Raw genomic sequence first — 114,076 nt, 5'->3', positions numbered from 1 at the left:
TCGGACTGGGATTTGATCCCCAGCTTGCTGTAGATGTGTTTCTTATGGACTTTCACGGTTTCGGCAGAGATTTCCAGCTTACGGGCGATTTCCTTGCTGGAGCAACCGCTGAGCATCCAGCGCCCGACATCCAGTTCGCGGGCAGTCAGTTGCGCGCCCTTGATCTGTTGCAATGAAGCTTCCAGGCGGCTGCGCCAGTCAGTGTGCTGGACCGGCGGCTCAGGTGTGGCTGGTACCTCGTTTTCATAGGGCAGGCGTTGGCGCAGCAGGCTCAGGACCCACGGCTGGATCAGCGACAGCAGGGCGATCTGTTCGCTGCTGAACCGTTGCTGGCTGCCCAGCGACAGGCACAGGGTGCGCTCGCCCTCGAGCTGGCAATTGAACTGGATTTCATCGGCCACCACGTTCAGGCGAAAGTAGCGCTGGTAGTACTCGGTCAGCTCGAAGTGCTCGGGCGCTACCTCGGACAGGCGATAGAGCCCAGTGCGCGCCTGCTCGCGGCTGGCGATGTAGAACGGGTCCAGCAGGAACAGACCCATCAGGTAATCCTGGAACAATGGGTCGGGGCTACCGTCTGCACTCGGGCATTCGCCGAACACCAGGGGCCGCTGGTCCCCGTCGAAGAGCACCACCACCCAACTGTCGAAGCTCAGGTACTGGTCCAGCAGGCGCACCAGTTGGGTCCAGAAGTTGGGTTTGTCGAGGGCATCGATCAACTGCCCGATGGAGCGGTGCCAGGCGATATCCTGCAGCGAGTGATTCATTCAGCGTTCCCGGTCGGCTCACGGCCTGAAGTTGCCGAACATACTGGCCCAGACAGGCGGCAGGGGCAATCCATGGAGGGTGACGCAGCCCCGGCGGCCGTGGGATCCTTGGTTTCTTTGAACCAAGGCCGCTGATTGTCCATGACCGATTCCGTTTGTGTTGAGCCCCGTATTATCCGCATTGCGGCCGCGCTGTTGATCGGTCCCGACGGCCGCACCCTGCTGGTCCGCAAGCGTGGCACCACTGCGTTCATGCAGCCGGGCGGCAAGATCGAAGCCCACGAACAACCGGTGCAGGCCCTGGCCCGCGAGCTGGAAGAAGAGTTGGGGTTGCGCATCGATACTGCCCAGGCCCGTTACCTGGGCCCGTTCTGCGCACCGGCGGCGAATGAGCCAGGGTTTGTGGTCGAGGCCGAAATCTTCCTGCTGCAGATCTACCAAACCGTGTGCCCGGCCGCCGAGATCGAGGAGGTGGTGTGGGTCGATCCGCTCGTTGAACCGGATGTGCTGCTGGCGCCATTGACACGGGACCTGATCCTGCCGTTTTATCGTCGTTCACTGAAGGCTCCGGCCTGACCGATCACTGACAAGGACTGCCTGATGATTACTGCCCACGACCTGCTGATTTTTGCCGCGGCGTCCCTGCTCCTGGTGCTGACCCCGGGGCCGAACATGATCTACCTGATCTCTCGCTCGATCTGCCAGGGGCGCAAGGCCGGAGTAATTTCGCTGGTGGGCGTGGTGGCGGGTTTTTTTGTGCACCTGTTCGCGGCGGCGGCTGGCTTGACGGCGGTGTTCCTGGCGGTGCCGATGGCCTATGAGGCGCTGAAGTGGGCAGGGGCCTTGTACTTGTTGTGGATGGCCTGGCAGGCGGTCAAGCCCGGCGCTCGCTCGCCGTTCGAGGCGCAGCAACTGGCGCCGGACTCTTCGCGCAAACTGATGATGATGGGCTTTCTCACCAGCGCGCTGAACCCGAAGATCGCGGTGTTCTATCTGTCGGTGTTTCCGCAGTTCATCAACCCTGAGCACGGCTCGATCTTCTTCCAGAGTATCGCCCTGGGCCTGACCCAGATCACCGTCAGCTTTACCGTCAATCTGCTGATCGCCCTGTTCGCCGCAGGCATCGCCAGCTGGTTCGTCAACAACCCGAGCTGGCTGGCGGTGCAGCGCTATTTCATGGGCTTCGTCCTGGCGGCCCTGGCCGTACGCCTGCTGTCTGAACCCAAGCGGATGGTTTAGGGGCAGCTATAAGCTGCGAGCTGCGAGCTACGAGCTTGAAGCTTGAAGCTCGAAGCTCGAAGCTTGCAGCTGCCCTCACCTAACGACGCTGACCCCGTCCAGGGTGGAGAACGAGGTGTCCTTGGCGGTCAGCAGGAAGTCACGCATGTACGGCGCATCCAGCATGTCGGCGCGGATGCCGGCGTACAGCGTGGCGAACAGACCTTTCTCCCCCAGCCGCTTGGCCTTCACATAACCCCGTGAGCTGTACTCATGCAGGGCCCAGTGGGGCATGCCGCAGACGCCGCGACCGCTGGCGACCAATTGCATCATCATCACCGTCAGCTCCGAGGTCCGCACCTGGGCTGGCTCGATGTCGGCCGGCTCGAGGAAGCGGGTGAAGATGTCCAGCCGATCCCGTTCCACCGGGTAGGTGATCAGGGTTTCGCTGAGCAGGTCCTCGGGCACGATGTAGGGCTTGCTGGCCAGGCGATGCTGATTGGCTACGGCAAGCATCGCTTCATAGGTAAACAGCGGCACGTAGGTGATCCCGGCCAGCTCCAGCGGGTCGGAGGTCACCACCAGGTCGAGGTCGCCACGGGCCAGGGCCGGCAGCGGAGCGAAGGAAAAACCCGAGGCCAGGTCCAGTTCGACTTCCGGCCAGGCGTCGCGGAACTGGTCGATGGTCGGCATCAACCATTGAAAGCAGCTGTGGCATTCGATCGCCATGTGCAGGCGTCCGGCCGTGCCGCCGGCCAGCCGGGCGATGTCGCGCTCGGCTCCGCGCAACAGCGGCAGGGTGGCGTCGGCCAGTTGCAGCAGGCGCAGGCCGGCACTGGTGAAACGCACCGGCTTGGTCTTGCGCACGAACAACGGCATGCCCATACGCTCTTCCAGTTCCTTGAACTGGTGGGACAGGGCCGACTGGGTCAGGTGCAGGCGTTCGGCGGCGTCGACCAGGCTGTCGGCTTCACGCAGGGCGTGCAGGGTCTTCAGGTGACGGATTTCGAGCACCGTGGCCTCCATGAATAAATTTTGTGATGAACACGAAAAGGTTGAGTTTGTCTCATGATGGCCTGGCTGTCGACAATAGGCCCATTATTTATTCAGGAGTTAAACGCCATGGCCTTGGCCCACACCCTCGGTTTTCCCCGCATCGGCGCTGATCGCGAATTGAAAAAAGCCCTCGAAGCCTATTGGAAGGGCGACCTTGATCAAGCGGCCCTGCAAACGGTCGGCCGCGATCTGCGCGCCAGACACTGGCAGTTGCAGAAAGAGGCCGGGATCGACCTGCTGCCGGTGGGCGACTTTGCCTGGTACGACCAGGTCCTGAGCCATTCGCTGACCTTCGGGGTGATCCCCCAACGCTTCGACAGCACCCGTGATAACCAGGGCCAACCGACCCTCGACAGCCTGTTCGCCATGGCCCGTGGTGCCACCGCGACCTGCTGCGGTGGTGAGCATGCCCAGGCGCAATATGCCCAGGAATTGACCAAGTGGTTCGACACCAACTACCACTATCTGGTCCCGGAGTTCAGCGTCGACCAGCAGTTCAAGCTGAGCTGGGAACAACTGTTCGATGAAGTCGACGAAGCTCGCGCCCTCGGTCACAACGTCAAGCCGGTGATCATCGGCCCGCTGACCTACCTGTGGCTGGGCAAGGCCAAAGGCAACGACTTCGACAAGCTCGACCTGCTGGAACGCCTGCTGCCGGTGTACAACGAAATTCTCGGCCGCCTGGCTGCCCAGGGCGTGGAGTGGGTGCAGATCGATGAGCCGATCCTGACCCTCGACCTGCCACAGGCATGGAAAAGCGCTTTCGAACGCGCCTATCACATCCTCCAGTACTCGCCGCTGAAAAAGCTGGTGGCGACCTACTTCAGCGGCCTGCAAGACAACCTCGGGCTGGCGGTCGGCCTGCCGGTCCAGGGCCTGCACATCGATGCGGTGCGTGCGCCCGACCAACTGCTGCACGTGCTCGATCGGCTGCCGACCTACAAGATTCTCTCGGTGGGCCTGGTCAACGGTCGCAACGTCTGGCGTTGTGAACTGGAGCCGGTCCTGGCGCAACTGCAAGTAGCCCAGGAGCGCTTTGGCGACAACCTGTGGGTCAGCAGTTCATGTTCGTTGCTGCACAGCCCGGTGGACCTGGAACGCGAGGACCAGCTCGATCCTGAACTGAAAAGCTGGCTGGCTTTTGCCGTGCAGAAGTGTGGCGAGATTGCCGTGCTGCGTGACGCCCTGAACGATCCGCAGTCGCCCAAGGTGCAAGCCGCACTGGCGCAAAGTCGCGCGATCCAGGCCAGTCGCGTCCAGTCGCCACGGATTCACAAGGCCCAGGTGCAGGCGCGTGTCGACGCCATCCGCGACAGTGACAGCCAGCGCCAGTCGGGGTTTGCCCAGCGCATCGAGCAGCAACGCGCACGCTTGCAGCTGCCGGTCTTCCCGACCACCACCATCGGCTCGTTCCCCCAGACCGGGGCGATCCGCCTGGCCCGCCAGGCGTTCAAGCAGGGCAAGTTGTCGGCCAACGACTACACCGATGCCATGCACAGTGAAATTCGCCATGCCGTGCAGATCCAGGAACGCCTGGGGCTCGATGTGCTGGTGCACGGTGAGGCTGAGCGCAACGACATGGTCGAGTATTTCGCCGAGCAGTTGGACGGCTATCTGTTCAGCCGTTTTGGCTGGGTGCAGAGCTACGGTTCGCGCTGTGTGAAACCGGCGATCATCTACGGCGACCTCAGTCGTCCGAAAGCCATGACCGTGGACTGGATCACCTACGCCCAGAGCCTGACCGACAAGGTCATGAAAGGCATGCTCACCGGTCCCGTGACCATGCTGATGTGGTCCTTCCCCCGGGAAGATGTGTCACGCAAAGTCCAGGCACAGCAGTTGGCGCTGGCCCTGCGCGATGAAGTGCTGGACCTCGAACGGGCCGGGATCAAGATTATCCAGATCGATGAAGCGGCGTTCCGCGAAGGCCTGCCCTTGCGCCAGGCGCAGTGGCAGGAGTACCTGGATTGGGCAGTGCAGGCGTTTCGCTTGAGTGCGTCTGGAGTGCGCGATGAAACCCAGATCCACACCCACATGTGCTACAGCGAGTTCAATGATGTGATCAAGTCGATTGCGGCGATGGACGCTGACGTGATCACCATCGAAACTTCGCGTTCGGACATGCAGTTGCTGGAAGCCTTCAAGGCCTTCGACTACCCGAACGATATCGGCCCGGGCGTGTACGACATCCACTCGCCGCGAGTGCCCGACACCCAGGAGATGGTCAAGTTGCTGAGCAAGGCGGTGCAGCGCATCCCGGCTGAGCGCCTGTGGGTCAACCCGGACTGCGGCCTCAAGACCCGGGCCTGGCCGGAGACTGAAGCCGCGTTGGTCAACATGGTGGCGGCGGCGCGGCAGCTGCGCAGTCAACTGGCCTGACACCGGATAGCAGAGCACATGTTGGCGCTCAACTGGGTGGCGTGTTGTTCGCAGGTTCGCCATGCAGTGGCGACGATGGGCTCTGCGCCCTTAATTCGAGACACTTCGAGCATGAAGTGGAGGACTCCAATGGGTGAGAGGTCAGGCCATTAGCGGTCAGGGGTAGACGGTACATAGTCATCGCGTCGAAATGACCGTCCGGCGCCCTTCATCAAACTGTCACGCAACTGTGGCAGCGCGCTTGAACAAACTTCATCAGACTCGCGCTCTACTGGGGTTCTGCGTTTCGGTATTTTTCATGCGTACAAGATTTTTATCGACGGCGGCCTTTCTGGCCACGTTGCTGTTTAGCCTTGCGTCTTTTGCGGTGTCTCGCTGTGACGTCAATGTGCCGACCGAACGGGTCGATCTGGCCCAGGTGAGCCTGGCGTACCAGAGCATCGGTCGCGCGTCCGACCCAGCGTTGCTGCTGGTGATGGGCCTGGGCGGGCAACTGATCCACTGGCCGGACGAGGTGGTGCAGGCACTCTGTGAGCAGGGTTTCCGGGTGATTCGCTACGACAATCGGGATGTCGGCCTGTCGACCTGGCGCCAGCCACCCGCCGACGCCAACCTGGCTTTCGAAGCGTTGCGCTACAAGCTGGGCTTGCCGGTATCGGCACCGTACACCCTCACCGACATGGCGCAGGACGGCCTTGGCCTGATGGATGCCCTGCAGGTGGAGCAATTCCATGTCCTGGGCGCGAGCATGGGCGGGATGATTGCCCAGCATATGGCGGCGATGGCGCCGCAGCGGGTGGAAAGCCTGACGCTGATCATGAGCAGTTCCGGGGCCGAAGGGTTGCCGGCACCGAACGCGGCGCTGGTGCAATTGCTCTCGCGGCGCAGTGCTCCGAACCGTGAAGTCGCCCTGGAGCAGCAGGCTGATCTGCTGGCCGCGCTCGGCAGTCCGAACATCACCGATGATCGCCAAGCGTTGTTGCAACAGGCGGCGCAATCCTATGACCGGGCATTCAACCCCGAAGGCGTGAAGCGCCAGATTATGGCCATCCTCGCCGAGCAGAGCCGGGTCGCGCTGCTCAATCAGTTGCGGGTTCCTACCCTGGTAGTGCATGGCACGGCCGACCCGTTGCTGCCGGTCATGCATGGCATTCACCTGGCGGCCCATATCCAGGGCAGCCGACTGAAGCTGATCCCGGGGCTGGCGCATCGTTTCCAGGAGGCTTTCAAGGCGCCGTTGCTCGCTGCAGTGTTGCCTTATCTGCAGCAACACCGGGAAGACATCTCGCACTGGGCGCAGATTGAGCCTGTGGCAGAACACAACCTTCTTTAATACCGTTCTCCCCGCGAGGCGGGGCACGCTTCAACGCACGATCTTGTGCACATGAATCCCCAGTTTCTTCAGTCGGTACCAAAAGCTGCGCTCGGAGATACCGATCAACTGTGCCGCTGCGGCCTGGACACCGTTGCTCTGAGCAAGGGCTGCGAGAATGCAGGTTTTTTCGACTTCCGCCAGTGTGGCTTCCAGGTCCGACGGTACACCCATTGCATCACTGGGAATGGCACTGCAGGGGGCCGCTGATGAAGCAAACAGGTACGCCGGCAGATCATTGTCGTCAATGACCGCTCCTGACGCGACGATGGTCGCGCGCTCCACGCAGTTCTGCAGTTCGCGAATGTTGCCAGGCCACGCGTAATTGGCCATGGCCTGCAATGCCACCGGACTGAAACCGCTAATGCGTTTGCCGGCTGTAGCGCCCAGGACTTGGGCGAAGTGCCGGGCCAGTGGAGCGATATCTTCTACCCGTTCGCGCAGGGCCGGGAGGGGAATCGGGAACACGTTGAGACGGTAGTAGAGGTCTTCGCGAAACTCTTTTTTGGCCACCGCCTCCAACAGGTTTTTGTTGGTTGCCGCAATCACGCGCACATCTGTCTTGCGCTCGCGGGTATCGCCCACCGGCTCAAACACACGCTCCTGCAGCGCCCGCAGGATCTTCGCTTGCAAGGTCAACGGCATGTCGCCAATTTCATCGAGGAACAGCGTGCCCTTGTCCGCTTGCATGAAGCGCCCGACGCGATCAGCTACGGCTCCGGTAAAGGCGCCTTTGCGATGGCCGAACATTTCACTTTCCAGCAATCCTTCGGGGATGGCTGCACAGTTCACCGTGACGAAGGGCTTGTCGGCTCGATTGCCATGTTTGTGGATGGCCCGGGCGACCATTTCCTTGCCGGTGCCGCTTTCGCCGGTCAGCAGAATTGTCGCATTGCTTTCACGCACCGAATCGATCGCCTGCAACACCCGCCGGAAATTCGGGCTGTCGCCGATCAGGCTGCCGATTTGCCGGTGTTCATCCAGTTCGGCGCGCATGCGCTGGTTGTCTTTGAGGATGTCGCGAAATTGCAGGGCCTTGCTGATGGTGATGTCCAGTTCATCAATGTCGAACGGCTTGGCGATATAGTCGAACGCTCCGTTGCGCATCGACTGCACGGCGTTTTTCACAGTGCTGTAGGCCGTCATGACGATCACTGGCAAGTGCGGGAAACGGCTTTTTATTGTCGCCAGTAACTGCGCACCGTCCATGCCGGGCATGCGCCAGTCGCTGATAACCAGGTCAATGTCTTCTTCCCCCAGGACTTTCAGGGCATGCAAGCCATTGCCTGCAGTGAACACCGTGATCGCGTTTTGACTCAACGCCGACGCCAGCAGGTCGCAGAGCTTCGGCTCGTCGTCGACCACCAGCACGTTATGTGTCATCGCAACGCTCGTCGAGCTTTTCACCTTTGACCGGAATGTAGAGGCTGAATGTCGCGCCGGCATTTTTTCCACTGGTGCACTCGATACGTCCTTCATGACTTTCCATGATCGAGTACACCTTCGCCAGGCCCAGGCCAGTGCCCGAGGCCTTGGTGGTGACGAACGGTGTGAAAATGCGTTCGAGCATGTCCGGTTCGATGCCCGCGCCGGTGTCGCTGATGCTGATCACCGTGTAGGGCGAATCGCTGCTGATCGCAAGGGTCAGGTGTCCACCATTGGGCATGGCATCGATGGCGTTGACGATCAGGTTTAGTCCGGCCTGCTTGAATTGCCGCGGGTCGGCGTGAACGGTGGCCCCGGGGGCTTGATCGTCAATGTGCACGTCGATGTGGTGACTGGCCAACTCCGGCGCGCAAAAGCCCAGCAACTCATCTACCAGCGACCGCGCTGCTTGTGTCGAACGCATTGGCGCGCTGGGCTTGGCGAATTCGAGAAAGTCGCTGATCAGGTCGTTGATCCGACTGACTTCGTTGATGACGTATTTCAGGTGGCGCTTGTCGGACTCCGGGAGATCGGCGCGCCGATGCAGCAGTTGCGTCGCGGTTTTGATGATACCCAGCGGGTTGCGGATTTCATGGGCCAGGCCCATCGCAACCTCGCCCAACGCATGTAAACGGTCGCGGCGGCGCAGTTGCGCTTCCAGATGCTGCAACTGGCCGAGGCGCTCGCTCATGTGGTTGAAGGTGCTGCTCAATTCCGCCAGTTCGTCACCGCCGGTGACTGGCAAGCGCTGACGATAATCCCCGGTACTCACGGCTTGTACGCCCTTGGACAACCATCGCAGTGGGGTGGTCAGTCGTTGCGAAACCAACCAGCCGACCGCCAATGAGGCCGCCGAGCTGAGCAGGAAAATCAGGATAAAAAGGTTACTTTGGCTCACCTGTCCGACTAGGCTGCTACGGCGCAGCAACCCGCTGAAGACCACGCCTTGCAGCTCGCCGTTTTCGTTGAGAATTGGCTGGTAGATACCGCTGTAGTGGCTGGTAAATTGCTCGATGGGCTGTTTGCTCAGGCGCATGGACTGTTCGATTTTTGCCGGCATCTTCATGGGGTGATCCTCGAAGTGCTGCGTCGAGAAGATTTCCGAGAAGTCATCTGCCTTGGCCAGGTACAGCCGCAGATCCAGGGAATGCACGTCGGCCACGCTGGTGAGAAAGCTCTTGTCCAGGTAAGTGGCGGTCACCAGTGTGTACTCGACACCGTCCTGTTCGGTCTCGAAGGTCGAAACTACGGCACCGGTTGTTACGCCAGCAACTTGCAGGGTTTGCAGTATCGCTTTGGGGGCGGTGCTGATCTGGCGGACGATGTCGTTGGCGACGGTGCTGAACACCACTTTGTGATCGCTGTCGCGTACCACTGCCACTACGTCGATGCCCATTGAGTCGGCGATGTCAGTGGTCAGGTTGTCGTGTTGGCTCGACAACCGGTCCGTGGGGGGGCGCGTATAGCGCAGGAACAACTGTGCAGCCCTGGCGTTGTTCCGCAGAATTGCGCTGATTTCGTCCTCGACGATCGCGGTCGATTCCTGCAGCCAGATCCGCACGTTGCTGTCGAAAATCTGCGACAGGGTGATGGCCGCGAGTTTGGCGGCGACCATCGTCGGAATCACGCTGACCAGCCAGAAAGCCAGCACCAGTTTGCGTTGCAGGCTCCAGCTGGAAAGGGCGAAAGCTCGGGCGTTGGGGCGTGGGACTTTGGTCATCGGGTTTCGCTTATCGCAGCAGCCATGGCAGGGTCGGATCGGTCTGGACGGATGAACATTTTCACTCCGCGCAACAAGCCGTTGAGCCAGCGGTTGCGGTGGCGGAAAAACACCGTGTTACCGGTAAACGAGCAACCCAGGCGCAGCTTACCGGCATATCCGGCCTGGCCGCATGCATAGATCGTAAGACCATGTTCAATGCAGTAGTCGACGTTGGCCAGCCAACTACGCATGTACAGATTGTGTTCGCGGGTGCGGCTAAGGTCGTGGGCGAAAAACTTGTCCACCAGTCGCTGGTCGTCCAGCAATACCAGGTTGAACGCGACCAGTTCTTCGTTGAGCCAATAGAGTACGCAGGCGGCTCGTTCATCGAGTTGTTCCAGCACCTGGCGGAAGTAGGTCGGTGGCAAGCGTTCGAACGTCAGGTCACTGCGGTTCAGTGTGGCTTCGTAGAGCTGCATCATGACGGGCAGAAAATCCTCCACTTCCCTTCGCCACTCGATACTTGGCCCCTGGGCGCGCAAGGTGCGGCGCAGGTCCTTGCGGGTGGATTTGCCGAGGGTGCCCAGGTAAGCGTCGAGGCTGGCGAAAGTGATGGGCAGTTCGGCCCCGGGCAAGCCGGGCATGCTTTGCAGGCCCGCGTCGTGGCAGGCCTGCAACCACTGCGGGTCACGGTGAGACGCGTCCTTCACTGCCAATAGACCAATGCCTGCCTTGTCCGCATCGTTACGGGCCAGGATCAACAACTGTCCAAGCAAGGCGGGGCGCCGGGAGGCGGCGATATGCCCAGCCGTGCCGGCATGGCAGCGCTCGGTCACCGGTGAGCCCAGGGCGTAGAGCGGGATGTCGAGCAGTCCCGGACACCAGAGGCGCACCCGCTCGCTGATGCGCTTGCCTAGGCCTTGAACCGTGGTGTCCAGTGAATAATCCGTGGTGAATGCCACGGCTGCCGCGATCAATACCTGTTGCTCGTACAGCGCCAGATAGCGCCATTGAAAGTCGGCAATACCTGCCCGTTCAACAGCCCGGTAGTAATCCCAATCTTCCAGCTCGGCAGGGAAACAATCGTTCCAGGCATCGCGATCGATGGCCTCGATGGTCGAAAAGGCAAGGGCAGTGATCACGGGGTTTCCTTGTTTTAAGCCAATTGCCGGGACGCTTGGCGCATGGCAGGCGGGGTGTTGGACTGCTGCTTGAAACGTTGTTGGATAAAATCCACGCTCAACTCCACCACCAGCCGGTATTGCAGGTCGACAGTAATCATGTGGTAGCAGTCGTCGAGCAGGATTTTCACGACCGGGCCGCCGAGTTTGCGTTCCACATAGTCGGCATTCCAGCGGCTGGTGATATCGTCTTCGCGCGAATGCACCACCAGTGCCTGGGTGGTGATTTGCGGCATGCGTTTTTTCACAACAGCGACTAACCGGTGCAATTCACGAACACTGACCCCGGACAGGGTCAACAGCCCGGCATTAGCGCTTTCACCTGCCTTCATCTGCCGCTCGACGATTGCCCGCAGGCGTTCGTCCTTGATCCCGAAGGGTGATTTTTCGGTGAAGCGGCAAAGGTGTACACCGAATGGAATCGCCATCAGCAACGGTATGAGTACAGCCGCTTTTGGCATGTTCCAGCCGTCGTAACGCAGGGTCGTCGAATACAGCAGCAAGCCCTCGATCTGTCCCGGATGTTCGGCTGCCAGGTACATCGACAGCACTGCGCCCATGGACAATCCGCCAACGAAAACGCGCTCGTGTTTGCGCCGCACACCGAGGTAGGTATTGCGTGCGCTCTGGTACCAGTCGTGCCATCCCGTGGCTCGCAGGTCTGCGTTATTGCCACAGTGCCCGGCCAGGGTTGGCACGTAGACCGTATACCCCGCCGCGGCCAGGCCCATGGCCACGCGACGCAGTTCCGTCGGGGTGCCGGTCAGGCCGTGAATCAGCAACACCGCCACAGTCCCGCTGCCGAGAATGAACCCGCTGTTGCCTTCGCCGATGTCGACCGCTTCGGGTGAAAGCAGGGCGTTCATCGTTGCATCGCCCGATGCAGCAGACGATCGAGCAGGGCGATGGCAAGGTCGATTTCCGGGTAGCTGATCTCCAGCGACGGCGCCAGGGTTATAACGTTTTTGTAGTACCCCCCCACATCAAGGATCAGGCCCAGCCGTGTGCCGTCGATTTCGATGTCGCCCTTCATGCCCTCTTCGACCATGAAGTCGAGGGTTTCTTTGTCTGGAGTAAAACCGTCCGGCCCGCAGATTTCGCAACGCAGGGCCAACCCCAGACCGTCGACATCACCGATGATCGGGTAGCGTTTCTGCAAGTCTTTCAATCCTTCGAGGAAATACTTGCCCTTGTCCAAGACCATCGCGCCGTAATCGAACTCGTGGGTCATCTTGAACATTTCCAGGCCGACTGCCGTGCCCAGTGGGTTGGAAGCAAACGTCGAGTGGGTCGACCCAGGCGGGAAAATCTTCGGGTTGATCAGCTCTTCCCTGGCCCAGAGCCCGCCGAGGGGATTGAGGCCGTTGGTCAAGGCTTTGCCGAAGACGATCACATCTGGTTTGACGTCGAAGTGCTCGATCGACCACAGCTTGCCGGTGCGGTAGAAGCCCATCTGGATTTCGTCGACCACTAGCAAAATGCCGTGTTGGTCCAGTACATGCTTAAGTTCGCTATAGAAGTTCACCGGCGGGATGACATAGCCGCCGGTACCCTGGATCGGTTCGACATAGAACGCAGCGTATTCGCACTGGCTGACTTTCGGGTCCCAGACGCCGTTGTATTCAGTCTCGAACAACCTGGCGAATTGCTTCACGCAGTGACTGCCGTACTCTTCCTTGGTCATGCCTTTCGGGCCGCGAAAGTGGTACGGAAACGGGACGAAGTTGGCGCGTTCGCCGAAATGGCCATAGCGGCGTCGATAGCGATAACTGGAGGTGATCGACGAAGCACCGAGTGTGCGCCCGTGATAACCACCCTCGAAGGCGAACATCAGGCTTTTGCCCTGAGAGGCGTTGCGTACGATTTTCAACGAGTCCTCGATGGACTGTGAGCCACCTACATTGAAGTGCACGCGCCCGTCGAGTCCGAACTTGTTCTTTGCGTCGACCGCGATCATCTCCGAGAGCTCAATCTTGCCCTTGTGCAAATACTGGCTGGCGATTTGCGGCAAGGCATCGATCTGCTGTTTCAGCGCATTGTTCAGGCGCGGGTTGGCGTAGCCGAAGTTGACCGCCGAGTACCACATCTGCAGGTCGAGGTAGGCTTGGTCGCTAGTGTCCCAGACATAGGAACCTTTGCAGCGGCTGAAAATTCGGGGGGGCTCGATGTAGTGAACGGTGTCGCCGTAGGAGCAGTACCGAGCTTCTTTTTCCAGAAGTATCTGGTCTTCGGTGGTGGCGATTCGAATATCAGGCATGGTGGAAGGGCTCCTGGGTGTCGAGATTGAAATACGTGGCGTTGGTGGTGCTGACGCTTGGCAGCAGGGCCAGCAGGGCTGGAAGTTCGGCGAAGCTGTCGAAGCGGGCGTAAGCAATGCTGTTACGTTTGCAGTGCTCGGCCAGGCGATCCTTGGCGAACACGAAATCCGCGGTGGCGGCTACGCACATGTCGGACTGGCCGTCACCGATCACCAGCACCCGACGGGCAGTGGCTGTAGACCTGCACTTGCAGTTGCCAGCAGCGGCGCGACAGGCATCGCTGGCATGCGGGAAGTCGATGCGCCATTGGCTGCAGTCGATCTGGCGCAAGCGGTTGGCGAGAATCGGCAAGAGACTCGCGTAGTGGCGTGCCAGGATCCTTGCAATGGCTTGTTCGATGCCGTCGCTGACCACTTCGAAGGACGCGCCGAGGCCGATGACGTGGTCGACAAAGTCGGGGAAATCCGGATCGATTTCGATAGTGTCGAAGAGGTCGAGCAGTTCGTTTGGTGTGGCCTTTACCAGCGAAAGCTGGCGGCTGAGGCACTCACGAGAGCCGATGTCGCCCGCCACCCATGCGTTTTCGATCGCCTTCCAGCCCGGGTCGGCGAAACGCTGGAGGATGCTGTCGATCACGTCGGTGCGGGTGATGGTCCCGTCGAAATCACACACGATATGCCAGTCAATCATCTGTTGTACCTATTGGGCTGGGTGCGCGTTGTGCGCTTGCCAAGGGGTAGAGCAGGGACTGTGCCAGTCGTGCCTGGTCTCGTGGGGCCGGGGGGGTGGCGAGTTTTGGTGTAGGCGCAGCTACAATTTTTGTAGGCTCCTACAATCAACATGAGTGCTTGCGTGGTCGAGGCAATCCGGGGATTGATGCGCGCCAATCCCGTTTCAGGAATCACCTCATGTCGAGGATTACTGTTGCATTGATCGCTGCGCTGACCTGCCTTTCGGCCCGCGTCATGGCCGATGGCATCACCGGCGAAGTTGGTTCCGGCCTCAGCTACCAGCCTCGCGACCCGAGCGGCACTGGTTATGAAACCCGGCCGGTGCCGTACCTTGATTTGGGTTGGGGCGATGTCAGCCTGGGCACCGATGACGGGATGACCTGGGACGCGCTGAGCGTCAGCGGTTTCAGCGCCGGTCCGTTCGTCAACTACCTGCCAGGTCGCACCTCCAACGGTGAATTGCAGGGCTTGCGTGATGTGCCTGGCAGGGGAGTGTTGGGCGGGTTTGTACAGTACGCCCCGGCTGATTTCTGGCGGGTATTCGCGTTCGTCGGTCAGGCGGTGGGCGGGCGCGGCGGGGGTGTGTTGGCAAGAGTGGGTGGCGAGGCGGGTTATCCACTGGGCGGCGGGGTGATCGGCAGCAATAACCTGACTGCGCATTTCGCCGATGCCCGGCAGAACCAGACGTTTTTTGGCGTGGATGGTGATGAGGCCCGATCTTCGGGGATCGCCCCGTACACCGCCGGTGGCGGTTTGCAGAAGGTCACGTTGACCCAGAGCTTCGAGTTTCCCCTGGCGCTGAACTGGTCGCTGTTGAGCAGCGCTAGCTGGATTCGCCTGATGGGGCACGCGGCAGACAGCAGCATCGTCAAAGCCGTTGGCGATAGGAGCCAGGGCGAAGTGCAGGTGGCGCTTGCCTATACATTCGACTGACTTTGGATCGCTGGAAAACCAGCCCCATAGGGGGATGCGTATCCACCTTGCTTTGGTGCTTGATCTTATTGCCCCCTGGAGGCGCCGAACGAAAGAGGGAGGAGCCCAACCTTTAGGCTTCTTCACCTCCAGCCAACAACACAATTCCTCCCATGATCACCGCCACCCCCACCCAATGCAGCAGGCTGATGTGTTCTCCCAACCAAAGCCAGGACCCCAACAATACGCCAACGAACACCAGTGAACTCAGGGGAAAGGCCAGGGATAAATGACTGCGCCGCAGAATCAGCATCCACACGAAGAACGCACCGAAGTAGCAGGCAATTGCCAGCCAGACTCCGACGTTTCCCGCCACTGCCAGCAGCCATTGCAGGTTGAAGTCCATTTGCCCCAGTTGATCGCCACCGACCTTGGTCGCGATCTGGCCCGCGCTTTCCAATACGATCAAGAGTACCCATAGGACAACGGTGCCGAGGCGTTCGTGCAGCCAGTCGGCTTTGCGGCTGATCATCGCTCGATTCTTATGCATTGACGGCACACACGAGCATGACGCCCGCCGTAATCACCAGAGTGCCGAGCCAGCGCCGGCGGCTGACGTGTTCGCCAAGGATCACCTTGCCCGCCAATACCACGCCGCAATAGGCCAGCGCCGCCGCCGGAAACAACAGGCTCAGCGGCGCCCTGGACAGGGCTTCGAGCCAGATGAAGAACTCGATCACGTAGGTGACGACCCCGCACCACAGCAGCGGTGTGTTGAACACCTGGCCCCAGAACGCATTCAGGCGAAACCCGCCTTCGAGCTCCGGCAAACGGTCCAGGCCGAGCTTGAAACAGAGCTGGCCGATGACGTCCAGCACAATCGAAATCGCTACCAGTACGATCACCGTGAAGGTCATGGGAACAGCTCCTCGAATAACTCGATCAGGGTTTGGTTGGTCGCGGCATTGTGCAGCAGGTCGGCTTCGCTCCAGCGCTCGGCTGGGGGCTGGTCGGACCTGGCTTCCCAGCGTTTCAGGACATTACTGAAGCCCGGGCTGGCGTAGTCGCCACAGATGTCGATGCCGAGGATGTGTTTGTCGGCTGCCAGCATGCGTATCGCCTGCACCAGATGGCTCAACCGCATGGCGCCTTGATCCCAGTTGGTCGCGGCGTCCGCACTGGCCAGCACATCCTTGTCGATAGTGATCCACACTGCTTGCGTAGGCAGGCTGGCGATCAGTTGCTGGAGAAATGCTGGCCAGTCCAGATCCGCCAGGTTGTGCCAGTGCAGCAGGTTTTCCTGCTGTCGATGCCCGGCCCCATCGCCGACCCGCCCCCAAATCCTCGACGGCGCGTGCTGCCAGGGGAACAGTTGCAATACGCCGCGGCTCAGCGCACTCAGGTTGCCGCCCTTGAGCTGGGGGTTTTGCAGGTCCTCGCTACACGGGCCTAGGGTGACGATGCGCTGGATGTTCGGCAGTTTCAGTGCCTGGTTGACCCATGAGCCGCAATGCCGACGCGGCGCGAACCGGACCCAGTCAGGGTGGTTGTCGAAGTGGATCAGGCTGGTTGGTTCCGGCAAGTCGGTAAGAAAGGCCGGGGTCAAATGGTGGTAGTCGCCGGAGCCGACGAAGAAGATTTCCGGCTGCGGGCCGCTGTGCCGGGGGCGTTGTCGCAGGCGTTCGCAAAAGCGCAGCCAGGTGCGTTCACTGGACCAGAGCCGCAGTTTCGGGCCGAGGTCGAGCAGGTCCAGGCGTTTGGCGCGACCGCTTTCGAGCAATTTTGCGATCGGTGCCTGGGCAGTCAGGCTGTGGTCGAGATCTAAAATGTTCAAGGTCAGTGTTCATCCTTGCACCCCTCCCGGACACCGACTTCATCGATTATGAAGGCCGGCCGATGGGCTTCGGGGGATAAATGCAAGGGATGGGCCAGCAATCGTGGGCGCTCCTGCACGGCTGTGACAGGGGATTGCGATCAGCTGTGCAGGCGAACCCAGACGCTGACCAGCGCCGTCGCCGCCATCAACCAAGCCACGGCCGCCACGGCCAGCGATGCCTCGAGGCGCATGCGATCGACCATCACATACAGGGTCGCCAGGTACACGAAGTACGGAATGATCGACCACATACCAAATACGATGGTGGTCTTCAGGTCGTCCAGCGAACGGCCCTTGCCGACGATGTAGTGGGCAATCAGGGCGAAGGTCGGAAACAGCGGTACCAGGCCGGCGATGTAGTAGTTTTTGGTCTTGGCCAGGGCGGCGATTATCACCACCACCGCCGCGCCAAGGGCCGCTTTCAACAATAGATCCACGACTGTTCTCGCTGGGTTAGTGGCTGAGGCCGTACTTCTTGACCTTGTCGAACAGCGTGGTCTTGGCCATGCCCAATTCCAGGCTGGCCTGGGTCAGGTTGCCGCCGCTGCGTTGCAAGGCATCGCTCAGCAGGTTGCGCTCGAAGGCTTCCACCGCCTCGGAAAACCCCAGGCCCTGGGCTGCGCCAGTGGCGCCGGACTTCTTGAACGCCGGCAAGCCGAGGGCAAAGCGTTCGGCGACGTTGCGCAGTTCGCGCACGTTGCCCGGCCAGTCGTGGCTCATCAGGTGCGACAGGGTCTGGTTGTCCAGGTCCGGGACAGCGCGGTCGAAGCGCAGCGATGATTGCTGCAGGAAGTGCTCGAACAGTTGCAGGATGTCCTCGCGGCGTTCGCGCAGCGGCGGCAGTTCCAGGGTCACCACGTTGAGGCGGTAATACAGGTCGCTGCGGAACTGGCCGGCGCGGCCCAGTTCGTCGAGGTCGGACTTGGTGGCGGCAATCACCCGGCAATCGACCGCCACGCTCTGGTTCGAACCCAGGCGCTCCAGGGTGCGCTCCTGCAATACCCGCAGCAGTTTGATCTGCAGGGGCAACGGCATGCTTTCCACTTCGTCGAGGAACAAGGTTCCGCCGTTGGCATGTTCGATCTTGCCGATCCGCCGTTTGCCGGCGCCGGTAAAGGCGTTCGCCTCATGCCCGAAGATTTCGCTTTCAAACAGGTTTTCCGGCAGGCCACCGCAGTTCAGTGCGACGAAGGGCTGGGCCTGGCGGCGACTGAAGTCGTGCAGGCAACGGGCAACCAACTCCTTGCCGGTGCCGGTCTCGCCTTCGATCAGCACGTTGGCCGACGTGTCGGCGACGTTGGCGATCAGTTCGCGCAAGTGCTGCATGGCGGGCGAGCGCCCAATGATCCGGCCTTCCAGTGAGTCGCGTTCAGCCAGTTGCCGGCGCAAGGAGCTGACTTCGCGGGCCAGGCTGCGTTGCTCCAGGGCACGTCGGGCAACGTCCACCAGGCGCTCGGGGGAGAAGGGTTTCTCCATGAAGTCGTAGGCGCCTTTTTGCATGGCGTCGACAGCCATCGAAATGTCGCCGTGCCCGGTGATCAGCACCACCGGCAAGCTGCGATCGCGAGCCTTGAGCCGACCCAGCAGCTCCATGCCATCGATGCCCGGCAGGCGGATGTCGCTGATGACGATCCCGGCAAAGTTGTCGCCCACCTGCGCCAGGGCTTCTTCAGCACTGCCCACACCAGTGCAGGGAATGTCTTCCAGAGCCAGGGCCTGCTGGCAACCGAGCAGGACATGGGGATCGTCTTCGACGATCAGCACACTAAGATCGTTGTTCATATCGGCTCGACGGGCAGGGGGCTTACCAAGGGTAAGCTGAGGACAAATGCGGTACCACCGCTGGCCGGGTGTTCGACACCCAGGCTGCCGCCGGTCGCGGCGGCCAGGCTTGCCGACAGGGTCAGGCCGAGGCCCAGGCCCTGTTCGCCAGGCTTGGTGGTAAAGAAGGGTTCGAACAAATGCTTGCGCGCCTCGGCGTCAATGCCGTGGCCGTTGTCGCGTACGTGCAGCCGGTACTTGCCGTCCACTGCCTCACCCTCGAGCCACAATTGGGGCGCAGCTTGCGCCTGCATGGCATCCAGGGCATTGCCGATCAGGTTGACCAGGATCTGCTCCAGGCGGGTCTGGTCGATCGACACTTGTTCGTCAGTGAACGCGCGGTGCAACTGCAGGCCGCTGTGTTCCAGGCGCGCGCCCAGCAGTTGCAGGGCCGCATCGACCGCTTTGCCCAGGCTGGCCTGGCCCTTGTCGTCGCCGCGCCGGGCAAAGGAACGCAGGCTGGCCGTGATGCGGCCCATGCGATCGATCAGTTCATTGATGGTTTTCAGGTTGGCACTGGCGGTGTCCAGTTGGCCACGTTCGAGAAACCGTACGGTGTTGCCGGACAGGGTGCGCAACGCCGCCAGGGGCTGGTTCAGCTCATGGGCAATGCTGGTGGACATTTGGCCGATGGCCGCCAGTTTACCGGCCTGTACCAATTCATCCTGGGCATGGCGCAGGGTTTCCTCGGCCAGGCGCCGTTCGCGAATCTGGCCCTTGAGGCGTTCGTTGCTGGCTCGCAGGTCAGTGGTGCGTTCGGTAATCCGTCGCTCCAGTTGATTGTTGGCTTCCTGCAGGGCTTCCCGGGCCGCGAGGCGGGTGGCGATGACCTTGCGGCGCTCGTTCCAGGCGATCAGCAGGAACGCCACCAGGGCGAAGGCCACTGCCACCAGAATGCCCTGGTTGATCGCCTCGCGCCGCAGGTCCTGGAGCGGTGTCAGCAGGGTGAAATTCCACGGCGTGTCGCTCAGGGGGCGGGTCTGCGACAGGTAGCTGATGGCCTCGTCGTCGGAGACCACTTCGGCGTTGGCCGGGAAGGTCAGTTTCTCCACGCCTTCGGCCAGGCGTTCGCGGGCCAGCGGCTCCAGCTCATTGAGCGGGAACCAGTAGTATTGCAGGCTGCGGGCCAGGCGCTCCTTGGTGTCGTCGCTCAGTGGACGCACGGCCTTGAGCCGTCGCGCCGGGTCGCTGGAGAGAATGATGATGCCGTTCTCATCGCTGACGAAGGCTTCCAGGCGGGCGCGCTGCCAGCGTTCTTCCAGTGCTTCCAGGCGCACCTTGACCACCGCGACGCCGATGATCTTGCCTTGCTCCTCGAGGCCGTGGGCCAGGTAGTAGCCGGGTTCGCCGTTGGTGCTGCCGATCCCGTAGAAGCGCCCGGGCTGGCCGCGTACTGCGTTCTGGAAATAGGCACGGAAGGACAGGTCTTCGCCCAGGTAGCTGTCGACGTCGCGCCAGTTGCTGGTGGCCAGGACTCGGCCGGTGGTGTCCATCACGTAGATGGCCCGACTGCGGCTGCGCCGGTTCAGGCCTTCAAGGTAATTATTGACCGCTTGCCGGTGTTCCGGCGACGGCTCGGCCAGCAACTGCGAAACACTCGATTCGAGTTCCAGCAGGCTAGGCAGGTAGGTGTATTTGCTGATCTCGCTTTCCACCGCACGGGCGTGCAGTTCCAGCTGGCGTTGACCGTTTTCGCCGAGGCTGCGAATGCCGTAGTGCTCACTGATCCAGAAGCCGAGCAGGCCCAATGCGAGCATCAGCAGGATGATCAGCGGCGGCAGGAACAGGTGGCGGATCAGACGAGGTTTCACGGCGAGTGATGGCGGTGCGGCGCGATAAAGAGTGGGGTCGCATTTCATCACAGATGCCTTGGGTCAACCACAACACAAATCTACAAATCCGCGCAGTCCCTGTGTAGGAGCGAGCTTGCTCGCGATGGAGTGTCAGTCAACAGTGATGTAGCTGACCCACCATCGCGAGCAAGCTCGCTCCTACACGGGGGCGAGGAGCGGTGTGCTGCTTAGTGCTGCAGGATCTTGTTCAGGAAGTGCTGTGTACGTTCGGCGCGAGCGTTGATGTCGCCGAAGAACTCTTCCTTAGGGCAGTCTTCGATGATCTTGCCGGCGTCCATGAAGATCACCCGGTCCGCCACTTTGCGGGCGAAGCCCATTTCGTGGGTCACGCACATCATGGTCATGCCTTCGTGGGCCAGTTGCACCATGACGTCCAGCACTTCGTTAACCATTTCCGGGTCCAGCGCCGAGGTCGGTTCGTCGAACAGCATGACGATCGGGTCCATGGCCAGTGCGCGGGCGATCGCCACACGCTGCTGCTGACCACCGGAGAGCTGGCCCGGATGCTTGTGGGCGTGGGCCGAGAGGCCGACGCGCTCGAGCAGTTGCAGGCCTTTCTTGGTGGCTTCTTCCTTGCTGCGGCCCAACACCTTGATCTGCGCGATGGTCAGGTTTTCGGTGATGGTCAGGTGCGGGAACAGTTCGAAGTGCTGGAACACCATGCCAACGCGCGAGCGCAGTTTCGGCAGGTTGGTCTTGGGGTCGGCAATCGAAGTGCCGTCGACCACGATGTCGCCTTTCTGGAACGGTTCCAGGGCATTGACGCACTTGATCAGGGTCGACTTGCCGGAGCCGGACGGCCCGCACACCACGATCACCTCACCTTTCTTGACGTCGGTGCTGCAATCAGTCAGCACCTGGAAGTCCCCATACCACTTGTTGATATTCTTGATAGAGATCATACGGCGAACCTTTTTTGCAGACGCTTGACCAGCTGCGAGGCGGCAAAGCTGATGATGAAGTACACGAGACCGGCGAATACCAGGAACTCATTGGAACGGCCAATGATGTCGCCACTGGCCCGCGAAGCGTTGAGGAAGTCCACCAGGCCGACGGCGTAGACCAGCGAGGTGTCCTGGAACAGGATGATGCTCTGTTGCAGCAACAGCGGTGTCATCTTGCGGAATGCCTGGGGCAGGATGATCAAACGCATCATCTGGCCATAGGTCATGCCCAGGGCCTGGGCGGCGCCCATCTGGCCCTTGGGAATCGACTGCACACCGGCACGTACGATTTCGCAGAAGTACGCCGCTTCGAACATCATGAAGGCCACGATGCAGGAGGCAAACGCGCCGATCGGGGTGTCTTCGCCGGTGATCCAGCGCAGCACGAACGGCACCGCCAGGTAGAACCAGGTGATCACCAGCAGCAGCGGGATCGAACGGAAGTAGTTGACGTAGGCACCGGCAAGGTTCGACAGCAACTTGTTGTGGGACAAGCGCATCAACGCCAGGATGGTACCGAGGATGATCCCGCCGACGACGCCCAGCGCCATCAATTGCAGGGTCATCACCATGCCGTTCCACAGGCCCGGCAGGGACGGGATGATGCCCGAGAAGTCGAATTCCATCATTTACCCCCTACGGAAATCAGGCCCGGCACTGCAACTTTCTTCTCGACCACGCGCATCAGCAACATCAGGCTCATGTTCAGGGTGAAGTAGATCAGGGTCGCCAGGGTGAAGGCTTCGAACAGGTTGGCGGAGAACTCGGCGGTCTGCTTGGTCTGCGCGAGCAGCTCCATCAGGCCGATCAGCGAGGCCACGGACGAGTTCTTGAAGACGTTGAGGAATTCCGAGGTGAGCGGTGGAATGATGATGCGATAGGCCTGGGGCAGCAGCACGTTCCAGTAGATCTGCGGCAGCTTGAAGCCCATGGCGCGAGCAGCCGATTCCTGGCCGCGGGGCAGCGCCTGGATACCGGTGCGCACTTGTTCGCAGACCCGGGCGGCGGTGAACAGGCCCAGGCACACGACAACGCTCAGGTAGGCCGAGGTGGTCGGGTTGAGGTCCTGCTTGTACCAGTCCTGCAGGTCTTGTGGCAGCAGGTCGGGCACCAGGAAGTACCAGATGAACAGCTGAACCAGCAGCGGCACGTTACGGAACAGTTCTACGTAGCAGGTCGCGATGCCTGACACGATGCGGTTCGGTACGGTGCGCATTACGCCCAGTACCGAGCCCAGCAGCAATGCAATGATCCAGGCCACGATGGCGATAGCGATGGTCCAGCCCAGCCCGGAAATGAACCAGTCGAGATAGGTCTCGCTGCCCACGCCGGTGGACTTGAAGAACACGCCCCAATCCCAGTTGTAATTCATTAGGGTCTCCCCTCGGATTCAATCGATGTTCAAGCACCTGCCTGGGGGAACTCCGTTCCCACCCGACGTTGACGGTCGGGCACACGCGGTCGGCTCGACAACCACCGGTTCGAGTGTTTCCAAAAATGCCAGCAGGTAGTGACAACCTCCCGAAAGGGCATTGGCCCTCTCAGGAGGTAAGACTAGTCAGAAATCAGGATTTCTTGTCGTCAGCCGCTTTGTCGGTCGGATTGGCGATCAGCGCCTTGAGCTCGTCGCTCATCGGGAAGTTCAGGTTCAGGCCTTTAGGCGGGATTGGCGCCTGGAACCAGGTGTCGTAGATCTTGTTGATCTTGCCCGAAGCGTAGGTGGCCTTGATGGCATCATCGACCGCTTTCTTGAACGGCTCGTCGCCTTTGCGCACCATGCAGCCATAGATTTCATAGGACTGTGGCGTGCCAGTCACTTCCCAGTCGGAAGCTTTCTTGGCCTTGGCCGCTTCACCGGCCAGCAGGGCGTCGTCCATCATGAACGCAACGGCGCGGCCCGATTCCAGCATCTGGAAGGATTCGCCGTGGTCCTTGGCGGAGATCACGTTCATGCCCATCTGCTTGTCGGCGTTCATCGACTTGAGGATGCGCTCGGACGTGGTGCCAGCGGTGGTCACGACGTTCTTGCCTTTAAGATCGTCGAAATCCTTGTACTTGGAGTCCTTCTTGGACAGCAGGCGAGTACCGATTTCGAAGATGCCGACCGAGAAGTCAACTTGTTGCTGACGCTCGACGTTATTGGTGGTGGAACCGCACTCGAGGTCAACGGTGCCGTTCTGCACCAGCGGAATACGGGTTTGCGAGGTGACCAGGTTGTATTTGACTTGCAGGTTCGGCAGGTCCAGGTCTTTTTTCAGGGCTTCGACGACTTGCATCTGGATGTCGTGGGAGTAGCCGACTGGTTTGCCAGAAGCGTCTGCAATGTAGGAAAACGGAATGGAAGCGTCGCGATGGCCCAGGGTGATGGTGCCGGACTCTTTGATCTTCTTCAGGGTGCCGGTGAGCTCGGCGGCGAAAACTGGCGTGCTGATCAGAGCGGCAGCGATGGCTGCGCCCAGGATATGGGGAACGATACGCATCAAATTTTCCTCGACATTGTTTTTTTTATGGAGCCAGTTCTTCGGCTCTCTAGTACTGCTGAACGCCTGGGGAGCTCCTGAAGTGTTGGCATCTCAGGCGTTCGTCCAAGAGTGTAGAGCATGAGTCGTGCCAGGCCAGGGTTAAATGCCTAAATTGTTGATTTATAAGGATATTAAATATTTGTGGCGGAACTTGTCCCTACGCCTGATCCGGTTAACCGAATTGACTGCCGGGTCGCGTTCGGAAAACCGAATGAATTTTTCGCGGCTTCAACGCAATGTAGAAAATAAAAAGCCCCTGGATCGCGGAATCCAGGGGCTTTTTATGTATTGGCTGTCGATCAGGCCGCTTCGATCTTGCTGCGGTTGACTTCGAGCTTGTGCAGGTACTGCTGCACGTTTGCCTGTTCGTCGGCCGTGGTGAACAGGCCCAGTTTGGTGCGCCGCCAGAGAATATCGTGGGCGGTGGTGGCCCATTCCTGCTGGCACAGGTAATCGACTTCACGGCTGTAGAGCCCGCCACCCAGGTGCTCGCCCATGTCGTTCAAGCCCTGTACGCCTTCGAGCATGCGCCAGGTGCGGCTGCCGTAAGTGGTGGCCCAGCGGCGGGCGATTTCCGTGGGGACCCAGTCGAACTTGTCGCGAATCAAGGCGCTCAGGGCCTGCGGGGTGCTCATGTCTTCGCCGCCAGGCAGGGTTGCCTGGGCGGTCCAGCTCGGTTTCATCTGCTTGAAGTAGGGCGCCAACTGGGCCATGGCCGACTCGGCGAGCTTGCGGTAGGTGGTCAGCTTGCCGCCGAACACCGACAGCAGGGGCGCCTCTTCACCGTTGCCGGACAGGGCCAGGGTGTAGTCGCGGGTCACGGCCGATGGGTTGTCGGATTCGTCGTTGCACAATGGGCGCACGCCGGAATAGGTGTGCAGGATGTCGTCACGGCTGATCTGTTGCTTGAAGTGCGCATTGACTACCTGGATCAGGTAATCGGTTTCGCCCTCGGTGATCGCCACTTTGGCCGGGTCACCGGTGTACTCGCGGTCCGTGGTGCCAATCAGGGTGAAGTGATTGAGGTACGGAATGGTGAATACGATGCGCTGATCTTCGTTTTGCAGGATGTGCGCGTGCTCACCTTCGTACAGCTTGGGCACGATCAGGTGGCTGCCCTGGATCAGGCGAATACCGTAGGGCGATTCCATCTTCAGGTCGTCGCGAATGAACTTGGCAACCCAGGGGCCGGCAGCGTTTACCAGCGCCTTGGCGCGGATCGAGAACAGGCTGCCATCGGCACGCTCCAGGTGCAGGTGCCACAGGCCCTTGCTGCGTCGGGCGCTGACGCAGCGGGTCTGGGTGTGCACGTGGGCGCCGTTCTCACGGGCGGCCATGGCATTGAGTACCACCAGGCGGGCGTCGTCGACCCAGCAGTCGGAGTACTCGAAGCCCTTGCTGATTTCGCTTTTCAAGGCGCTGTCGGCACCGAATTTCAGGCTTCTGGAACCGGCGAGCTTTTCCCGCTTGCCCAGGTTGTCGTAGAGGAACAGGCCGGCGCGAATCATCCAGGCCGGGCGCAGGTGCGGGCGGTGCGGCAGGACAAAGCGCATCTGCTTGACGATATGCGGGGCCTTGGCCAGCAGCACTTCGCGTTCGGCCAGGGCTTCGCGCACCAGGCGGAACTCATAGTGTTCCAGATAGCGCAGGCCGCCGTGGATCAGCTTGCTGCTGGCGGACGAGGTGTGGCTGGCCAGGTCGTCCTTTTCGCAAAGGAACACCGAAAGCCCGCGGCCGGCAGCATCCGCCGCAATCCCGACGCCATTGATCCCGCCACCAATCACGGCGACGTCATAGATCTCGGCAAGTGGGGGTGTCGGCAAGGTGGAAGTGGGCATCGGCAGGCCTCGGGCATTTTTGGCTTTATGTATTGGAATACGAACATTAATGTTCATTTGCGAAAATGGTAGCCCATAAAGTCGCCCACAGCCAGTCCGCTTCGATTGAAAAAACTCATCGAAGGGGCGGAAAAGGAAGAATTTCGAACATTTATGCGGGTGGGGCATGAGCAGGCGCTATCGCGAGCAAGGGTTGCGCTGCTCGCGATGGCGTCTGGACGGACGCTTAAGAGGTGAAGTGACTAAACGACTTCCAGGCGAATCTTGTTCTGGCTCAGCAGCTGGGCGAGGGCGGGCACGGGCTCCTGATCAGTCACCAGGCAATCGATCAGGGTGATCGGTCCCAGGCGAATCATGGCGTTGCGTCCGAACTTGCTGGAGTCGGCCGCCAGGATCACTTGTCGGGCATTGGCGATGATTGCCTGGGACACCCGCACTTCCTGGTAATCAAAGTCCAGCAGGCTGCCGTCTTCGTCGATGCCACTGATGCCCACGAGGGCATAGTCGACCTTGAACTGGTTGATGAAATCGACACTGGCCTGGCCGACAACCCCGCCGTCGCGGCGCACGGTGCCACCGGTGAGCAGCACGTCGAAATCATCCTTGGCACTGAGCATCGAGGCCACGTGCAGGTTGTTGGTGATGATTTTCAGGTGGTTGTGGTTGAGCAGCGCCCGGGCGATGGACTCGGTGGTGGTACCGATATTGATGAACAACGAGGCGTGGTCGGGAATTTGCCGGGCAATAGCTTCGCCGATACGCTGCTTTTCGTCGCGCATCTGGTCGGCACGCATGGCGTACGCAGTGTTTTCCACGCTGGAATCATAGGCTGCGCCGCCATGGTAGCGGCGCAACAGGTTGTCTTCGGCCAGCTGATTGATATCGCGGCGAATGGTCTGCGGAGTAACAACGAACAACTGGGCCATTTCCTCGATGCTGACGTAGCCGCGTTCGCGGACCAGTTCGAGGATTTGCTGCTGACGGGGAGGCAGATTCATGGGGCGTCCTTTGGGCTGCCGTGCAAAATTTGCCCATGATGCCGCATCAATCCCCTCCCGACCAGTTAGATGCCGAACACTGTTCGGCCCTTGGCTTACTCCTCGCCTTCGTGCGGCTCCCAGTCACGGGTACGGCTGACGGCTTTTTTCCAGCCAGCGTAGAGTTTTTCCTTGGCGCTTTCTTCCAGTTGCGGGTCGAATTCGCGCTCGATCACCGCCTTGCCGCGCAGTTCGTCCAGGCTGGCCCAGAAGCCGCAGGCCAGGCCTGCCAGATAGGCAGCGCCGAGTGCCGTGGTCTCGCGCATTTGCGGGCGCTCGACCTGGGTGCCGAGGATGTCGGCCTGGAACTGCATGAGGAAGTTGTTCGCCACCGCACCGCCGTCCACGCGCAAGGCCTTGAGGCGTTCGCCGGAGTCCTGTTGCATGGCGTCGAGCACGTCGCGGGTCTGGTAGGCAATCGACTCCAGGGCTGCGCGAATGATGTGGTCGACCCGTACGCCACGAGTCAGGCCGAACAGGGCGCCGCGGGCATAGGGGTCCCAGTACGGCGCGCCGAGGCCGGTGAAGGCGGGCACCAGGTACACACCGTTGCTGTCCTTGACCTTGTTGGCGAAGTACTCGGTGTCGTGGGCGTCGTTGATGATCTTCAGTTCGTCGCGCAGCCACTGCACGGTGGAGCCGCCGTTGAACACTGCGCCTTCGAGGGCGTAGGCCACTTCACCGCGCGGACCGCAGGCGATGGTGGTGAGCATGCCGTGGCTGGATTTGACTGCCTTGCTGCCGGTATTCATCAGTAGGAAGCAGCCGGTGCCGTAGGTGTTTTTCGCTTGGCCGGGCTCCACGCACATCTGGCCGAACAGGGCCGCTTGCTGGTCGCCGGCGATGCCGCCGATGGCAATGCCGCTCTTGGTGTGGCCATAAATTTCCGACGAGGACTTCACCTGCGGCAGCATCTCGCGTGGGATGTCCAGCAGCTCGAGCATCTTCGCGTCCCACTCCAGGGTGTGGATGTTGAAGAGCATGGTGCGCGAGGCGTTGGTGTAGTCGGTGACGTGGGTCTTGCCGCCGGTAAATTTCCAGATCAACCAGCTGTCGACTGTGCCGAACAGCAATTCGCCGTTGCGTGCACGCTCCCGGCTGCCTTCGACGTTGTCGAGGATCCACTTCAGCTTGGTGCCGGAAAAGTACGGGTCGGTGACCAGGCCGGTGGTGTCGCTGATGTATTGCTCGTGGCCATCGCGCTTGAGCTGCTGGCAGATCTCGGTGCTGCGCCGGCACTGCCAGACAATGGCGTTGTAGATCGGCCGGCCGCTGGTCTTGTCCCAGACCACGGTGGTTTCGCGCTGGTTGGTGATGCCGATGGCGGCCACCTGGTCGTGATGCAGGCCGGCTTGTGCCAGGGCCTCGACCATCACCGCGCTCTGGGTGGCGAAAATCTCCATCGGGTCATGTTCGACCCAACCGGCTTGTGGGTAATGCTGGGCGAATTCGCGTTGAGCGGTGCAGACCACGTTGGCGTCGCGGTCGAAAATGATCGCGCGCGAGCTGGTCGTACCCTGATCAAGGGCAATGATGTAGTTCTTATTCTGTGTGTCGGTCATGTCGATTGCCTTGGACGAAATAAGGGAGTGGATCGGGGCGCGTGATCAATGGTGGGCAGGATCACGCGCCGCCGCTATCAGGAAATTCGGGTTTTGCCATCCATCGCCGGTTCTGCCTTTGTTGTAGCAGGTACGGCGCCGGGCAGGTGACGGGCAATCAGCCCGCGATAGGCCGCAGCACCGAGGCAGGCACCGACAATCGGAGCAAAAATCGGAATCAGGAAATAGGGAATATCCCGGCCGCCAGTGAAGGAAATTTCACCCCAGCCAGCGAAGAAAGTCATCAGTTTAGGACCGAAATCCCGTGCCGGGTTCATCGCGAAGCCGGTCAGCGGCCCCATCGAGCTGCCGATCACGGCGATCAGCAGGCCAATCAGCAGCGGTGCCAGCGGGCCCTTGGGCAGGCCGTTGTTATCGTCGGTCAGGGACATGATCACGCCCATCAGGATCGCGGTGATGATCATCTCGACCAGGAACGCCTGGCCGGTAGACAGGGCCGGGTTGGGGAAGGTGGAGAATACCGACGCCAACTCCAGGCTGGCCTGGCTGCCGCGAACCATCTGCTGGGTTTGTTCGAAATCGAAGAACAGATTGCTGTAAAGCGTGTAAACCAACAACGCGCCACAGAAGGCGCCCGCCACCTGGGACAAGATGTAGAAGGGCAGTTTGCGCTTTTCAAAATCGGTGAAAATGCTCAGGGCGATACTGACGGCCGGGTTCAGGTGGGCACCGGAAACGCCCGCAGTCAGGTAGATCGCCATACTGACGCCGACGCCCCAGATGATGCTGATTTCCCACAGGCCAAAGCTGGCGCCCGCGACTTTGAGGGCGGCGACGCAGCCAGTGCCAAAAAAGATCAGCAGTGCAGTCCCCAGGAACTCGGCCATGCATTGGCTCGAGAGCGGTGGTTGTTGTAAAGCAGTGGTCATGAAAACCTCGTTTTTTGTTGTTGTCGGGCGCTCGTCCCACAGGAGATCGGGCGCGATTTTCACCAAGGCAGGATCCCCATCCTGGTCTCGGCTTACTGCTGGGTGCTGCGTAGGATTATTCGCATGGTATTCGGAAACGAAAAAATATAGACAAGAAACGCTGATGTCAAAGGTCGAAAGTGAACCATCAGTCACAAATCAACTATTGTTCGGCTGAATGATCGCGTCTTGAGGGGGGTGGCAACGTTGCAGATTTACCTGGCCGGCAGCGCCGACCACTGGATAGCGGGGCGGTCTTAGAGCCTTTTGCTGCGTGATGACCTAGAATCCGGCGCAGCATTTGTTGTTCTTTCGTTGGCTTGGAGCTGCCATGACCCCCGCATTGGATCTGCTGAAAAAAGTTCGTGCCGAACATCGTGTACACAGTTATGAACATGATCCCAAGGCCGCTTCATACGGGTTGGAGGCGGCGGAAAAGCTTGGGTTGCAGCCGGCCCAGGTGTTCAAGACCTTGCTTGCGGCCAGTGAGAAAGCCGAGTTGCTGGTCGCTGTGGTGCCGGTCGTCGGAAGTCTGGACTTGAAGGCGCTGGCCCATGCGGCAGGGGTCAAGAAAGTCGAGATGGCCGACCCCGCTGCCGCGCAGCGGGCAACCGGGTACTTATTGGGGGGAATTAGCCCGTTGGGGCAGAAGAAGCGGCTGCGTACCTTTATCGATAGCAGTGCCCAAGCTTTTGCGACTATTTATGTCAGTGCCGGTCGACGGGGGCTGGAAGTCGAATTGGCCCCTGCGGTGCTGGCCGAGCATACCCAGGCCAGGTTCGCTGACATCGGCCGGGCTTGACCCGTTCGCTGTATGGTGAAAATCCACTGGCTCTGTCACTGGTGAGCCAGCCACCGCTGCTGCATGCTCGCGCTCGCCTACACAAAAGGAGAGCACTCATGGAGTTAGCGTTTCATCAGGTCGATGCCTTCAGCGACCGTCCGTTCAGTGGCAACCCGGCGATGGTCTACCGGCTCGAGGCTTGGCTCAGTGATGAACTGATGCAAAACATCGCCGCCGAGCACAACCTCGCCGAGACCGCGTTTGTGGTGCGTGAGGCCCAGGGTTGGCATATCCGTTGGTTCACCCCGACCACGGAAGTGCCGTTGTGCGGCCACGCGACCCTGGCCAGCGCCCATGTGTTGTTCGAGCAGTATGAGGAACCGTCGCAAAGCCTGGACTTCATCAGTAAATCCGGGCCGTTGCGCGTGACCCGCGAAGGCGGGCAGCTATGGCTGGATTTCCCGAGGATCGCACCGCGTGCGGTGGCGGCCAATCCGCTGATAGCCGCAGCGCTGGGGGTGCAGCCCATCGAGGTGCTGGGTTCCAATGAGTTGTTTGTGGTGCTCGAATCGGAGCAGGCCGTGCGCGATTGTCAGCCCGACATGGCGGCCCTGGCGAAGTTGCCCTGGCTGGGGGCAATCGTCACCGCGCGCGGCACGCAGCATGATTTTGTCTCGCGCTATTTTGCCCCGGCCATCGGCATCAACGAAGACCCGGTCACCGGTTCGACCCATTGCCTGCTGATTCCTTACTGGGCGCAGCAACTGGATAAAACCAGTCTGACGGCCTATCAGTGTTCGGCGCGGGGCGGGGAGTTGTTCTGTCGCCTGGAAGGCGATCGAGTGAAGATTGGCGGGACCGCGACGTTGGTGGCCAGCGGGACGTTGCTGCTGGGCTGACACTGACGTCGCTGCCTGACTGGATGTGTAGGAGCGTGGATCAACTGGCGGTGCTGTACCGGCGGACTCCGGATTCGACGGCCGGTATCTGTGCCGCGGTGCTGCCGGATGCCTGGAACAGCACCAGGTGTTCGGCGGCCACGCGAATGCCGACATCGGCACCCACCAGGTGGTCGGCGTGGCTCGGGAAGATCGATTCCAGCTGGCTGCCGGTGGGCAGTTGCAGGCGGTACAACGTCGAGGCGCCAAGGAAGGTTTTGCCGATGATCCGCGCTTTCAGCGGGCTATCCGGGGCGTAGACGATATCGTCGGGACGCAGCAGCACGTCCACGGCGCCGCCGGTCGGCCAGGTATAGGCGCGGTTGCCACGCAGCTCGCCAAGTTCGGTCTGCACCGACTCGGGGGTCTGCAACTGGCCACGAATGAAGTAACCCTGGCCGATGAAGCTCGCGACGAAAGGTGTCAGCGGCTCGTGGTACAGGTTGTAGGGCGTGTCCCACTGCTCCAGCCGACCTTCCTTGAATACCCCGACCTGATCGCTGACCGCGAAGGCTTCTTCCTGGTCGTGGGTCACCAGAATCGCACTGGTGCCACGGCTCTTGAGGATGTCGCGGACTTCGTGGCTGAGCTTGCGGCGCAATTCGCCATCGAGGTTGGAGAAGGGTTCATCGAGCAGCAGCAGTTGCGGCTCCGGGGCCAGTGCGCGAGCCAGGGCCACCCGTTGTTGCTGGCCGCCGGAAAGCTCGTGGGGGAAGCGCTTGCCGAGGTTCTTCAGGTTCACCAGTTCGAGCATCTCGGCGGTGACCCGGTCTTTGTGCGGGTGCTTGCGAATGCCGAAGGCGATGTTGTCAGCCACGCTCAGGTGCGGGAACAGTGCGTAGTCCTGGAACACCATGCCGATCCGGCGTTTCTCCGGGGCGAGGGTGAAACCGGCGCTGGAGATGGTTTCTCCCGCCAGCTGGATTTCCCCTTCGTGGACCGGTTCAAAACCGGCGATGGCCCGCAGGGTGGTGGTCTTGCCACAACCGGAGGAGCCAAGCAGGCAGCCGATATCGCCAGCATTGAGATGCAGGTTGAGGTTCTGGACAACGCGCTGGTCCTGGTAGCCGCAGGCCAGGTTGCGCAGGTTCAGCAGTAATGTATGACTCATGCGTGGTGGTACGCCGGGGGAACGAGGAATTCGAGCAAGGCCTTTTGCGCGTGCAGGCGGTTTTCTGCCTGGTCCCAGGCCACCGAGCGGCCGTCGTCGAGCAGGTCGAGGCTGATTTCTTCGCCGCGGTGGGCAGGCAGGCAGTGCATGAACAGGACATCCTCGGCCGCCAGGTCGAGCAGGGCGCGGTTGACCTGGTAGGGCGCAAACAGTTTGAGGCGCTTGGCGGTTTCTTCTTCCTGGCCCATGGAGGTCCAGACATCGGTGCTCACCAGGTGTGCGTCACGCACGGCATCCTTGGGGTCGCGGACGATGGTCACGCGATCGCCGGCTGCCGCCACGAATTGCGGGTTCGGTTCGTAGCCCTCGGGGCAGGCGATGCGCAACTGGAAGTCGAACTGGATGGCCGCTTCTATATAGCTGTTGCACATGTTGTTGCCGTCGCCGATCCAGGCCACGGTCTTGCCCTGGATCGAACCGCGATGCTCAAGGAAGGTTTGCATGTCGGCCAGCAACTGGCACGGGTGCAGGTCATCGGACAGGCCGTTGATCACTGGCACGCGGGAGTTGGCGGCGAATTCGGTCAGGGTGCTGTGGGCAAAGGTGCGGATCATCACGGCGTCGAGCATGCGCGACATGACGATGGCGCAGTCGCCAATCGGTTCGCCACGGCCCAGTTGGGTGTCGCGCGGCGAGAGGAAGATGGCCTGGCCGCCGAGCTGGATCATGCCGGCTTCGAACGACAGGCGAGTGCGGGTCGAGGACTTCTCGAAGATCATCCCCAGGACGCGGTTTTTCAACGGCTCGAACAGTACGCCGCGGTTACGCAGGTCTTTGAGCTCAATGCCTCGACGGATCACGCTGACCAGCTCTTCGGGCGTGCAATCCATCAGGGAGAGAAAGTGCCTTGCGCTCATCATTGACTACCTTTTGCAACGGACCGCAGATACTCAAAGCCTTGTTTAATTAAAAAAACGGGCGAGACCTGCGGCGTAAGCCGCACGGGGCGACGAAATAGGGGAAGGCGCAATATTGACATTAAATGTCGCGCCTTACCAATAGGCTACGGTGTTTAGGGGATTTCAGAGGGGCTACGGGGTGACCGCAGTAGCGCTTTTGAAGCCTGTTTCCTGACAGCAGCAAGCCCTTTGTACACTGCCCCCGCGCGCCTTGGCAATCGAGCGCAGCGCACAGGCGGGCGTACCAGTCGGTTTTTGCCCTGCCGGTCGCCAGATGGTGGGGTGCTATCGGCAGGCCTGATGCCCGCCGATTCACAAGACGAACGTCGCTGGTGCAGTGGTCGGACTCGGCCCATAGTTTTACTCCCGCAACCGCGCCCTGGTTGCCCCGAATAAAACAGAGACTGGCCATGACCAAGACTCTTAACCACCGTGCGTGCCACCTGTGTGAAGCCATCTGCGGCTTGACCATCGAAACCACCGCCAGCGACAACGCGGGCCTGCAGATCACTTCGATCAAGGGGGACCCGCTGGACAGCTTCAGTCGCGGTCATATCTGCCCCAAGGCGGTGGCGTTGCAAGATATCCAGAACGATCCCGATCGCCTGCGCCAGCCCATGCAGCGCGTCGGCAACGAGTGGCAGGCGATTGGTTGGGACGAGGCCTTTGTGCTGGTCGCCGAGCGCCTGGCGACGATCCAGGAGCGTCATGGGCAGAACGCGGTGGCGGTGTATCAGGGCAACCCCAGCGTGCATAACTACGGGCTGATGACCCACAGCAATTATTTTCTTGGGTTACTGAAGAGCCGCAATCGCTTCTCCGCGACGTCCGTCGATCAGTTGCCCCATCACCTGACCAGCCACTTGATGTATGGCCATGGGTTGCTGCTGCCGATTCCAGACATCGATCACACCGATTTCATGCTGATCCTGGGCGCTAATCCACTGGCGTCCAACGGCAGCATCATGACCGTGCCGGATGTGGAGCAACGCTTGAAGGCGATCCAGGCGCGTGGCGGCAAAGTGGTGGTGGTCGACCCGCGGCGCAGCGAGACGGCGGCGATGGCCGACCAGCATGTATTTGTTCGGCCTGGGGGTGATGCGGCGTTGCTGTTTGGCGTGCTCAATACCTTGTTCAGCGAAGGCCTGGGTCGCGACAGTCATTTGCCGGTGGATGGGCTGGATCAGGTGCGCCAGGCGATTGCGCCATTCGATGCCGAGGCCATGAGCCCGTTGTGTGCCGTGCCGGCCGAGCAGATCCGCCAATTGGCACGCGATTTTGCCGCCGCGCCGACGGCGGTCTGTTATGGGCGCATGGGGGTTTCGACCCAGGCCTTTGGCACCTTGTGTCATTGGCTGGTGCAGTTGATCAACCTGGTCACCGGCAACCTGGACCGGGTCGGCGGGGCACTGTGCACTGAACCGGCGGTTGACCTGGTGGCGTCGACCTCGGGCGGGCATTTCAATCTGTGGCAAAGCCGGGTCTCCGGGCGGCCGGAATACGCGGGTGAGTTGCCGGTATCGGCCCTGGCCGAAGAAATGCTCACGGGCGGCGAGGGGCAGATTCGCGCCCTGATCACGGTTGCAGGCAATCCGGTGTTGTCGACGCCCAATGGCCGGCAACTGGAGCAGGCGCTGGACGGCCTGGAGTTCATGGTCAGCGTCGACCTGTACATCAACGAAACCACGCGTTACGCCGACCTGATCCTGCCTTCGACCTCGGCGTTGGAAAACGATCACTACGACACCACGTTCAATATGTTCGCGGTGCGCAATGTCAGCCGTTTCAACCGGGCGATCCTGCCTAAGCCCGAGGGTGCGCTGCATGATTGGGAGATCTTCGTCGGCCTGGCCAAGGCCTTTGCGGCCAGGACCGGCAAGGAGCTCAAGCCTACGCTGCCACCGGCACAGATGATCGACTTTGCCTTGCGTGCCGGTCGCTACGGTGACGCCTCCGAGCACAAGCTGTCGGTGGCCAGCCTGTTCGATCATCCCCATGGCGTCGACCTGGGGGCGCTGAAGGCCAACCTGGGGCCGCGCCTGAAAACGCCCAACCAGCACGTGCAAGCGGCGCCAGCGGCGATACTCGCGGACCTGCAGCGCTTTGCCGCCCTGCAAGCGCCGGCGGCGGATGAGTTGTTGATGATTGGCCGACGCCATGTGCGCAGCAACAATTCGTGGATGCACAACTACCACCGCCTGGTGAAAGGCAAGCCGCGTCATCAGTTGTTGATGCACCCGGACGACCTCGCTCAGCGCGGGCTCAGCGACGGCCAGCGGGTGCGGGTCAGTTCGCGGGTCGGCGAGATCGAAGTCGAGGTGCTCGGCAGTCCCGAGATGATGCGGGGCGTGGTCAGCCTGCCCCACGGCTGGGGCCATGCCCGGCCTGGAGTGCAGATGGGCATCGCCACGGCGCAACCGGGGTCAAGCGCCAACGACCTGACGGATGAGCGTCAGCTTGATGAGTTGTCGGGAAACGCAGCGCTCAATGGTGTGCCGGTGACGGTGGCAGCGGCCTAGGTATGTCTGTCGGGGAGACCGAGCATCGCGTCGGTCTTTCCGTTACAATGCGCCACCGTGCCGACAACTGAGTCGGAAAAGTTCAGCCGAGGTGCTCCATGGATATCATCGAAACTATTAAAGAGCAGATTGCCAACAACACCATTCTGCTTTACATGAAAGGCTCGCCGAATGCCCCACAATGTGGCTTTTCCGCGAAAGCCGCGCAGGCCGTCATGGGCTGTGGTGAGAAGTTCGCTTACGTGGACATCCTGCAGAACCCGGAAATCCGCGCCAACCTGCCAAAGTACGCCAACTGGCCAACCTTCCCACAGCTGTGGGTCGGTGGTGAATTGGTTGGCGGTAGCGACATCATGACCGAAATGGCCGCTGACGGTTCGCTGCAGTCGACCATCAAGGCTGCTGTGGAAAAGGCTGCTGCTGGCAAGACCGAAGCCTAAGTGGTGTAGGCGCTGGTTTGCCAGCGAACCCTCGCAGCAGATCAAAAAAAGCCCCGCCTCTCTATAAGAGGGCGGGGCTTTTTAATGGGTGGTAACTTTGCGTTATTCACCCATCTGCGATTGCAGATAGTTCTCGATTCCAACTTTATCGATCAGGCCCAGTTGGGTTTCCAGCCAGTCGATATGTTCTTCCTCGGACTCGAGAATGTCTTCGAGCAGTTCACGGCTGCCGAAGTCGCCAACGGTCTCGCAGTGGGCGATGGCGGTTTTCAGGTCGGCGTGACCGGTACGCTCGATGCGCAGGTCGCACTCGAGCATTTCCTTGGTGTGCTCGCCGATGTGCAGCTTGCCCAGGTCCTGGACGTTCGGCAGGCCTTCGAGAAACAGGATGCGCTTGATCAGCTTGTCCGCGTGTTTCATCTCGTCGATGGATTCTTTGTACTCGTGCTTGCCCAGCTTGTTCAGGCCCCAATCTTCATACATGCGGGCATGCAGGAAGTACTGATTGATTGCGACCAGCTCATTGGCAAGGATCTTGTTGAGATGCTGGATGACTGTTACGTCGCCTTTCATGATGGGGGTCCTGTCCTTAAGTGCGGTATATAAGGCCGAGTTTGAGCCTGCAACTTCTTAGTGTCAAACCTAAGTTATTGAATAATATATGAAAATTAATCGGAATAAGAATGTTTGTGTTCCGCATCCTGACGCTAAGCGATTGAATTACAGACATAAAAAAACCGGACACTAAGTCCGGTTCTCTGAAATGGGTTACTTATGCGGCGGAAAATTCTACGGGAAAGGGAATCGCCGCCTGGCTCATCTGCAGGTCGGCAAGGGTTTCGCGAACCACCTGCTTGGCAAGGCAGGCGCATTTGCCGCATTGGCTGGCAACGCCGGTGGCTTCACGCACCTCACGGTAGCTACAGCAACCTTCGTAGATTGCATCGCGGATCTTGCCGTCGGTGACGCCAGTGCAGAGGCAGACATACATAGAGTGAGAACCCATCGCTGGTTATGGCTCAATTGCGATGGATCTTAATGTTAACGAGAATGATTGTCAAAGTGGTTTCCGTGCCTGTTGTGATCGTTCGTCACTTGCCTGACGAACGGCTACATGGCGACAGGTCAAAAACGCAGTGTATGATGGTCGGTCTTTGCGAACGGTAGCCGTTTCACGAAGCTGTCGTTTACCGGCGGCAGACTGGATCGCTACCTTTCTTCACGCACTACACCAGGAGATATCCAATGAGCGTACTCGTAGGCAAACAAGCCCCTGACTTCACCGTACCGGCCGTACTCGGCAATGGCGAAATCGTCGACAGCTTCACCCTGTCCTCGGCCATCAAAGGCAAATACGGCCTGGTGTTCTTCTACCCGTTGGACTTCACCTTCGTTTGCCCGTCCGAGCTGATCGCCCTGGACCACCGCATGGCTGACTTCAAGGCGCGTAACGTGGAAGTGATCGCGGTGTCGATCGACTCGCACTTCACCCACAACGCCTGGCGCAACACCCCGATCAATGCCGGCGGCATCGGTCAGGTCCAGTACATCATGGCTGCTGACATGAAGCACGACATCGCCAAGGCGTACGACGTTGAATCCGAAGGCGGCGTAGCTTTCCGTGGCGCGTTCCTGATCGACGACAAAGGTGTTGTCCGCTCGCAGATCGTCAACGACCTGCCACTGGGCCGTAACATGGAAGAGCTGATCCGTCTGGTCGACGCGCTGCAATTCCACGAAGAGCACGGCGAAGTTTGCCCGGCTAACTGGAAAAAAGGCGACAAAGGTATGACTGCTTCGCCAGAAGGCGTTGCTGCTTACCTGTCCGAGAACGCTGGCAAGCTGTAAGCCACGCGCCTCAGGCTCAAAAAAACCGGCCCAAGTGGCCGGTTTTTTTGTGGGTTGAGAAAAACCTGCGACCGATCAGTCGTTGAAGTCTTCCCAGCCGCCCATTTGTTTCCAGCGGTTGACGATGCCGCAGAACAGATCAGCGGTCTTCTCGGTGTCGTAGCGAGCCGAGTGGGCCTCGCGACCGTCGAAGTCGATGTCTGCTGCCTGGCAGGCCTTGGCCAGCACGGTTTGGCCGTAGGCCAGGCCCGCCAGTGTCGCGGTGTCGAAGCTGGAGAACGGGTGGAACGGGTTGCGCTTCATGTCCAGGCGCGCCACGGCGGCATTGAGGAAGCCCAGGTCGAAACTGCTGTTGTGGCCGACCAGGATTGCCCGTTTGCAGCCATTGGCTTTCAACGCCTTGCGCACGCCGCGGAAGATATCGGTCAGGGCCGTCTCTTCACTCACGGCCATGCGCAGCGGATGATCGAGCTTGATGCCGGTGAACTCCAGCGCCGCAGCTTCGATGTTGGCGCCTTCGAACGGCTCTACACGGAAGAAGTAGGTGTGGTCCGGGAACACAAAACCCTTTTCGTCCATGGCGATGGTCGTCGCGGCGATTTCCAGCAGGGCGTCAGTGGCACAGTTGAAACCACCGGTTTCAACGTCAACGACGACTGGCAGATATCCCCGAAACCTGGCTGCCATCGGGTGACGTGAGCCGCCACCACCTTGACCTTCCTGTTCGTCGTCGTAATGGTCTTCACTCACGCGTGTTCCTCCAGCAGGCGCCAGCGCAGTTTTTCACCGGCGCGCAGCGGGATGACAGTCAGCTCGCCGAAGGGCAGGCTGGTTGGGGCGGTCCATTCTTCGCGGACCAGGGTAATGCGATCGGTGTTCGCTGGCAGGCCGTAGAAACGCGGCCCGTTGAGGCTGGCGAAGGCTTCGAGCTTGTCCAGCGCGTTACGCTGTTCAAACGCCTCGGCATACAGCTCGATCGCGGCATAGGCGGTGTAGCAGCCGGCACAGCCACAGGCGGCTTCCTTGGCGTGCTGGGCATGGGGAGCCGAGTCGGTACCGAGGAAGAACTTTTCACTGCCACTGGTAGCGGCATCCAGCAGGGCGACCTGGTGGGTGTTGCGCTTGAGGATCGGCAGGCAGTAGAAGTGCGGGCGAATCCCGCCAACCAGCATGTGATTGCGGTTGTACAGCAAGTGGTGCGCGGTGATGGTGGCGCCGACGTTGGCCGAGGCCTCGTTGACGAACTGCACGGCATCGCCGGTGGTGATGTGTTCGAACACCACCTTGAGCGTTGGAAAACGCTCGACGAGCCGACGCATGTGCTCGTCGATGAAGATTTTCTCGCGATCGAAGACGTCGACGTCGCCGCGGGTGATTTCACCGTGGATCAGCAAGGGCATCCCGACTTCGGCCATGGCCTCGATCGCTGGGAAGATCTTGTCGATGCTGGTGACACCGGAGTCCGAGTTGGTCGTTGCACCGGCCGGATACAGCTTGGCGGCGTGCACGAAACCGCTGGCCTTGGCGGTGCGGATTTCGTCCGCGGTGGTGCGGTCGGTCAGGTAGAGCACCATCAGTGGCTCAAAGCGGCTGCCGGCCGGGCGCGCAGCGAGAATGCGCTGGCGGTAGGCGTCGGCTTCAGCGGCATTGCGCACCGGTGGTACCAGGTTGGGCATGATGATGGCGCGACCAAAGGTGCGCGCGACATCCGCGACAGTATTGGGCAACGCAGCACCATCGCGAAGATGAATATGCCAGTCGTCGGGACGCAGCAGGGTCAGGCGGTCGGACATTGGGGATTCCAGGCGGGTCAAACTCATGGGAATGCTACCGGAAAAGACTCTTGCAGGCACTCGCTATCAAGTTTTGTCGGACGTAACCGATATCACCAAGGTATGCCGTAAACATGTGTGTCGGTCTTTTTGTTGCAGAAGTCAGTGGAGCCTCCCGTGCGCCAGCGTTATCTAGCCTTGCTCAGTGTGTTCGCCAGCCTTCCTGCCATGGCACTCACTTTCCAGACGCGCCTGGAGAGCACTGAGTGGAAGGTCGAGGGCGACAAGTTCGAATGCCGCCTGAGCCAACCGATCACCGATTTTGGTGCGGGCGAGTTCGTGCGGCGGGCGGGCGAGCAGGCCACCTTTCGGTTGAAAGCCTATAACCCGATGCTCAGTGGTGGCTCGGCGACCTTGCTGGCGGCGGCGGCACCCTGGCAGCCGGGGCGTGCGGATATCAACCTGGGTTCGGTCAGGTTGGGCAGTGGCGAGGTGCTGTTCAACAGTTCGCAGGCGCAGGCCGGTCGCCTGATCGGTGGTTTGATGGAGGGCCGCAGTCCGTTGATCCGGCATTCCGCGCCTGACGGGCGAGTGTCGGAAGTGCGCCTGCTGCCGGTCAGTTTCAGCAAGGCCTATGCCGATTACCAGGGCTGCGTAGCCAAATTGCTACCGATGAACTACGAGCAGGTGAAGCAGGCGGCGGTAGGTTTTCCAGGGGGCGGAATCGAACTGGATGCACAGGCGAAAAGCCGCTTGCAGGCCATGCTGAGCTTCATGAAGGCCGATCCGACGGTCAATCATATTCAAATTGACGGCCATTCCGATAACAGCGGCAATCGCCTGACCAACCGTGACCTGTCGCGACGCAGGGCGCTGGCCGTGATGGAATACCTCAAGGCCAACGGCATCCAGGAATCACAGGTGACCCTGCGCTTTCACGGCGAGCGTTATCCAGTGGCACCCAACAGCAGTGCCGCCAACCGGGCGAAAAACCGTCGGGTCAGCGTGCAGCTCGAACGACTCGAACCTGCGGCCGATCCTGCCCCTCAAGTCAGTTCTACGAGTAACGCGGCAGCGACCTCCTGAACCCGTCGAAATCGTCGCCCGCTCGACATAATCTGTCGCTTCGTCGTCATAAGCTGTCGCGCCTCTGTAATTTATCCGCTCGCAGCGTTAGACTTATCGGCTTTCCGTAGAACCCCGTGGAGTGATGGCATGGCGGACGTAAACAAGGTCGTTCTGGCGTATTCCGGCGGCCTGGACACTTCGGTGATCCTCAAGTGGCTGCAGGATACTTATAACTGTGAAGTGGTGACATTCACCGCTGACCTGGGTCAAGGCGAAGAGGTCGAACCGGCTCGCGCCAAGGCACAAGCCATGGGCGTCAAAGAAATCTACATCGACGATCTGCGCGAAGAATTCGTGCGTGATTTCGTGTTCCCGATGTTCCGTGCCAACACCGTATACGAAGGCGAGTACCTGCTGGGTACTTCCATCGCACGTCCGTTGATCGCCAAACGCCTCATCGAAATCGCCAATGAAACCGGTGCTGACGCCATTTCCCACGGTGCCACCGGCAAAGGCAACGACCAGGTTCGTTTTGAACTGGGTGCCTATGCCCTCAAGCCAGGGGTAAAAGTCATTGCTCCATGGCGTGAGTGGGACCTGCTGTCCCGCGAGAAGCTGATGGACTACGCCGAGAAGCACGCGATCCCGATCGAGCGCCATGGCAAGAAGAAATCCCCGTACTCGATGGATGCCAACCTGCTGCACATCTCCTATGAAGGCGGCGTGCTGGAAGATACCTGGACCGAGCACGAAGAAGACATGTGGAAATGGACCGTCTCCCCGGAGAACGCTCCAGATAAACCGCAGTACCTGGAACTGACCTACCGTAACGGCGACATCGTTGCATTGGACGGCGTCGAAATGACCCCGGCCACCGTGCTGGCGACCCTCAACCGTATTGGTGGCGAACACGGTATCGGTCGTCTCGACATCGTCGAGAACCGTTACGTGGGCATGAAGTCCCGTGGCTGCTACGAAACCCCAGGCGGCACCATCATGCTGCGCGCCCACCGGGCGATCGAATCGATCACCCTGGACCGTGAAGTGGCTCACCTCAAAGACGAGCTGATGCCCAAGTATGCCAGCCTGATCTACACCGGCTACTGGTGGAGCCCTGAGCGTCTGATGCTGCAACAGATGATCGACGCTTCCCAGGTGCACGTGAACGGCGTGGTTCGCCTGAAGCTGTACAAGGGCAACGTGATCGTTACCGGTCGCAAGTCCGACGAGTCGTTGTTCGACGCCAACATCGCCACCTTCGAAGAAGATGGCGGCGCTTACAACCAGGCGGATGCTGCTGGCTTCATCAAGCTCAACGCCCTGCGTATGCGCATTGCAGCCAACAAGGGCCGCAAGTTGTTCTGATGCTGTTGCGCTGAGCAACCGTTGTGCGCCTGCTTGAGGCGGGGGCACAACGGGCGCGACCTGTTCTGTGGGCCTCGATGGCCAAGCGTTAATCTGTCATCCGGGCAGTAGCGCCGTTATCCGCAATACCGCCAGCTTCCCCCTCCCTTTGTTCCTGCCTCGATGAAAAACCATCTTGCCGGTCTGTCACTGCATCAAGACGGGAATCAGTCTTGCGAACGACAGTCATTGCCTGCGTGCTCACGTTATAGAACAGGCACACGGAATCCTGAGCATTGAGTGCTTTTACATCAGACTTCTTCAACTTTTCATTGATCACTGGCTCCGACTCCTGACAAGTCAGCAGCATTGTCAGTCTCGGTTGGCTTGGCCGGGGTTGGTCGAGTTTCTCCATCAACTGACAGGTGTCCTTTTTCTTGCGGATCCACCGGGCATCGACGATACGTATGTATTGCACCGAAGCGGGCATGGGCAACTGCTGTTGAGGGCGCAGGTGGGTGTAGAAGGTGATGCCAGGAGGCGGGTCCTGCGTGCTGGGAAGCAAGTAGTCGGGCTTGGTTTTGACCGCCCCAGGGCTCTTGCGCGGGTCTGGGCGTGCGGGGTTGACCTTGCTTGCTTGGGCCGTGGCAGAAGCGGATTTTTTCTCGCCTCGGGTGGCGTCATCGATCACCTTCAAAAACTGCTTGCTCTTCTGGAAGTCCGAAGGTGCATACAGGGATTTGTAGTTGAAGTTGAGGGTGATGAAAAATAGGAATAGCAGGTAGAAGGGGAAACTGATTAAAAACCATATATATACTTCCCGGTTCTCATCATCGAGGAAGGGCAATGACACCGCGGCGGAAGTTTCGGACAGTGCTGCGAAGATCGCAATGATTGTCATGGGGTTGGCGATTTTTTTCTGAAGTACGTTCATTCTGGCTACTCGCTTGATATTTGAATGAGCTTTGATGGCAATGTTAAGGGGCAACCAGCCTACGTGGTGCCATAATATCTTTGAAGGGACACTTGTTACGATAAAACTTAATTGGTTTCTCGGTTGTCAGGGTTGTTTCTAGATATTTTTTTGGGTGTTGGTTAGTTTGAGTGTTACCTGGCTTTTATGTGGGGTGGCGGAGTTCCGTTCGAGATTAAAGGTTCTCCAAGTGCTGTTCGCTAGGCTCGACTCATTGTTGTTGGAGTGAAGTTTAGCGAAGGGAGACGCAGTTGCATCCTAAATGTTAGTTTGATCTTCACTCCTTGTCATGGGCGAAAATTCGTTATTGGTGCAGGGGGGATGCGGGGCTTAAACTTTAAGCGACATTGTTTTTTGTGATTTCCTGTGGGAATAATCCTTGATGTTTGTAGGGATTGTCTCTCGCAGGGGGTGCTTGCCTTGGGCGGGATCCCCAGGTCGAAACGACTAGGCTATTGTGCTGACTCTAAAAATTCGAACAGCGAAAATTGGACTTGCCCATGAATAAAGTGCTGATCGTGGATGATCACCCCGTCATTCGACTTGCTGTACGCATGCTAATGGAGCGTCATGGCTACGAAGTTATTGCTGAAACGGACAATGGCGTGGATGCATTGCAACTTGCCCGTGAACACATGCCGGATATCGTCATACTGGATATAGGCATTCCCAAGCTGGATGGTCTGGAAGTCATTGCGCGTTTGAATTCGATGAGCTTTTCCGTGAAAGTGTTAGTCCTGACTTCACAGACACCCGGGCATTTTTCGATGCGCTGCATGCAGGCGGGGGCAATTGGATATGTCTGCAAACAGCAGGAGCTCACCGAACTACTCAGCGCTATCAAGGCGGTATTGTCTGGGTACAGCTATTTTCCGAACCAGGCATTGCACTCGGTCCGCTCGTCGCTGGGTAATACCAGTGAGTCGGATATGGTAGAGCGCTTGTCCGGAAGAGAGATGATGGTGTTGCAACAATTGGCCCGGGGCAAGACCAACAAGGAAATAGCCGATGGCATGTTTCTCAGTAATAAAACCGTCAGTACTTACAAGACTCGGCTTCTGCTCAAGCTGAACGCTCGCTCGCTTGTCGATCTGATTGAACTGGCCCAGCGAAATGGGCTGGTCTGAGGTGCGAGGGTACAAGACGGCTAGCCCGGCACTTCGTCACCGAAGTACTTTTTGGGGCACGGATCGCTAAATGACAAAAGCCTCCACGGAGGGAGGCTTTCAGCGGTCAGAGGTCAAAGTCGTAATCGGCCAACTGCTTTTGCAGACGTCGCTCCTCCAGGAGATTATCGATGGTGCGGCGCTTGTTCAGGTTGGTCTTGGCGACCTCCACCATAGGTTCTGCATCATCGCTCTCAACAGGGGCGAAGTCGTCTTCTACGTCCAGTTGTTCTTTGCCAGTACTCATCAGGTCAACTCCAGGCTAAGAGAGCCATTGGCGCCCCTTATATCGACAATCTCCTGGCGGGTAAAAAAGATTTTTTCAATCGATAAATCAATAAAACCAATAGCGCCTCAATCGTCGGAGGTTTTTTGCTTGAATTCGCACAGGTCTTCGATCCTGCAACTGCCACACCGGGGCTTACGCGCCAGGCACACATAACGGCCATGCAAGATCAGCCAGTGGTGGGAGTCGAGGAGAAATTGCTTGGGCACAAACTTCATCAGCTTGTGTTCGACTTCGACGACATTCTTCCCGGGGGCAATACCGGTTCGGTTACTGACCCGGAAAATATGGGTGTCGACGGCCATGGTCAACTGTCGGAACGCCGTGTTCAGCACCACATTTGCAGTCTTTCTGCCTACTCCTGGCAGTGCCTCAAGCTCTTCCCGGGTTTGCGGCACCTCACCGCCATGCAGCTCCACCAGCATGCGGCAGGTCTCGATGACATTCTTCGCCTTGCTGTTGTACAGCCCGATAGTCTTGATGTACTCGGACAAGCCCTCGACGCCGAGCGCATGAATCGCCGCCGGGGTGTTGGCTACCGGGAACAGCTTGGCCGTGGCTTTATTGACGCCGACATCGGTAGATTGCGCAGAGAGGATCACTGCGATCAACAGTTCGAAGGGCGATGAATAGGCCAGCTCGGTTTTCGGTTCTGGATTGTCTTCGTGGAACCTGCGGAAAATTTCCAGGCGTTTTGCGGCATTCATGGGCAGAGCAATTCCTTGCAGGCGTTCAGGGTGTCGGGGAGCGGCCGAGCCAGGCTTGCCTGGCTGCCAGCAGCAATCCCAACAGGATAAACCCACCGGGGGCGAGGATGGCCAGTCGTACGCTGCCGTCGGCAGTCAGCCATGGCAAATGCCAACTGATCGAGCCATGCCCCAGCACTTCGCGCAGCAAGCCCAGGCCAATCATCAGGCTGACGAACAGGGCACACAAACGCAATCGGTCAAGCAGGCGGGTCTCGGTGAAAAAGCCGTTGCACTCCAGCACCACGCATTGCAGGGCGATCAAGCCGATGTAGAAGCCCAGGTGCTGATGCAGCTCAAGCGCCCAGGCCTGAGTCGCCAGCGTAGCCAGGCTGGTCAAGGTGGCGGCTAGCAGCACCCCGGCAGGCAGATGCAAGGACTCGCTGAGCCAGGCTCGCAACAGACGCATTTTCAGCCCATAGACAGCGATCACCAGCACGCACAGCAGCGCCAGGCTCAAGGCCGTCAGCAACGTGTCACTGGCGCCGATCAGTGGCGCCAGCATCAAGGAGTTCTGAAGGGTCGAGGTCTTGTTCATGGCGCGCTGCCGAGCAGTTGTGGTTGGTGTTCATCGAAATAGCGCAAGGCATCGTGGGTCGCACTGATCACCGCACGGGAGGTGATGGTCGCGCCGGCCAGTTGATCGAACTGGCCCTGGTCCTTTTTCAGCGCCCAGCCGCTGTCGCCCGGGTCACTCCGCGACTTGCCGATAAAACCCTCCAGCCAAGGGTTGGGGTGTGTGGCGATCATGGCTCCCAGCCCCGGGGTTTCCCCTTGCTTGAGGGTTTTGACGCCCAGCAGCCTGCCCTGGCTATCGATCACCAGCAGCAGGTCGATGGGGCCTTCATAGCCGGTGACCCGACTCAGCAAAATGATCGCCGCAGGCTTGCCATTGAGGTTCGCCCGGTAGCCACCCAGCAGTGTGCTGTTGGCCAGGACCACGCCCTTGATCGCCAGTGGCTGGTCCAGCGGCTGATTGTCGTAGCTGCCCGCCGGCAGCATGTCCAGCAGGTTGCGGCTCTCGATCAACCGCTGTTGCGCGCCAATCCGCGGCGCCAAGAGCTGTTGCACCAGGTAAGTGGCGCCAGCACACAGGACGGCAATGATCACCAGGCTCAGGACGCTGAGGCTGCGTTTCATGATGCCGGCTCCGGTTGCGCTGCACAGAGGCGCTCTAGGGCTGGCACGCAGAGGTTCATCAACAGCACTGCAAACGCCACTCCGTCGGGGTATCCGCCCCAGGTTCGGATAAGGTAGGTCAACAGGCCCACGCCGACACCGAACAGCAGGCGTGCCTTGGGACTCTTGGCCCCGGACACCGGTTCGGTGACGATAAAAAACGCGCCGAGCATGGTGGCACCGCTCAACAGGTGAAACAGTGGCGAACCGTGGGAGTCGGACCCCGAGCCGTTCCAGCACAACAGGCTGATGACGAACAGGCTGCCGAGCATCCCCACCGGGGCGTGCCAACTGAACACTCGTTGCTGCAAGAGAAAGGCGCCGCCGGCGAGAAATGCCAGGCTCACCCATTCAATCCCCTTGCCACCCAACTGCCCAAATGCCGGGTTGGCGGCGAACAGTTCGTCGATGGTCAGGCTTTTATTGATTCGCAGGCTGTCCAGCGCGGTGGCCTGGGCCCAGGCGTCCGGTTGCGCAGCTGCGCTGAAGCCGAAAATCTGCTGCAGGCCACCCTGCAGGCTCAGTCCGTGGCTGGGCCAGTGGGTCATCTGTTGCGGGAAACACACCAGCACCAGGGCAAAGCCGAGCATGGCCGGGTTGAACGGGTTTCTACCCACGCCGCCATACAGGTGTTTGCCGAACAGCATCGCCCCGGCCGCCGCGCTCACCGTCAACCACCAGGGGCAGTAGGCGGGCAGTGCCAGGGCCAGCAAGGTGGCGCTGACCAGGGCGCTGCCGTCACTCAGGGCCGGCTTGAGCGGGTAACCGCGCAGGCGCAGCACCGCGGCTTCCACTGCCAGTGCACTGGTACACGCCAGCAGCAGATTGAACAGCACGCCCCAGCCGTTAAACCACAGCAACAGCAGGATGCCCGGCACGGTGGCCAACAGCACACGCTGCATCGCCTGTTGCAGGCGATCGTCGACGGGTTCAAGGGGCGACATAGTCGCTCACCTGGCGCTCGGCCTCCTCGAGCCTGGCGCGTGCCTGGCTCAAGAGCTCTGCCGGTGTCTGGGCCTGTCGCTGCAGTTTGCTCACCTCGGCGCGGGCATAGGCCAGTTCAGTCTTGAGTTGTCGCAGCTGACTGTCGATCGGGCGTTTTTCCCGGCGCAGTAATTGCGGTGGCGGTTTGTCGCTGGCGTCCTCGGCGGCGTGCAAGGCGTGTTCGGCCTGTTCCAGCGCGGCGCTCAGGGCCGCCAGTTGCTCGGCAGGCGCAGCGTTGTCCTGGGCTTTCCTCAGTTCGGCGCGGCGCATCGCCAAGTGGATTTTCGCCCGCTTGAGTTCAGCGTCATTGGCTGGTGCGGGCGGTTGCGGAGGATTGGCCGGGGCGCTGCTTTCGAGCTTCGCCAAGGCGTGTTCGGCGGCTTCGAACTGCTGTTGCAGCACCACCAGTTGAGCTTGTTGCTCGCAGGTCGGCGGATGGCCGAAGGCTTTCAGGGATTTGTGCAGTTGCGCGCGGCTCATCGCCACATCGATCTTGGCTTTTTTCAGGGCCGCATCGGCCGCTGCGGCTTTTTGCGCTTGCACGCGGGCGATGGCGTCCTGCACCGGATTGGCACCAGTGGCTGCCGGCTGTGCGGCTTTGGCTGCGCGTGCCGCGCGCTCGGCCAGCCTCTGCTGTTCTTCGCGCTCCAGCCGGGCGTTGCGTTGTTCGAAGCGCCGGCGGGCATGCTCGCGTTTGACGCTACGCGCTTGAAATTGCTCGGGAGTGAACGCCAGGCCGCCAACGATCGGCAGTACCTGGGCCGAGGGCAGGGGGTGCATTTCGATGCAGTCCACCGGACAGGGGGCTACACACAAGTCACAGCCGGTGCATTCGTCGATGATCACGGTGTGCATCAGCTTGGCTGCGCCGACAATCGCGTCGATCGGGCAGGCCTGGATGCACTTGGTGCAGCCGATGCATTCGGCTTCCCGGATATAGGCAACCTGTGGCGGCGCCGAGCCCCGGCTGTGGTCCAGTTGCATGATCGGCAGCTTCAGCAGTTCGGCGAGTGCGGCGATGGTCTCGTCACCGCCTGGCGGGCACTTGTTGATCGCCTCGCCGCTGGCAATGCCTTGGGCATAGGGCTTGCACCCGGGGTGACCACACTTGCCGCATTGGGTCTGGGGCAGGAGGGCGTCGATGCGTTGAATCAGACTCATGTTTTGATCAGTCCACTGAATCCGAGAAATGCCACGGCGATCAATCCGGCGCTGATCAGGTCGATCGGCAAGCCACGAAAGGCCATCGGCACATCGTTATTGAGGGTGCGCTGGCGCAAGTCGCTGAACAGGCCCAAGACCAGCCAGAAGCCCAATCCGGCGCCCAGAGTCAGGGCCAGGTGCCGGGTCAGGCCCTGGTCGCTATGCATGCTCATCAGGCTCAAGCCCAGCACGCCGGCGTTGCCGAGCAGCAACGGCCAGAGTCCGGCAAATGGCAATTGCGGCAAGGCCCGCGTCAGCCCCCGCAGCAGCAGTGAAATGGGCAGCACACTCAAGGGCAACAACAGCAGCAGGTACAGGGCTGTCAGGCCCAGCGGCACCAGCAGCCAATGATAAGCGGCATAACCCAGGACGCCGTTGAGCAACATCAGGCAGGTGGTGCTGATGCCCAGGGCGTGGACCTGGCGCTGTTCTGCCTGGGGGGCGCGAGCGGCTTGCAGCAAGGGATCGACGCCCAGCGGCCACTGCAACAGGAAGTTGTTGATCAGGGCAGTGCTGATGAGTGTAAGCAGAAGGTCGGTCATGGCGTGCCGGGTCGAGGGAAAGGCCTGTACATGAAGATTAGGCAGTATCCGGCGGGGCAGATATGAAAATCCCACCGTCGCGGCGTTGCGTGACGGTGGGATCGGTCCAGCCAGGCGGATTACTTGATGCGCTGCCCCGGCTTGGCGCCGCTGTCCGGGCTCAACAGGTAGATCTCTGCGCCGCCAGGACCGGCTGCCATGACCATGCCTTCGGAGATACCGAAGCGCATTTTACGTGGCTTGAGGTTGGCGATCATCATGGTCAGGCGACCTTCGAGCTTGGCCGGGTCCGGGTAGGCACTCTTGATGCCCGAGAACACGTTGCGTTGCTCATCACCGATGTCCAGGGTCAGGCGCAACAATTTGTCCGCACCTTCCACAGCTTCGGCCTTGAGGATCAGGGCGACGCGCAGGTCGACGGCGGCAAAGGCGTCGAACTCGATCTCGGCCGACAGTGGGTCCTTGGCCAGCTCACCGTTGCCTTGTGGGGCCGCGGTGCCGGTGTCGGTCTGGCTGGCCGCGAGGTCTTCTTTCGAAGCGTCGGTCATGGCCTGGACCTTGACCGGGTCGATCCGGGTCATCAGCGGCTTGAACTCGTTCAACTGATGGTTGGCGAGCAAGGTCGCGTGGTCGTTCCAGGTCAGCGGCGCGACGTTGAGGAACGCCTCGGCGTCGGCGGCCAGCAACGGCAGGACTGGCTTGAGGAAGATCACCAGTTGGCGGAACAGGTTGACGCCGGTGGCGCAGATCGCCTGGACTTCTTCCTGCTTGCCTTCCTGCTTGTTCAGCGACCACGGCGCCTTATCGGCGATCCAGGCGTTGGCGCGGTCGGCCAAGCCCATGATTTCGCGCATGGCGCGGGCGAAGTCGCGGGCTTCATAGGCGTCGGCGATGCTCGGTGCAGCGGCCAGGAAGGCCTCGGTCAGCTCCGGCGCGGCGTTGGTGTCGACCAGCACGCCGGCATTGCCTTTGTGGATGAAACCGGCGCAGCGACTGGCAATGTTGACGACCTTGCCCACCAGGTCCGAATTGACCTTCTGCACGAAGTCTTCCAAGTTCAGGTCCAGGTCGTCGACACCACGGCCCAGCTTGGAGGCGTAGTAGTAACGCAGGTATTCCGGCGACAGGTGGTCCAGGTAGGTGCGGGCCTTGATGAAGGTGCCGCGCGATTTCGACATTTTCTGGCCGTTGACGGTCAGGTAGCCGTGCACGTTGATCCCGGTCGGCTTGCGGTAGCCCGCGCCCTCGAGCATGGCTGGCCAGAACAGGGCGTGGAAATTGACAATGTCCTTGCCGATGAAATGGTACAGCTCGGCGGTGGAGTCCTTGGCCCAGTACGCGTCGAAGTCCAGCTCGGGACGACGGGCACACAGGTTCTTGAAGCTCGCCATGTAGCCGATGGGGGCATCCAGCCAGACGTAGAAGTACTTGCCTGGCTCGTCTGGGATCTCGAAGCCGAAGTACGGCGCATCGCGGGAGATGTCCCACTGTTGCAGGCCGACATCCAGCCATTCGGCGATCTTGTTCGCTACAGCGTCCTGCAGGGTGCCGCTGCGGGTCCAGGTCTGGAGCATCTGCTGGAAGTCCGGCAGCTTGAAGAAGAAGTGCTGGGAATCCTTGAGCACCGGGGTGGCGCCAGAGATCGCCGACTTCGGATCCTTCAGGTCGGTGGGCGCATAGGTGGCGCCGCATTTTTCGCAGTTGTCGCCGTACTGGTCTTCGGTGCCACATTTCGGGCAGGTGCCCTTGATGAAGCGGTCGGCCAGGAACATTTGCTTTTGCGGGTCGAAATACTGGGTGATCGAACGCGTGGCAATGTGCCCGGCGTCACGCAGCTTGAGGTAGATCTGGCTCGACAGCTCACGGTTTTCTTCGGCGTGAGTGGAGTGGAAGTTGTCGAAGTCCACCAGGAACTCGGCAAAGTCGGCGCTGTGTTCGGCCTGGACGTTGGCGATCAGTTGTTCCGGGGTGATCCCCTCTTTTTCTGCCCGCAGCATGATGGCCGAACCGTGGGCGTCGTCCGCGCAGACGTAAGTGCATTGATTGCCGCGATGCTTCTGGAAGCGCACCCACATATCGGTCTGGATGTACTCAAGCATATGGCCAAGGTGGATTGAACCATTGGCATAGGGCAGGGCGCTGGTGACGAGGATCTTGCGTGGCTCGGACATGGGGCTCGGCTACTTGATGAAACGGAGGTCGGCCACTATAAAGCGCTGGCGCAGAATTTTCACCCCGTGTGGTTGTTTCCTCCGATGATTGAATAAGGGGGGCCGCGAAAAGATCAGAACAGGTAGGATAGTCGCCTGTTTTTCCAGACTTGTTATCGGAGTTGCCCATGAGCGCCGTCAATCGCGCAGCGGTGGAAGCCGTCCTTCGCCAGTACACCGACCCTTACCTGAACCAGGATCCGATCAGCGCCGGTTGCCTGCGCGGCATCGATATCCAGGGTGATCGCGTCAGCGTCCAGCTGGAACTGGGTTACGCCGCCGGCCTGTTCAAGAACGGCTGGGCACAGATGCTGCAGATGGCGATCGAAGGCCTGGACGGCGTGACGTCGGCCAAGGTCGAGATCACCACGCGGATTGCTGCGCACAAGGCCCAGGCACAGATCCCGGGCCTGGCCAACGTCAAGAACGTGGTGGCGGTGGCGTCCGGCAAGGGCGGGGTGGGCAAGTCCACCACGGCCGCGAACCTGGCCCTGGCCCTGGCCCGTGAAGGCGCCCGGGTGGGCATTCTCGATGCCGATATCTACGGCCCGAGCCAAGGCATCATGTTCGGTATCGCCGAGGGCACCCGGCCCAAGGTCAAGGACCAGAAATGGTTCGTGCCGATCGAGTCCCATGGGGTCGAGGTGATGTCCATGGCGTTCCTCACCGATGACAACACGCCGATGGTCTGGCGCGGGCCGATGGTCTCCGGTGCCCTGTTGCAATTGGTCACCCAGACCGCCTGGGGTGACCTGGACTACCTGGTGATCGACATGCCGCCAGGCACCGGTGACATTCAACTGACCCTGGCGCAGAAAGTCCCGGTGGCGGGCGCGGTGATTGTCACCACCCCCCAGGACCTGGCACTGCTGGATGCGCGCAAAGGTGTCGAGATGTTCCGCAAGGTCAACATCCCGGTGCTGGGCGTGGTGGAAAACATGGCCGTGCACATCTGCTCCAACTGCGGTCATGCCGAGCATCTGTTCGGTGAAGGCGGTGGCGAGAAGCTCGCCAGCCAGTACGGCGTCGAACTGTTGGCGTCGTTGCCATTGTCGATGGTGATTCGCGAGCAGGCTGACGGTGGCAAACCAACCGTGATCGCCGAGCCGGACAGCCAGATCGCCATGGTCTACCAGGAGCTGGCGCGTCACGTTGGTGCACGGATTGTATTGCAGGAAGCTTTGACGCCGGCGATGCCGAATATCAGCGTCAGCGACGACTAATAAGCTGAAATACGAATCCCTGTAGGAGCGAGCCTGCTCGCGATGGTGTATCAGTCGACACCGCGGTGCCTGACACACCTTCGCGAGCAGGCTCGCTCCTACAGTTGTTCTTTGTCGCGTCTTAGATCCGCAACCCGCCATCCATTTCCAGGATACGCCCGGTGTAGTAGTCATTTTCGAAGATATAGGCCGCCGAATGGGCGATCTCTTCGGGCTTGCCCATGCGCTTGAGTGGAATCCCTGCGGTCATTTTTTCCAGGGCTTCGGGCTTCATGCCCAGGGTCATTTCGGTTTCGATGAACCCCGGGGCGATGCCCGCGACACGGATGCCGTAGCGCGCCAGTTCCCGCGCCCAGGTCACAGTGGCCGCGGCGACACCGGCCTTGGCGGCGGAGTAGTTGGTCTGGCCAACGTTGCCGGCGCGGGAAATCGACGAAATGTTGATGATCGCGCCGGATGATTTGAGCTCGATCATCTTCGCTGCCACCTCGCGGGTGCACAGGAACACGCCCGTCAGGTTGACGTCGATCACTGCCTGCCACTGGGCCAGGCTCATTTTGCTCATCTCGCCGTCCTTGACCTTGACCAGCAGGCCGTCACGCAGGATCCCGGCATTGTTGATCAGGCCATGGATCGCGCCGAAGTCTTCGGCCACCTGGCTCACCATGTGGCACACCTGCTCTTCATTGGCGACGTTGCACAGGTAGGCGCGGGCTTGGACACCGGCCGCCTGGCACGCGGCGACTGCCTGGTCGAGCTTGTCCTGGTTGAGGTCGACCAGGGCCAGTTTCGCGCCCTTGGCGGCGAAATACTCGGCCATGGAGCGGCCTAAACCCTGGCAACCGCCAGTGATAATGATTACTTTGTCAGTGAGTTGCATTCGCATGCCCCAGTTGCAGGTCGAAGTGGTTTCCTCGTAGAGGGCCTCCCGATCTGCGCCTGACGTGGCTAGGCTGCACATGAGAATTGCCCCCGATGGCATCGCTGGAACTTTCTCCAGGAGCCTGTCCGTTTTTTCGACGGATTCTATATAAGGAGTCATAAATTGAGCGTTGAAGCTGCCAAGCATGCCCGAGAATTGCTGCTCAAGGAATACCGTGGAGTGCTCTCGACCCTCTCCAAGGCGATGCCCGGTTTCCCGTTCGGCTCAGTGGTTCCTTACTGCCTGGACGAGCAGGGCCGGCCGCTGATCCTGATCAGCCGGATCGCCCAGCACACCCACAACCTGCAAAAAGACCCGAAATGCTCGCTGCTGGTGGGGGAGCGTGAGGCCGAGGACGTCCAGGCCGTTGGTCGCCTGACCTACCTGGCCGAGGCGCAAAAGCTCGAAGACCCGGCAGCGATCGAAGCAGCGGCGGGACGCTACTATCGTTATTTTCCGGACTCGGCTAATTACCACCAGGCCCATGACTTCGACTTCTGGGTGCTCAACCCGGTGCGTCATCGCTACATCGGCGGTTTTGGCGCGATTCACTGGGTCGACCAGTTGACCCTGGCCAACCCCTTCGCCGGCAAGGCCGAAGTGAGCATGGTCGAGCACATGAACGCCGATCACGCCAAGGCCATCGCCCATTACGTGGAACTGGCCGGCTTGCCGAAGACCGCACCGGCAGAACTGGCGGGCATCGATACCGAAGGCATGCACCTGCGCATTGGCCAGGCGCTGTACTGGCTGCCGTTCCCGCAGGTCTGCAATACGCCGACACAAGTACGCGAAGCCTTGGTTTTACTGGTTCACGCCGAGCATTGGCCAACAAATGCAGTCAGCGAGGCTTGAAATCACGAAACGGCGACGTCATCTAAGGCTTACTTGCAAGGCATTCTTGCGTTGAGGAACCATTTGATGCGCCCTTTCTTATTGCTCTTTCTGCTGTTTCCGGTGCTGGAGCTGTTCGTATTCGTCAAGGTCAGCGCTGCTATCGGGTTTTTCCCGGCACTGCTGTTGATTATTCTCGGCTCGATGCTCGGCGTGTTCGTGCTGCGTATCGCCGGCCTGGCGACCGCATTGCGGGCCCGTGAAAGCCTGAACCGGGGCGAGTTGCCCGCGCAGACCATGATCGAAGGCCTGATGCTGGCCCTGGGTGGCGGTCTGTTGATCGTGCCGGGTTTTGTCAGCAGCGTGCTGGGCCTGATCATGATGCTGCCGCTGACCCGTCGCCTGCTGGCCAATAAAATGCGCCAGCGCGCCGAAGAGCAGGCGATTCGCCAGCGTGCCTTCGCCGACGACCTGCAACCGCGTGGCGGCCCGGTTCCGCGTGAGCCTTTGGGCCGCGAGCCGAACGTGATCGAAGGCGAGTTCGAACACCGCGACTCCAAGTAACTGCAACATAGACACGGCACCTGCGGGTGCCGTGTGCGTTTCGGCGGCCACTGAAGTAAAAAATTTCGCTGTGCTGCCCTTGTAATAAGCTTGCGCGCCCTTATGTAACGGTCACCGCAAGGTTTCTGGTGATGCTCACCAGACAGACTTCCGCGACTCGCTCGACGAGTCGCAACCGGCACCGCCGGAAATTAACCCCGCCGGGACTACACCGGCCGCTGAAACTACAATTAGGAGAGATCGACAATGAAGCTTCGTCCTCTGCATGACCGCGTCGTCATCCGTCGCAGCGAAGAAGAAAAGAAAACCGCCGGCGGTATCGTTCTGCCAGGTTCGGCTGCTGAAAAAGCCAACAGCGGCGAGATCCTCGCTGTGGGTACCGGCCGCGTGCTGGACAACGGTGAAGTGCGTGCGCTGGCCGTGAAAGTGGGTGACAAGGTTGTGTTCGGCCCGTACTCGGGCAGCAACACCGTGAAAGTCGACGGCGAAGACCTGTTGGTAATGGCTGAGAACGAGATTCTCGCTGTTATCGAAGGCTAAGACCCCTCGTTCATTTTCCCGCGACTACTCAAGTATTTAAGGAATATCGATCATGGCTGCTAAAGAAGTTAAATTCGGCGATTCCGCCCGTAAGAAAATGCTCGCCGGTGTTAACGTCCTGGCTGACGCAGTAAAAGCGACCCTGGGCCCTAAAGGCCGTAACGTGATCATCGAGAAGAGCTTCGGCGCTCCGACCATCACCAAGGACGGCGTTTCCGTTGCCAAAGAAATCGAGCTGAAAGATCGCTTCGAAAACATGGGCGCGCAGCTGGTCAAAGACGTTGCCTCCCGTGCCAACGATGACGCAGGCGACGGCACCACTACCGCTACCGTTCTGGCTCAATCGATCGTCAACGAAGGCCTGAAAGCCGTCGCTGCCGGCATGAACCCGATGGACCTCAAGCGCGGTATCGACAAAGCGACCATCGCGATCGTCAAAGAGCTGAAGTCCCTGTCCAAGCCTTGCGCTGACACCAAGGCCATCGCTCAGGTCGGCACCATCTCGGCCAACTCCGACAGCTCCATCGGCGACATCATTGCCGAAGCCATGGAAAAAGTCGGTAAAGAAGGCGTGATCACCGTTGAAGAAGGCTCGGGCCTGGAAAACGAACTGTCGGTTGTTGAAGGCATGCAGTTCGACCGTGGCTACCTGTCCCCGTACTTCGTCAACAAGCCAGAGACCATGACTGCCGAGCTGGACGGTCCGCTGATCCTGCTGGTCGACAAAAAGATCTCGAACATCCGCGAAATGCTGCCAGTCCTGGAAGCCGTTGCCAAAGCCGGCCGTCCACTGCTGATCGTGGCTGAAGACGTTGAAGGCGAAGCCCTGGCGACTCTGGTTGTGAACAACATGCGTGGCATCGTTAAAGTCGCAGCCGTCAAGGCTCCAGGCTTCGGCGACCGTCGCAAGGCCATGCTGCAGGACATCGCCGTCCTGACCGGCGGTACCGTTATCTCCGAAGAGATCGGTCTGAGCCTGGAAAGCACTACCCTGGAACACCTGGGTAATGCCAAGCGCGTGATCCTGTCCAAAGAAAACACCACCGTGATCGACGGCGCTGGCGTTGAGGCTGACATCCAGGCTCGCGTTCTGCAGATCCGCCAGCAAGTGGCTGACACTTCGTCCGACTACGACCGTGAAAAACTGCAAGAGCGCCTGGCCAAGCTGTCCGGCGGCGTTGCAGTGATCAAGGTTGGCGCTGGCTCCGAAGTTGAAATGAAAGAGAAGAAAGCCCGCGTTGAAGACGCCCTGCACGCTACCCGTGCAGCCGTTGAAGAAGGCGTGGTACCTGGCGGTGGCGTGGCACTGGTTCGCGCCCTGCAAGCCATCAGCGAACTGAAAGGCGACAACGCCGATCAGGACGTCGGTATCGCTCTGCTGCGTCGCGCCGTTGAAGCACCACTGCGCCAGATCGTTGCCAACTCCGGCGACGAGCCAAGCGTAGTAGTCGACAAGGTCAAGCAAGGCTCGGGTAACTTCGGTTACAACGCAGCGACCGGCGAATACGGCGACATGATCGAAATGGGTATCCTGGACCCGGCCAAAGTGACTCGTTCGGCTCTGCAAGCGGCTTCGTCGATTGCCAGCCTGATGATCACCACCGAAGCCATGATCGCTGAGATCAAGGAAGACGCACCAGCTGGCGGCGGCATGCCAGACATGGGCGGTATGGGCGGCATGGGCGGCATGATGTAAGCCAGCCTTACCCCGTACGAGCTACACCTGTAAAAAACCCCGCCTGCGCAAGCCGGCGGGGTTTTTTATTGCCCCTCTTATCAGGCGTTGACGGCCTGGGCCTTGCCGGCCGGCTCGACCTTGCTCGCCGGTCGATACAGCACGTAGTAATACGCGCCCAGGCAAATCAGCCAGCAAAACACCGCCGTCCACACGTTGTGCGAGAAAAAGTGTGCGCCCTGCATCATGCGGCTGACGGAAAATACCGTGCCCAGGCCAAACGCAAAGAGAAAGGCCGCGCGGGCCAGTTTCGGGCGCCGGTCGCGCAACACGAAAAACAGCGCAAACAAGGCAAACCCGGTGGCTGCATGACCGCCGGGCCAGCAACGTCCCGGTTTGTCAGTGGCCGGACGCGGGCTGAGCAGTTCGCTGTAGGTTTCCTTGCCACCGAACTCCTTCAGGCTCCACGGGCACTGCACGGCGGTCACGGCCTTGACCGGCGTGACAAACGCCGTGGCCAGGCCCAGCGACAGCACCAGGCAGCCCAGTTCGCGCTTGAACGGCTTGAGCCGGGCGACGAAGAACGAACCGGCAAACCCGATCACCGCCAGCACCGAGAAAGCGATGACCACTTGCTTGGCCCGGTCATGCAGGATGTTTTCCAGGAAGTAGCTGTGGCGACCGATAAACCCTCCGCCATCGGGGTCGTAGAACAACTGGGTCAGGCTCATGTCCAGGGACGTCAGCTCAAGCAGCAGCAGAGCGGTCGCCACGACGGCGGGGATCCCCAGGCAGAGCCATGCATTCAAGGGGCGGGAGGCGGGGCGCGAAAGGGTCAGTGACATCGGGCGATCCTGAGGGTGTGGATTGGTCCTGCGGCGAGCAGCGCAGCAGTCTGGGCCCGCTCGCGTAGGCCTGGTGTGAATAGCGGGTGAAAAATTCGTGAGTGGTTTTTGCCCGAGTTTGCCCCGGCAGACAACTCTGGCCCTGAACCCCGCTTGGCCTTAAGCTGCGCGAGCCAAGACGGCCGTTACTGTGTACGGAGCAAATGCCCATGCGAATTCTATTGGTTGAAGACAACCGCGATATCCTTGCCAACCTGGCGGATTACCTGGGGCTCAAAGGCTATACCGTGGATTGTGCGCAGGACGGCTTGTCGGGTCTGCACCTGGCGGCCACCGAGCATTACGACCTGATCGTGCTCGACATCATGCTGCCCGGCATCGACGGCTACACCCTGTGCAAGCGCCTGCGCGAAGATGCCCGGCGTGATACTCCGGTGATCATGCTGACCGCCCGTGACCAATTGGATGACCGGCTGCAGGGCTTCAAGTCCGGCGCCGACGACTACCTGATCAAACCCTTTGCCCTGTCTGAACTGGCCGCGCGCATCGAAGCAGTGATGCGCCGCACCCAGGGCGGGGGGCGGCGTGCCTTGCAGGTCGGCGACCTCAGTTATGACCTGGACACGCTCGAAGTTACCCGCGAAGGGCGCCTGCTGAAACTCAACCCGGTCGGCCTCAAGCTGCTGGCGGTGCTGATGCAGAAGAGCCCCCATGTGCTGCGCCGCGAAATTCTCGAAGAAGCCTTGTGGGGCGATGATTGCCCGGACAGCGACAGCCTGCGCAGTCATGTCCACCAGTTGCGCCAGGTGATCGACAAACCCTTTGCCAAGCCGTTGCTGCAGACCGTGCATGGTGTCGGTTATCGCTTGGCCGAGGGACGTGATGGAGTTTAGACAGAGCCTTGCCCAGCGGATCATCATCGCCTTTGCGCTGATGAGTGCGCTGGTGGCGGGGGCATTTGCCATGGGCATCGTGGCCACCGTGCACCTGGTCGAAGAAAAACTGATTTCCGCCGGCCTCGGAGGCGATCTGCAGCGTTTGCTGTTGATGGACAACATGTCTGAGTGGAGCCACCGGCCGGAGCCCGACCAGTTGTTCTATTTCAGTGGCGGCCCGGGTGACTTCGAATTACCCAAGGACTTGCGGCACTTGGATGCGGGTTTCCACGAGGTGTTTCGCGAGCAACTGTCGTACCACGCGATGGTGGAAATCGTCGACGGTCGGCATTACGTGCTGCTGCAGGACCAGAGCGATTTCGAGGAGCGCGAGCGCGTGCTGTTTGCCGTGGTGCTGGTCGGCTTCGTGTTGAGCCTGGCGTTGGCGGTGTTCCTCGGCTGGGTCCTGGCGCGCAAGGTGATGGCGCCGGTGGTGCGCCTGGCCCGTCAGGTCCGGCACCGCGATCAACTGCTTGGCCTGGCCCCACCCCTGGCCCCGGACTATGCCGCCGATGAAGTCGGCGAGTTGGCAGTGGCCTTCGATGCGACCCTGGGCCGGCTGCGCCAGGCACTGAACCGCGAACGGCTGTTTACCAGCGATGTCAGTCATGAGTTGCGCACACCGTTGATGGTCCTCGCCAGTTCCTGCGAACTGCTGCTGGAAAACCCCGGTATCGACCAGCGCGGTCGCGCCCAGGTCGAGCGCATTGCACGCGCCTGCGAGGAGATGCGCGAGCTGGTCCAGACCTTCCTGATGCTCGCCCGCGCCCAGCATGAAGCGGCTGGCATGTCGCCGCAGATGACCTTGCAGCAAGTGGCCGAGGATCTGCTCGGCCTGTGGCGCGAGCCGATTGAGGCCAAGGGCCTGCAATTGATCCATGAGCCCGGCCAGCCGCTGCCGATGCGCTACAACGCGACCTTGTTGCACGCGGTCATGGGCAACCTGTTACGCAACGCCGTGCACTACACCGACAGCGGGTTCATCCGCTTGACCCTGTTGCCCAACGGATTTCTGGTGGAGGACAGCGGGGTGGGCATTCCCGAGGAAAAACGCGAGGCGATGTTCGAACCCTTTGTCCGAGGCACGGAAAATCGTGGCGAAGGCCTGGGGCTGGGCCTGTCGCTGGTACAGCGAATTTGTGAAAACCAGGGCTGGAGCGTCAGCCTCACTACCCGTGAGCCGAGCGGTTGCCGGTTTCAGGTCGAACTGTGCCGGATGAGCGACTGAGGCCCTGCGGCGGCGGGGTCTGTAGGCTTTTTCTTACGTTGGCGTGGGTGCATACTGAAATTGAAGGTGTAAAATTCTGTAATACTTAAGGGCTTTTCCTAACGAAATTTTCACAACTGGATGACCTGAAACTCACACCCTGATCCCTAAGGTGGCTGTCATCAGTTCTGGAGACATGATGATGGACGACCCGATCAAACTCGAATTTTCCGAGAAGTACGACGACGAACACGCCCAGCGTTATCTGCGCAAGCACAAGGACGGTCTTGGCCGTCAACTGTCGCACAAGCGTGATTTGCAACTGGCGCGCACCGCACTCAAGCGTGTCGGTGAGCCGGGCCTGGTCCTTGACCTGCCCTGCGGTGCCGGTCGTTTCTGGCCGATGCTGGCGGAAAAATCCAATCGGGTGATCATTGGTGCCGACAACTCTGCCTCGATGGTCAAGATCGCCACCCAGGCCCAACCGGCCAATGTGGTGGAACGGGTACGACCTTTGCAGACCTCTGCATTCGACATCGCACTGCCCGACAATTCCGTAGACAGCATTTTCTGCATGCGTTTGCTTCACCACATCGGCGAGGCCGAGCATCGCCTGGCTATCTTGCGCGAATTCCAGCGGGTCACCCGTGACAGCGTCATCCTGTCGTTGTGGGTCGACGGCAATTTCAAGGCCTGGAAACGTAAGCGTGCTGAAAAAGAACGTGCGCAGGAGGGTTACCAGAACCGCTTTGTGTTACCGGCCGCTACGGTAGAAGCCGAATTTGAGCAAGCCGGTTTCCGTGTTCAGGAACATTTGGACTTCATTCCGCTCTACGCCATGTGGCGCGTTTATATTTTGCGAAAGAGGTAACAGCATGGCAGTTCAACAGGTTTCGGATGCGCAGGACGCGCCTGAAGATCGCTTTGATTACTTCTGGAGCCAGCGTGGCGAATGGGTAGAAGAACCCAACGTCCGGCGTGGCGGGGAAAGTGGCGTCCAACGTATCCATGCACCTAATGGCCAACTGCTGTATGCCAAGCGCCAGACCGGGCATATCTACCGTAGCTGGTTGCACCCTTTCGGGCGCCCAACTGTGCTGCGCGAGCTGGATGCGCTGACGGGGCTGCACAAACTCAACGTGCGGGTACCGCAGATCGTCTTCTGTGGTGCGCAGCGCGATCCGGTGCATCAGTGGCGAGCGCTGCTGGTGACTCAGTCACTGGACGGCTTTGTCGAGATCGAAGACTGGTACGCCAGCGGCGGTCGCGAGCGTCACGGCGAGGCTTTCCATGAGCAGGTCCTGCAGGACCTTGCGCAGAACCTGGCGCGCATGCACAAGGGGCGTTGGCAACACAGCTGCTTGTACATCAAGCACATTTTTGTCCGGGTGACCGGTGAGGGGGCAACGGCCAAGGCCGAGATCGCACTGCTGGATCTGGAGAAGTGCCGACAGCGTCTGTTGAGCACCCAGGCGGCGGCTCACGACATGAAGCAGTTGCGTCGCCACTCGTCGTGGAACGCGGCAGATTGGGACAAACTCGTCTATTTTTATAAGACGGCGTTTGGCAGCGCTATCAAAGGTTTATAGCGATGAAACTAGAAATTGCTCGAGGTTTGTTTCTAATAGGAGCCTTGGCAGTTGCTTCATTGGCGGTGGCGGCTTGGGAGCAGCCCCGCACGCAGGTCCTCAGTGCTGCGCATGGTGACGCGCATTGCCCATTGCCACGGGTGGCGAAAGCCACCGCGGCAGTCCATCCCGACAATGATCTGCTGTTGTTCATGTTCGGCATGGCCCAGGGAATGAGACCGCAAAGTTGAAAACGATGAAGCCCAAATAAAAGGCCTCGCAATTGCGAGGCCTTTTTTATGCGTGTCTGATTCCCGATCACGTGGGTTCGGGTGCCTTGTCCGGTTTGGCCAGCAGGGTGTAGACGCAGGGCAGCACGAACAGGGTGAACAGGGTGCCGATGGACATCCCGGTGGCAATCACCATACCGATATCAAACCGGCTGACGGCCCCTGCACCTGTGGCAATGATCAACGGCAGCATGCCGAACACCATGGCCGCGGTGGTCATCAGTACCGGACGCAGGCGGATGGCGGCGGCTTCCTCGACCGCCTCGCGTGGTGACAGGCCCTTGTCCTTGCGCAACTGGTTGGCAAATTCGACGATCAGGATCCCGTGCTTGCTGATCAGCCCGATCAGGGTCACCAGCCCCACCTGGGTATAGATGTTCATGCTCGACCAGCCCAGGAACAGCGGGATCAACGCGCCGCAGATCGACAGCGGCACGGTCACCAGGATCACTAGCGGATCGCGGAAGCTCTCGAACTGCGCAGCCAGCACCAGGAAAATGATCGCCAGCGCCAGGGCAAAGGTCACCCACAACGCACTGCCTTCCTGCACGAACTGGCGGGAGGCGCCGGCGTAATCGAACGCATAGCCCGGCGGCGCTTCTTCCAGGGCGATCTGGTGCACGGTTTCAATCGCCTCGCCCATGCTGACCACCGGGAAGCCCGAGAGGATCGCCGAGTTCAGTTGCTGGAACTGGTTCAGTTGCCGCGGACGGGCCCGGTCCTTGACCGTGATCAGGGTCGACAGGGCAAGCAGTTCGCCCTGGGCATTCTTCACGTAATAGTTGTTCAGCCAGTCCGGGTTATCGCGATAGGCCCGCTCCACTTGGGCGATCACCTTGTAGCTGCGACCTTCGATGGTGAACCGGTTGATTTCAGCCTCGGCCAGCAAGGTCGCCAAGGTCGTGCCCAGGTCGAGCATGGACACGCCCATCTGTGCGGCCTTGGCGCGGTCGATGTCGACCACCACTTCCGGCTTGTCGAAGGCCAGATCGATATCGACGAAGGCGAACTTGCCGGACTCCAGCGCGCGTTTTTTCACCCGGTCGACCACCGCCAGCAGCGACTCGTAGTCATTGGCGGTGTTGATCACGAACTGGAAGGGCAAGCCTTCCCCGGTGCCGGGCAGCGACGGCAGGTTAAAACCGAAGATCTGCAGCCCGGGGATGCGTGACAGCTTGCTCTGGACCTCCGGCAGGATCTCCATCTGGGTCCGGCTGCGCTCGTTCCATGGCTTGAGCAGGAAGCCGCCGATCCCCGATTGCACGCCGTTGAAGCCGTTGATCTGGAAGGAGGAGTAGTACTCGGGGAACTCTTTGAAAATGGTGATGAATTCGTCGGTATAGGAATTCAGGTACTCGAGGTTGGTCGGCTGCGGGGCATTGGCCATCATGAAAATGATGCCCTGGTCTTCGTCCGGCGCCAGTTCCGACTTGCTGAACTTGAGCAACACCGGAATCAGGCACAGCACGATCACCGCGAACACCAGCACCACCGGCCGGGTGTTGAGGGTGCCGTGCAACATGCTCTGGTAACGCCGCTTGAGCCTGTCGAACAACTGGTCGAGGCGGTGGGCCAGTCCGGACGGGTTCGGGTCGTGGCGCAGGAGCAGGGCGCACATCATGGGCGACAGGGTCAGGGCGACGATGCCGGAGATCACCACGGCGCCCGCCAGGGTCAGGGCGAACTCCTTGAACAGCGCCCCGGTCAGCCCCGTCAGGAAACCGATCGGCGCATACACGGCGGCCAGGGTGATGGTCATCGAGACCACCGGCATGGCGATTTCCCGCGCGCCTTCGAGCGCAGCGTCCAGCGGGGTCTTGCCTTCCTCGATATGGCGATGGATGTTCTCCACCACGACGATGGCGTCATCCACCACCAGGCCGATGGCCAGCACCATGGCCAGCAGGGTCAGCAGGTTGATCGAGTAGCCCATCAGTTGCATGAAGAACATCACGCCGATCATCGACAGCGGAATGGTCACCACCGGGATCACCACCGAACGCAAGGCACCGAGGAACAGGAACACCACGACAATCACGATCAGCACGGCTTCGAACAGGGTTTTCACCACCTCGTCGATCGAAGCCTGGATAAACAGCGTGGCGTCGTAGGCGATTTCCGCCTTGAGGTTGGGCGGTAGCTGGGACTCCAGCTCCGGCATCAGCTTGCGCACCTCCTTGATCACGTCCAGCGGGTTGGCCCCGGGTGTTGGCTTGATCCCGATGTACACCGAGGGCGTGCCGCCGAACGAACTGATGGTGTCGTAGTTCTCCGCGCCCATTTCCACACGGGCCACGTCGCTGAGCAGCACCCGGCTGTCGCCATCGACTTTCAGCGGGATCTGGCCGAAGGCTTCGGCGGTTTTCAGTTCGGTGTTGGCGTTGACGCTGGTGACCACGTACTCGCCCTTGACCTCACCGGCGGCCGACAGAAAGTTGTACTGGCGCACCGCGCTGGTCACGTCGCTGGCGCTCAAGCCAAAACCGGCAAGCTTGACCGGGTCCAGCCACAGGCGCATGGCAAAGACCTGGTTGCCGAGGATCTCGGCTTCAGCCATGCCGGGCAGGGTCGCGAGCTTGGGCTGGATCACGCGCGACAGGTAGTCGGTGATCTGCGGGTTATTCAACTCCTTGCTGAAGAAGCTGATGTACATCAGCACCGAGGCGTCCGCCGCCTCCTTGCTCAGCACCGGGTCTTCGGCGTCTTGCGGCAGCTTGTTCTTGACCTCGTTGGCCTTGGCCAGCAACTCGGTGAACAACCGGTCGCTGTTGGAACCGATGCGCGCGTAGATCGAGATCACCGAGAAGTTCTGGCGGCTGACCGAGGTCATGTAGTCGATGCCTTCGGCACTCGCCAGGCTCTGTTGCAGGGGCTGGGTGATGTAGCCCTGGATGGTCTCGGCGTTGGCCCCGGGGTACGCCGTGGTGACCGTGATCAGCGCGTTCTCCATCTGGGGATACTGGCGCAGCGGCAGCTTGCTCCAGGCCTGGAAGCCCAGCAGCACGATCAACAGGCTGACCACGGTAGCGAGCACCGGGCGACGGATGAACGGGTCGGTAAAAGCCATGGGGATTCCTTGATCAGTCAGCGCGTGGCTGGCTGTTCTGTTCGGCCGGCAGGTTTTTGTCCGGGCTGATGACGATGTGCATGCCGTTTTCGAGTTTGATCTGCCCGGCGCTGATGACCTGCTCGCCGTCCTTCACGCCTTTGTTGATCAGAACCAGGCCATCCCGGCGTTCGCCGGTTTCGATGAACCGCCGTTCGGCGACCAGCACTGGCTGGTCCTCGTGGTCTTTTTCGAGATTGCCCTCGGCGTCCTTTTTCTGCGCGACGACGTACAGCGAGTTGCCATACAGGGTGTAGGTCACTGCACTTTCCGGGACCACGATTTTTGCCTCCGGGTCCGGCATCAGCACCTGCAGGCTGGCGAACATGCCCGGCAGCAATTTGCCATCGGGGTTGGCCAGGGTGGCGCGCACCAGCACGTTACGGGTGCTGTTCTCGACCTTGGGGTTGATGGCGCTGATGGTGCCGGGGAAGGTCTGTCCGGTGTAGGCGGAGACGCCAACGTTGACTGGCTGGCCCTTGGCGATCTTCGGCAGCACCTGTTCCGGTACGTAGAAGTCCACATACAAGCTGCTGAGGTCTTGCAGGGTGGCGATCACCGTGCCGCTGGCGAGATAGTCGCCGACGTCGACCTGGCGAATGCCGATGGTGCCGCTGAACGGCGCGACAATGTGCTTTTTCGCCAGCGAGGCCTTGAGTTGATTGACCGTGGCCTTGTTCTTGGCCAGTTGCGCGCTGAGGCGGTCGAACTCACCCTTGGAAATAGCGCTGCTGCCCACCAGTTGGCTGCCGCGGCCGTAGTCCAGTTGCGCCAGGCCGAGGTCGGCCTTGGCGGTCTCCAGCAGGGCGCTTTCGACGGCGCTGTCGAGCTGGATGAGCGGCTGCCCGACCTTGACCTGTTGCCCGGATTGGAACTGCACGTCAGTAACGGTACCGGCGACCTCCAGGCTCAGGTCGACCCCCTGCAGCGCCTTGAGGGTGCCCACGGTGGGCAGGCGAACCTGCCACGGACGTTCGCTGGCGCTGGCCACGGCGACGCTCTCCGGCGGCTTTGGCGCAGCGAAGGTCTGGATCATCTGATAGATGGAGAAGGCCTTGTAGCCCCCCAGCATCAGCACGATCAACAGCACAACCCCCAACATGATCAGCATGCGGCGACGCAGCATATTCCACTTCCTTGGAAAAAAATCAGGCGAGACAGGCGGCACATTACTCCCTGTGTGCCTGTGATTCCATATGTGTCGGGTCAGCCCTGACCGCTGTAGGCATCAGACCAAATGCAAATGGTTGTCCCAGAGCCCTGCCGGCAATTCCAGGGGCTGGGCCATCAGCGGTGCCTTGCGGCAATCATAAAAACGGCAACGACCCTGGCCCGAGGTCACGACAAAACCATCGGCTACCGCGCCGACCCCGGCGCAATCGGGCAGCGGGGCATCAAGCTGCACTTCGCCGCTGTCCAGGTCCCAGATGAAAAACCGGTTGCCCCGTGGCGCGGTCAACGCCACCAGGCGCAGTTCACTGTGGACCGCGACACTGGCGGTGTAGTGCCCCATGGCTTGCAACTGGTGCTCATCGACCGGGAAGGCGACGAAGGGCTGGCCGGGACGCTTGATGGCCAGCAGTTCGGACGACTCGTGGGCGGCGCCCATGAATTGCTGGCCAGTGACGATGGTGCCATCGCTGGCGATGCCCATATGCCGCACGCTGTTCATCTGCTGGGCCAGGGTTTCCTTGCTCAACAGGGTGCCGTCGCGCTGCATCAGCACCAGGCTGGGTGCCATGGCGTCGAGGTTCATTTCGACCCGGCTTTCGGCCTCGGTGCGAATCCCGCCGTTGGCCACCACCAGCGTTTCACCGTCGGGCATCCAGGAGACCTGGTGCGGGCCGATGCCGTGGGTGGAAATCTCGCCGCTGTGCACCAGGCGCTCGCCCTCGAAACGGTACACCCCGAGCAGGCCGCGGCCCGGGTCGGTGGTGTCGTTTTCGGTGGCGTACAGCCATTCGCCATCCTTGTGGATTACCGCGTGGCCGTAGAAGTGCCGGTTCGCTTGCGAAACCACGGTTTGCAGCAACCTGCCGTCGCGCAGGTCCACCAGGTAGCTTTCGGTCCCTGGTCGCCGGGCGACGAACAGGGCGATCGGCAACTCGGGGTGATTGATGATGTCGTGGCAGCGCTGGCCGACTTCGGTGGCGAACACTCGAGTGCCGTCCAGCCGATAGCCGACGGCGTAGTGCTTGCCGTCACTGTCATCGCGGGCTGAAAGCAGCAAAGGGCCGTGATCCTTTTGCTTGAACAGCTTCCAGCCGCCCAGCGTCACCGCGCCCAGCAACAAACTGCCGAAAGTCAGAGCCTGGCGTCGCAGCATGGAGCTAACCCTCATCAGTCACCGTCGTTGGCGTTGAAGCCCAGTTGGATGCCCAGCGCCTTGGCCAGTTCGCCTTCGTGCAGGCGATGGACGACGTTGAGGCTGTCGTAGAGATCGTTGAGTTGCTGGCGGCCGGCATCGTCACCGAGCATTTCGGTCAGCGAGCTCTGGTTGCTGTCGAACAGCTTCAGCGACGCGGCATAGGCGGCGTCGATCTTGTCTGCCAACGGCTTTTGCTCGGCGGGCAGCAGGCCACGCAGCCCTTTGTTGTCGACACCAACCCAAACGGTTTGTGCGGCGCTGAGGCTGGCCCGCAGGCTAGGCAGCGACGACTGGCTACGCCAGGCATCAGCCTGGAACGGTTGGGGAATGCCCTTGGTCTGGCGGCCCATTGGCGTGCCGAGTTTTTTCTTCAGGGTATCCAGCGCAGTCACTTGGGCGCGCAGCAGGTCGGCGATGGCTTCGTGGGAGTCCGCGTACCGCTGGTTGGGGAACTTGGTCATCTGCGCCAGCATGCCGTCGGTGCTGTTCCAGCTGGCGAGGATTTCTTCGGCCAGCAGTTTCTGCCGTTCGCCAATGGCGGTCAGCAGCGGGCAGTAGCGGGCTTTCTGCGCGGCGTCGGCAACGTTGCTCTTGGCGTCGAACAGAATGTACTCGTAGGCCGACAAGCCCTGGACCACCACGCTGGATTTAGCCAGTGCCGCGGCATCGATCTGCGGCTGGGCGCTAAGCAATTGCTCGACCTGGCGTCCGACCAGGTTCTTCTTGTCCGGCCAGAACTGGATCTGCCAGGAGCGGTTGCCCTCGGCCAGCGGACCGACCAGCAACGGCTGCAGTTCGGCCCAGGCTTTTTGTGCGTGGAGGAAGTCGGCGCGGGCGGTGGCCAGGTCTGACTTGCCTTCGCAGTAGGACAGGGCGCTGACCGCCAATTGGCGATCGGCGTCGACCCAACGGCTGTAGGTCGGCAGGATCACTTGCTTGGCGATGGCCGCCGAGGTAACCGCTTGTGGGTCCTGGGGCGCGCAGGCACCGAGGGCGAGGGCGGCAAGGCTGGTGAACAACAACTTGGGACGAAACATGTCGGGCTCCCTATGTGTATGGGGCAAAGCAAATGGGATAGGCGTTCAAAGCGAATTCAAAAAGGCCAGCAGCGACGCGCGCTGCTCGGCACTGAAAGCTAAAACCTGTTGCTGCGCCGCTGAAGCTTCCCCACCGTGCCAGAGCACGGCTTCGAGCAGGTTGCGGGCGCGGCCGTCATGCAGGAACTGGGTGTGGCCGCTGACCGTCTGCGTCAGGCCAATGCCCCACAGCGGCGGGGTGCGCCAGTCGCGACCGGAGGCCTGGAACTCGGTACGGTTATCCGCCAGGCCTTCACCCATGTCATGCAGCAGCAGATCGCTGTAGGGGCGAATCACTTGATTGGCCAACTCGGGTTCGGCGGCAGTGGCGGCGGTGGTGAATTTGGGGGTGTGGCACGACTGGCAGCCGGCCTGGAAAAACAGGTTCTTGCCGGCCAGCACCTGGGCGTCGTTGACGTCGCGGCGGGCCGGTACGCCGAGGTTGCGGCTGTAGAACAGCACCAGGCGCAGGATGTTGTCGCTGACTTCCGGCTCGCCATCGGGGCCATTGCCGTTGGGCGCGTGCAAGCAGTCGGTCTGGGTTGCGGTGCAGTCATCGAAAGGCCTGAGGCTGGTGGTCAGGCCCATATCACCAGAAAACGCGTGAACATTTTGTTGATTGAGGTTCGGTTGCCCGGCTTTCCAGCCAAAACGCCCCAGCACGGTTTTTTGCTGCGCGTCGTCCCAGACCAGGTTCGGCCGGCCCTTGATGCCGTCACGGTTGTTGTCCTGCGGGTCGGCGTTGGCCAGGATCGCCGCATCGGGGATGGCTTCCAGCAGGCCGAGGCCGATCATCGGCGGGGCCACCCGCGCGGAAAACCGTGTGTCCGGGTGCATCGGGCCATAGCCCAGTTGGCTGATCTGCAGGCTGGGCTTGCGCAGTTCGACGGTGCTGCCGTCCTTGAATTGCACAACCACCGGGGTGTATTCGACCCGGACCTTGCCCTCCGGTGTGACACCGGGGACCGCCATGTCCTGGAACTGCCCACCGTAGACCGGCTCGGGGACTACTCCGACCTGCTCGATCAGCTTGGCGTAGGCCGGCGCATCGGGAATCGACAGGCGCACCAGCATCGAGACCGAGTTCTCGGCATCCGGCGCCGGAGGGTGGCCACGACCGTCCTTGATGTGGCAATTCTGGCAGCCGTTGGTATTGAACAGCGGGCCCAGGCCGTCACGGGCGGTGGTCGTCGAGGGGGCGGTGACCCACGGGCTGCGGAAAAAACTGTTGCCGACACTGAAATCCAGCCGCCTTGTCGGCGAGAGATTGGCCGACGGCAGGGAAAACGCGTTCTGGTCGCTCTTGCGCACGGTTGCCGCGCCCCCGGAGCGGGCTTCACCGGGTTCTGCCTCGGTAAACCGCGGGGCGTCATCGCAGGCACTCAGGCCCAGGGCCAGTAGCAGTGCAGACAAGCGAAGAGGCAGCGAGGGCATCGGTTATCCAGAAAGGCGAGCAAAACAGGGCGCAAAGTCTAACAGGGCAGGGGAATTTGAATAAGAGGAATTATCGTTTGGTTGCTTGGGGGAGTGCCCGACCTCGTCGGACAACGCCGTACATATGCACCCCCCAAGGGATTTATCGAAGGGGCAGGATGCAGAACACTCCGTCACCGTAGAGTTTCCCCATGCTGAATGAATACGTACCGCCTTCCCTCCTCAACGAGCAGTTGAACTCCCGAGACAGCGCTGGGCAGTCCAGTTTGCGCCAGCAACTATCGGATCTGGACGTCCAGGTCACTGAGCGCTTTCAGACACAGCCGGTTTTCCATGGGTTCGTGCAGCACCACTTCGATCAGGACTTTGCCGAACTGGCGTCCCCTCTGGATCTTCGGCACAGCTATGTCCAGTCCCGAGAAAAAACGCCCACGACATCCTCGGCTACTGATGACGCGCAGCCGCTGTCACTGATGCCCAGTCTGATGGATGCTGCCGTGCAGCGCATCGTCAGTGGTGAGGCGGCGAGTTATGCCAGTCGGCAGACTGATTTCTACCATGTGCCCAAGGCCGGTGGCGCCACTGAACGCTTTTCGGCGCTCAAGGCCCAGGCATTCGATGGGTTTCTCGATCGATTGGCCGACGGGTTGCTGGTGCAATACCCCTTGTATCTGCAGCGCTACTGGGACACGCCTTTGAGCCCCACAGACAACCGAACCCACAAACAGTGGCTGGAGGAGGTCAGGCTCACGCATCTGAAAACCGAGTTTGAGCTGCTCAGGTGCGATGAGCTCCTCAGCCCCAACGCGCAAACGCTGTTCGACAAACTGCTGCGTTATCCGGATGCCGCGGCCCGCCAGGCGCTGCCGGGCTATCGTCCGTGTGTCTATGGTTTGGCACTCAAACAGGGCGAGGCACCTGCGATCCAGATGCAGGGCGCCTTTATCCTCACTTCGCGTAACCCGCAGGACTCGCAGACCGGTTGGGAGATCGATGCCCGCGCGCCTGCGGTTCGACCCATCGAACCGACTGCAAATGTCGGGTGGGTTCTGTTGTTCTCCCAAATGCAGGGCTTTGAAGAGTTCGACTCGCTGGCCAGCCTTGATCGTGAGTTGCACCGTCGCCTGGGGCACGGCGTCGAGTTCGCCAGCTTGCTGGAGATGATTGCCGACAACGATCACGAGCGCGTACTGGCCCTGCATCGTGTTGCGCCGGTTGGCGACCAGATGCTTTATCTGGAGCGACTGGACTCGCCTTTCACATTCGGTATCGAGTCACAGTGCCGGTTGATCCAGCAAAATGTTGCCTCGACCATCGCCCGCTACCAGGCGATGGGTATCCACGCCGAGATGGCCAACTTGCCTCGTGCGCTGGACCGAGTGACCGATTTGCGGCGCGCGTTCACGATCGATGCGGTACTGCAGGCCAGGAACAAAAAGCGTACGCAGGCACGACTGCGGGCTTTTCTCGCGGGAGCCTCGGTCGTCGACAAAGAGGTCTGGGCATCGGCGTTCACCCTCTATGGCCAGACGCTGGCCAATTTGTCGGACAGCGAAGGGCTGCCTTCCTTCAGTCAGTTCAGCGACCGGCGCTCGCTGTTGGCGTACAGCAATCGACAACTGCGCGTGGCGCTTGAGTCTGAACACGGATTGACGGTGAACCCGGATGACATCCTCGTCACCACTCGGGAGCCCGATGTGCCGCCAGTGACGTATGCGCCGGGTGCGCCTGCGTCCACCATTCGCGAGCCTGGGGGGGCGCAACGCAGATACCGTTCGCGGACCCTGACAGAGCTGGCCCTGGAGAATGTCGGGGGCCTGGACTTCAATTTCAGCAATTACTCTACGCTGACCGTGAAAGCCTCGAGCGGTGCGACGCCCAGCCGCATTACGCCGTCACCGAATATCAATCCCGCCGCGGGATTGCCCACCTATGACGGTTTGACGGTCGAACAAGTCAAAGACTTGGTGCGCAACCTGAATGTCGGCCAATCCTATCAAGATTTTTTGCAAGCCAACCTGATCACTTCCACGCAGGCTGCACTGCACAAACAGACTTTTGCCCAGCTCATGGCCCAGCAACTGCGCCTGGATGCCATCGAAGCCAAGATCAACGGTGATTTTTTACCGGATCGACTGGCGCGTGGATTCAATTGGGTGACCGTGGTGCTGGATCACCCTGTCGACAACGATCAGCGTGCTCCGGTCGAAGACCACCGGATTATCGTGCAGCACTTGAAGCTGCGTGGTCAGTTGGTTCGCGGCGTGTTGCTGTTTTGCACGTCGACCGCCGGCAGCGGCACCATTGTCGTGTATACGCCCCAGGCACCAGACGGGCGGGTGTTTCGGGAGTACCCCCGGGAGCACCTGATGAGAGACTTCATTCATAACAGCCAGTGGCGCGAATACCTGGTCGGGCGAGTGGAGTTGGCGTTCCAGCCCCAGGTCCGGGCTTCAGTGCAAGGGCGGGGGGATGTCTCCACGGTCAGCCTTGCGCGGATCGCGGATAACTTCTTCGAGGTGGGGTATGAAATTGAAGTCAGTTTCGCGATCAATGACGCGGCAGCCCAGACCACCACCACCGGGCAAACTGATATCGAGACCGGTCTGACGGTTGCTGGTATCGCGCTTGATGTGGTGACCATGGTTTTGCCGATCCGCGTAACACTGCCTATCGGCCTGGCCAGGAGTCTGTTTTCGCTTTTTAACGCCGTTGATGCGGCGAAAATCGCAGATCGGGAAGGTGTCGCCCATCACGTTGTCCGGGCATTGGGAGAGTTCGCCGGCGCTCTGGTGGATGGCGCAGTCGGGAAGGGGCTTGCAGGTGCCACACCCAAAGCGGTCCCAAGGCTGGCTTCAGGGGCGCGAAGATTGAATCCGCAAATGGCCCTGGGTAAAAAACCGCAGGCCCTCAGCCCGCTCCCCGGATGGGAGGGAAAAGGCATTTATTACAAGCTCTCGCCAGTCGATGGAGTCAAGCAGTACTTCCTCAATGACGGCCAACATTGGTACTCGATCCTGGATGAGGGATTTGAGCAAGCATGGCGTGTCAGGGATGCCCGCAAGCCGGTTCAGTACCACTATTCTCCGATCCGCCGGGATCGGGCTGGACAGTGGGAAATCGGCACGCACCCGGATGCGCCCGCCTTGGGAGGTTTTTCACCGGAGCGCGCACTCAGGGACCTTTATCCATTTCTTGACGAGTTCCAGGCCCGGCGTGTGTTTGAGTCCTTCGCGTTTCCTCCAGGGCGCGAAATCGAGTTCAGATTGAGCCTGGTTCATTACTTACGCACAGGGGGGGCGTTAGGCATTTTCGACACCTACCTGATCGTGAGCCCCGCGCGATTCCAGATGCGCCTCAGAGGTCTGGATTGGGCGAATGCATGGAGTGGCGGTGGTATTGTTGATCCGGCTGCTCGACCCATCGCCGTCGAGCCAGTCCCAGGCCCAAGTCGTCCACGTCCGGTAGAACCGATTCCTGGGCCAAACCAACCGGTGGTCGTGCCGTCACGCCCAGCCAGGCCTGCCAGCGAGCAGTTTGTCGATTGGGGGCAAACCCTGGATCCGGCTCATGTTCAGTTACAAGACCCGCAGATGGGCATCTATCGGCGTATCGGTGGCGATCCGCAATGGATCGGGCGTGACTACGTCAAGATTGATGAGCGCTATTTCCCTGTTCTACCTTCAGGCGCCGCGATCAATACCGGTGTCGTGCTGATGCATGATCCACAGATGCCCACCAACAGCTTTGTGGCGTTCGAGCGGATGCTCAGTACTGATCTCTACAGGCAGCCAAGATTGGCGACGTTCGAGCAATCACTGTCTCGATGGATGCATTCAATTGAGTTGCCTTTCATCAAATCACTGGTCGCTTATGTGGCGGACGCGTTCCCGACATTCACGTCAATCTCTCAGACGCAGGTTGCCAACATTCTGTTCAACCTGGGCAATCCTACAGGCCTGACGGTCTGGGGGGTTGCCGCCCTCCAGCGCACGCTGCAGGGCTGGCGTTCTTTATCAGCCCAAGCGCTGCCCGTGCTGGGCGCGCCGCTGTCCTTGCTCCCGGTCACTCACAAGACCGCAGGAGCATGGCGCCTGCAAAACTTTCCCGACTTGTACCACCGCCTGAATTTCAGTACGGATGGCGTCCCAGTGCTGATGCATGAGGCGGTGGTCTCGGGGACCGAAAGAGCGCTGAAGACGTTGATGGTCGAGCGGCTGGTGGGCAGCCGTTACGAAATGGTCGCGGGGTTCAACCAGCCGTCCGAACTGCTGTTCAGGCGTGCGGGTAGCGATCAGTTGTTTTGGATGACGTTGCGTAGAGCGTTGGGCGAGGTGGTTGAGGGCCCCCATGATGTGACACTGAGAGTTGACCTGATGGAGCCAGCGACTCGAACCCTGGTCAGCCAGGCGCAAGCCAGCAACCACTTGGTACAGTTGATCGGCGGCATTCATCTGCCGGCGGTGGGTGCCCAGGCGAATATCTTTGTTTTCCGGATCTGATCGGGCTCTACGTCGATCATGGTCGTGCACCTTAAAACGAGAAAAGCCCTGCAAGCGTGAGCCTGCAGGGCTTCTTGATCAGGCTGACCGGCTCATTAGCCCCGCGCGAGGCGGGGCATTTTCATGACGGGACTTGGCCTGGGTTGATCAGAACTCGTGATCAGCGTTATCCGGGTTCAGGTCGCTGATACCCAGTTTGCCAGCAGCCTGCTCGATCGAGCCGGTCTGCTTGACCAGGGCGGCGATGGCGTCGCGCACGATCTGGTTGCCTGCGGTGTTGCCAGCGGCGATCAACTGGTCGTAGTGCTCACCCTTGTTGGCGTGATCGACCATGACCTGCAGCTTGGCTTCGGTCGCAGCCAGGTCCGCCTTGAGGGCGGTATCGGCAGCCGGGTCGGCCTTGGCCACCAGCGACGACAGGCTGGCGCCGGTCATCTTGGTGCCGTCGGTACGGGTGTATTCGCCCAGGTACACGTTACGCACGCCCTTGGCGTCGTAGAAGTGCGAGTTGTGGGTGTTGTCGCTGAAGCAGTCCTGCTCGTCTTCAGGCGAGTTGGCTTCCAGGGACACTTTCATCCGCTCGCCGGCCAGTTCGCCCAGCGAGAGGCTGCCCATGCCGAACAGCATTTTGCGCAGGCCGGTCTCGCCTGGCTCGGCTTCCAGGGTGGCGCGGTAGTTGTCGGCCACGTTCGGCTTCCAGTTACCGACCATTTCTTCCAGGTCGCTGACCAGCAGTTGGGTCACGGCCTTGAGGTAGGCGCGACGGCGATCGTTGTGGCCGCCGGTAGCGCCGGTGCCTTCCAGGTAGTCCGAGGCTGGACGGTTGCCAGCGCCTGGGCCGGTGCCGTTCAGGTCCTGGCCCCAGAGCAGGAATTCGATGGCGTGGTAGCCAGTGGCGACGTTCGCCTCGGAACCGCCGAGCTCGTTCAGGCTGGCGAGTTTTTCCGCGGTGATGTCTTTCACGTCAACTTTGTCTTCACCCACCTGGACTTCGGTGTTGGCGATGATGTTGGCGCTGGCACCCGGGTTACCCAGGGCGTGCTCGTAGCTCTTGTCGACGTAGTCGATCAGGCCTTCGTCCAGGGGCCAGGCGTTAACCTGACCTTCCCAGTCGTCGATGATGGTGTTGCCGAAGCGGAACACTTCGCTCTGCAGGTAAGGCACACGAGCGGCAACCCAGGCAGCCTTGGCGGCTTTCAGTGTTTCGTCGTTCGGCTTGGCGAGGAAGGCGTCGATCGCGGTTTGCAGGGTTTTCGCGGTGGATTCGGCATCGCTGTAGACGGCGAAGACGATATCGGCGTAATGCGCGACTACGGCCTTGGCAGCGGCTTCGTCGACTTTGCCTGTGGCAGCCGGAGCAGCAGGTGCTGCGGTGCTGGCGGCTGGAGTAGGCGCTTGAGGAGCAGCAGCCTTGTCTTTACCTTCGCCGCAACCGGCGAGGGAAATAGCGATGGCCAGCAAACTGGCGGTAGCCAGAGGCATACGAATCATGGCGAACATCCTGCTTCGGTAGATGAGGGACAAGCGCGGTGGACGCGCAAAACTGCGACATAATGCAAATCTTTCGCATTATGTGTAAAGGGTTGTACCTGGAAATATTTCTTATTCATCGACGCGGGATCAAGCGCGCCACGCACTTGTGTAGCAGCGGCCTCGCGGGCTCGACCGCTGCTACACGCTGCTACAGCGGGCTCAAGACGTTGCTGCGTTGCGCCTGTTTCAGGTACGCACTCAATTCCCGGGCCGGCAGCGGCTTGCTGTAGAAGTAACCCTGACCTTCGTGGCAGCCCTCAGAGATGATGTAGGCCTCTTGCTCAGCGGTCTCCACTCCCTCGGCAATCACCTGCATGCCCAGGCTTTTGCCCAACTGGATGATCGCGCGCACGATGGTGGCATCGTCATCGTCGTCCAGCAGGTCCTGGACGAAGCTCTTGTCGATCTTGATCTTGTCCAGCGGCAGGCTTTTCAGGTAGCTGAGGGAGGAGTAGCCGGTGCCGAAGTCGTCGATGGCGATCAAGGCGCCGGAGCGGCGCAGGCTGAGCAGGTGCTGGGCGGCGGTGCTGATGTCTTCCATCAGGCCGGTCTCGGTCACTTCCAGCTCCAGGCTGCGCGGCGGCAGGCGGTACATCTGCAGCAGGTTGTTGACCACCCGTGGCAGCTCGGCGTGGTGCAGTTGCACGGTGGAGAGGTTGACCGCCATGCGCAGGTCGCTGAAGCCCTGGTCGTGCCAGTCGCGCAACTGGCGACAGGCCTGGTCCAGGACCCACTCGCCGATGGCGATGATGCTGCCGTTCTGTTCCGCCAGCGGGATGAACAGGTCCGGCGGTACCAGCCCGTGCTCCGGATGCTGCCAGCGAATCAGCGCCTCGACCCCTACCACCCGGTGATCGCGATAGCTGATCTGCGGTTGATAGACCAGGAACAGCTGTTCGCGACGCAGGGCCTCGCGCAGATCCTTTTCCAGTTCGCGGCGCCGGCGCATTTCGCTGTCGACGCTGGCAATGTAGAACTGGTAGCGGTTGCGCGAGCGGGTCTTGGCCAGGGTCATGGTCTGCTCGGCTTTCTGCAACAGCTTTTCGGTGCTGTCGCCGTCCTCCGGGAACAGGGTGATGCCGATGGTGGCGCGCAGGCGGATCTCCTGATGATCAAGGGCAAACGGCTCTTCCAGGTCATCAAGAATGCTTTGCGCCAGTTCGGCGGCTTCATAGGGTTGCTCGATATCAGCCTGCACCAGGGCGAACTGGTCGCCACCCAGGCGTGCCAGCGCGCCGAGGCGACCGCTGTGGGCGCGCAGGCGGTCGGCCAGGGCCAGCAACAGTTGGTCACCGGTCTGGTAGCTGAATTGCTCGTTGATCCCCTTGAAATCGTCCAGGCCAACGCAGATCACCGCGACCCGGCGTTGCAAGCGCCCGGCATCCACCAGGATCTTGTCCAGTTGCTGCTGCAACTGCTGGCGGTTGGGCAGGCCGGTGAGAAAGTCGTACTGGGCCATGCGCAGCAGGCTGTTTTCCGCTTCATGGCGCAGATGGGTATTGCGTTCGATGGATTCGAGCAACTGATTGGCGGTATTGATCCACAGCCCCAGTTCGTTTTTCTCGTGGCCTTTGAGCTGGGGGATCTTGTGTTCGCTGGGGCGGTCGGGGTTGATGGTGGTCAGGTGCTCGATGATCCGCGACAGCGGCTTGGTCAGCAGCCAGTGATAGACCAGGTACAGCACCAGCCCCATGGCCAATGCCCGCAATACGCCGGAAATGAAGATGATCACCGAGCTGACAATAAATCCCTGGCCATAGGTGGCGGTGTCGAGGGTAATGCTCAGGTCGCCGTAGTACTCACTGTAGGGACCGCGCCCCACCAACTGGGTGGTGAAGGTGCGCTCCTTGCCCAGGATCAGGTCGGTCAGCCAGCGACTATCGGAATGCTGCAGTTCACGGCTTTTTTCCGCCAGCATGGTTTCATTGGGATGGCCGATGGAGGCCATGCGCACGGCGTCATCCTGGAACAGCCCTTCGATCACCTGCATGCCCATTTCCCGATCCAGGCTGTAGACGGCCTGGGTCGATGGGTCGCGAAACATGTCGAGGATGCGTTCGGCGTCGTTGGCCACTGCCTGGCGCGTCTTGTAGGCATCAAAGACGATCTGTGCGCAGCTCAAGACCACACCCACGATCAATGCCGACAACAGCACAACCCGGAGCAACTTCACCGACAAGCTGTTTTTGAGTTCCAGCTTCAAAGGGTAATTCCTTGTTCCGTGCGGGTAACGTCAAGATGCCATGAGTATTGGCAATCCCGTGATGGCAGTCAAAGGGACAATCGAGCCAGGTGGATGTTGTCCGCCGGCCTGGCCGCATAACCTTGGGTAAGCGGTTATTGAAGCCCATTTGTATTGTGTCGGTACGCACCTCCTGCAACTTGAGGGGCAGGGGAGAATATTTGTATTTGCTAGATGGTAGCCGCCTGCGGCGCTGGAGCAAGGGCAGGAGTGTTTTGCGTGGGGACAGGTGCCAGCCACAGGCATAAAAAAACCCGGCAGTGCCGGGTTTCTTCACAGCAAGCGGACTCAAGCGGTGAAGGTTTTGCCTTCGAACTGCTCAGCCACGAACTTCCAGTTGACCAGGTTCCAGAACGCTTCCACATACTTTGGACGCACGTTGCGGTAGTCGATGTAGTAGGCGTGTTCCCAGACGTCGCAGGTCAACAGCGGGGTGTCGCCGTTAGTCAGCGGGTTGCCGGCGCCGATGGTGCTGGCCAGGGCCAGGGAACCGTCAGCCTTTTTCACCAGCCAGCCCCAGCCGGAACCGAAGGTACCGATGGAGGTTTTGCTGAACTCTTCCTTGAACTTGTCGAACGAACCGAAAGCAGCGTTGATGGCTTCAGCCAGCGCGCCGGTTGGTTGACCGCCGGCGTTTGGCGCCAGGCAGTTCCAGTAGAAAGTGTGGTTCCACACTTGAGCGGCGTTGTTGAAAATGCCACCCGAAGAAGACTTGACGATTTCTTCCAGAGTCTTGCCTTCGAACTCGGTGCCTGGCACCAGGTTGTTCAGGTTCACGACGTAGGTGTTGTGGTGCTTGTCGTGGTGAAACTCCAGCGTTTCCTTGGAAATGTGCGGCTGCAGTGCATCGTGTGCGTAAGGCAGTGGCGGCAATTCGAAAGCCATGGTGATTCTCCTAATCAGGTCAGTTGCGGTGAGCGCAAGGCCGATCACGGGCGGCCAGACTAGCGCCGGGGAGTTTGTACTCTTTGCGGCGCAGGTGTCGGATCATAGCACCGGGGGTGCGGCATAACCACGCAACAACTGTGTGGGATAGAGGTTCCAGAGCCTTTTGCGATATTCAACTGGCGACAATTAATTGAAACGCCACCGCGAACATCATCACCGCCACCAGCAAGTCGAGAATCCGCCAGGTGCTGGGGCGAGCCAGCCAGGGAGCGAGCCAGGCCGCGCCGAGGGCCAGGGTGAAGAACCACAGCAACGAAGCACTGGCCGCGCCGACCACATAGGCCCCGGGCTCGGTCTGTTGGGCGCCGAGCGAGCCGATCAGCAACACCGTATCGAGGTAGACGTGGGGGTTGAGCAGGGTCACCGCCAGTGCGCTGAGCAGCACTGCGCGCAACGAGCGCACAGTCTGGTCCTCACCTTGTTGCAGGCTCTGTTTCGAACAGGCCCGGCGCAACGCCAGGCTGCCGTACCAGAGCAGGAACGCCGCGCCGCCCCAGCGCGCGATGGCCAGCAGGGTCGGGTTCTGCGCGAGCACGGTGGCCAGGCCAAACACCCCGGCCGCCACCAGCAGCGCGTCGCAGACCACACACAGTGCGGCCACCGGCAGATGATGTTCACGGCGCAGGCTTTGCGCCAGGACAAAGGCGTTTTGCGTGCCGATCGCCATGATCAGGCCGAACGCCACCAACAGGCCGTTTACATAGCTTTGCCACATGAGCCTTACTCCGCGTTCGCCGCCAGTTGCGTCAGTACGGTCATGGCGCGTTCTGCATCGCCCTGGCCGACAAACAGATGGTCGTGGTAGTAGCCGGCAATCACGTTGCAACTGATACCGGCCTGGCCCAGGGCCGTGGCGAAGGCGGCGGTGAGGCCGACAGCTTCCAGGGCCGAGTGCACGTTGAGGGTGATCCAGGCCGCCACGTAGTCGAAGGCCAGCCCACATTGCAGGGCGCTGGAGCGTTCGAGGATCACCGTCAGGCCTTCCTGTTCACGAAAGCTGCCGATGATTTCGCAGCCAACTGGCAGTTGCCCGTCGGCAATCGTGCAGAACACGTATTCGCCGTCGTTCAGGTGCGGGCTCATGCTGCGCAGCAAGGTGTTGAGTGAGGTTTCGCCAGCCATGTCGCTGATCCTTGGGCAAGAGTGGATGCTGGCTATTCTCCTGTTCCAAGCTGTATAAGAAAAACCAATATTGCTGATCGCTCATTAGGAAAACTGATGTTCGACTATAAATTGTTATCCGCCCTGGCTGCCGTGGTTGAGCAAGCCGGCTTCGAGCGTGCGGCGCAGGTGCTGGGACTCTCGCAGTCGGCGATTTCCCAGCGGATCAAGCTGCTCGAAGCGCGGGTCGGCCAGCCAGTGTTGGTGCGGGCCACGCCACCGGCACCGACCGAGATCGGCCGGCGTCTGCTCAACCATGTCCAGCAGGTGCGCCTGCTTGAGCGCGACCTGCAAAGCCTGGTGCCGGCGCTGGATGAAGCCGGCCTGCCCGAGCGCCTGCGCATCGCCCTCAATGCCGACAGCCTGGCGACTTGGTGGGCGGGGGCGGTGGGGGATTTTTGCGCAGAACAGCATTTGCTGTTGGATCTGGTAGTAGAGGACCAGACCGTCGGCCTCAAGCGCATGCGTGCCGGAGAAGTGGCGGCCTGCCTGTGTGCCAGTGAGCGCCCGGTGGCCGGTGCGCGCAGTGTCTTGCTGGGCGCCATGCGTTATCGGGCCCTGGCCAGTCCGGCCTTTATAAGCCGGCATTTCCCGCACGGGGTGCGAGCCGAGCAATTGGCCCGCACCCCGGCACTGGTGTTTGGTCCTGACGATTTCCTGCAGCATCGCTACTTGGCGTCCCTGGGCGTCGAGGGCGGTTTTGAGCATCATTTGTGTCCGTCTTCCGAAGGTTTCATTCGCCTGACCGAAGCGGGCCTGGGGTGGGGCCTGGTGCCGGAATTGCAGGTGCGCGAGCAACTTGAGCGCGGTGTGCTGGTGGAGTTGTTGGCAGATAAACCGATCGATGTGCCGCTGTACTGGCATCATTGGCGCAATGGTGGCCAACTGCTCGGCTTACTCACCGAGCATCTGGTGCGCTTATCCAGCCAATGGTTGGTGCCGTTGGAGCAGCGGTAAGCGTCAAGCAGCAAGCGATAAGTGAAGAGCTTGCGTACCGTTTTTAACTTGCAGCTTGTGGCTTGAAGCTTGGAACTGCATCTGTAGGAGCAATACATGAAAATTCTGGTCACCGGCGCAAGCGGCTTCATTGGCGGGCGCTTTGCGCGGTTCGCCCTGGAGCAGGGCCTGGACGTGCGGGTCAACGGTCGCCGGGCCGAGAGCGTCGAGCATCTGGTGCGCCGCGGTGCCCAGTTCGTCCAGGGCGACCTGACCGATGGGCAACTGGTGCGCGACCTGTGCGTGGACGTCGATGCCGTGGTGCATTGCGCCGGTGCGGTAGGGGTGTGGGGGCGCTATCAGGATTTCCATCAGGGCAACGTGCTGGTCACCGAAAACGTGGTCGAGGCCTGCCTCAAGCAAAACGTCCGGCGCCTGGTGCACCTGTCCTCGCCGTCGGTCTACTTCGATGGCCGCGACCACCTGGGCCTGACCGAAGAGCAAGTGCCCAAGCGGTTCAAGCATCCCTACGCGGCGACCAAGTACCTGGCCGAGCAGAAGGTCTTCGGCGCCCAGGAGTTCGGGCTCGAAGTGCTGGCCCTGCGCCCGCGCTTTGTCACCGGCGCCGGTGACATGAGCATCTTCCCGCGACTGCTGAAAATGCAGCGCAAGGGGCGCCTGGCGATTGTCGGCAATGGCTTGAACAAGGTCGACTTCACCAGCGTGCAGAACCTCAATGAGGCCATGCTCAGCTGTCTGCTGGCCAGCGGTTCGGCGCTGGGCAAGGTCTATAACATCAGCAATGGTGCCCCCGTGCCGGTGTGGGACGTGGTCAACTATGTGATGCGCCAGATGGAAGTCCCGCAGGTCACGCGGTACCGTTCCTACGGCCTGGCCTACAGCGTTGCGGCGCTGAACGAGGGCTTTTGCAAACTCTGGCCGGGGCGCCCCGAGCCGACCCTGTCGCGCCTGGGAATGCAGGTGATGAACAAAAATTTCACCCTGGACATCAGCCGCGCCCGGCATTATCTGGACTACGACCCGAAAGTCAGCCTGTGGGCGGCGCTGGATGAATTCTGTGGCTGGTGGAAGGCCCAGGACATCGGCGGACACCCCCGGCACTGAACCGAGTGACGGGTTCGGGGTCGATCAATGCGCCGAGTTCAAGGTTTATACTCGGCGTATTTAGCCATTTCTGTGGTTCCAAAAGGTTGACTCATGTCCATGCGTAACGATGCCAACGACGACTTCGATAATGTGCCGAGCCTGCGTGCCGACAGCTTCGATCACGATGACTTCCACGCCGCCGGCCCCACCCGCGAGCGCAGCAGCGTGCAGGCGCGCAGCGTCCCTGCGGTCCAGGTCAAGGGGCCAAGCACCGGCCCGTTGTGGGCGTTGGTGGGCGCGCTGTTCTTTGCGTTCATTGGCCTGGCCTGGTGGAGCTTCCAGCAGATCTCGCTGATGGAGCAGCAGTTGGTGGCCACCCAGGAAAGCTTCGCGCGCATCAGTGAGGAAGCGGCCGGGCGCTTGCAGGACATTTCCGGCAAGGTCGTCGCCAGCCAGACCAACGTCAGCAGCGACAGTGAAGCGCTCAAGTTGCAAATCAAACAGCTGGAGAGCCAGTTGCTGGAGCAGGGCCAGCAACAGCAGGGCGTGGTGGGGCAGGCGACTGACCTGGACAAACGCCTGGCACAGATCGCGGCGCAAAGCGCCGAGCAGCGTACCCTCAATAGCCAGTTGCAAAGCGAACTCAAGACCCTGGGTACCGAGGTGACCACCCTCAAGAGCACGCCGGCCGATACCAGCAAGGTCGAGGCTGAGCTTAAAAGCCTCAGTGCCGAGATCGCCGCGTTGAAGAAACAGGGTAATCCGAGCGCGGCCATCGACCGTCTGGAGCAGGAGTTGCTGGTGATCAAGAGCGAGCAGGACAATCGCCCGGCGACCCCGCAAGGCGGCGCTACAGTGGCCGAGTTCGATGCTTTCCGTGGCCAGGTCACACGCAACATCACCACCTTGCAGACCCAGATCCGCAATTTGCAGCAGCAGATCAGCACCCGTCCTTGATCGGGTCGGTTGGGTTTTGCTGAATATTCGTACATAGCCTCAAGCCGTCTACGCTCTTGAAACATCAACAAGAACGAGGGACGCGCAATGAGGTTTCTGCAAAAAGCCGTGCTGCTCGGCGGGTTACTGCTGTTGTGCCTGGGGCAGGTGCAGGCGGCGGCCAAGGTCGCCGATGAGGACAAGGCCGCGCTGGCCTTGCTGGAAAAGGCCCTGGCCTATTACCACGACCACGGGGACAAGGCGTTTGCCGCCTTCAGTCGCCAGGGTGAGTTTGTCGACAAGGACAAATACGTCTTTGTGCTCGACACCAAGGGCACGATGCTCGCCAGTGGCGGGCCGTCCTCGGCATTGATCGGGCGCGATGTGTCCGAAGTGCTCGGCCCTGATCTGCAGAAAGCCTTCAAGAACGCCTTGCTGGTGCCTGAGGGCAACGGCATCCAGACCGCCGAGTATCGCTGGCAGAATTGGGCTGACGGCAAGGTCGAGCGCAAGCGTGTGTACTACCAGCGCATCGGCCAGCGGATTCTTGCGGTCGGTTACTACCTGCCACGGGCGTCCGCCGAGCAGGCCAAGGCCCTGCTCGACAAAGCGGCGGCCGACCTGGCCAAGGATGAACAGGCCACGCTCAAATCGATCAATTCCCTGCAGGGCGGTTTCCTGCAGGACGACCTGTATGTGTTCGTGGTCAATCTCGACAATCAACGTTACCTGGCCCACGGCACCAACCTGCGCTTGATCAATACCGACTTCGGCAAGATCAAGGATCCGGAGGGCAAACCGGTGGGCGAGCCGATCCTGGCGCTGATGGCTACGCAGGATCAGGGCGAGTACCAATACCGCTGGAAAAACCCGGTTACCGGCAAGGTGGAGAACAAGCACGCCTACTTGAAAAAAGTCGGCAACCGGCTGGTGGCGGTGGGGTATTACAGTCCTTGACCCTACTTGGCGTTGTGTTCGCGGCCGCGCAGCAGTTGGTTGGGCATCGCGATGGCGGCCGCCAGTCCTAGCAGCGACACCGCCGCACTGACCATCAGCAAATGCCGGAAGGTCAGCAGCAATTCGGCGCGCAGGGCGTGCTGCGCGTCGCCCGGGGCGGCGTTCAAGCCGTCGAGCAGGACGTTGCCGGAACTGCCTTCGCTCACCAGCGATGTGCCTGCCAGGTGGGCGAAGCTGGAATCCTGCAATAGCGCCAGCAACAGGGCCGACATCAATGCCACCCCCACCGCGCCGCCGAGCGAGCGGAACAGGTTGGTGGTGCTGGTGGCGACGCCGATGTCCCGTTGCTCCACCGAATTTTGCGTGCCCACCAGCGAGGTCGGAAACTGCATGCCGGCAGCGATCCCGCTGAGCAGCATGAACAGGCTGCTGAGGAGCATCGCTTGCGGCGGGCTGTAGGCCATGCCGAGGATCGCGATCGGGGTCAGCAGCGCGCCCGTGAGGATCATCGGTTTGTAGCGTCCGGTCACCGAGGTTCGGCGCCCGGCGTAGTAGGCCCCCATCGGCAAGCCCATGGCCAGCGGCAACAGGTGCAGCGCGGCGCTGTCGGCACCGGCGCCGGTGACGCTCTGAAAGCGCAGGGGCATCAGCACGATCAGGGAGATCGCCTGGAAACTGGTGAAGAAAATCGTGCACCAGCACAGCAGAGCATTGCGGTTGGCAAACAGGTGCATCGGCAGCAGCGGTTCGCGGGCACGGCGCTCGTGCCAGACGAACAGCGCCAGGGTCAGTACCGCGCCCGCCAGCAGCCCCAGCACCTCGGCACTGCGCCAGGCGTGGCCCTGGCCAACCTGGGTGATGCCGAGCAGCAGGGCGGTCAGGCCGATGATCATCAGTAGCGTGCCGAGGTAGTCGATCAGCGGTTTGCGTTGCGGCACCGGCAAGCCTACCAGCGTGCGGTTGGCCACCAGCCAGGCGCCCAGGCCCAGGGGCAGGTTGATCAGGAATACCCAGCGCCATGACAGGTACTCGGTCATGTAGCCGCCGAGCACCGGCCCGGCAACGCTGGCCACCGCGTACATGCTGCTGAAGTAGCCCTGGTACCGGCCGCGTTCGCGCGGTGGCACGATGTCGCCGATGATTGCCTGGCTGACCGAAATCATCCCGCCGGCACCGATGCCCTGGATGATCCGCGCCAGGACCAGTTGCTCCATGCTCTGTGCCAGGCCGCACAGCAACGAGGCCAGGGTGAACAGGCCCATGCCGAACAGCATCAACTTGCGCCGACCGTAGAGGTCGCCGAGCTTGCCGTAGATCGGCACCGCCACCGTCATCGCCACCATGTAGCCGGAAATCACCCAGGCCAGCAGGCTGACGTCCTTGAACTGGGCGGAAATGGCCGGCATCGACACGGCAACGATGGTCTGGTCCAGCGCGCCGAGGAAGATCGCCAGCATCAGGGCGATCAGTACGCTGTGAATGGCCGGCTTGGGGGATTCAGGCTGATTCATGGTGGTCACGGGCAAACCCTGCGGGGGATGCCGCCAGTGTAAGTCGGTAGCAGGCTATTCGATAGCCTCGTAAGAAAGCTGATGGACGTTCTCCACGACGCCGTTGTGCGTGGTTTGCGGGTCGTTATGGCTCAAAAGCGTCACTCGGACCGGCCGGCGGGTGGTTTTTATCGATCCAGCGCTTGCATTTTTCCTTGGTGAGTCGGTCAATTAAGGAAGAACGCTGAGCCAAAACCTGTACATTTCGCCAATCGGGGCGATTTTCGCCCGTTACGCTGAGGCCTGGACTGACGTTATGAACAAGCCTGCCCTTCCTGCGATTCCGGTATTCAAACTCTATGGTGAAAGTCTGGACTGGCCGACACCGGACTTGCTGCATTGCGAAACGATCTCCCAGCGCAGTCGCGAACACCAATGGAAAATCAAACCCCACCGCCATGCCGATTTATGTCAGTTGCTGTTTGTATTCAAAGGCCAGGCAGAACTCGAAATCGAAGGCCAACTGACCCGGCTTGACGAGCCTGGCATCCAGATCCTGCCGGCGCTGTCGATCCACGGTTTTCGCTTCAGTGAGGATGTCGAGGGTTTCATCCTGACCCTGGCGGCCCCGCTGGTGGTTCATCTGCAAGCTCAACTGGGTCATTCGGTCAACGCCCTGGCCCAAGCTGAAAGTTACCTGGCGGGCGCTCAGGCCGAGTACCTCAATAGCCTGTTCGGCGCCTTGCAGGCGGAGTACAACGGCCATCAACCGGCGCGCGAGATGCTCATGCATGCTTTGGTCAGCGTGATTCTGGTCTGGGTCAGTCGCCAGGTGATCCAGCGCCGTAGCACCCACCAGCGCCCGCAGCGCGCCCGGGAATACCTCAACGGCTTCATTCAATTGGTGGAAGAGAATTATCGCCAGCACGTCAAGGTCGAGGATTTGGCCCGCCGCCTGGGAATTTCCGTGTCCCACCTCAACGGCACGTGCCGTGAGCTGGCGGGGCAGCCGGCATTGCAGATCATGCACGAGCGCCAGTTGCTCGAGGCCAAGCGCATGCTGACCTACACCAGCATGACGATTTACGAGATGTCCGATCTGCTGGGCTTTTCCGACCCGACCAATTTCACCCGGCTGTTCCGCCGCCGTGTCGGCATCTCGCCCAAGGCCTTTCGTGATCGCTTGAAGAGCGATCAAGAGGGAGCGCGGTCTACCTGAGTGCGTTCAAGGTCGCGCTGTGTGGAATGCACTGGTCAACGCCACAACTGGCCGCGACCCTGGGTTGCTGTCTGGCCTGTTCGACACGGTAGGCGGCGGTGCCATATAGCGCCAATGTGGCGGTGCAGGTAATGAAGATCGCGAAATACCGTCTGGTTTTAATGTTCATGGCATCGACCTCTGAACGAATACCCGGGGGTACTACTATCAGCATAGGTCAGTTGTGCCTGGACGCCATGAATGCTGCCTGCGTTTGTAGGCGGACATTCAGGCGATTGATGGTGCAAAGTCTTTAAAGCCCCTTATCCCATTCCGGCTCTTGCGCAAACCTCGCCACCAGGAAGTCCAGCATGCTGCGCAATGCCGCCGGCATGTGCTTGCGTGAGGCGTATACCGCGTACATGTTCAGCTGCCGTGGCTCGGCGTGAGGCAGCAGGCGCACCAGTTCGCCGCGGTGAATGTGCACATGGGCCTGGTAGCTGGGCAGCATGGCTATCCCGGCGCCGGCCATGGCGGCGCGCAGCAGGGTGCTGGCCTCGTTGGCGCTGATGTTGCCCTGCACCGGCACCGAGACTTGTTCACCCGCCTGCTCGAAGTGCCACAAGCTCTTGCCGAAGTAGGAGTGAGTCAGGCAATTGTGCAGGCTCAGGTCTTCGACCCGCTGCGGCGCCGGGTGTTCGAGCAGGTACGCCGGGGAGGCGCAGATCAGCGAGCGGCAGACAGTCAGGCGCCGGGCGATCAGGTTCGGGTCCAGGTCGTTGCTGGTGCGAATCGCCAGGTCGATGCGTTCATCCACCAGGTTCACCGTGCGGTCGAGCATTTGCAGGTCGATGCTGACCCCGGGGAAGCGCTTGACGTAGACGGCCATGGCATCGGCCAGTTGCGCCTGGCCGAACGAAGTACTGACGCTGATGCGCAGCAGGCCGCGTGGGGCGTCATCCGGCTCGCTGACGGCGGCCTGCATGTCGCTCGACAAGTCGAGCATCTGCCGGCAGCGGGGCAGGATCTCGTTGCCGGCGGCGGTCAGGCTCAGCTTGCGAGTGGTGCGGTGCATCAGCCGGGCGCCGACCCAGTCTTCCAGTTCCGCCAGGTAACGCGACACCACCGGGCGGGAGAGGTCCAGATGATCGGCGGCGGCCGACTGGCTGCCGAGGTCGACCACGCTGACGAACACGCGCATTGCTTGAAGACGATCCATGATTTGCCCGCTTTCAGAAACAAACTATGTTCAAGCATCGCATTTTTTGTAGCGAGTCAGGCAACTAAGCTCTGTCCCATCGCCAAACCCGGCCCACGGAACACGGAGCAGCACCATGATCGGTTTCAGCACCTTCAAACGCCTTTTACTGGCCACCGCCACCCTCGGTTTTGCGGCGCATGCGGCGGCCGCCAGCCCGGCATTGACCCTGGATGTGTATAACCCGGACACTGCTGCCACCTTCCCGGTGAGCTCGGTGCTGGTCAGCGGCGAAAAAGAGGCGATTCTGGTGGATGCCCAGTTCGGCAAGTCCCAGGCCCAGCAGGTGGTGGAGAAGATTCGCGCCAGCGGCAAACAGCTGACTACCATCTACATCAGCCACGGCGACCCGGATTACTACTTCGGCCTGGACACCCTGACGACGGCATTCCCCAACGCCAAAGTGCTGGCCTCGCAACCGACGGTGGATCACATCAAGGCCACGGTTGAAGGAAAACTGAAGTACTGGGGCCCCCAAATGGGCGCTGACGTGCCGGCTAAAACCATCATCCCCGGCGTGCTCAAGGGCCATAGCCTGAGCCTGGAAGGCCAGACCCTGGACATCGTGGGCCTGGACGGCAAGCAGCCGGATCGCAGCTTCGTGTGGATCCCGTCGATCAAGGCGGTAGTCGGCGGGGTGGTGGTCGCGGAAAACATCCATGTCTGGATGGCGGACACCCAGACCGCGCAGTCCCATGCCGACTGGTTGAGCACCCTGGACGGCATCGTCAAACTGCAGCCGCAGACGCTGGTTCCCGGTCACTACCTGGGTGACAGCAGCCGCTCGCTGGCCGCCGTGCATTTCACCGCCGAGTACATCAAGGCCTTTGATCAAGAAACCGCCAAGGCCAAGGACTCCACCGCGCTGATCGCTGCGATGCTCAAGCGCTACCCGAACCTGGGCGAGGAAAGCTCCCTGGAGCTGAGCGCCAAAGTCGCCAAGGGCGAGATGCAGTGGTAACTCGTCACCCTGTCATTAGCCAACCGCAATCACTGGAGCACTGTTCATGAGCAAGATCGCACTCATTGGCGCCACCGGCCGTGCCGGTAGCCAACTGCTGGAAGAAGCCCTGCGTCGTGGTCACAGCGTCACCGCCATCGCCCGCGACACCTCGAAACTCAGCCCGCGTCCGGGTGTGGTGAGCAAGAACGTGGACGTTCTCGATGCAGCCACCTTACAAGCGGCAGTGGCCGGCCACGACCTGGTGATCAGTGCCGCACATTTTGCGACCATCCCGGCCAGCGCCGTGATCGGCCCGGTGCAGGCGGCCGGGGTCAAGCGCCTGCTGGTGGTGGGCGGTGCCGGTTCGTTGTTGTTGCCAGATGGCAGCCGGGTCATCGACGCCCCGGACTTCCCGGCCGAGTACAAGGCCGAGGCCAGCGCCGGCGCGGTGTTCCTCGACACCTTGCGCCAGGAGCAAGAGCTGGACTGGACCTTCCTCTCACCGTCCGCGCTGTTCGTTGAAGGTCAGCGCACCGGGACTTTTCGTATCGGCCAGGATGACTTGCTGGTGAGTGCTGAAGGCAAGAGCTGGATTACTTTCGCCGACTATGCGATTGCAATGCTCGATGAAGTAGAGAAACACGCTTATTCCCGGCAGAGATTTACGGTAGGTTACTGATTGAATATTAAAAAAGGCCACTGAGTGTAATGCCGATCAGTTAAGCGACGCTGTCAATTGTAGGAGCGAGCTTGCTCGCGAAAAACGTCAACGATAACGCGTGTATTCAGTATAAACGCGGCGCCGTTGAGTTCTTCGCGAGCAAGCTCGCTCCTACAAAAGGGCTTAACTGATCGGCATTAGCCACTGAGTGGCCTTTTTTTTGCGCGCTTATCGGAGCCGGTGTGTGCTGTTATCGCGTCGAGTTGGGCGGAGCCGTTGAGTAGCTATAGAGTGTTTGGTCTATGTATAAGTTATTTTTAAGGGGGCGTTTTTAGAGGTCTTACAGTATTCAGGTTCAACGTCTTACGTTATCTGCTTCTGCTGGGGAATTGTGGGTAAGGGTGTTGGCGCGATACGGTGACTTGACAGTCAATGTGTTATTCGTTGCTTCAGGCAATGCATGAATAAGCATTTAAATCGTAGTCGTATTTTTAGTAGCGCGCCGGAGGATGTATGGAGCGGGAGTTAGAGTTGGCAGCTTATCAGTTGCAAATCATAGCGGAGAAAGTTGTTCCGAAGTTGGAGGGTGTTACTGATGTGGTGGAGGCCTCAAAATTAGTGCCGGTTCAGTATTTTGGGAAGCGGATGGAAAATATTGATGATGAGACGTTTATCGTAAAGAAGAGTCATGTGGTGTCAATTAAGCGCTATGTTCGTGCGGGGCTTGCCTTGCCGGTAAATATCAGTGAGGTTGAAGCTTTCCTGGGCTATCGTGAGTCGGGTTACGAAGCGCTTGACCCAGCGAGCATGCAACGGCTTCATCAGCAGATTCATCAGCATGCAATGTCATGGGCAACGCTGGAGCGTAGGACAAAGGATGTTGGCAATCACTTGGATTTGTTTGCCAGCACGTTTATCAAGTCGGGTGAAACAATTGTCGAGGTTTTGAAGGGCAGCGAAGCTTATAAAAATTTTGAGGGCAATGTTGATTCATTGAGCGAGGATGAGAAAGAAAGTTTGGCTGCCATTCCGCTTGGCAGTACCGATTCAAAACGTGTTGAAAACCTCGGCAAGGCATTGAAGTGGGCGAGAAAGGATATCGAGGTGTTCTATCTGGAGGTTGCCGACGTCAATCGGTTGGCAATAGATTTTTCACGCAAGATATCGGATGAGTTATTGATTCAGCTGGCGCAAAAGCAAAAAATTGTCGATGAGGTGCGTTTTGACAGGGACGACGAGGTCGATGCGCTTCGTGAGCAAATAAAGTCGCTTGATGAGCAGATTGCCGAAAAGCAGTCAGAGTATGACAGCCAAGTGGGATATGCTTTTACCGGGCTGGTGTTTGGTCCGATTGGACTGCTAGTGACCGGTGGTATATTTGGTGCTCAGGCGGAAGAAACAAGAGCGCAAAAAAATCAGTTGTTAAAACGTAAGGAGGACTTGGTTGGTAAGTTGTCGAAGGCTCGGTTGTCGCAAAGCCTGATTACCCTGGCGACCCGTTTTACCGATATGCGTTCATTGATGAAGGACGCCGAGCAAGGCATCAAGTGTATCGAGGATGTATTGGGTATTGTCTGGAGTAGCCTGCGTGTGTCTCTGGACGCATTTAAAGGCAATGCGACTGAGTTGGATCTGCTTTTGCTGGTGCTTAATCTTCAGGCTATTTTCGAACCGTGGAAAACCATTAAGGGGCATGCTCACGCGCTGTCAGCTGTTTTTAATCAGATTATTAAAGAATAATTAAGTTTTTTTATTCAGGGATGAATATAACTATGAATAACTATGGATTGTTGGCAGCTGGTCATTATGTGGTGCCCGATACTGCTGCGATGAGGGTCGCCAAGGACCGGCTGAATATGAGTGTGGCAGGTCAGGATTTTGATTTTCTACCCTCATTGAAAGAAAAACTCACGTTTGTCGGGGGCGAGCTGAATGACGCACATCAACAACTGTTCGACGATATCAAGATGGTTCACGCGTCATTGGCCAACACTGGGTTCGTCGCAACGTTGACCTGTATCAAGGAGGTTCGAAGCCTCACTGATTTGTCCTCCGTAGTGAAAGATCAACAAGCAGGCAAGCTCCTCAATCAAGGGGTTGAGCGGGTCAGCGCTTCGCAGGTGATGGTGGCTTCTGCCAATTGCAATCTGGCGAGGGTGGTCCGGGAGCTTGACTCGGTCAGTTTCGTTGAGTCGGTCGGTAATTTGCCTAGTACCTTCAGTTCTGAGGTGGCGACTATTGAACGGCGCATTGAGACCGACAAGGGGGACCTTGAGAAGCTCGCTGCGGAGAAGCAATTTATCGATGATGCCATTCAGCGGTTCAAGACGCCGGGCTGGCGGGCTATCGTCAAAAGCCTGCTGCCGAGCGTAGAGGAAATTCAGGGCGCGATGAAGCTGGTCGCGACAAAAAAGCCGGATAAGGAGTTCCTGCAAATGCTGCTCAACAAGCTCCAGGGAAACCTTGAGGGTGTCGACCAGGGGCGTCAGTTCACCAATTTGGCGCAAGCGAGGGATGCCGTGCGCGAGCGGACGACGATGCTGGGTGCCAGCCTCAAGTCTGACGAGTTGCAAGTCCGTGAGTTGCGACGCAAGCTCCAAGCATTGGATGAGCTGGACGCACTGGGGGCAGTGATTCGTAGTTGGCGGGAAGAAGTCGCCAAGGTCGCTTTGGCCTACACACATTTTCTCCAGGACAACATGCCTGAGTCGATAACGGATGTGGCGGCATTGGAGGCGACTGCCGAACGTTATGAGGCATTTCAGAGCTATTTGAATGCCATCAAGAAAAGCTGATTCATCAAATGAACCGAAGGTCATGCCAAGTGCATGACCTTCTTTGTTTTGCAGGCAGTGGAGCTACACCGTCGAGCGCTCATCACGTTGTTGTGCCTGCAGTATCAGCCACTCCATCAACTCGCGCAGCTGCGGCGACGGTCCCGGCTTTTGCGGGAACACCAGATAGTACGCCAGCCCCGTACGCACCTTCAGCGCGAAGGGCATGACCAGCCGTCCGGCACTCAGGTCATCGCCAATCAACGACCAGTCACCAATCGCCACCCCGGTGCCTTGAGAGGCCACCGACATCGCCAGGTCGAGGGTCTCGAAGTGCTGGCCCTTGCCCACGGTGCTGAGGTTGACGTCCGCCGCTTTCAGCCAGGCTTTCCAGTCCCGTTGATCCCGCGTGGGGTGCAACAGCAAGTGCCGGTCGAGGTCTGCCGGGCTGTGCAGCGGCACCGGGCCATCGAGCAGCGGCTGGGAGCAGACGGGCGTCAGTTGTTCATCGAACAGGCGCATCGACGCCAGCGCGCTGTCCGGTGGTGCGCCGTACATCACGGCGGCGTCGAACTGTTCGCGGTGAAAGTCCACCCCGTGATGCACCGTGGTGGTCAGCTCCACCGGCACGTCCGGACGCTCTTTCTGCCATTGCAGCAAACGTGGCAGTAGCCAGCGCATCACGCAGGTCGGGGCCTTGAGCTGCAGGGTTTCGCGGTGCGCGCCGACCTGTTCCACCGCCTCGTCGATCAAACCGAACACCTGCTGGATACGCGGCAACCATTCCTGGCCTTCGGCCGTCAGGCTCAAGCCGCGTGCCTGGCGGTGGAACAGCGCGTACCCCAGGTGTTCCTCCAGCCCGGCGATCTGCCGGCTCACCGCGCCCTGGGTGATGTGCAACTGCTCGGCCGCCCGGGTGAAGTTGCAGCACTGGGCAGTGATCAGAAACGTGTGCAGGGCGGGGAGGGGAGGAAGTCGTTTCATGGGACGCCAAGGCATGAGGTGAGGACATGGCGAGTATGACTTTTTATCGATTGTTGCGGCTACCCGCAGACCGTTCCAATAACGCCATGACTGAGCCCCGTCGTGCAGCAACCAATGTCGCGCGGGGTCAGCGTCTCAACGAACAAGAAGGGCAAAGACATGGCGACGTGCGGTGAAGTATTGGTCAAGTTACTCGAAGGCTACGGGGTCGAGCAGGTATTCGGCATTCCCGGGGTCCACACCGTTGAGCTGTATCGCGGGCTGGCCCGTTCGAGCATCAACCACGTCACGCCGCGCCACGAACAGGGCGCCGGTTTCATGGCCGACGGCTATGCCCGCACCAGCGGCAAACCCGGGGTGTGCTTCATCATCACCGGTCCCGGCATGACCAATATCACCACCGCCATGGGCCAGGCCTATGCCGACTCGATCCCGATGCTGGTGATCTCCAGCGTGCAGTCGCGCAGCCAGTTGGGCGGCGGTCGCGGCAAGCTGCACGAACTGCCGAACCAGGGTGCCCTGGTGGCAGGTGTGGCGGCGTTTTCCCATACGCTGATGTCGGCCGCCGAGCTGCCGGGCGTGCTGGCCCGGGCCTTCGCCCTGTTCCAGGCCGGGCGTCCGCGTCCGGTGCACATCGAGATTCCCCTCGATGTGCTGGTGGAAGACGCCGACGCCCTGCAAGGCAGCCAGCCGGTAAACATTACCCGCGCTGGCGCCGCGCCGTCGGCCGTGGCACAGATGAGTGAACTGCTGGCAAACGCCCAGCGTCCGCTGATTCTCGCCGGTGGCGGTTCGATCGATGCTGCCGTCGAAGTGACCCGCCTGGCCGAGCTGCTGGACGCGCCGGTGGCCCTGACCATCAATGCCAAAGGCATGTTGCCCGCAGAGCACCCCTTGCTGATCGGCTCGACCCAGTCCCTGGTGGCGACCCGCGCCCTGGTAGCGGACGCCGATGTGGTGCTGGCGATCGGCACCGAACTGGCGGAAACCGATTACGACGTGACCTTTGCCGGCGGCTTCGAAATTCCCGGGACGCTGCTGCGGGTCGACATCGACCCGGACCAGACCGTGCGCAACTACCCGCCGAAAGTCGCGCTGGTGGCGGATGCGCAATATGCCGCCCAAGCCCTGCTCGATGGCGTGGCCAAACATACCCTGGCCGAGCGCCGCAGCGACTGGGGCCAGGCCCGCGCGGCCAGCCTGCGGGCTGAACTGGCAAGTACCTGGGACGCACCGACCCTGGCCCAGACGCTGTTCCTGCAAACCGTGCAGGAGGTCTTGCCAGAGGCGGTGTTCGTCGGCGATTCAACCCAACCGGTGTACAGCGGCAACCTGACATTCAATCCGCAGCGCCCGCGTCGCTGGTTCAACTCCTCCACCGGTTACGGCACCCTCGGTTACGCTTTGCCGGCGGCCATCGGCGCCTGGCTCGGCGGTGGCCAGGCGCGCGACACCCGGCCCCCGGTGGTGTGTCTGATCGGTGACGGCGGCCTGCAGTTCACCTTGCCGGAACTGGCCAGTGCCGTGGAAGCGCGCACGCCGGTGATCGTCCTGTTGTGGAATAACCAGGGCTACGAAGAGATCAAGAAGTACATGGTCAACCGCGCCATCGAACCGGTGGGCGTCGACATCTATACCCCGGATTTCATCACCGTGGCCAAGGGCCTGGGCTGTGCGGCCCAGACCATCAATGGGCTGGATGAACTACGAGCGGCGCTGCGGGCCGCGGTGGATCGCCAGGGCCCGAGCCTGATTGAAATCGACCAGGATCAATGGCAGAAGGCGGTGTTGGCATGAGCTTCCCGATCACCCAGGACGGTTTGTACATCGATGGCCAATGGACGGCGGGCAGCGAACACCTGCGGGTCATCAACCCGGCGACCGAAGCCCTGTTGACCACGGTCAACGGCGGCGACGAAACGGCGGTGGATCGCGCACTGAGTGCCGCCACCGCGGCCTTTGCCCAATGGTCGAACACCTCGGGCGCCGAACGCGGGGCGATCCTGCGCCGCATTGCCTCGGGCGTGCAGGCAGGCCGTGAACGGCTGATGTACCTGCAGTCGAGCAACAACGGCAAACCGCTGTTTGAAGCCGGGATCGACGTCGATGACGTGATCGCCACCTTCGAGTACTACGCCGGCCTGGCAGAGGCGCTGGACGCCAGTCAGGACCGCCCGCTGGAGCTGCCGAGCGAGGCGTTTGCCGCCCGCGTGCGCCGGGAACCCTGCGGCGTGGTCGGGCTGATCGTGCCGTGGAATTTCCCCATGGTCACCACCGCCTGGAAACTCGCACCGGCCCTGGCCGCCGGTTGCTGCGTGGTGCTCAAGCCCTCCGAGGTCACTCCGCTGCCGGAGCTGGAACTGGCGGCGATCATCGCCCGGAGCGGCTTGCCCAACGGCGTGTTCAACCTGGTCTGCGGCACAGGCCTGGCGGTGGGGGCACCGCTGTCGGGCGATCCGCGGGTGGCGAAGATTTCCTTCACGGGCAGCAACGCGGTGGGCGTCCAGGTCATGCAACGTGCGGCTGAAACCATCAAGGGGGTGAGCCTGGAACTGGGCGGTAAATCGTCGTTGCTGGTGATGGCCGACGCCGACCTCGACCTGGCGGTGGAGCTGGCCAGTGGCGGCGGATTCTTCAACGCCGGGCAGATGTGCTCCGCCACCAGCCGGGTGCTGGTGGCCGATGCACTGGCGGATGAGTTCCTGCAACGCCTGAAGGACCGTGCCGAGTCGATCCGCGTGGCTGAGCCGTTCGACCCCGAGGTGGAGATGGGCGCGCTGGTCAATCAGGCGCAATACCAGCGAGTGCTGGGCCATATCGATCGCGGCCTGAGCGCCGGTGCGCGGCTGGTGTGTGGTGGCGGGCGTCCGGCGGACCTGCCGCGCGGGTATTTTTTGCAGCCGACGGTCTTCACCGACGTGCCCCTGGACAGTGCGCTGTGGTGCGAGGAGATCTTTGGGCCGGTGCTTTGCGTGCGCCGTTTTGCCAGTGAGCAGGAAGCCATCGCGCTGGCCAACGACAGTCAGTTCGGCCTGGTGGCCAGTGTCGTCAGCGGCGATGCGAGCGCTGCGCAGCGGGTCGCCGACGCGCTGCAGGCGGGGCTGGTGTGGATCAACACACCGCAAGTGATCTTCCCGCAGGCCGCCTGGGGTGGCTACAAGCAGAGCAGTCTCGGTCGCGAGTTGGGGCCGTGGGGGTTGCAGGCATTCCAGGAAATAAAACACGTGATTCGCGCCGTCTGACTGCCCGAAAACGGGCCCTGCATACCTCGTCACGAGGCATGCGTGCGGGACATGGCACCAATGATTTTTTTTCGATTGTTGCGCTCAGGGCGTGACCTCAGGATGAACCCGCCGACATCGCCAAAGCCCTTGTAGCACAGGGGTTTGCAGCGATCGAACAGCGCGGTCGCAAGGGATGCAGCCACCTCAAATCAACAACAATAGAGGGAGTCCTTCATGGGCGAGCATGATCTGAACAGAAGACAATTCATCAAGACCGTTGGGGTCGCCTCGGTGGCGGCCGCCGCCATGAGCATGCCGTTCATCCGCGCCAACGCCAGTGATACGCGCTTTCAAGGCAAGACCTTGCGTCTATTGACCTGGTCCGATGACACCGGCCTTGCGGCACTGCGCAACATCGCCGCGACCTTCGAGGCCAAGACCGGCGCCAAGGTCATCGCCGACCGCACCGGCAGCACTTCGGAAATGGTCGCCAAGCTCAAGGCTGGTGGTGATCGCCCGCAGTACGACATCATCACCCTGGCCGGAGTCGGTGCCGAAGGCCTGGCCGCCGCCGGCCTGCTGGAAAAACCCGACCTCAACCGGATTCCCAACCTGCTCGACGTGCCGGAGAAATACCGTACTGGCGCCAACGGCCACGGCATTGGTTACCTGTTGTGGTGCAACAGCCTGGTCTACAGCACCCGCACCCTGAGCGAAGCGCCAACCAGCTACGCCGCGTTGTGGGATGCGGAGCTGGCGCCGAATATCTTCCTGCCGCCGCCGAACTGGACCGAGGCCATGGACCTGATCATCATCGCCGCGAAACTGGCCGGCGGTGATGAGCACAACATCGAGCCGGGTTTCAAGAAGCTCGCCGAGCTCAAGGACCGGGTAGTGACCCTGGGGGAAAACCCCAACCAGATCGCCGAGCTGTTCCGCACCGGTTCCCTGGACATGGGTGGGCTGTACGCCCCGGCGTTTTTCCCCAAGCAGATCCGCGATCCGGCCTACGGCCTGGGCGCCACTTTTGGCATGAAGGAAGGTTTCTATACCGACCTGATGCTGTCGGTGATGCCGAAGAACCGTCCCGGCGACACCGACCTGGCCTACGCCTTCATCGACCACTCTTTGGACCCGCTGGTCCAGGGCAAGATGGCCGAAGACATCTTCAACGGCCCGGTCAACGCCAAGGCCATCATCTCTGCCGAGGCCCGCAAGAGCCCATTCATCCTGACGCCGGAGCAGATTGCCGAGAAGGCGATCATGCACGACAACGCCTTCCTGGCGAGCGTGCATGACCAATGGATTCGTCGTTACACGGAAATCTTTTCTTCCTGATCTGAATCGCGGGGAGGTTCTTCGAACCTCATCGCTGGCAAGCCAGCTCCTACAAGAATCATGCACGACCTGTGGGAGCTGGCTTGCCAGCGATCGAGTGCGCAGTACTCGCCATGCCCCGATCTTCCATTGACGAGATCATTGCTATGGAACACCAACCCCTGACCCACCCGGTCGGCGCAGCAGTCGTGCGCCCGAACCGGGGTGTATCGCCGACGGCGCGTGCCTGGTTTTTTCTCTCGCCCTCGATGCTGTTCCTCGGTGTGCTGATCATCGCCAGCCTGCTGGTGCTGCGCATGAGCGTGGGCACCAAAGGTGCGGAGTGGAGCGGTTTCAGCCTGGCCAGTTACGCCCAGTTGCTGGAACCCTATTACCTAAAGTCCTTGCTGCTGACCCTGCGCCTGGCGCTGATCAGCGCGGTGATCACCGTGTTGCTGGCGATCCCGGTGGCCTACACCATGTCGCGCCTGACTTCGCCTTTGCTACGGCGGGTGTTCCTGGCGGCGGTGCTGTTGCCGTTGCTGGTCAACCTGCTGCTGCAAAGCTATGGCTGGCTGGTGATTCTCGGCCCAGGCGGGATGCTCAACCAGGCCTTGATGGGCCTGGGCCTGATCAAGCGGCCGATCATGCTGCTGTACAACCAGAGCGGCGTGTTGATGGGCCTGGTGCAAACCGCGTTCCCCCTGGCTGTGCTGCCGATCGCCAGCGCCATGCGTGGGGTTGCCCGGACCTATGAAGAAGCCGCGGCGACCCTCGGTGCCAGCCGCTTGCAGGTGTTTCGCCAGGTGGTGCTGCCCATGAGCCTGCCCGGCATCATTACAGGTGCGACCCTGGTGTTTGCCTACAACGCCAGTAGCTTCGTGGTGCCCTTGCTGCTCGGTGGCCGCCGCGTACCGATGCTGGCGGTGATGGTGCACGACCAGATCGCCCCGCTGATGAACTGGCCCGCAGCGTCTGCCGCCGGCGTGGTGTTGATTGTCACTACGCTGGCGATCATGACTCTTTCTGAATACATCACCGGCCGTCGCCGGCGCATGCTGGAGGCTTCGTTATGAGTCGTTTGTTCAAGCCACGCCAGGCGCTGTTGCCGGGCGACACCGGCAAGCTGGCGGGAGTGTTGTCCGGTTGCATCCTGCTGCTGGCGGTGTTGCCAATCCTGACAATGATCGTCATGTCGTTCAGTGGCGCGTCGAACCTCGACTTCCCGCCCAGCAGCTACAGCCTGCAATGGTACAAGGCCGCCTGGCACACCTTTGTCTCGCCGGATGCCAGCGATGTGCTGAGCCTGGGCAAGGCCATGACCACCAGCTTGATGGTGGCGTGCCTGACCATGGTGTTCGCTACCTTGATCGCAGTGCCCGCGGCCTATGCCCTGACCCGTTGCGAGTTCCGCGGCAAGGCGGTGGCCCTGCAACTGATGTCGTTGCCGCTGGTGTTCCCGATGGTGGTGCTGGGCTTGGCCTTGCTGCTGGTATTCGACAGCCTGCCGTTCCAGATGACCACCTCGCGGTTGGTGATTGCCCACGTGATCCTGGCCTTGCCCTTCGTGGTGAAGAACTGCACGGCGGCAATGCTGTCGATCGGCAGTGAAGTCGAAGAGGCGGCGCAGATGCTCGGCGCCTCGCCGACCCGGGCGATTGTCGATGTGGTGGTGCCCATGATGAAGTCGGGGATCCTGGCCGGGATGCTGCTGGCGTTCATCGTCTCGTTCAACGAGTTCACGGTGACCTACTTCCTCTACACCATCGATGTCATGACCGTGCCGATCTGGATGTACAGCCGCACGGTGTCATCGCTGGACCCCACCGTTTTTTCGTTTGCCGTGCTGATCGTACTGATCGACTTCGTCCTGATCTGGGCGTTGGAGAAGCTGGTGGGCGAAGGCGGCGTTTCCTTCTGATTGCTTGAGGTGATTCACATGACTGGTCTGATTCTGGAAAACGTCGAGAAACACTACGGCTCGGCCTGCGCGGTAAGGGACGTCAACCTGCATTTGCCCGAGGGCAAGCTGGTGTGTTTTCTCGGCCCCTCGGGCTGTGGCAAAACTACCTTGCTGCGGATGATCGCCGGCCTGGAAACCCTCAGTGGCGGCGAAATTCGCCTGGACGGCGAGGACATCGGCCACACCCCGGCGCACCTGCGCAACTTCGGCATGGTGTTCCAGTCGCTGGCGCTGTTCCCGCACATGACCGTGGGCGAGAACATCGCCTACCCCCTGAAGCTGCGCGGCGTGAGCAAGGCTGAACAACAGGCGCGGGTGGTGGAGTTGCTGGAACTGATCCAGCTGCAAGCGATGATCGATCGCCCGGTCGCCAAGCTCTCTGGGGGTCAGCGCCAACGGGTGGCGATTGCCCGGGCAATTGCCGCGCACCCGAAAATCCTCCTGCTCGATGAGCCGCTGTCCGCCCTGGACGCCAAGCTGCGGGAGTCGATGCAGGTGGAAATCCGCCAACTGCAACAGCGCCTGAACATCACCACCATCATGGTCACTCATGACCAGCGCGAAGCCATGACCATGGCCGACATCGTGGTGGTCCTGGGCGAACACCGGATCCAGCAGGTCGGCACGCCGATCGAGATCTACCGGCACCCGGCCAACGCGTTCGTGGCGGACTTCATCGGCTCCGGCAACATCTTCCCGGCAACCGCGCTGGGCAACGGCAGGGTCAGCTTGCCGGGCGGCGACGCGCTGGCAGTGCCGATCTGCAGCAGTATCGTGGTCGGCGAGAAGCTCAAGATGCTGGTGCGCCCCGAAGACCTGCAACTGTCCCATCCCCAGGCAACCGCGGGTAATCGCCTGCTGGGCAAGGTGACGTTCGTGCGAGATATCGGCGCAACCATCGAAACCACGGTGGAGTGCTCCGGAGTTTCGCTGACCGCCTTGAGCACACCGTGCCAGGGCATTGGGCTGAGCATCGGCAACCCGGTGTCGGTAACCATTCCGTCCGAGGCTTGCCGCGTATTGGGTGCCTGACTGGCCGCTCGCTCCTCTAATGTGGGAGCGAGCCTGCTCGCGATGGGGCCATCAGGTCTGATCAGACAGACAATCGCAACCGCGCCAGGTCCCGCAGCGGCGGTGCGCCAAACAGCCGGCTGTATTCGCGGCTGAACTGCGAGGGGCTTTCATAACCCACGCGATATCCCGCCGCCGAGGCGTCGAGGCCTTCGGCCAACATCAGGCGCCGCGCCTCCTGCAGGCGCAGTTGCTTCTGGTACTGCAACGGACTCATGGCGGTCATTGCCTTGAACCGGTGGTGCAGGGTCGAGACGCTCAGGTTCACCTCGCGGGCCAGGTCATCGATGCGCAATGGTTGCTCGAAGTTGCCGTTGAGCCATTTGATCGCCTGACTGATGCGATGGCTCTGGCTGTTGGCGATGGCGATTTCGTACAGCCGGTGGCCTTGGGGGCTGCGCAGCAGACGGTAGAGAATCTCCCGGCGGATCAGTGGCGCGAGCATGGCGATGTCTTTGGGGGTGTCCAGCAAACGCGCCAGGCGCAGCACCGCGTCGAGCATCGGTTGATCCAGCTGTTCGACATACAGGCCCCGCCCGGTAGGGCGGGCAGGTACGCCAAGGGGGCCGGCATCGGCAATCAACGCGGTGATTTCCGTCGGGTCGATGTCCAGGCGCAAGGCCAGGATCGGCACTTGGGGCGAGACATCCACCACCCGTCCGCTAAGGGGCATCGAGACCGAGACCACCAGGTAGTTGAGCGGGTCGTAGTTGAACAGTTCGTCGGCCAGCCTGACCTCTTTGCGCCCTTGGGCCATGATGCACAGCGCTGGCTGCGCGAGCACCGGGGCAAAGTCGTGGGACTGGCTGTGGCGTGACAACACCAGCGCGTTGATGGCAGTGGTGTAGCTGCCGTCCTCCTGGGTGTTACGCCGGATGATGGCCGCCAGTTCCGCGCGCTGGTGCTCCAGGCTGGCGTCAAGTGGCGTGTGGTTGGAATCCACAGGTGACATGGCGAACATCCTCGGTAAGGCTGATGGGATGGGCATAGCTTAAGTTTGTGCAAGTCTTGGGGCTAGGCCGATCCTGCGCAAAACTTGCCTGATCCTGCGGTGGTGGTAGATACCGCCTGCAGAACCGCAGCAAAGGGCTGCGATCGTTGCTTGAAACACTCTTGTCATCTTCATCGGGTAGATGCGCTGGACACAGCGATGCGCCGGCGGTCGGCGCAGGATTGTGCAACAAGCCGGCAGGAATCGACTAACCAGTCTTGAGCCTGGCGCTTATTCTCTGGTCCTGTCGCAGCTTCTCTCAGGCTGCCGATTGTCTACATCCAGGGAGCGATGAACATGTCCATGCAAATCCCCGTCAGCCATATGGCGTTGGTCCGGGCCCAGGCAGGCCGCTCGATGGAGTTGGGCGCGCGTTTGAGTTGCCTGATCGAGCCTACGCGCCAGGCCAGTGGCAACCTGCACTTTGCCCTGCAGCACTCATTGTGCGACCCCCAGCTGTGGCTGGTGTCCGGCTCCTGGGTTGACCAGCCGGCCATGACCGCCTATTTCAGCAGCCCGGCCATGGCCGTTTTCGGCGAGTTGGTCCAGGAGTTAGTAGTTCATAGCCTGGACTTCCACACCTTCAGCGATGTCGGCGCCGACCAGGCTCGCGCCGGGCATCCGTCCTGCGATGCGCTGGCCATGCAGCAGTTGGCCGGCTGAAGGTTTAGAATGGCCGACTTTCCATTGGCCAGGATCCGCAACATGGCACGTAAAGAGTTTGCACAGTTCGAAGCCGTTTCTGCCGCCGTGCGCGGTGACGAAGGTTACACCGCCGCCATCGCCGTCAAAGCCCTCGGTGGGGCGGGCGCCCCGCGTTTCAACAAGGTGCTGATCGACCAGACGTTCAACACCGCCCTGGAGGCCGACCTGGCTGCCGAGCAGCAACTGGCTCGATTGGCCGACGTCGGTGAGGACGGTGAACTCATCTGGTAAGTCAATACCTCAAGCCTTGGTCGCCCCCGGGCGGTGCATCTTGAACAGGGCCTCAGGCCCTAGCTGGAAGTAATCCGCCGGACCGCCGCCGCGCAGAATCGGTTCTGCCGCGGCGGTGTCGTACACCCCATCCTTGAGCAGCCACTTGGCGATATGCACGGCGACCACTTCGCCGAGGATCAGCCAGCTCGGCACCAATTGCTGGTCTGCACGCTGCAACTGAATGATCTGGGTCACCTTGCACTCGAAGGACACCGGGCTTTGCGCGACGCGCGGCACCTGGATGATTTTTGAGGCGACGGGGGTGAGCCCCGCCAGTTCAAATTCGTTGACGTCGGCGGGGACCATTGCGCAGCTCTGGTTCATCTGCTCGGCCAGCGGGCGGGTGGCCAGGTTCCAGGCGAACTCGCCGGTCTGTTCGATATTGTTCAGGCTGTCTTTGCGCCCGACGCTGGCGAACCCGATGATCGGCGGGATGTAGTTGAACGCATTGAAAAAACTGTAGGGCGCCAGATTCAAGCGGCCTTGGCCGTCCTGCGAGGAAATCCAGCCGATAGGCCGTGGACCGACGATGGCGTTGAACGGGTCGTGGGGCAGGCCGTGGCCCTGGGCAGGTTCGTAGAAGTGGATATCGTCGGGCATGGGCGGATTCCGTCAAGGTGAGGCGCAATAGTGCAGGGCGATTGCCGGTATTGCCAGTGTGCCGGGGCGAGCAAAAAGCACAAAGCCCGACGTGAGCCGGGCGTTGTGGGGGGGCATTCACGGCTTAGCTGATGGAGGCAGAACCGGTACGATCGTAGCCATCTTCAACCAGGCCTTTTTCTTCCAGACGTTCGCGGCCACCTTCGGCAACGCTCTGGCCTTGGGGGGTGCGCTCGTAGCCATCTGCAGCCAGGGTAGCAGCGCCGGTGCGGTCGTATCCATCGGCGGCGACTGCCGAGCCGGTACGGTCAAAGCCATCGGCGGCGAAGGTGTTGGCAGCCAGTACGGAGAGGGTCAAGGCGAGGATCAGTTGGATTTTCATGGTCTGTGCTCCAGGTTCGTTGACGTTTTGGGCGTGCGGTATGGAGTTCATACTACTCGTACAAAACTGATGTAAAAGCTCAAAAAATAGCCTTTAATAATCGATTAATTCGATATGTGTGCCGTCACTGATAGATTGCAGTGCGGCTTCCCCCAGGGGGGGCCGAATGCCATGGACGGACTAGACGTCGTTCAGGATTCAGATGACAACAGAGTGTCGTAGGGGAATTAACGGATCATTAATCGGGAGGAGGGGGGAGGAGGATATGTCTGTAGGAAATGCCGCGGCCTGCGGCATTTCCCACGGGGGGTGTCAGTCAGTTTCGATCCGCGAGTGTTTGCGGGTGTCTTTCATGGTCACGTATACCAACAGGGACACAGCAATACACGCGGTGACGTACCAGTAGTAACCGGTTTCCATGCCGATGCTCTTGAACCACAGGGCGATGTATTCAGCGGTGCCGCCGAAGATCGAGACGGTCAGGGCATACGGCAGGCCCACGCCCAGGGCACGGATTTCGGTCGGGAACAGTTCAGCCTTGACCACCGCGTTGATGGAGGTGTAGCCGCTGACGATGATCAGCGCCGCCATGATCAGGAAGAACGCGCCCCACCAGGTCTGGATGGTGTGCAGGGTCGTCAGGATCGGCACGGTGAACAGGGTGCCCAATACGCCGAAGGCGATCAGGATCGGGCGCCGGCCGATTTTATCCGACAGGCCGCCGACGAGCGGTTGCAAGCACATGAACAGGAACAGGGTCGCCGCCGAAATGGTGGTGGAGTCGCTGATGCTCATGCCAACCGTGTTCACCAGGTACTTCTGCATGTAGGTGGTGTAGGTGTAGAACGCCAGGGTGCCGCCCATGGTCAGGCCGACTACAGTCAGCAGTTCCTTGGGGTGGCGCATCAAGGTGCGCATCGCGCTTTCCTTGGACTTCTTTTTCTTGGTGAACGACTCGGTTTCTTCCATGCCACGACGCAGGTACAGCGCGACCACGGCACACAGCGCACCGATGGCGAACGGGATACGCCAGCCCCAGGCGTACAGTTCTTCGGTGGTCAGCACTTGTTGCAGCACGATCAACACCGCCAGAGCGATGAGCTGGCCGGAAATCAGCGTCACATACTGGAAGCTGGAGTAGAAGCCGCGACGTTCCTTGGTGGCCATCTCGCTAAGGTAGGTGGCGGAAGTGCCGTATTCGCCACCCACCGACAGGCCTTGCAGCAAGCGCGCGAACACCAGCAGGATCGGCGCACCGATGCCGATGACTTCGTAACTTGGACTCAGGGCGATCAGCAGTGAGCCGAAGCACATCAGGTAGACCGAAGCCATCAGGGCCTTTTTGCGTCCGACTTTGTCGGCATACAGCCCCATCAGCCAGCCACCGATCGGACGCATCAGGAAGCCTACGGCGAAGATTGCGGCGGTATTGAGCAGTTGGGCGGTGGTGTCGCCATGGGGGAAGAAGGTTTTGGCGAAGTACAGCGAGAATGCGGCGTAGACGTACCAGTCATACCACTCGACCATGTTGCCGACAGAACCGCTGAAAATTGATTTGATGCGACTGGCCGAGGTTCTTTCTTTGGCAGGCGAAGCCGCCGACCCGAGAGGCAGGGGTTGTGAGTTATCCATGACGGATCCTTCAATTAATTGTTTTTGTGGAGCGCGCAAAAACGCAGCCTGCAGGGGCTATAGCAGGAGCCGTGCCAGGTTGTGCAGGGCCGTTCTAGAGGGGTTTTGCCGGGTAAGTGAGCGGAAATCCGCTCATGCGCCAGATTCGCTGAGCGGAAATCCGCCGAGGATTCAGCCCAGGAACATTTCGCGGGTCAGGCCGTGGCGCTGGAGTTTTTCATTGAAGGTGCGGCGTGGCAGTTGCAACTCTTCGAGCACTGCCTTGATATCGCCCTTGTGCCGAGTCAGGGCGGCGCGCAGGCACTGCGCTTCAAACGCTTCCTGTTGGGCTGCCAGCGACTGGCCGGGTTCGATGGCGTCCGGTTCGGGATCATCGAGGCCCAGCACCTGGCGCTCGGCAACGTTGGCCAGTTCGCGCACGTTACCCGGCCAGTCATGGCTGAGCAGGCGACTCAACTGCGGACCGCTCAGGGGCGCGACGCTGCGGCCCAGGCGTTGCGCCGCCGCACGGCTGAAGTGGGCGTAGAGCAAGGGAATGTCTTCGCGCCGCTCACGCAGCGCCGGCAAACGCAACTGGGCCACGTTGAGCCGATAGGCCAGGTCTTCGCGAAAACGCCCGGCCCGGGCTTCATCCAGCAGGTCGGGTTTGGTCGCGGCGATGATCCGCAAGTCGACATCGATGCTCTGGTTGGCCCCCAGGCGCTCGAGCTTCTGTTCCTGCAGCACGCGCAATAACTTGACCTGCTGGGCCAGCGGCATGCTTTCGATTTCATCGAGAAACAGGGTGCCGCCGTCGGCATATTCCAGCTTGCCGATACGCTTGCCCTGGGCGCCGGTGAAAGCGCCGTGTTCGTGCCCGAACAGTTCGGCCTCGAACAGTTGCTCGGGGATCGCCGCGCAGTTCAGGGCGACGAAGGGCTTGGCGGCGCGCGGGCCGAAATCATGCAGGCAGCGAGCAACCAGCTCCTTGCCGCTGCCGGTTTCGCCGCGAATCACTACGTTGACCGGCAGGCCCGCGAGGTCCAGGACTTGCCGGCGCAGGGTCTGCAGGCCCGGGGACACGCCCAGCAGGCTGGCCTCCAGTTTGCTGCGGTGGTCGGCCTGTTCGTGCAGGGCACGGTTTTCCAGGACCAGCCGGCGCTTGTCGAGTGCCCGGCGCAGGCTGTTGAGCAAGGTCTCGGGGCTGAAGGGTTTTTCCAGGAAATCGTAGGCGCCATCGCGCATGGCATCGACCGCCATCGGTACATCGCCGTGGCCGGTCAACAGGATCACCGGCAGTTCGGCATCCCGTTGTTGCAAGGTGGCCAGCAGTTCCAGGCCGCTGATCCCCGGCATGCGCACATCGCTGAGAATCACCCCGGGGAAATTCACCGGCAACTGCGCCAGGCAGTCCTCGGCACGGCTGAACAGCTGGACCTGGAATCCCGAGAGACTCAGCCATTGCTCGACGGCGTCGCGAATGCTGCGTTCGTCATCGACCACTATTACCGAGTTCAACATCAGATCTGTGCCTCCAGGTCGACGGGCAGGGTCACGGTGAAGCGCGCACCGTCGCCGTGGTTCTCGGCCGTCAGGCGACCGCCGAGCTCATGAATGATCGCAAAGGATACGGCCAGCCCGAGCCCCAGGCCATCGCCCACAGGCTTGGTGGTGAAAAACGGGTCGAAGACATTGGGCAGGTCCTGCGCAAGAATCCCGCCACCGCTGTCGGTGACGCTCAGGCGCCACAGCTGTTGGTCGGCTTCAAGACTGATGCGCAGCCGCTTGAGTGACTTGTCGCGCATGGCATCCAGGGCATTGCGCAGCAGGTTGATCAGTACCTGTTCCAGGCGAATGGCGTCCCCACGAACCCGCGCCGGGCGGACCAGGTCCACAGTGAAGTTGATCTGTTCATCGCGCAGGCGGACTTCCAGCAGGTGCAGGGCCTGGTCGACCACCGCCGCCAGGTCCAGTGGCTCGCGCAAGCCGCTGGGGCTCTTGCGGGCGAAGGTCTTCAGGTGGCCAGTGAGGGCCGCCATTCGGGTGAGCATGTCATCCAGCGGTTTGAGTGCCTTGTAGGCATCATCGACGCGGCCGTGGTCCAGCAGCAGTCTCAGCGTGGCAAGCTGCATGCGCTGGGTGGTGAGCGGCTGGTTGATCTCGTGGGCCAGGGCCGCCGACATCTGCCCCAGGGCGGCGAGTTTGGCTGACTGCACCAGGCCGTCCTGAGCCGTGCGCAACTCTCGGGTGCGTTCCTCCACCAGGCGTTCCAGTTCCTCGCGACTGCGCTGGCGCAGCTTGGCGATACGCCAGCGCTGGCTGAGGAACAGCAGCACAAACACCAGCGTCAGCCACACGCCGGCTGCGGCCAGTGCGGCGTTGCGCAAATCCTCGAAGGCCACCTGCGGGCGCCGCAACAGGTGCAGCGTCCAGCCTTCGGCACTCAGGGGCAGTGACTCCCAGAGGTACTCGGCCGATCCGTCGGGACCCTCGACCCGCGCCAGGTAACTGTTGTCGTCGAAGCGTCGAAGCTGTTCGTGGGGCAGGGGCACCAGCGTTTGTTTGTCGTACTGACGAGTGGCCTCGAGCTCGGCGAGGTCGGTCGGCGACAGGGTTTCAAGGAGGCGATAACGCCAGCCCGGCTGGTTGGCGATGAACACAATGCCGCGGGCGTCGCTGACCAGCAGGGTGTCAGTGCCCTGGCGCCATTCGCGCTCCAGTTCCGGAAACTCCAGCTTGACCACCATGGCGCCAAGAAACTCTTGGTTGTCGCCCAACACGGCACTGGACAGGAAGTAGCCAGGAATGCCGCTGGTCACGCCCACCGCATAGAAGCGTCCGGTGCCCTGGCTGCGGGTCTGGTTGAAGTAGGGACGAAAACCGTAGTTGTGGCCGACATAGCTGCTGGGCAAGCGCCAGTTGCTGGCCGCGACGGCCAGGCCGTTACGGTCCAGCAGTTCGAGGGTGGACGACTGGGCCGCGCCGTTGATTTTCTCCAGCTTGTGGTTCAGCGAGTCCTGCTGTTGCGGGCTTACCGGGCCTGCCAGCGCCGAGCGCAACTGGGGGTCCAGCGCCAGCACGGCGGGCAGGGCGCGGTAACGTTCAATCAGCGTATGCAGGGACGTGGCGTACAAGGCTAATTGCTGGTTGGCGCGTTGAGCGTCGTCCTCCAGGGCCTGGCGCTCGGCGTGGCGCACGGCGGCGGCGCTGACCAGGACTGTGCCGGCCACGATCAGCAGTACATAGAGCATCAGGCGCAGGGAACGATAAATAGGTGGCATGCGATGGGCACAGACTACGGGGTCGGGGGGCGCACGATAGCATGCAGCGCGGCGACGGCGCAGAGTCCGCGCAGTGCGCAGGGACCATAAAAAAGCCGCGCTGTTCTGACAAACAGCGCGGCTTTTCCTGACTGGGGTGTGGGTGCTTACTGCACTTCTACCGCCAGGCTGTCACTGATCTTCTTCTGCCAGATGGCAGGACCGGTGATGTGGACCGACTCGCCGTTGCTGTCGACTGCAACAGTCACTGGCATGTCCTTGACGTCGAACTCGTAGATCGCTTCCATGCCCAGTTCGGCGAAAGCGACTACGCGGGATTTCTTGATGGCTTGCGCCACCAGGTAAGCCGCACCGCCGACTGCCATCAGGTAGACGGCCTTGTGGTCCTTGATCGCTTCGATGGCGGTCGGACCGCGCTCGGATTTACCGATCATGCCCAACAGGCCGGTCTGCTCGAGGATCTGGCGGGTGAACTTGTCCATCCGCGTCGCAGTGGTCGGGCCTGCCGGGCCAACCACTTCTTCGCGCACCGGATCAACCGGGCCGACGTAGTAGATGAAGCGACCCTTGAGGTCTACCGGCAGGGTTTCGCCCTTGTTCAGCATCTCGACCATGCGCTTGTGCGCGGCGTCGCGACCGGTGAGCATCTTGCCGTTGAGCAGCACGGTTTCGCCCGGCTTCCAGCTTTGCACGTCTTCCGGGGTCAGGGTGTCGAGGTTGACGCGACGGGCCGACGGACCGGCTTCCCAGACGATTTCCGGGTAGGCGTCCAGCGATGGCGCTTCCAGCGAAGCCGGGCCGGAACCGTCGAGCACGAAGTGTGCATGACGGGTGGCGGCGCAGTTCGGGATCATGCACACCGGCAGGGACGCGGCGTGGGTCGGGTAATCCATGATCTTCACGTCGAGCACGGTGGTCAGGCCACCAAGGCCCTGGGCGCCGATGCCCAGTTGGTTGACCTTCTCGAACAGCTCCAGGCGCATTTCTTCGATACGGTTCTGCGGGCCGCGAGCCTTGAGCTCGTGGATGTCGATGGATTCCATCAACACTTCCTTGGCCATTACCGCGGCTTTCTCAGCGGTGCCGCCGATGCCGATGCCGAGCATGCCCGGTGGGCACCAGCCGGCGCCCATGGTCGGAACGGTCTTGAGCACCCAGTCGACGATCGAGTCGGACGGGTTGAGCATGGCCATTTTCGACTTGTTCTCGGAACCGCCGCCCTTGGCTGCCACGTCGACTTCCACGGTGTTACCCGGGACGATCGAGTAGTGGATCACGGCCGGGGTGTTGTCCTTGGTGTTTTTGCGAGCACCTGCCGGGTCGGCGAGGATGGACGCACGCAGGACGTTTTCCGGCAGGTTGTAGGCGCGACGCACGCCCTCGTTGATCATGTCGTCCAGGCCCATGGTCGCGCCATCCCAGCGCACGTCCATGCCCACGCGGACAAACACGGTGACGATACCGGTGTCCTGGCAGATCGGGCGGTGGCCGGTGGCGCACATCCGCGAGTTGATCAGGATCTGTGCGATCGAATCGCGGGCCGCTGGCGATTCTTCGCGCAGGTAGGCCTCGTGCATCGCCTGGATGAAGTCCACGGGGTGGTAATAAGAAATGAACTGCAGGGCGTCAGCAACGCTCTGAATCAGGTCGTCTTGCTTGATCACGGTCATGAGTCGCGCTCCTCTAAAGGACGGGAACATTTTAATAGGGCAGCTTTGAGCATCGAGCGTCGAGCGGCAAGTTAAGGGCAGTACGTGGACTGCTTGAGCTTGCGGCTTGAAGCTCGCAACTTGAAGCTGGCCCTTTGGGCCGGGCACGCCGGGGTTGCTGGCGCGACGCTAAAAAGGCGCGGCAGTATAGCGCGCCTCGCCGCCGGGCACACCCGCCGGCAGTCAAACCAAGGTCGCATAACAATGATGACGCGACCCGAGGCAGCCCGACAAAAATTGGATGGTCATTTTCGAGCAGCAACACTAAAGTGATCCAAGGCCTTTAGGGTAGGACACTCTTATCAGCCCCCCTTTGCACGGTGAGTCAACGATTGACCCATAACGCGATCCAGAATCTATTGCTCAAGCGCTTTATTCTGGCGACGGGCACCTATGTGCTGGCGTTATTGCTGCTATGGCTGGCGATCCTCAGTGGGCACTTCCAGGGCTCGGTGCGCAGTGCGCTGGTTGCCACCGCGTTGGTGATGCTCAGTCAGTCGTTGCTGTTCGCGATCTTCTTCAGCGGGCGCAACCTGCGGTTCCCCGATCCCAGTCTGACCGAAGTCCAGGTGCTGCTGGGCATTGGTTGGCAAACCTGGCTGATCGCCCATCTGGACGCTGCTCGTGGCGCCTTCCTGATCTTTTACGTACTGATTCTGATGTTCGGCCTGTTTCACCTGCCGCGCCGGGCGTTTGTGCGCTGTGCGGCCCTGGTGTTCTTCAGCTTTGCCTGCCTCAACCTGTGGGAAGGCTACCATTTCGAACTGGCCGACCCGACTCTGGCGGCCTTGCAGGTCTGTGTGCTGTTTATTGTGTTGGTCTGGCTGGCGTTGTATGCCAGCTATGTGCAAGCTTCGCGCCTGCGTATGCGCCAGCGCCGGTTTGCCCTGCAGGCGCATCAGGACACGCTGCGCGGGATGATGCGTCAGCTCGAGGATCTGGTGGCCACCGATGAGTTGACCGGTTTGTTCAATCGTCGGCATTTCCTGCGCTTGGCCACCCGTGAATTGCAAAACATGGAAGCCTCGGTGGAGCATGGCCTGGCGCTGATCGACCTGGACCACTTCAAACGTATCAACGACCTGCATGGCCATGCCGCCGGCGACCAGGTCCTGCAGGCTTTTGCCGGCGTCGCCACGGCCTGTTTGCGCGAGGGCGATGTATTGGCCCGGTATGGCGGTGAGGAATTTGTGTTGTTGTTACCTGATTGCAATCCCGAGCGCTTGACCTCCTGTTGTGAGCGGTTGCGCCTGGCGTTCACCGAAGTGCAGTTGATCGGCCTGTCTGTGCCGGATCTTAGCCTGTCTGCGGGGATGACCCTGCTGGCCGTCGGCGATGACCTCGACGACGCCTTGCAACGTGCCGACCAGGCGCTTTACCGGGCCAAGCGCGATGGCCGTAATCGCTGTGCGGCGGCCTGGGAAAACATCGATGCCTGAAGTGACTGTCGGTGAGCGTCAATGGACGGTAGCGGCGGGCAGCAACCTGCTTGATGCCTTGAATCAGCAGGGTTTGCAGGTGCCTTACAGTTGCCGGGCGGGCAGTTGCCACGCGTGCCTGGTGCAGTGCCTGCGCGGCGAGGTCGGCGACCGTCGCCCGGACGCTCTGAGTGCCGGGCAGCGCCAGCAGGGCTGGCGCCTGGCCTGTCAGTGCGAGGTGCTGGATGACCTGCAGGTGGCGGTGTTCGATCCGCTGCGTGACGGCGCCCCCGCCGTGGTCGAGGCGCTGGACTGGTTGAGTCCCTGTGTGTTGCGCCTGCGTTTGTTGGCCGAGCGCCCGCTGCGCTATCAGGCCGGTCAACACTTGGTGCTGTGGGCCGGCCACGTGGCGCGTCCGTACTCCCTGGCCAGCCTGCCGCAGGAAGACCGATTCCTCGAGTTTCACCTCGACTGCCGACTGCCCGGTGCCTTCAGCGATGCCGCCCGGGCGCTGAAGATCGGTGATTCGATCCGCCTCGGTGAGCTGCGCGGCGGGGCCTTGCACTACGACCCAGACTGGCAAACCCGTCCGCTGTGGCTGCTGGCCGCAGGCACGGGGCTGGCGCCGCTGTTCGGGGTGCTGCGTGAAGCGCTGCGCCAGGATCATCAAGGGCCTATCCGGGTGATTCACCTGGCCCATGATGGGGCAGAGCATTACCTGGCCAAACCCCTGGCGGCACTGGCAGCCAACCGCGCCAACCTGAGTGTCGAGCTGTGGACAGCGGCCGAGCTGTCAGCGGCTTTGGCGCAATTGCGCCTTGTTTCCCGGCAAACCCTGGCCTTACTCTGCGGGAGCCCTGAGAGTGTCGACGCCTTTGCCCGGCGCTTGTACCTGGCAGGGCTGCCACGTAATCAACTGCTGGCCGATGTGTTCCTGCCGCGTGGTTGAGCTGACTTTCTTTGCATGAGATTGACCATGACCGATGCCATTTTGCTGGAACGCGAAGGCGGGCTGCTGACGTTGCGCCTGAATCGCCCGGACAAGAAAAACGCCCTGACCCGCGCCATGTACAGCCAATTGGGCGCAGCCCTGCAACAGGCGGATACCGACCCTGAGATCAATGCGGTGCTGATCACTGGCAGCCTGCAGTGCTTTACCGCCGGCAATGATATCGCCGACTTTCTCCAGGAGCCGCCGAGTGATCTCGACAGCCCGGTGTTCCAGTTCATGCGCAGCCTGCTGGAGTGCCGCAAGCCGGTGGTTGCCGCCGTTGCCGGAGCCGCGGTAGGCATCGGCACCACGCTGCTGCTGCATTGCGATCTGGTATACGTCAGCGCCGATGCCAAGTTGCGCATGCCATTCGTCAACCTGGGTCTGTGTCCGGAGTTCGGCTCCAGCCTGATCCTGCCGCGACTGCTCGGCCAGGCCAAAGCGGCCGAATTGTTGCTGCTGGGCGAAGCGTTTACCGGCGAGCAGGCCGCCGCCTGGGGCATTGCCAGCCAGGCATTGCCGAGCGCGGAAGCGACCTTCGCCAAGGCGCGGGAGATGGCGCTGCGCTTCGATCAACTACCGCCGCAAGCTGTGCGCATCAGCAAGCAACTGATGAAGGCCCCGGACCGCGAACTGCTGCGCAGGGTGGTCGAGGAGGAGGGCAAGCTGTTCGTCCAGCGACTGCGCTCGCCGGAAGCGTTGGCGGCATTGTCGGGGTTTCTCAAGCGGTCGTGAATGTTGGGTGGTCGCGCGGGCCCCATCGTGGGCAAGCCCACTCCCACAGGGTTCTGTGTTGACCTGGAATCACTGGATCGCAAAGCAAAAAGCCCCG

General features: G+C 60.9%; 103 protein-coding genes (1 of these 103 cut by a window edge). 44 read left to right on the top strand and 59 right to left on the bottom strand.

From position 1 onward, the window contains the following. Positions 1–764: the 5' portion of a response regulator transcription factor gene (locus tag ACM6IP_RS23530; RefSeq protein ID WP_414862371.1), read on the bottom strand. It extends 46 nt beyond the left edge of the window; 764 of the gene's 810 nt are visible here — the first part of the coding sequence; its start codon is at positions 762–764; its stop codon lies off the left edge, out of view. Positions 765–905: 141 nt separating this feature from the next. Between ACM6IP_RS23530 and ACM6IP_RS23525 the strand changes: the two genes are divergently transcribed. Next, complete coding sequence (locus tag ACM6IP_RS23525; protein ID WP_414862370.1) at positions 906–1,340, top strand: NUDIX hydrolase; 435 nt, start codon at positions 906–908, stop codon at positions 1,338–1,340. Between the two features lie 24 nt (positions 1,341–1,364). Next, positions 1,365–2,003, top strand: a complete 639-nt coding sequence (locus ACM6IP_RS23520; RefSeq protein WP_095165974.1) for a LysE family translocator — start codon at positions 1,365–1,367, stop codon at positions 2,001–2,003. A gap of 75 nt (positions 2,004–2,078) precedes the next feature. Here the strand turns inward: ACM6IP_RS23520 and metR are convergent, their stop codons facing one another. After that, a complete protein-coding gene (metR, locus tag ACM6IP_RS23515) occupies positions 2,079–2,996 on the bottom strand; it encodes a transcriptional regulator MetR (protein WP_095165972.1) in 918 nt (305 codons plus the stop codon). Between the two features lie 108 nt (positions 2,997–3,104). On the opposite strand from metR, the gene metE reads away from it, so the two are divergent. Both metE and ACM6IP_RS23505 read left to right on the top strand, forming a co-directional pair. After that, a complete protein-coding gene (metE, locus tag ACM6IP_RS23510; RefSeq protein ID WP_414862369.1) occupies positions 3,105–5,417 on the top strand; it encodes a 5-methyltetrahydropteroyltriglutamate--homocysteine S-methyltransferase in 2,313 nt (770 codons plus the stop codon). A 298-nt stretch (positions 5,418–5,715) separates the two neighbouring features. Beyond that, positions 5,716–6,750 carry an alpha/beta fold hydrolase gene (locus tag ACM6IP_RS23505; protein WP_414862368.1) on the top strand — a complete coding sequence of 345 codons (1,035 nt, stop codon included), beginning with the start codon at positions 5,716–5,718 and terminating at the stop codon, positions 6,748–6,750. 30 nt (positions 6,751–6,780) lie between these two features. Here the strand turns inward: ACM6IP_RS23505 and ACM6IP_RS23500 are convergent, their stop codons facing one another. The 6 genes from ACM6IP_RS23500 to ACM6IP_RS23475 are packed head-to-tail and all read right to left on the bottom strand — an operon-like array spanning position 6,781 to position 14,045. Next, on the bottom strand, positions 6,781–8,172 hold the full coding sequence (locus ACM6IP_RS23500; protein ID WP_414862367.1) for a sigma-54-dependent transcriptional regulator: 1,392 nt from the start codon (positions 8,170–8,172) through the stop codon (positions 6,781–6,783). Further along, on the bottom strand, positions 8,162–9,934 hold the full coding sequence (locus tag ACM6IP_RS23495) for an ATP-binding protein (protein ID WP_401126274.1): 1,773 nt from the start codon (positions 9,932–9,934) through the stop codon (positions 8,162–8,164). Before ACM6IP_RS23495 ends, ACM6IP_RS23500 begins: the two co-directional genes overlap by 11 nt. Continuing rightward, the gene (locus tag ACM6IP_RS23490) at positions 9,931–11,058 is read right to left on the bottom strand and encodes a GNAT family N-acetyltransferase (protein ID WP_414862366.1); all 1,128 of its coding nucleotides are present in this window, start codon (positions 11,056–11,058) and stop codon (positions 9,931–9,933) included. The genes ACM6IP_RS23495 and ACM6IP_RS23490 overlap by 4 nt, the downstream gene beginning before the upstream one ends. 14 nt (positions 11,059–11,072) lie before the next feature. Further along, a complete protein-coding gene (locus tag ACM6IP_RS23485; RefSeq protein WP_095165962.1) occupies positions 11,073–11,963 on the bottom strand; it encodes an alpha/beta hydrolase in 891 nt (296 codons plus the stop codon). Next, a complete protein-coding gene (locus tag ACM6IP_RS23480) occupies positions 11,960–13,354 on the bottom strand; it encodes an aspartate aminotransferase family protein (RefSeq protein ID WP_414862365.1) in 1,395 nt (464 codons plus the stop codon). Before ACM6IP_RS23480 ends, ACM6IP_RS23485 begins: the two co-directional genes overlap by 4 nt. Continuing rightward, positions 13,347–14,045, bottom strand: coding sequence for an MtnX-like HAD-IB family phosphatase (locus tag ACM6IP_RS23475; RefSeq protein ID WP_414862364.1), 699 nt, complete (start codon positions 14,043–14,045; stop codon positions 13,347–13,349). The genes ACM6IP_RS23480 and ACM6IP_RS23475 overlap by 8 nt, the downstream gene beginning before the upstream one ends. A 218-nt stretch (positions 14,046–14,263) precedes the next feature. On the opposite strand from ACM6IP_RS23475, the gene ACM6IP_RS23470 reads away from it, so the two are divergent. Continuing rightward, the gene (locus tag ACM6IP_RS23470) at positions 14,264–15,019 is read left to right on the top strand and encodes a MipA/OmpV family protein (RefSeq protein WP_414862363.1); all 756 of its coding nucleotides are present in this window, start codon (positions 14,264–14,266) and stop codon (positions 15,017–15,019) included. A 112-nt stretch (positions 15,020–15,131) separates the two neighbouring features. Here ACM6IP_RS23470 and ACM6IP_RS23465 read toward each other — a convergent pair whose 3' ends face one another. The 14 genes from ACM6IP_RS23465 to ACM6IP_RS23400 all read right to left on the bottom strand — a co-directional run bounded on the left by ACM6IP_RS23465 (position 15,132) and on the right by ACM6IP_RS23400 (position 29,380). Beyond that, positions 15,132–15,530, bottom strand: a complete 399-nt coding sequence (locus ACM6IP_RS23465; protein WP_401126283.1) for an EamA family transporter — start codon at positions 15,528–15,530, stop codon at positions 15,132–15,134. A gap of 10 nt (positions 15,531–15,540) precedes the next feature. Then, positions 15,541–15,915, bottom strand: coding sequence for an EamA family transporter (locus tag ACM6IP_RS23460; RefSeq protein ID WP_095165954.1), 375 nt, complete (start codon positions 15,913–15,915; stop codon positions 15,541–15,543). Further along, complete coding sequence (locus ACM6IP_RS23455) at positions 15,912–16,832, bottom strand: arginase (RefSeq protein WP_414862362.1); 921 nt, start codon at positions 16,830–16,832, stop codon at positions 15,912–15,914. Before ACM6IP_RS23455 ends, ACM6IP_RS23460 begins: the two co-directional genes overlap by 4 nt. Positions 16,833–16,972: 140 nt before the next feature. After that, positions 16,973–17,302 carry a GlpM family protein gene (locus ACM6IP_RS23450; RefSeq protein WP_414862402.1) on the bottom strand — a complete coding sequence of 110 codons (330 nt, stop codon included), beginning with the start codon at positions 17,300–17,302 and terminating at the stop codon, positions 16,973–16,975. A 25-nt stretch (positions 17,303–17,327) separates the two neighbouring features. Beyond that, positions 17,328–18,656: a sigma-54-dependent transcriptional regulator gene (locus tag ACM6IP_RS23445; RefSeq protein ID WP_159997741.1), complete on the bottom strand. Its 1,329-nt coding sequence runs from the start codon at positions 18,654–18,656 to the stop codon at positions 17,328–17,330. Continuing rightward, entirely contained in the window at positions 18,653–20,554 is a 1,902-nt protein-coding gene (locus ACM6IP_RS23440; RefSeq protein WP_159997739.1) for a sensor histidine kinase, read from the bottom strand. The genes ACM6IP_RS23445 and ACM6IP_RS23440 overlap by 4 nt, the downstream gene beginning before the upstream one ends. 161 nt (positions 20,555–20,715) lie before the next feature. Next, entirely contained in the window at positions 20,716–21,450 is a 735-nt protein-coding gene (locus ACM6IP_RS23435; protein WP_095165946.1) for an amino acid ABC transporter ATP-binding protein, read from the bottom strand. Continuing rightward, positions 21,447–22,118 carry an amino acid ABC transporter permease gene (locus tag ACM6IP_RS23430; protein ID WP_159997737.1) on the bottom strand — a complete coding sequence of 224 codons (672 nt, stop codon included), beginning with the start codon at positions 22,116–22,118 and terminating at the stop codon, positions 21,447–21,449. The genes ACM6IP_RS23435 and ACM6IP_RS23430 overlap by 4 nt, the downstream gene beginning before the upstream one ends. Next, positions 22,118–22,864: an amino acid ABC transporter permease gene (locus tag ACM6IP_RS23425; RefSeq protein ID WP_095165942.1), complete on the bottom strand. Its 747-nt coding sequence runs from the start codon at positions 22,862–22,864 to the stop codon at positions 22,118–22,120. The genes ACM6IP_RS23430 and ACM6IP_RS23425 overlap by 1 nt, the downstream gene beginning before the upstream one ends. Positions 22,865–23,057: 193 nt before the next feature. Continuing rightward, positions 23,058–23,972: a glutamate/aspartate ABC transporter substrate-binding protein gene (locus tag ACM6IP_RS23420; RefSeq protein ID WP_095165940.1), complete on the bottom strand. Its 915-nt coding sequence runs from the start codon at positions 23,970–23,972 to the stop codon at positions 23,058–23,060. 341 nt (positions 23,973–24,313) lie between these two features. Continuing rightward, positions 24,314–25,852, bottom strand: a complete 1,539-nt coding sequence (gene glpD / locus ACM6IP_RS23415; protein ID WP_414862361.1) for a glycerol-3-phosphate dehydrogenase — start codon at positions 25,850–25,852, stop codon at positions 24,314–24,316. 242 nt (positions 25,853–26,094) lie between these two features. After that, positions 26,095–26,850 carry a DeoR family transcriptional regulator gene (locus ACM6IP_RS23410; protein WP_095165936.1) on the bottom strand — a complete coding sequence of 252 codons (756 nt, stop codon included), beginning with the start codon at positions 26,848–26,850 and terminating at the stop codon, positions 26,095–26,097. Between the two features lie 95 nt (positions 26,851–26,945). After that, a complete protein-coding gene (gene glpK, locus ACM6IP_RS23405) occupies positions 26,946–28,451 on the bottom strand; it encodes a glycerol kinase GlpK (RefSeq protein ID WP_095165935.1) in 1,506 nt (501 codons plus the stop codon). Positions 28,452–28,528: 77 nt separating this feature from the next. Further along, complete coding sequence (locus ACM6IP_RS23400; RefSeq protein WP_095165933.1) at positions 28,529–29,380, bottom strand: MIP/aquaporin family protein; 852 nt, start codon at positions 29,378–29,380, stop codon at positions 28,529–28,531. A 370-nt stretch (positions 29,381–29,750) separates the two neighbouring features. On the opposite strand from ACM6IP_RS23400, the gene ybaK reads away from it, so the two are divergent. Together ybaK and ACM6IP_RS23390 are read left to right on the top strand one after the other, a co-directional pair. Next, positions 29,751–30,221, top strand: coding sequence for a Cys-tRNA(Pro) deacylase (ybaK, locus tag ACM6IP_RS23395; protein WP_320332938.1), 471 nt, complete (start codon positions 29,751–29,753; stop codon positions 30,219–30,221). A gap of 98 nt (positions 30,222–30,319) precedes the next feature. Next, entirely contained in the window at positions 30,320–31,102 is a 783-nt protein-coding gene (locus tag ACM6IP_RS23390; RefSeq protein ID WP_414862360.1) for a PhzF family phenazine biosynthesis protein, read from the top strand. Between the two features lie 40 nt (positions 31,103–31,142). Here the strand turns inward: ACM6IP_RS23390 and ACM6IP_RS23385 are convergent, their stop codons facing one another. After that, positions 31,143–32,252: an ABC transporter ATP-binding protein gene (locus ACM6IP_RS23385; protein WP_095165928.1), complete on the bottom strand. Its 1,110-nt coding sequence runs from the start codon at positions 32,250–32,252 to the stop codon at positions 31,143–31,145. Further along, positions 32,249–33,169, bottom strand: a complete 921-nt coding sequence (gene argF, locus ACM6IP_RS23380) for an ornithine carbamoyltransferase (protein ID WP_414862359.1) — start codon at positions 33,167–33,169, stop codon at positions 32,249–32,251. The genes ACM6IP_RS23385 and argF overlap by 4 nt, the downstream gene beginning before the upstream one ends. Positions 33,170–33,621: 452 nt before the next feature. Here argF and ACM6IP_RS23375 point away from each other — a divergent pair, with 452 nt between their 5' ends. Then, the gene (locus ACM6IP_RS23375) at positions 33,622–35,730 is read left to right on the top strand and encodes a molybdopterin oxidoreductase family protein (protein ID WP_414862358.1); all 2,109 of its coding nucleotides are present in this window, start codon (positions 33,622–33,624) and stop codon (positions 35,728–35,730) included. Between the two features lie 98 nt (positions 35,731–35,828). Next, positions 35,829–36,170: a Grx4 family monothiol glutaredoxin gene (gene grxD, locus ACM6IP_RS23370; RefSeq protein ID WP_095165923.1), complete on the top strand. Its 342-nt coding sequence runs from the start codon at positions 35,829–35,831 to the stop codon at positions 36,168–36,170. 102 nt (positions 36,171–36,272) lie between these two features. On the opposite strand, the gene bfr is transcribed toward grxD, so the two are convergent. Both bfr and ACM6IP_RS23360 read right to left on the bottom strand, forming a co-directional pair. Continuing rightward, complete coding sequence (bfr, locus tag ACM6IP_RS23365; RefSeq protein WP_095165921.1) at positions 36,273–36,743, bottom strand: bacterioferritin; 471 nt, start codon at positions 36,741–36,743, stop codon at positions 36,273–36,275. Between the two features lie 199 nt (positions 36,744–36,942). Further along, complete coding sequence (locus ACM6IP_RS23360) at positions 36,943–37,161, bottom strand: bacterioferritin-associated ferredoxin (protein ID WP_095165919.1); 219 nt, start codon at positions 37,159–37,161, stop codon at positions 36,943–36,945. 254 nt (positions 37,162–37,415) lie between these two features. On the opposite strand from ACM6IP_RS23360, the gene ACM6IP_RS23355 reads away from it, so the two are divergent. Then, positions 37,416–38,018, top strand: a complete 603-nt coding sequence (locus ACM6IP_RS23355) for a peroxiredoxin (protein ID WP_007922432.1) — start codon at positions 37,416–37,418, stop codon at positions 38,016–38,018. A gap of 75 nt (positions 38,019–38,093) precedes the next feature. Here ACM6IP_RS23355 and rnt read toward each other — a convergent pair whose 3' ends face one another. Both rnt and pyrC read right to left on the bottom strand, forming a co-directional pair. Then, positions 38,094–38,768, bottom strand: a complete 675-nt coding sequence (rnt, locus tag ACM6IP_RS23350) for a ribonuclease T (protein ID WP_095165917.1) — start codon at positions 38,766–38,768, stop codon at positions 38,094–38,096. After that, the gene (gene pyrC, locus ACM6IP_RS23345; RefSeq protein ID WP_095165915.1) at positions 38,765–39,811 is read right to left on the bottom strand and encodes a dihydroorotase; all 1,047 of its coding nucleotides are present in this window, start codon (positions 39,809–39,811) and stop codon (positions 38,765–38,767) included. The genes rnt and pyrC overlap by 4 nt, the downstream gene beginning before the upstream one ends. 156 nt (positions 39,812–39,967) lie before the next feature. Here pyrC and ACM6IP_RS23340 point away from each other — a divergent pair, with 156 nt between their 5' ends. Then, entirely contained in the window at positions 39,968–40,876 is a 909-nt protein-coding gene (locus tag ACM6IP_RS23340; protein WP_414862357.1) for a flagellar protein MotY, read from the top strand. A gap of 129 nt (positions 40,877–41,005) precedes the next feature. Further along, a complete protein-coding gene (locus ACM6IP_RS23335; protein WP_029295244.1) occupies positions 41,006–42,223 on the top strand; it encodes an argininosuccinate synthase in 1,218 nt (405 codons plus the stop codon). Between the two features lie 88 nt (positions 42,224–42,311). Here ACM6IP_RS23335 and ACM6IP_RS23330 read toward each other — a convergent pair whose 3' ends face one another. Then, positions 42,312–43,136, bottom strand: a complete 825-nt coding sequence (locus ACM6IP_RS23330) for a hypothetical protein (RefSeq protein WP_401126301.1) — start codon at positions 43,134–43,136, stop codon at positions 42,312–42,314. Between the two features lie 539 nt (positions 43,137–43,675). On the opposite strand from ACM6IP_RS23330, the gene ACM6IP_RS23325 reads away from it, so the two are divergent. After that, positions 43,676–44,302 (top strand): response regulator transcription factor, encoded by a 627-nt coding sequence (locus ACM6IP_RS23325; protein WP_095165911.1) that lies wholly within the window; start codon positions 43,676–43,678, stop codon positions 44,300–44,302. Between the two features lie 106 nt (positions 44,303–44,408). Here the strand turns inward: ACM6IP_RS23325 and ACM6IP_RS23320 are convergent, their stop codons facing one another. The 8 genes from ACM6IP_RS23320 to metG all read right to left on the bottom strand — a co-directional run bounded on the left by ACM6IP_RS23320 (position 44,409) and on the right by metG (position 51,452). Then, a complete protein-coding gene (locus ACM6IP_RS23320) occupies positions 44,409–44,588 on the bottom strand; it encodes a PA3496 family putative envelope integrity protein (RefSeq protein ID WP_095165910.1) in 180 nt (59 codons plus the stop codon). A gap of 107 nt (positions 44,589–44,695) precedes the next feature. After that, entirely contained in the window at positions 44,696–45,334 is a 639-nt protein-coding gene (gene nth, locus ACM6IP_RS23315) for an endonuclease III (protein ID WP_095165908.1), read from the bottom strand. Positions 45,335–45,359: 25 nt separating this feature from the next. After that, positions 45,360–45,911 carry an Rnf-Nqr domain containing protein gene (locus tag ACM6IP_RS23310; protein ID WP_414862356.1) on the bottom strand — a complete coding sequence of 184 codons (552 nt, stop codon included), beginning with the start codon at positions 45,909–45,911 and terminating at the stop codon, positions 45,360–45,362. Next, positions 45,908–46,513, bottom strand: coding sequence for an RnfABCDGE type electron transport complex subunit G (locus ACM6IP_RS23305; RefSeq protein WP_414862355.1), 606 nt, complete (start codon positions 46,511–46,513; stop codon positions 45,908–45,910). The genes ACM6IP_RS23310 and ACM6IP_RS23305 overlap by 4 nt, the downstream gene beginning before the upstream one ends. Further along, positions 46,510–47,496, bottom strand: a complete 987-nt coding sequence (locus ACM6IP_RS23300; protein WP_414862354.1) for an RnfABCDGE type electron transport complex subunit D — start codon at positions 47,494–47,496, stop codon at positions 46,510–46,512. The genes ACM6IP_RS23305 and ACM6IP_RS23300 overlap by 4 nt, the downstream gene beginning before the upstream one ends. Then, positions 47,483–48,697 carry an electron transport complex subunit RsxB gene (gene rsxB / locus ACM6IP_RS23295; protein ID WP_414862353.1) on the bottom strand — a complete coding sequence of 405 codons (1,215 nt, stop codon included), beginning with the start codon at positions 48,695–48,697 and terminating at the stop codon, positions 47,483–47,485. Before rsxB ends, ACM6IP_RS23300 begins: the two co-directional genes overlap by 14 nt. Continuing rightward, on the bottom strand, positions 48,694–49,281 hold the full coding sequence (locus ACM6IP_RS23290; RefSeq protein ID WP_414862352.1) for an Rnf-Nqr domain containing protein: 588 nt from the start codon (positions 49,279–49,281) through the stop codon (positions 48,694–48,696). The genes rsxB and ACM6IP_RS23290 overlap by 4 nt, the downstream gene beginning before the upstream one ends. Positions 49,282–49,400: 119 nt before the next feature. Continuing rightward, complete coding sequence (gene metG / locus ACM6IP_RS23285; RefSeq protein WP_095165897.1) at positions 49,401–51,452, bottom strand: methionine--tRNA ligase; 2,052 nt, start codon at positions 51,450–51,452, stop codon at positions 49,401–49,403. Positions 51,453–51,619: 167 nt separating this feature from the next. Between metG and apbC the strand changes: the two genes are divergently transcribed. After that, a complete protein-coding gene (apbC, locus tag ACM6IP_RS23280; protein ID WP_095165895.1) occupies positions 51,620–52,714 on the top strand; it encodes an iron-sulfur cluster carrier protein ApbC in 1,095 nt (364 codons plus the stop codon). Between the two features lie 121 nt (positions 52,715–52,835). Here apbC and ACM6IP_RS23275 read toward each other — a convergent pair whose 3' ends face one another. Next, positions 52,836–53,594 (bottom strand): SDR family oxidoreductase, encoded by a 759-nt coding sequence (locus ACM6IP_RS23275; RefSeq protein WP_095165893.1) that lies wholly within the window; start codon positions 53,592–53,594, stop codon positions 52,836–52,838. Between the two features lie 165 nt (positions 53,595–53,759). On the opposite strand from ACM6IP_RS23275, the gene ACM6IP_RS23270 reads away from it, so the two are divergent. The 4 genes from ACM6IP_RS23270 to groL all read left to right on the top strand — a co-directional run bounded on the left by ACM6IP_RS23270 (position 53,760) and on the right by groL (position 57,270). After that, positions 53,760–54,491, top strand: coding sequence for a HugZ family protein (locus tag ACM6IP_RS23270; protein ID WP_414862351.1), 732 nt, complete (start codon positions 53,760–53,762; stop codon positions 54,489–54,491). Between the two features lie 66 nt (positions 54,492–54,557). After that, entirely contained in the window at positions 54,558–55,034 is a 477-nt protein-coding gene (locus ACM6IP_RS23265; protein ID WP_095165889.1) for an FxsA family protein, read from the top strand. Positions 55,035–55,280: 246 nt separating this feature from the next. Then, entirely contained in the window at positions 55,281–55,574 is a 294-nt protein-coding gene (locus tag ACM6IP_RS23260; RefSeq protein ID WP_019827816.1) for a co-chaperone GroES, read from the top strand. Positions 55,575–55,626: 52 nt separating this feature from the next. Further along, entirely contained in the window at positions 55,627–57,270 is a 1,644-nt protein-coding gene (groL, locus tag ACM6IP_RS23255; protein ID WP_095165887.1) for a chaperonin GroEL, read from the top strand. An 80-nt stretch (positions 57,271–57,350) separates the two neighbouring features. Here the strand turns inward: groL and ACM6IP_RS23250 are convergent, their stop codons facing one another. Next, positions 57,351–58,094 (bottom strand): phosphatase PAP2 family protein, encoded by a 744-nt coding sequence (locus tag ACM6IP_RS23250; protein ID WP_414862350.1) that lies wholly within the window; start codon positions 58,092–58,094, stop codon positions 57,351–57,353. Positions 58,095–58,303: 209 nt separating this feature from the next. On the opposite strand from ACM6IP_RS23250, the gene colR reads away from it, so the two are divergent. The 5 genes from colR to ACM6IP_RS23225 all read left to right on the top strand — a co-directional run bounded on the left by colR (position 58,304) and on the right by ACM6IP_RS23225 (position 62,055). Continuing rightward, positions 58,304–58,987 carry a two-component system response regulator ColR gene (colR, locus tag ACM6IP_RS23245; protein WP_027619748.1) on the top strand — a complete coding sequence of 228 codons (684 nt, stop codon included), beginning with the start codon at positions 58,304–58,306 and terminating at the stop codon, positions 58,985–58,987. Next, positions 58,977–60,257 carry a sensor histidine kinase gene (locus tag ACM6IP_RS23240; RefSeq protein ID WP_095165883.1) on the top strand — a complete coding sequence of 427 codons (1,281 nt, stop codon included), beginning with the start codon at positions 58,977–58,979 and terminating at the stop codon, positions 60,255–60,257. Before colR ends, ACM6IP_RS23240 begins: the two co-directional genes overlap by 11 nt. Before the next feature lie 181 nt (positions 60,258–60,438). Further along, positions 60,439–61,107 carry a class I SAM-dependent methyltransferase gene (locus ACM6IP_RS23235; protein ID WP_095166136.1) on the top strand — a complete coding sequence of 223 codons (669 nt, stop codon included), beginning with the start codon at positions 60,439–60,441 and terminating at the stop codon, positions 61,105–61,107. A 4-nt stretch (positions 61,108–61,111) separates the two neighbouring features. Beyond that, positions 61,112–61,825, top strand: a complete 714-nt coding sequence (locus tag ACM6IP_RS23230) for a lipopolysaccharide kinase InaA family protein (RefSeq protein ID WP_095165881.1) — start codon at positions 61,112–61,114, stop codon at positions 61,823–61,825. Positions 61,826–61,827: 2 nt separating this feature from the next. Continuing rightward, positions 61,828–62,055 (top strand): hypothetical protein, encoded by a 228-nt coding sequence (locus ACM6IP_RS23225; RefSeq protein ID WP_095165880.1) that lies wholly within the window; start codon positions 61,828–61,830, stop codon positions 62,053–62,055. Between the two features lie 67 nt (positions 62,056–62,122). On the opposite strand, the gene ACM6IP_RS23220 is transcribed toward ACM6IP_RS23225, so the two are convergent. The 5 genes from ACM6IP_RS23220 to ACM6IP_RS23200 form a co-directional block, all read right to left on the bottom strand. After that, entirely contained in the window at positions 62,123–65,161 is a 3,039-nt protein-coding gene (locus ACM6IP_RS23220; RefSeq protein WP_095165878.1) for a multidrug efflux RND transporter permease subunit, read from the bottom strand. Between the two features lie 13 nt (positions 65,162–65,174). After that, on the bottom strand, positions 65,175–66,326 hold the full coding sequence (locus ACM6IP_RS23215) for an efflux RND transporter periplasmic adaptor subunit (protein ID WP_159997703.1): 1,152 nt from the start codon (positions 66,324–66,326) through the stop codon (positions 65,175–65,177). Between the two features lie 102 nt (positions 66,327–66,428). Continuing rightward, a complete protein-coding gene (locus ACM6IP_RS23210) occupies positions 66,429–67,526 on the bottom strand; it encodes a DUF1513 domain-containing protein (protein ID WP_095165875.1) in 1,098 nt (365 codons plus the stop codon). 14 nt (positions 67,527–67,540) lie between these two features. Next, on the bottom strand, positions 67,541–68,605 hold the full coding sequence (locus ACM6IP_RS23205; RefSeq protein WP_095165873.1) for an imelysin family protein: 1,065 nt from the start codon (positions 68,603–68,605) through the stop codon (positions 67,541–67,543). Between the two features lie 45 nt (positions 68,606–68,650). Next, entirely contained in the window at positions 68,651–70,078 is a 1,428-nt protein-coding gene (locus tag ACM6IP_RS23200) for a di-heme oxidoredictase family protein (protein ID WP_159997697.1), read from the bottom strand. 191 nt (positions 70,079–70,269) lie between these two features. Here ACM6IP_RS23200 and ACM6IP_RS23195 point away from each other — a divergent pair, with 191 nt between their 5' ends. Next, positions 70,270–74,580 (top strand): dermonecrotic toxin domain-containing protein, encoded by a 4,311-nt coding sequence (locus tag ACM6IP_RS23195; protein WP_414862349.1) that lies wholly within the window; start codon positions 70,270–70,272, stop codon positions 74,578–74,580. A gap of 147 nt (positions 74,581–74,727) precedes the next feature. Here ACM6IP_RS23195 and ACM6IP_RS23190 read toward each other — a convergent pair whose 3' ends face one another. The 5 genes from ACM6IP_RS23190 to ACM6IP_RS23170 all read right to left on the bottom strand — a co-directional run bounded on the left by ACM6IP_RS23190 (position 74,728) and on the right by ACM6IP_RS23170 (position 80,425). Then, positions 74,728–76,071, bottom strand: coding sequence for an imelysin family protein (locus ACM6IP_RS23190; RefSeq protein ID WP_095165869.1), 1,344 nt, complete (start codon positions 76,069–76,071; stop codon positions 74,728–74,730). A gap of 190 nt (positions 76,072–76,261) precedes the next feature. Continuing rightward, positions 76,262–78,316, bottom strand: a complete 2,055-nt coding sequence (locus tag ACM6IP_RS23185) for a putative bifunctional diguanylate cyclase/phosphodiesterase (protein ID WP_095165867.1) — start codon at positions 78,314–78,316, stop codon at positions 76,262–76,264. A gap of 327 nt (positions 78,317–78,643) precedes the next feature. Next, positions 78,644–79,240 carry a superoxide dismutase gene (locus tag ACM6IP_RS23180; RefSeq protein ID WP_095165865.1) on the bottom strand — a complete coding sequence of 199 codons (597 nt, stop codon included), beginning with the start codon at positions 79,238–79,240 and terminating at the stop codon, positions 78,644–78,646. A gap of 175 nt (positions 79,241–79,415) precedes the next feature. Next, positions 79,416–80,018 (bottom strand): LysE/ArgO family amino acid transporter, encoded by a 603-nt coding sequence (locus ACM6IP_RS23175; protein WP_095165863.1) that lies wholly within the window; start codon positions 80,016–80,018, stop codon positions 79,416–79,418. A gap of 5 nt (positions 80,019–80,023) precedes the next feature. Further along, positions 80,024–80,425, bottom strand: a complete 402-nt coding sequence (locus tag ACM6IP_RS23170; protein ID WP_095165862.1) for an ACT domain-containing protein — start codon at positions 80,423–80,425, stop codon at positions 80,024–80,026. 96 nt (positions 80,426–80,521) lie between these two features. Between ACM6IP_RS23170 and ACM6IP_RS23165 the strand changes: the two genes are divergently transcribed. The 4 genes from ACM6IP_RS23165 (at position 80,522) to ACM6IP_RS23150 (ending at position 84,400) form a co-directional block, all read left to right on the top strand. Then, on the top strand, positions 80,522–81,421 hold the full coding sequence (locus tag ACM6IP_RS23165) for a LysR family transcriptional regulator ArgP (RefSeq protein ID WP_414862348.1): 900 nt from the start codon (positions 80,522–80,524) through the stop codon (positions 81,419–81,421). Between the two features lie 96 nt (positions 81,422–81,517). Further along, positions 81,518–82,525, top strand: coding sequence for an NAD-dependent epimerase/dehydratase family protein (locus ACM6IP_RS23160; protein ID WP_095165858.1), 1,008 nt, complete (start codon positions 81,518–81,520; stop codon positions 82,523–82,525). Positions 82,526–82,618: 93 nt separating this feature from the next. Next, a complete protein-coding gene (locus tag ACM6IP_RS23155; RefSeq protein ID WP_414862347.1) occupies positions 82,619–83,464 on the top strand; it encodes an ATPase in 846 nt (281 codons plus the stop codon). A gap of 87 nt (positions 83,465–83,551) precedes the next feature. Further along, complete coding sequence (locus ACM6IP_RS23150; protein ID WP_095165857.1) at positions 83,552–84,400, top strand: cache domain-containing protein; 849 nt, start codon at positions 83,552–83,554, stop codon at positions 84,398–84,400. Positions 84,401–84,402: 2 nt separating this feature from the next. Here the strand turns inward: ACM6IP_RS23150 and ACM6IP_RS23145 are convergent, their stop codons facing one another. Then, entirely contained in the window at positions 84,403–85,920 is a 1,518-nt protein-coding gene (locus ACM6IP_RS23145; protein ID WP_414862346.1) for an MDR family MFS transporter, read from the bottom strand. 286 nt (positions 85,921–86,206) lie between these two features. Between ACM6IP_RS23145 and ACM6IP_RS23140 the strand changes: the two genes are divergently transcribed. Continuing rightward, positions 86,207–87,109, top strand: a complete 903-nt coding sequence (locus ACM6IP_RS23140; protein WP_414862345.1) for a helix-turn-helix domain-containing protein — start codon at positions 86,207–86,209, stop codon at positions 87,107–87,109. A gap of 292 nt (positions 87,110–87,401) precedes the next feature. On the opposite strand, the gene ACM6IP_RS23135 is transcribed toward ACM6IP_RS23140, so the two are convergent. Further along, positions 87,402–88,307, bottom strand: coding sequence for a LysR family transcriptional regulator (locus ACM6IP_RS23135; RefSeq protein WP_320332916.1), 906 nt, complete (start codon positions 88,305–88,307; stop codon positions 87,402–87,404). Between the two features lie 115 nt (positions 88,308–88,422). On the opposite strand from ACM6IP_RS23135, the gene ACM6IP_RS23130 reads away from it, so the two are divergent. From ACM6IP_RS23130 to ACM6IP_RS23115, 4 genes are all read left to right on the top strand, one after another. Further along, complete coding sequence (locus tag ACM6IP_RS23130; RefSeq protein ID WP_414862344.1) at positions 88,423–89,307, top strand: MBL fold metallo-hydrolase; 885 nt, start codon at positions 88,423–88,425, stop codon at positions 89,305–89,307. Between the two features lie 46 nt (positions 89,308–89,353). Next, a complete protein-coding gene (locus ACM6IP_RS23125; protein ID WP_414862343.1) occupies positions 89,354–89,968 on the top strand; it encodes an NAD(P)-dependent oxidoreductase in 615 nt (204 codons plus the stop codon). A 495-nt stretch (positions 89,969–90,463) separates the two neighbouring features. After that, positions 90,464–91,690: an alpha-xenorhabdolysin family binary toxin subunit A gene (locus ACM6IP_RS23120; protein ID WP_401126338.1), complete on the top strand. Its 1,227-nt coding sequence runs from the start codon at positions 90,464–90,466 to the stop codon at positions 91,688–91,690. Between the two features lie 32 nt (positions 91,691–91,722). Then, positions 91,723–92,745 carry an alpha-xenorhabdolysin family binary toxin subunit B gene (locus tag ACM6IP_RS23115; protein ID WP_414862342.1) on the top strand — a complete coding sequence of 341 codons (1,023 nt, stop codon included), beginning with the start codon at positions 91,723–91,725 and terminating at the stop codon, positions 92,743–92,745. A gap of 63 nt (positions 92,746–92,808) precedes the next feature. Here the strand turns inward: ACM6IP_RS23115 and ACM6IP_RS23110 are convergent, their stop codons facing one another. Next, positions 92,809–93,708 carry a LysR substrate-binding domain-containing protein gene (locus ACM6IP_RS23110; protein ID WP_414862341.1) on the bottom strand — a complete coding sequence of 300 codons (900 nt, stop codon included), beginning with the start codon at positions 93,706–93,708 and terminating at the stop codon, positions 92,809–92,811. A gap of 159 nt (positions 93,709–93,867) precedes the next feature. On the opposite strand from ACM6IP_RS23110, the gene ACM6IP_RS23105 reads away from it, so the two are divergent. The 6 genes from ACM6IP_RS23105 (at position 93,868) to ACM6IP_RS23080 (ending at position 101,244) form a co-directional block, all read left to right on the top strand. Beyond that, positions 93,868–95,505, top strand: a complete 1,638-nt coding sequence (locus ACM6IP_RS23105) for a 5-guanidino-2-oxopentanoate decarboxylase (protein WP_414862401.1) — start codon at positions 93,868–93,870, stop codon at positions 95,503–95,505. Next, positions 95,502–96,950 (top strand): aldehyde dehydrogenase family protein, encoded by a 1,449-nt coding sequence (locus tag ACM6IP_RS23100; protein WP_414862340.1) that lies wholly within the window; start codon positions 95,502–95,504, stop codon positions 96,948–96,950. Before ACM6IP_RS23105 ends, ACM6IP_RS23100 begins: the two co-directional genes overlap by 4 nt. A 216-nt stretch (positions 96,951–97,166) precedes the next feature. Continuing rightward, entirely contained in the window at positions 97,167–98,270 is a 1,104-nt protein-coding gene (locus ACM6IP_RS23095) for an ABC transporter substrate-binding protein (protein ID WP_095165834.1), read from the top strand. A gap of 146 nt (positions 98,271–98,416) precedes the next feature. Further along, a complete protein-coding gene (locus ACM6IP_RS23090) occupies positions 98,417–99,325 on the top strand; it encodes an ABC transporter permease (protein ID WP_414862339.1) in 909 nt (302 codons plus the stop codon). Continuing rightward, positions 99,322–100,170, top strand: coding sequence for an ABC transporter permease (locus ACM6IP_RS23085; protein WP_320332910.1), 849 nt, complete (start codon positions 99,322–99,324; stop codon positions 100,168–100,170). The genes ACM6IP_RS23090 and ACM6IP_RS23085 overlap by 4 nt, the downstream gene beginning before the upstream one ends. Positions 100,171–100,188: 18 nt before the next feature. Then, on the top strand, positions 100,189–101,244 hold the full coding sequence (locus tag ACM6IP_RS23080; protein ID WP_095165829.1) for an ABC transporter ATP-binding protein: 1,056 nt from the start codon (positions 100,189–100,191) through the stop codon (positions 101,242–101,244). A gap of 61 nt (positions 101,245–101,305) precedes the next feature. On the opposite strand, the gene ACM6IP_RS23075 is transcribed toward ACM6IP_RS23080, so the two are convergent. Then, positions 101,306–102,235 carry an AraC family transcriptional regulator gene (locus ACM6IP_RS23075; protein WP_095165827.1) on the bottom strand — a complete coding sequence of 310 codons (930 nt, stop codon included), beginning with the start codon at positions 102,233–102,235 and terminating at the stop codon, positions 101,306–101,308. A gap of 336 nt (positions 102,236–102,571) precedes the next feature. Between ACM6IP_RS23075 and ACM6IP_RS23070 the strand changes: the two genes are divergently transcribed. Both ACM6IP_RS23070 and ACM6IP_RS23065 read left to right on the top strand, forming a co-directional pair. Beyond that, complete coding sequence (locus ACM6IP_RS23070) at positions 102,572–102,937, top strand: putative quinol monooxygenase (RefSeq protein ID WP_159997667.1); 366 nt, start codon at positions 102,572–102,574, stop codon at positions 102,935–102,937. Positions 102,938–102,946: 9 nt separating this feature from the next. Further along, positions 102,947–103,210: a hypothetical protein gene (locus tag ACM6IP_RS23065; protein WP_174244595.1), complete on the top strand. Its 264-nt coding sequence runs from the start codon at positions 102,947–102,949 to the stop codon at positions 103,208–103,210. 9 nt (positions 103,211–103,219) lie between these two features. Here ACM6IP_RS23065 and ACM6IP_RS23060 read toward each other — a convergent pair whose 3' ends face one another. The 6 genes from ACM6IP_RS23060 to ACM6IP_RS23035 form a co-directional block, all read right to left on the bottom strand. Next, positions 103,220–103,852 (bottom strand): flavin reductase family protein, encoded by a 633-nt coding sequence (locus ACM6IP_RS23060; protein ID WP_095165822.1) that lies wholly within the window; start codon positions 103,850–103,852, stop codon positions 103,220–103,222. Between the two features lie 124 nt (positions 103,853–103,976). Further along, a complete protein-coding gene (locus ACM6IP_RS23055) occupies positions 103,977–104,234 on the bottom strand; it encodes a hypothetical protein (protein WP_095165820.1) in 258 nt (85 codons plus the stop codon). A gap of 312 nt (positions 104,235–104,546) precedes the next feature. Then, positions 104,547–105,866: an MFS transporter gene (locus ACM6IP_RS23050; protein WP_095165819.1), complete on the bottom strand. Its 1,320-nt coding sequence runs from the start codon at positions 105,864–105,866 to the stop codon at positions 104,547–104,549. Positions 105,867–106,037: 171 nt separating this feature from the next. Continuing rightward, on the bottom strand, positions 106,038–107,366 hold the full coding sequence (locus ACM6IP_RS23045) for a sigma-54-dependent transcriptional regulator (RefSeq protein ID WP_414862338.1): 1,329 nt from the start codon (positions 107,364–107,366) through the stop codon (positions 106,038–106,040). Next, positions 107,366–109,126, bottom strand: a complete 1,761-nt coding sequence (locus ACM6IP_RS23040) for an ATP-binding protein (protein ID WP_414862337.1) — start codon at positions 109,124–109,126, stop codon at positions 107,366–107,368. The genes ACM6IP_RS23045 and ACM6IP_RS23040 overlap by 1 nt, the downstream gene beginning before the upstream one ends. Positions 109,127–109,272: 146 nt before the next feature. Beyond that, positions 109,273–110,796 (bottom strand): fumarate hydratase, encoded by a 1,524-nt coding sequence (locus ACM6IP_RS23035; protein WP_159997661.1) that lies wholly within the window; start codon positions 110,794–110,796, stop codon positions 109,273–109,275. A gap of 371 nt (positions 110,797–111,167) precedes the next feature. Here ACM6IP_RS23035 and ACM6IP_RS23030 point away from each other — a divergent pair, with 371 nt between their 5' ends. The 3 genes from ACM6IP_RS23030 to ACM6IP_RS23020 are packed head-to-tail and all read left to right on the top strand — an operon-like array spanning position 111,168 to position 113,979. Beyond that, entirely contained in the window at positions 111,168–112,274 is a 1,107-nt protein-coding gene (locus tag ACM6IP_RS23030; RefSeq protein WP_095165812.1) for a sensor domain-containing diguanylate cyclase, read from the top strand. Continuing rightward, positions 112,267–113,202 (top strand): iron-sulfur-binding ferredoxin reductase, encoded by a 936-nt coding sequence (locus ACM6IP_RS23025; protein WP_095165811.1) that lies wholly within the window; start codon positions 112,267–112,269, stop codon positions 113,200–113,202. The genes ACM6IP_RS23030 and ACM6IP_RS23025 overlap by 8 nt, the downstream gene beginning before the upstream one ends. A 27-nt stretch (positions 113,203–113,229) precedes the next feature. Continuing rightward, a complete protein-coding gene (locus tag ACM6IP_RS23020) occupies positions 113,230–113,979 on the top strand; it encodes an enoyl-CoA hydratase-related protein (RefSeq protein WP_159997659.1) in 750 nt (249 codons plus the stop codon). The last annotated feature ends 97 nt before the right edge of the window (positions 113,980–114,076 follow it).

Source organism: Pseudomonas sp. IT-P176 (genome assembly GCF_949767245.1).
Classification (GTDB): domain Bacteria; phylum Pseudomonadota; class Gammaproteobacteria; order Pseudomonadales; family Pseudomonadaceae; genus Aquipseudomonas.
Note: the sequence above shows the minus strand (reverse complement) of the source record. Positions and strands in the feature narration are given on the sequence as shown.

Coding starts and splice junctions, on each gene's coding strand:
- ACM6IP_RS23225 (WP_095165880.1), top strand. CDS start 61,828: ATGAAACTAGAAATTGCTCGAGGTTTGTTTCTAATAGGAGCCTTGGCA.
- ACM6IP_RS23090 (WP_414862339.1), top strand. CDS start 98,417: ATGGAACACCAACCCCTGACCCACCCGGTCGGCGCAGCAGTCGTGCGC.
- ACM6IP_RS23175 (WP_095165863.1), bottom strand. CDS start 80,018: ATGTGGCAAAGCTATGTAAACGGCCTGTTGGTGGCGTTCGGCCTGATC.
- glpD (WP_414862361.1), bottom strand. CDS start 25,852: ATGCCCACTTCCACCTTGCCGACACCCCCACTTGCCGAGATCTATGAC.
- ACM6IP_RS23470 (WP_414862363.1), top strand. CDS start 14,264: ATGTCGAGGATTACTGTTGCATTGATCGCTGCGCTGACCTGCCTTTCG.
- ybaK (WP_320332938.1), top strand. CDS start 29,751: ATGACCCCCGCATTGGATCTGCTGAAAAAAGTTCGTGCCGAACATCGT.
- ACM6IP_RS23335 (WP_029295244.1), top strand. CDS start 41,006: ATGGCGGACGTAAACAAGGTCGTTCTGGCGTATTCCGGCGGCCTGGAC.
- ACM6IP_RS23260 (WP_019827816.1), top strand. CDS start 55,281: ATGAAGCTTCGTCCTCTGCATGACCGCGTCGTCATCCGTCGCAGCGAA.
- ACM6IP_RS23305 (WP_414862355.1), bottom strand. CDS start 46,513: ATGAAACGCAGCCTCAGCGTCCTGAGCCTGGTGATCATTGCCGTCCTG.
- ACM6IP_RS23505 (WP_414862368.1), top strand. CDS start 5,716: ATGCGTACAAGATTTTTATCGACGGCGGCCTTTCTGGCCACGTTGCTG.
- glpK (WP_095165935.1), bottom strand. CDS start 28,451: ATGACCGACACACAGAATAAGAACTACATCATTGCCCTTGATCAGGGT.
- groL (WP_095165887.1), top strand. CDS start 55,627: ATGGCTGCTAAAGAAGTTAAATTCGGCGATTCCGCCCGTAAGAAAATG.
- ACM6IP_RS23210 (WP_095165875.1), bottom strand. CDS start 67,526: ATGCTGCGACGCCAGGCTCTGACTTTCGGCAGTTTGTTGCTGGGCGCG.
- metE (WP_414862369.1), top strand. CDS start 3,105: ATGGCCTTGGCCCACACCCTCGGTTTTCCCCGCATCGGCGCTGATCGC.
- ACM6IP_RS23085 (WP_320332910.1), top strand. CDS start 99,322: ATGAGTCGTTTGTTCAAGCCACGCCAGGCGCTGTTGCCGGGCGACACC.
- ACM6IP_RS23180 (WP_095165865.1), bottom strand. CDS start 79,240: ATGGCTTTCGAATTGCCGCCACTGCCTTACGCACACGATGCACTGCAG.
- ACM6IP_RS23130 (WP_414862344.1), top strand. CDS start 88,423: ATGATCGGTTTCAGCACCTTCAAACGCCTTTTACTGGCCACCGCCACC.
- ACM6IP_RS23040 (WP_414862337.1), bottom strand. CDS start 109,126: ATGCCACCTATTTATCGTTCCCTGCGCCTGATGCTCTATGTACTGCTG.
- ACM6IP_RS23485 (WP_095165962.1), bottom strand. CDS start 11,963: ATGAACGCCCTGCTTTCACCCGAAGCGGTCGACATCGGCGAAGGCAAC.
- ACM6IP_RS23475 (WP_414862364.1), bottom strand. CDS start 14,045: ATGATTGACTGGCATATCGTGTGTGATTTCGACGGGACCATCACCCGC.
- ACM6IP_RS23165 (WP_414862348.1), top strand. CDS start 80,522: ATGTTCGACTATAAATTGTTATCCGCCCTGGCTGCCGTGGTTGAGCAA.
- ACM6IP_RS23520 (WP_095165974.1), top strand. CDS start 1,365: ATGATTACTGCCCACGACCTGCTGATTTTTGCCGCGGCGTCCCTGCTC.
- ACM6IP_RS23155 (WP_414862347.1), top strand. CDS start 82,619: ATGTCCATGCGTAACGATGCCAACGACGACTTCGATAATGTGCCGAGC.
- ACM6IP_RS23265 (WP_095165889.1), top strand. CDS start 54,558: ATGCGCCCTTTCTTATTGCTCTTTCTGCTGTTTCCGGTGCTGGAGCTG.
- ACM6IP_RS23250 (WP_414862350.1), bottom strand. CDS start 58,094: ATGTCACTGACCCTTTCGCGCCCCGCCTCCCGCCCCTTGAATGCATGG.
- ACM6IP_RS23360 (WP_095165919.1), bottom strand. CDS start 37,161: ATGTATGTCTGCCTCTGCACTGGCGTCACCGACGGCAAGATCCGCGAT.
- ACM6IP_RS23135 (WP_320332916.1), bottom strand. CDS start 88,307: ATGGATCGTCTTCAAGCAATGCGCGTGTTCGTCAGCGTGGTCGACCTC.
- argF (WP_414862359.1), bottom strand. CDS start 33,169: ATGAGCGCAAGGCACTTTCTCTCCCTGATGGATTGCACGCCCGAAGAG.
- ACM6IP_RS23160 (WP_095165858.1), top strand. CDS start 81,518: ATGAAAATTCTGGTCACCGGCGCAAGCGGCTTCATTGGCGGGCGCTTT.
- ACM6IP_RS23075 (WP_095165827.1), bottom strand. CDS start 102,235: ATGTCACCTGTGGATTCCAACCACACGCCACTTGACGCCAGCCTGGAG.
- ACM6IP_RS23390 (WP_414862360.1), top strand. CDS start 30,320: ATGGAGTTAGCGTTTCATCAGGTCGATGCCTTCAGCGACCGTCCGTTC.
- ACM6IP_RS23215 (WP_159997703.1), bottom strand. CDS start 66,326: ATGCTGCGTCGCCGCATGCTGATCATGTTGGGGGTTGTGCTGTTGATC.
- ACM6IP_RS23080 (WP_095165829.1), top strand. CDS start 100,189: ATGACTGGTCTGATTCTGGAAAACGTCGAGAAACACTACGGCTCGGCC.
- ACM6IP_RS23310 (WP_414862356.1), bottom strand. CDS start 45,911: ATGAACAAGACCTCGACCCTTCAGAACTCCTTGATGCTGGCGCCACTG.
- ACM6IP_RS23430 (WP_159997737.1), bottom strand. CDS start 22,118: ATGGAATTCGACTTCTCGGGCATCATCCCGTCCCTGCCGGGCCTGTGG.
- rsxB (WP_414862353.1), bottom strand. CDS start 48,697: ATGAGTCTGATTCAACGCATCGACGCCCTCCTGCCCCAGACCCAATGC.
- ACM6IP_RS23045 (WP_414862338.1), bottom strand. CDS start 107,366: ATGTTGAACTCGGTAATAGTGGTCGATGACGAACGCAGCATTCGCGAC.
- metG (WP_095165897.1), bottom strand. CDS start 51,452: ATGTCCGAGCCACGCAAGATCCTCGTCACCAGCGCCCTGCCCTATGCC.
- ACM6IP_RS23385 (WP_095165928.1), bottom strand. CDS start 32,252: ATGAGTCATACATTACTGCTGAACCTGCGCAACCTGGCCTGCGGCTAC.
- ACM6IP_RS23425 (WP_095165942.1), bottom strand. CDS start 22,864: ATGAATTACAACTGGGATTGGGGCGTGTTCTTCAAGTCCACCGGCGTG.
- apbC (WP_095165895.1), top strand. CDS start 51,620: ATGAGCGCCGTCAATCGCGCAGCGGTGGAAGCCGTCCTTCGCCAGTAC.
- ACM6IP_RS23435 (WP_095165946.1), bottom strand. CDS start 21,450: ATGATCTCTATCAAGAATATCAACAAGTGGTATGGGGACTTCCAGGTG.
- ACM6IP_RS23500 (WP_414862367.1), bottom strand. CDS start 8,172: ATGACACATAACGTGCTGGTGGTCGACGACGAGCCGAAGCTCTGCGAC.
- ACM6IP_RS23150 (WP_095165857.1), top strand. CDS start 83,552: ATGAGGTTTCTGCAAAAAGCCGTGCTGCTCGGCGGGTTACTGCTGTTG.
- ACM6IP_RS23235 (WP_095166136.1), top strand. CDS start 60,439: ATGGACGACCCGATCAAACTCGAATTTTCCGAGAAGTACGACGACGAA.
- ACM6IP_RS23325 (WP_095165911.1), top strand. CDS start 43,676: ATGAATAAAGTGCTGATCGTGGATGATCACCCCGTCATTCGACTTGCT.
- ACM6IP_RS23320 (WP_095165910.1), bottom strand. CDS start 44,588: ATGAGTACTGGCAAAGAACAACTGGACGTAGAAGACGACTTCGCCCCT.
- ACM6IP_RS23290 (WP_414862352.1), bottom strand. CDS start 49,281: ATGACCGACCTTCTGCTTACACTCATCAGCACTGCCCTGATCAACAAC.
- ACM6IP_RS23055 (WP_095165820.1), bottom strand. CDS start 104,234: ATGAAAATCCAACTGATCCTCGCCTTGACCCTCTCCGTACTGGCTGCC.
- ACM6IP_RS23065 (WP_174244595.1), top strand. CDS start 102,947: ATGGCCGACTTTCCATTGGCCAGGATCCGCAACATGGCACGTAAAGAG.
- ACM6IP_RS23525 (WP_414862370.1), top strand. CDS start 906: ATGACCGATTCCGTTTGTGTTGAGCCCCGTATTATCCGCATTGCGGCC.
- ACM6IP_RS23460 (WP_095165954.1), bottom strand. CDS start 15,915: ATGACCTTCACGGTGATCGTACTGGTAGCGATTTCGATTGTGCTGGAC.
- ACM6IP_RS23445 (WP_159997741.1), bottom strand. CDS start 18,656: ATGAACAACGATCTTAGTGTGCTGATCGTCGAAGACGATCCCCATGTC.
- ACM6IP_RS23115 (WP_414862342.1), top strand. CDS start 91,723: ATGAATAACTATGGATTGTTGGCAGCTGGTCATTATGTGGTGCCCGAT.
- ACM6IP_RS23105 (WP_414862401.1), top strand. CDS start 93,868: ATGGCGACGTGCGGTGAAGTATTGGTCAAGTTACTCGAAGGCTACGGG.
- ACM6IP_RS23170 (WP_095165862.1), bottom strand. CDS start 80,425: ATGGCTGGCGAAACCTCACTCAACACCTTGCTGCGCAGCATGAGCCCG.
- ACM6IP_RS23120 (WP_401126338.1), top strand. CDS start 90,464: ATGGAGCGGGAGTTAGAGTTGGCAGCTTATCAGTTGCAAATCATAGCG.
- ACM6IP_RS23230 (WP_095165881.1), top strand. CDS start 61,112: ATGGCAGTTCAACAGGTTTCGGATGCGCAGGACGCGCCTGAAGATCGC.
- ACM6IP_RS23240 (WP_095165883.1), top strand. CDS start 58,977: ATGGAGTTTAGACAGAGCCTTGCCCAGCGGATCATCATCGCCTTTGCG.
- nth (WP_095165908.1), bottom strand. CDS start 45,334: ATGAATGCCGCAAAACGCCTGGAAATTTTCCGCAGGTTCCACGAAGAC.
- ACM6IP_RS23110 (WP_414862341.1), bottom strand. CDS start 93,708: ATGAAACGACTTCCTCCCCTCCCCGCCCTGCACACGTTTCTGATCACT.
- ACM6IP_RS23300 (WP_414862354.1), bottom strand. CDS start 47,496: ATGTCGCCCCTTGAACCCGTCGACGATCGCCTGCAACAGGCGATGCAG.
- ACM6IP_RS23495 (WP_401126274.1), bottom strand. CDS start 9,934: ATGACCAAAGTCCCACGCCCCAACGCCCGAGCTTTCGCCCTTTCCAGC.
- bfr (WP_095165921.1), bottom strand. CDS start 36,743: ATGAAAGGCGACGTAACAGTCATCCAGCATCTCAACAAGATCCTTGCC.
- ACM6IP_RS23025 (WP_095165811.1), top strand. CDS start 112,267: ATGCCTGAAGTGACTGTCGGTGAGCGTCAATGGACGGTAGCGGCGGGC.
- ACM6IP_RS23355 (WP_007922432.1), top strand. CDS start 37,416: ATGAGCGTACTCGTAGGCAAACAAGCCCCTGACTTCACCGTACCGGCC.
- ACM6IP_RS23125 (WP_414862343.1), top strand. CDS start 89,354: ATGAGCAAGATCGCACTCATTGGCGCCACCGGCCGTGCCGGTAGCCAA.
- ACM6IP_RS23140 (WP_414862345.1), top strand. CDS start 86,207: ATGAACAAGCCTGCCCTTCCTGCGATTCCGGTATTCAAACTCTATGGT.
- colR (WP_027619748.1), top strand. CDS start 58,304: ATGCGAATTCTATTGGTTGAAGACAACCGCGATATCCTTGCCAACCTG.
- ACM6IP_RS23100 (WP_414862340.1), top strand. CDS start 95,502: ATGAGCTTCCCGATCACCCAGGACGGTTTGTACATCGATGGCCAATGG.
- ACM6IP_RS23200 (WP_159997697.1), bottom strand. CDS start 70,078: ATGCCCTCGCTGCCTCTTCGCTTGTCTGCACTGCTACTGGCCCTGGGC.
- ACM6IP_RS23410 (WP_095165936.1), bottom strand. CDS start 26,850: ATGAATCTGCCTCCCCGTCAGCAGCAAATCCTCGAACTGGTCCGCGAA.
- ACM6IP_RS23465 (WP_401126283.1), bottom strand. CDS start 15,530: ATGATCAGCCGCAAAGCCGACTGGCTGCACGAACGCCTCGGCACCGTT.
- ACM6IP_RS23440 (WP_159997739.1), bottom strand. CDS start 20,554: ATGAAATGCGACCCCACTCTTTATCGCGCCGCACCGCCATCACTCGCC.
- ACM6IP_RS23060 (WP_095165822.1), bottom strand. CDS start 103,852: ATGCCCGACGATATCCACTTCTACGAACCTGCCCAGGGCCACGGCCTG.
- ACM6IP_RS23035 (WP_159997661.1), bottom strand. CDS start 110,796: ATGACCGTGATCAAGCAAGACGACCTGATTCAGAGCGTTGCTGACGCC.
- ACM6IP_RS23400 (WP_095165933.1), bottom strand. CDS start 29,380: ATGACCACTGCTTTACAACAACCACCGCTCTCGAGCCAATGCATGGCC.
- ACM6IP_RS23330 (WP_401126301.1), bottom strand. CDS start 43,136: ATGAACGTACTTCAGAAAAAAATCGCCAACCCCATGACAATCATTGCG.
- ACM6IP_RS23220 (WP_095165878.1), bottom strand. CDS start 65,161: ATGGCTTTTACCGACCCGTTCATCCGTCGCCCGGTGCTCGCTACCGTG.
- ACM6IP_RS23205 (WP_095165873.1), bottom strand. CDS start 68,605: ATGTTTCGTCCCAAGTTGTTGTTCACCAGCCTTGCCGCCCTCGCCCTC.
- ACM6IP_RS23190 (WP_095165869.1), bottom strand. CDS start 76,071: ATGATTCGTATGCCTCTGGCTACCGCCAGTTTGCTGGCCATCGCTATT.
- ACM6IP_RS23195 (WP_414862349.1), top strand. CDS start 70,270: ATGCTGAATGAATACGTACCGCCTTCCCTCCTCAACGAGCAGTTGAAC.
- ACM6IP_RS23095 (WP_095165834.1), top strand. CDS start 97,167: ATGGGCGAGCATGATCTGAACAGAAGACAATTCATCAAGACCGTTGGG.
- pyrC (WP_095165915.1), bottom strand. CDS start 39,811: ATGTCCGACCGCCTGACCCTGCTGCGTCCCGACGACTGGCATATTCAT.
- ACM6IP_RS23480 (WP_414862365.1), bottom strand. CDS start 13,354: ATGCCTGATATTCGAATCGCCACCACCGAAGACCAGATACTTCTGGAA.
- ACM6IP_RS23070 (WP_159997667.1), top strand. CDS start 102,572: ATGTCCATGCAAATCCCCGTCAGCCATATGGCGTTGGTCCGGGCCCAG.
- ACM6IP_RS23050 (WP_095165819.1), bottom strand. CDS start 105,866: ATGGATAACTCACAACCCCTGCCTCTCGGGTCGGCGGCTTCGCCTGCC.
- ACM6IP_RS23275 (WP_095165893.1), bottom strand. CDS start 53,594: ATGCAACTCACTGACAAAGTAATCATTATCACTGGCGGTTGCCAGGGT.
- grxD (WP_095165923.1), top strand. CDS start 35,829: ATGGATATCATCGAAACTATTAAAGAGCAGATTGCCAACAACACCATT.
- ACM6IP_RS23420 (WP_095165940.1), bottom strand. CDS start 23,972: ATGCGTATCGTTCCCCATATCCTGGGCGCAGCCATCGCTGCCGCTCTG.
- ACM6IP_RS23375 (WP_414862358.1), top strand. CDS start 33,622: ATGACCAAGACTCTTAACCACCGTGCGTGCCACCTGTGTGAAGCCATC.
- ACM6IP_RS23020 (WP_159997659.1), top strand. CDS start 113,230: ATGACCGATGCCATTTTGCTGGAACGCGAAGGCGGGCTGCTGACGTTG.